Raw genomic sequence first — 107,287 nt, 5'->3', positions numbered from 1 at the left:
ACGCCTGGTGGAACGAAACGCCCCTCGCCCGCACACGTACGTCCCGCCTGGCAGCACTCGACCTTGCGGCATGAGACCAATTGGGCAACAGGGTCATCGACGGCTTCTACAACCCCCGCCGCATCCAGAAACGACTCGGCTACCTCAGCCCGATCGAGTACGAGGAGAAGCACTACGCCGACCAGGCAGCGACCGAACAAGTGAACCTGAAACCACGTCAACCCGCCCTGACCAGCTAGTCAGCCACTCCCGCACTGCGGGGGAACCACAAGGAGAAGCACTACGCCGACCAGGCAGCGGCCGACCCAGTGAACCTGAAATGGCGTCAACCCGCCCTGACCAGCCAGTCAACCATTCCCGCGCAGCGGGGGGACCTCAACCGTCTGGGCCAAGTATGTCCTGCTCGCGTCCCGGTGACGTGGGGGGCAGCTGATCTGGGCGTTCTGTCCGAACGGCCGCCGGGCGCAGCGCCTGTTCAGCCTTCCCGGCCTGTGGGACCTGCCTGACGCGTGCTGACGGCATGGTGTCCGCTGGCTGGGTCTGATTCACCACTGTCGATCGGCTTTCACCCCGGCCTCCTGTGCCCCGAACCAGTGCTCTGGCCCGGGGTGCAGCTGCGCCTCCCCCGCCGGGACATCCCGCTCCGGGAGCCTGTGCCTATGACCGAAATCTTTGAGCACGCCCCGCAGATCTGGAATGCCGCGCAGCTTCGGGAAGCTTTGAAGGACCTTCCCGACGACGCGCCCATCCATATCGGTGTCGCAGAGGACCCCGGCGACTTCGACGGATACCGCGAGGGTGTTCTCGTGGACGCTCACCGGGTCGAGAACTGGTGGCCGGCCACTGCCACCGAACCGGAGCGCACCGAGACCGAGGAAGCGCTGACGCTGTTCGTCGACTGGGAGCCGGGTGCGTACGACCGCCTCGAGTGAACGAGACGTATTCCTGATCAGGTATGCGTGTCTGCGTCGGGCGTTACCCCGTGTCCGGGTTTGTGCCAGGCAGATCTCCAGAACGGGGGATCTTCGCTCCGAGCGGTGGTGGAGGGCTGTGGCGGACGAGGCTTGTCCTGTTGAAGGACGGTCACGGCTTCTTCGATGCGGCCGAGGTCGATGAGGTACCCGGCCAGGTCGTGGCTGTTTGCGGGGGCGTGGGGGCGCAGGACGGCGACGGCCTCCTCGGTGCGTCCGGCGCCGGCGAGCAGCTCGGCGATGTGCGGTGCCGCGTACCAGGGGGTGCCCCCGGGATGGGCTTGGGCATGTTCCAACGCTTCATTGATCCGGTCGCAGGCGGCCATCAGCGGAAGTCGTATCCAGAAGAGGTCCCACGTCTCCTCGCCCCCGCGGGCGGTAGCGAGGGCGTCGAGGTGCGCCAGGCCGTCCTCGGGGCGGCCCTGGTTGGTGTAGAGAGTGCAGAGCACGTGGACGATCCAGTCCTCGGCGCCGCCAGGAGCGTCGGGCAGTGCGCGCATCACCTGCACCGCTTCCTCGCCCCGGTCGTGGCGTGCCAGGAATTGTGCAAGATCCACTGCCGCGTTTCCCGGGCGGAAGGACGCATCTCTGACCTGGCGGCACGCGGCAATCGCGCCCTCCACATCGTCGCGTTCCTCGAGCAGCTCTGCCAGGCGCCGCGCAGCGATGCCGAGAGGCTCAGTCGTCGCGTACGCATGCAGTTCTTCGATGCGGTTCTGCCGGGCCGGCAGGTCGGCCAACTGGTCCCGGTTGTTGAGTGAGGTCTTGTCCCGGGTGCGCAGCAGCGCGATGGCCTCGTCGACGCGACTCTGGCGTTCACGGATCGTGGCGAGGAGTCCGATCGCCATGTCGGGGTCGAGGCCACGGCAGCGCCACGGCCTGTCGCACCGGTGCTTGTCCGGGATCTGGGCCGCGAGCAGCTCCGCCGCCTCGTCGTCCCGGCCGGCGCCGTCCGCGACGTCGACCAGGGCCGCGGCGTTGATCCAGTCCTGAACGTGCGGCCGCAGCAGGCTGAATGCTTCGTCGCCCCGGCCGTGCCGGGCGAGCAGCCGCGCCGTCGGCGGTGGCGTTGACCGGGTCGAGCATCTCGACGAACGGCGCCGTGCGCGGGTCGTCGAGGGGGTGACGGAGCGTCGCGACGTTGAACTGGGCGAGACGGGCGGCGTGCTGAGATGCGGTCCTCCCTCATCGGCGTCCAGTCACTTCAAGTACGGTGGCACGCCTGAAGCCGACGTGCTCCTGGGCAAGGCCGCGTGGTCCCGCATCCTGGACGTGCTCGGCGGCAAAGACCGACTGGATCAGCATATCCAGGGCACTCGGCCGCTACCGTGACCTCTTGCTCCCCGCGACAGCTGACCTCCATCGGCTCGCGTACGACAACGGGAGGCGGCACCCGGTACGGCCCGGAACACCGCCCCGGGCCGCCCCCCGGACGGGCGCCCGCTGCAGAGCACCGTGTGCCGGACCCGGGTGGCTTGCCGAACATGGCCCCGCAGGCAGCAGACACGGCCCCGCATCTGCCCTCGGAGCCCTTCCCTGACGGGCCGGCATGCGTGTTCTGTGGGTCCGATCCACAGCTGTATCGCTGACGCCGAAGGGCACCCCGTTGCCATACCACGGTCCACAGCCCGCAAAGCAGATACGCCGGCACCCCAGCCGGACGACCGCGCCAGGACAGACCGCGATGACGCCCGTGGGACTGATGGCGCTCCAGGCCAGTTCCGGCAACGCCGCAGTCGTCCAGATGCTCCGCCAGGCCGGCCATCCGTGGGCTCAGCCCGAGGAGCACCAGCACACCGCCGAACGCTGCCACCAACGAATCGGACAAAACACGCCCGCCGTGCAGCGCTCCGCCGTCCACGACGTCCTGCGCACCCCTGGCCGCCCCCTCGACGACACCACCCGCACCGACATGGAAGCCCGCCTCGGCGCCGACTTCTCCGATGTCCGCATCCACACCGACAGCATGGCGAAGGCCTCCGCCGCCGGAGTCGGTGCCCGCGCGTACACGAGCGGCAACCACATCGTCATCGGCGACAACGGCACAGACAAACACACCCTCGCCCACGAACTCACCCACGTCGTCCAGCAGCGCCAGGGACCGGTGGCCGGGACTGCCCGGGGTGACGGGCTACGCGTCAGCGACCCTTCCGACCGGTTCGAGCAGGAGGCGGAGGCGACGGCCAACCGCGCCATGTCCGTGTCCGCTCCTCACGCCGGGCCGGCCTCGGAACCGGCCCCGGAGCAGCAGCCGGCGGCCGGGGACGGGGTGGTCCAACGCGCTCTGGACAGGGGGAACATCGACAGGTGGAGGGAGAAGCTGGGACTGGCGAGCGCACCCATGGTGGTCGAGGTGCCCGCGCACATGTCCGCGGAAACTCCGTTCTCCCAGTATCCGGCGGACTGCCGCGTGAACCTCACCCCCGAGGTCGCGGCCTTGAACGTGAATACGGTCACCGGCATGGCCGGCGCCGATGCCGGACAGATCGTTTCCGCGGCCGGCGGTGGAGCCTACCTTGAGCAGTATCGGATTTTGCTGGTCAACCATGAGGTGACGGGTGACTACACGAAGAATCAGACGATCATGCACGAGCTCGGCCACCAGAAGCAGCAGGAGGGGGGTATCGACATCAACCAGACGAGAAATAGCAAGGCACTGGTCGAGTACCACAACATCATCTGCAATGAAAACATGCTGACCCACGCTGAGGACAACCAGGCGAAGCCCCGCTTCTTCTATTCGGGGAGAGGCGACCATTCACTCTCCACGGACACGAGGGCCAAGATGACGGCGGCCGGCTGGGCGCCCGTCCCCAACATGTGGAACCTCATGCAGCGGCATGTGAGTGAGCTGGCGAATGACAACGAGAAGAGGCTGCTGCAGGAGATCACGACAGCACTGGACAGCGAAGAAAATGCTGCCCGCTACGGTGAGAAATCAGGGAACAAGTTGTCCAAGAGCTACAAGGATTCGATCAAGGCCAACGTTGCGGGGCTCTACTTCACCGGGAAGTACGCAGGGCCTTCGGAGACGTATTGATCCAAAACGACTTGGGTTCGGACGCGTTGATGGTGTGTGACACCGCTGCGGCCCAGCGCTTCTTCCGCAGGCTGCTGAAGAAGACCCGCACGGAGCCACGGGTGATCGTCACCGACAAGCTGCGCTCCTACGGCGCGGCCCACCGAGAAGTCGTCAAGAACGTCCTGGACAAGATCAACACGCGGCTGCAACTGCGCAACCGGGCCCACGCGGTGGGCTACGCATGACGCAACGGGCTGATCTGACACCTGCGCTGACGTCGTACGGGAAACAGGCACTGCCCGAAAGCACACCGGGCGCCTCCCCCGGGTAGGGCCCCGCAGCCCTGCCGTGCCGCGCACGGCTGGTGCAGGGTGGCGGGGGCGATCCGGATGGGTGCATCGGGATGCCGCACCAGACTACGAAGGGGACCGTGATGGGAACGGCTGACCTCGGCGGCCGGCACCGGCTGGGGAGACTCGGAACGTCGTTTCTGCTGTTGCTCCCGCTGCTCGGGGTGACGGCGGCCTCCGGACAGGGCGGCGCCGAATCCGCCCCGCGGGCGGCCGATGCCACGGACACGCGGGTCGCCTACGCGGGCACCAGGCACCGCAGCCTCGGCATGGTCGCTTCCACCACCTCCAGCACACCACTGTTCGGTGACGGCCCCACCCACAACGACGTCCAGCCGGCCGCCCTCGGGGACCAGATGGTCTTCGCGAGCCGCCGCGACGAGAAGAACCCACAGGTGTACCTGCGCTCCGCGGACGGTTCGGTACGCCGTCTGACCAGCGGCCGGGACGTGGCGCACCCCCGGCTGACGCCGGACGGCCAGGCCGTGGTGTTCGACTCGGCCGAACCCGGCGGCACGGACGGGGGGACGCAGCGCGACCTGTGGCTGGTACGCACCGACGGCACCGGCCTGACGCGGCTCACCGACACACCCTCCGACGAGAAGTACCCGACGGTCTCCCCCGACGGGCAGCGGCTGGCGTACTCCAGCGACAGCAGTCCGCTGATCGGAGCGCAGATCTACGTACGGCCCCTGAATGGCGGCACCGCCACCCGGATCACCTCCCCGGCCAATGGCAGGGCGTCCGAGCCGGTGTGGAACCCGGTGAACGACGACGAGAACCGGGACTGGATCGCGTACACCGCCACGACCACCGAGAACGGGCGGAGCATGCCCCGGCTGCGGGTGACGCACGCGGCAGGGACCTCTGACGAGCCACTGCTCGGGGGCGCGTACGCACAGTGGCGTGGCCACGGGGCATCGTGGTTGCCCGACGGGGACCAGTTGGTGTTCCTGAGCCCCGAGACCACCTGCACGTGCCGGGGCGACTATGACCACGTGTTCAAGTCGGTGGCGCACTCAAACCATGAGCCCGGACTGGTACTCAACGAGGACCGGGAAGTTCTGTCGCCCACCTGGCGGGGACCGCTCGACGGCGGCGGCGTGGTGGTGGAGCGCACCACGGCGGATGACCCCAACGACGACCCCAACGACGACCTCTCCGGCGCGCACGTGGTGACGCTGCAGGATGCCCGCATGGACGGGTCCGACCCCCGCGATCTGGGTCTGACGATCCTCAACGAGGATCCGGCGGCCGACACCAACACCGATACCGCCAAGGACCCGCTGTTCCAGCCCGCGGCCAAGCACGACCCGTGGACCGAGCGGCAGACCTACACGCCCGACGGCCGCCGGATCGCCGTCACCCGCTTCGAGGACAGTCCCAACGGCCGGATCGAGCGGATCTGGATGGTGGACGCCGACGGCTCCAACGAGGCGCCCATGCCGCTCGCGGGGCGCGACGCGAACGACTGGGACACCGACCCGACGTTCTCCCCGGACGGCAAGTTCCTCGCCTTCACCCGGACCTCGCCGGGCGGCGTCGGGGAGGCCGCGGGCCCTAGCCGTATCCTCATCGCAAACGCGGCCACGGGTGCGATCACCGGCCGGATCACTCCGCCGGCCGGGCAGCTCCAGGGCGAGGACGCCCAGCCCACCTGGTCCTCCGACGGCGCCACCCTGGCCTTCACCCGCAACGCGGTGATCGACGGGAACAGGGGTATCAAGCACATCTGGGCCGTGCCCGTGAACGATCTGAGCCGGCAGCGCGATCTGAGCGCCACGATCTGCCCGGGCGACTGCGCGATTATCGACGACAGCCCGGCGTTCTCCCCGGACGGGCTCAGCCTCGCCTTCAACCGCAAGAGCGAGGGCGGCGCCGTCGACAAACGCAACGGCATCCTCCTGACGTCCCTCTCGGGGGACGACTGCAAGGTGCTTGTGCCCACAGCCGCGCGCGACATCCCCGACGGCTGCCGCACGGAGCTCCCGGACACCTCAGTCACCGGACCGTTCCAGCCACGGGACGCCGCCTGGACAGCCGACGGCAAAGGCCTGGTGGTCAGCTCCCGCACCGAATTCGCCGCCAACAGCCCAGAGAAGCTACGCCTGTTGGACGTCGAGTCCGGCGACCTCACCCCGGTCACCGCGGAACTCCCGGGCCGGCAGAAGGAACCCAGCGTCCAGCAGTCCGTGGACCTCGCGCTCCAGGCGCCCGGCGCCGTCCCGGAGGTCACCGTCGGCAAGACCACCACCATCCGCGTCGACGTGGTGAACAACGGCCCCGCCGCCTCACCGGTCACCAAACTGACCGCCGCGCCGCCGTCCGGCGTGCAGATCACCAAGCTGACGTATCCCGGAGGCCCCTGCGACGCCGCCTCCCTCCAGTGCGACGTCGGCGTGGTCCAACCCGACACGACCGTGCCGGTGACCGTCACCGTCACAGGTGTCATCCCCGGCGACGCGCCGATCGAGTGGTCGGTCACCAGCAGCGTCCTCGATCCGCGGCCCAGCGACAACGCCGGCCGCACCGTGGTGCCGGTCGTCGAGGCCCCGCCCCCGACGACCCCCACGCCCACGCCCCCCACGCCCACGCCCACGCCTTCGACACCCACGCCACCGCCCACGGTGCCCCCGCCTCCGGGTGAGCCGGACGCCGGTCCGGGGCTTCGCCTCACGGCCCAGCCGAACCCCGGCTACGTCGGCGGGCGCGTCGTGGTGACGTACACCGTGCGCAACGGCCGCAACGCGCTGGCGACCGGGCTGCGGCTGCACATCAGCCTGCCCAAGGGCATCCCGAACAACGGGCCGCCGGAGGGCTGCGACAAGTCCTGGGTGTGCGCGCTGCCGGACCTGGACCAGGGTGCGAGCACTGTCGTGCGGGTTGTCCTCAGCCCCGACAAGGCGCTGACCGCCCAGGTCACCGGCAAGCTCACCACCAGCGGGACGGACGCCGACAAGAGCGACAACACCGCCCGGAAGCGGCTGCGCATCCTCCAGCCGCGCATCGTCGCGGTGCCGGAGGTCGGCAAGCCCGGCTTCGTCACCTCGGTGCGCGGCAAGGACTTCCCGCCGGGCGTGCCGGTGCGGTTCACCTGGAAGCCGGGGATCACCGCGGCGGCGGCGCCGACGGTTCCGCTGCCGGACGGCGCCTTCATCGGCCAGCTGCTCATCCTCGCCAAGGATGAGACCGGGCCCCGGATCATCACTGCCAAGGGCCCTGGGTTCTCCCCGGTGACGACCGACTTCCTGGTGGTCAGCGGCAGCGTGCAGCCGCCGGACGAGGTGACCCGCCGGTGATCCACGAGGTCGACGAGGGGCTGCGCCGCCTGCTCGACGAGTCCGGCCTGGAGGTGCCGGGCGTCGAGGTCGTCTTCGACGCCCCCACCCCGGACGGGGCGCAGCGCCCCGGCGGTCTGCGCCGCCGGCGGCCGCCGCCCTCGATGCGGCGGGAGAGGATGTTCCGCCGCGCCTGGTGGGATCCGGCGGACAGCGCACACTCGGCATCCGGCTTGGCGTGGCACACCGGGCAGGAGATCTTCATCAGCCGGTAGTAGGGCACCATGCTCGCGGTCCCCCGCTCGGTGCGCCGGTCTTCCGTGCTGCGGGCCTTCGTGGCCGCCTCGCGTTCCTCGACGATCGGTTCGATCCGCTCGTCGTGGCCGTGCTCGCGCCGGGCCGCCTTGCCGCCCGCCTCACCTCAGGTCACCAGCGGCCTGCGTGTCCCGCGCCCGCACCTCACCCGGGGCCGGACCACGGCGTACCGCAGGACACAGCCCGCCCGGTGCCGGGAAACCCGGCCGCGTTCGGCCGACACGCACCGAAGTTGCGGTCAGGCGGCGGAATACATGTCCGGAACCCGCGCCGATGAAAATCGGACGTCGACGCGAAATCACGCCCCGCATCGGAGCCGCCGACCGAAAGCCGAACAACGGAGTCGACCGCCCCATCTGCGTCCATCTCCGCTCGAAGCCTCCGCGGCCGACCGCTGCAGACAGGGGATCACCATCACCGATGACCACACCTTCTGCGAACAGTGCACATGGACTCCACACCGGAATCACATCATGCTGCACGGATTCGGCCACGAACCATTCGACCGCCATCGTGCGACGGAAAATCCGAAAACGTGGTGCACCAGCTCCTGCCGGCCGTGATCCGTTCCCGGCGCGGCAGCTGCCCGGCCCGTACCGACTGCTCGACGGGGTGGGACGCCGGGACGCCCCCGGGCCTCCCCTCCCCCGGCCGACCGGCCGGTGCCGCGCGAACGGAGCGACCCGCTCGACGGACCGGCCGAACCTCGGGCCGCGGACACCGGACCTGCCGCACGACACCCGGCCCTCTTCTCGACGGCCCACGTGTTTCCGCTGCCGGGCCGCACGGGGTGTACGCCCCTCGACGCGATACAGACGGCGTCTCCTCACGCGCAGACAGGCCACTCTTGTATCGTCCAATTCTTCACAGACCGGGCTCTGGTCACACGCGGCACTCGTACTCACACTCCACGTAGTATTGGCCGCACTCCAACCATGTCTATCGGACTCGGGGGATGTCCATGGAAGAACAGCTGACAACCTTGGCGGCGACGGCTGCGACGACGGTGGTGAACTTGCTGGCCACCGATACCTGGGAGCAGGTGCGGGTGCTGGTTGGACGTCTGTGGCAGCGACACCGTCCGGAGCAAGCAGCGGCCGTAGAAGACGAGTTGGGAATTGCCCGCGAACTGCTCCTCAGCCCGGCTCACGAGGAGGACGGGCGCGACCTCACCGCCACCTGGCGAGTGCGGTTTCGCCAGCTACTCGCCACCGACCAGGCAGCGGCGCGGGCGCTCACCGAACTCGTCGCCGAGCTCACTGCCGGACCACGCGAGGAAGAGGGAGGAAGGGAGCAGGCTCCGCCTCGTACGGAGATGCGGGCGCAGGCCGACGGTGACGCAGAGATCTACCAGGCCGGTCACAACATGACGAACATCAGGTTGTCATGACGCCCCGGCGGGAATCCGGGCAGAGCGCACACGCCGTCGAGCAGATCGCCTGGGCCTCAGGACGCGCCAGCGTGTACCAGTCGGCGGAAAACATGATCGTCGTCAACGGCGGTGTGATCCACCGGCACGAGCACTACCACTCCGGCGGCGAGGAGTACGGCCGGACATCCACCCCCTCGACGGTCGAGGAATGCCCATATCCCGGGCTGCGCCCGTTCCGCATGGACGAGGCCGAGTGGTTCTTCGGCCGGGAGGCTCTCGTCAGCAAAGTCATGGACCGGCTCGAAGATTGCCTGACCGACCGTATCCCGCTGGCCGTCGTCGCGCCCTCCGGTGCGGGCAAGTCGTCGCTGCTGCGCGCTGGGGTGTTGCCAGCACTGGCCAAGGGTCACCTGCCCGGCAGTCGGAGCTGGCCGCAGCTGCTGCTGACCCCCACTGCCGATCCGCCCGCAGCACTCGCCGCGGGTCTCGCCGAGCTCACCGGAGCCGAGGAAACGCTGATCGCAGCGGCGATGGGGGCCGGTCCTGGCACCCTGAGCACGCTACTGCGTGAGCGGCTCGACCTTCCAGCGGGCGGCCGGGTCATGCTCGTCGTCGACCAGTTGGAGGAACTGTTCACGCTGTGTCAGGAGGAGTCCGTACGGCGCTGCTTCGTGGATCTGCTCGCCGGTCTGACCGATGCCACCGGTACCGAGGAGCCGGTGGCCCTGGCCGTCTACGGTCTGCGCGCAGATTTTTACGGATTCTGCGCCGCCTTCCCGCATCTGCGCGATGTTCTGGCGGGCCGTCAGGTCTTTGTCGGTCCGATGACCGACGACGAGGTACGCAGCGCCGTGATCCGACCAGCCCAGCGGGTTGGTCTTTCGCTGGCCAAGGGGCTCGTGGAGGTCATACTTGGTGACCTGCGCAGCATGGGCGGGCAGGACGAGGGCGCGTACGAGGCCAGTCGGCTGCCGCTGCTCGCACACGCGTTGCGGGCCACTTGGCGGGAGCGCAGGGACGACACCCTGACTGTGGACAGCTACCGCGACACCAGAGGCATCGACGGTGCGGTGGCGGCAACCGCCGAGGAGGAGTTCGGGAAGCTGAGCCCGTCCGCGCAAGAGGCGGCACGGCTGCTATTCCTCAGCCTCGTAAGGTTCGGCGAAAGCAGCGAGATGACGCGGCGCCGACGGACCCGCCGTGATCTGTTGCTTGCCGCTGCCGACCCGGAGGCCGTCCCGGACATCGTCGAGCGGTTCACCCGAGCCCGCCTACTCACCCAGGGTGTGGAGCGGGAGCAAAGCACCGTAGAGGTCACCCACGAGGCGCTGCTGTGGGCCTGGCCGCGGCTGCGCCACACCTGGATTGGGGCGGGCAAGGGCGGCTTTGCGGTTCGCCAGGAACTGGAGGAGGCAGCTGTCGCCTGGGAGCGCGACGGACGGAAAGATGTGACGGCCCTGCACCGGGGGGCCAAGCTGGTGGTGGCCCGCACCTGGGCGGCGGGCGCGAGCCCCGAGGATGTCACCCCGCTGGTCACAGACTTCCTGGATGCCTCTGGGCGGCAACAGCGCCGCGCCCAACTACTCAAGCGCGGTGCGGTGGTCGCCGTCACCATGCTGGCGCTGCTCGCCTCGGGGCTGGCGGCGCTCGCGCTCGACCAGACTCGCAACGCCCTGGCGCAACGTGACAACGCGATCTTCGAGCGGGTTACCGCCGAGGCAGACCGGCAACGCGAGACCGACCCCGCGCTCGCCGCGCAGCTCGACCTTGTCGCGTACCGGATGCGGGCGACGTCCGCGCTGCGCACGCGGCTGATGACGGAGGCGGGTTCCGTGCTGTCCACGGCACTTCCGACGCGATTCCCCATCGTGTACTCGGTCGCCTTCGGTCCGCACGACGAACTGGCCACCGGCGCAGCGACGCTGCGGTTCTGGGATGCCTCGGACCCGGCCCAACCGGCTCCGCTGACCTCCCCGCTCAGTGCCGGGAAGGGGGTCAGCGTGCAGCCGGTCGCCTACAGCTCGCGGGGCGATCTACTGGCCCGAGGCGGCTCAGACGGCACCATACAGATGCTGGACGTCTCCGACGCCCGGCATCCGGTGACGCTGTCGGCTCCGGTGCCAGCGTCACCAGGCGCTGTGGTGAGCATGAAGTTCAGCCCCGACAACCGGACGCTGGCGCTCGGCACTGTCGCGGCCGGCAGCTCCACGACCAGCACCGTGCAGCTGTGGAACGTCGCCAATCCGAGAAATCCGCGTCGGCTGAGTACCGTGCTGTCCATTCGGCAACAGGGCGTCTCCTCAGTCGCTTTCAGCCCGGACGGTGCAACGCTGGCCGTCAGCGGTGGCACCGTGGGGGCGACCGGCAACACCTCGCTGTTGCGGCAGTGGAATGTCTCGAACCCGGCCCGCCCGGCCACGCTGGGCGGCGCGGTGAGCGGCCACACGAGCGTCGTCAACCAGGTGACGTTCAGTCCCGTCGGGCACGTGATGGCCAGCGCCGGAAGTGACAACAAGGTACTGGTCTGGGACGTCTCGGACCCGCGTCGACCGAAGGTGATGAAGCAGCTGTCTTTCAACGATTCGGCCAACTCGGTCGCCTTCAGTCCGGACGGCCGCGTACTCGCCACTGGGGACCAGACCGGGAACATCAACCTCTGGAACGTCGGCGCCCCAAGCTTGACCAGAGCCCTCGGTCCCCCACTGCGCGGACACACCAGCAGCGTCAACAGCCTGGCCTTCGACGCCACCGGACACACACTTGCCAGTGGCGGCGGGGACGGGAGGGTACTGCTGTGGCAGCTGCCCCCGACGCTGGCCGTCACGGACGGCGGCCTGCGGGCCAACGTGCTGACGCTTAGCGGCGACGGGCGGCTGCTCGCGGTCTCCTCCGGCCGTCAGGTCACCCTCTGGAATGTCTCCGACCCTGCCCGCCTGATCCGCCTCGGCGCGCTCCCGCCGTTCCCTACGGTCGTGAACGGGCTGGCCTTCAGACCCGGGACGGCCGGTAGAACCGTACTGGCCACCGGCGACTTCGGCGGCAAGGTACGGCTGTGGGACGTGTCTGCGCCAGCCCGCCCGGTGGAGGTCGGCAAGGCGCTGCCAGGGCAGACGAAACCGGTCGGAGCCCTGGCCTTCGACGCCACCGGGCACACGCTGGTCGCGACCTCGTTCAACGTCCAGGGCGGCTATGTCGGCGGGATACGCGCCTGGACCGTCTCGGACTTGGACCGCCCCGCCTCGCTCGGCGACGGCGAGCTACCCGGGCAGCAGCAGCCCACCATAGGTATGGCCGCCGCACCCCGCGGCGGTTATGTCTACACCGGTGACTACTTCATCGGCACAATCGGCGTCTGGCGCACGGGAGAGGGAGCCGTTCCCTCCCTAGCAGGTCAGGTGACCAGCAGCCAGCAGATCTTCGCCCTGGCCGCCAGCCCGCGTTCGCGGCTGATCGCGACGGGAAGCGGGGACAGCAAAGTCCGGCTGTGGGATGTGTCCCGGCCGCAGTCCCCGACCGCCATCGGGGGTCCGCTGCTCACTGGCGGCCTCGTGATGAGCGTCGGGTTCGCCCCGGACAGCGGACTGCTCGCGAGCGGCAACGCTCTCGGACAGATCCGTCTGTGGGACACCTCCGATCCGGCTCACACCTCCGCATACGGGCTGCCGGTCACCGGCCACGGCGGCTCGGTCGACGCCCTGCTGTTCGGCCCTCGCAACGGCCTGCTGATGACCAGTGGCCAGGACGGCACCGTACGGCTCTGGCAGACCGATCCCGCTCGCGCCCGCACGATCCTGTGCGCGTCGACGCAGCGGGCCATGACCCCTGCTCTGTGGAAGAAGTACGTATCACCGGCTCTGCCCTACAACCCGCCCTGTGGCAAATGACACCAGCTACGCGTCCTCGGCGAGTTCCAGCCAGCGGCTCTCCGCCGGACGCGGGAGGTCACCCCCCGGGCGCTCTGCCGGGGGCGCGTGGCAGGCGATCCGCCCGGAGCAGCCGAAGTTCACCGACCGCCGCACCGGCGAGCTGGTGGACCTGCTGTTCACCGCCCGGGCCCGGAAGGTCTCCTCCGCCTGCATCAACAGCACCGTCATCCCGATGCTCTACCGCAAGGCCGGCGTCCCCGCAGCAGACGTCCGCGGGAACATCACCAGCCACCGGGCCCGGTCCACGATCGCCGGCCAGCTCTACAACGCGAAGGAGCCGATGACGCTGTTCGAACTGCAAGCCTGGCTCGGACACCGCACACCAGTCCCCTCAGTTCTACGCGAAGATCAGCGCGACGACGCTGACCCGGACCTACGACGACGCGGGGTACTTCTCCCGCAACGTCCGCACGATCGAGGTCCTGGTCGACCGCGACGCGGTCACCTCCGGCGCCGCCGCGGCCGGCGAACCTTGGCACTACGACCTCGGGCACGGCTACTGCACCTACACCTTCTTCTGGCAGTGCCCGCACCGCATGGCCTGCGCACGCTGCGACTCCTACACCTCGAAGGACTCCAGCAAGGCCCAACTACTCGAAGCCAAAGGCAACTTGCAGAAGATGCGAGCTGTGATCCCCCTGTCCGAGTCCGAGCCGGCCGCCGTCGGCGACGGCCGGGCAGCCCTCGACCGTCTCCTGGGACGCCTCGCCGGCATCCCCACCCCGGCCGGGCCGACACCCCGCCAGCTCGACGTCCCGTCGAACGCGACCCTGTTGCCGATCGTCGACGTCGGGCAGGGCAAAGGGACTCCCCCGGTGGTCAATGCCCTGGAGAGTCGCCGAGGCCATCCTGGATACCGGCCCCGCGCCATCCGGACTGCCGGAGCAGGTCGCCCCTGCCTGGTTTCAGGCCGGACGGGGGCGCCTTCGTCGTACGCGGAGGTCACGGAACTCACAGAGCTACGGAGATCACGGAGCGAGGAGGTGGCCTGCGGCAACCGCCGAGGCCACCGTTCCTCCGGCCACCACTGCCGAGGCTGCGAGCAGTGGAACCCTCGGTGTCCACGTCCGCAGTGTCCGGGAGCGGGAGACACGGTCCAGCAGCGCGTCCCGGCCGCGCAGCACGATCAGGCCGACCCCGGTGAGCGTCAGCGCCATGCCGAGGCCGAAGGCCGCGACCATCGCGAGGGCGATGCCGACCCTGTTGGTCAGCAGGCCGGTGAGCAGGACGAGAAAGGCGGATGGCGAAGGCAGCAGGCCGCCCGACGCGCCGAGAAGCACGAGGCCTCGCCAGGTGAGGAGGGACGGGGCATCCGGGATGTGATGGCTGTGCCCGTGCCCGTGGTCATGCCCGTGGTCATGCCCGTGGTCATGCCCGTGGTCATGCCCGTGCCCGTGATCAGGCCCGTGATGGGAATGGTGGAGCCTACGGTGGCGCAGATGCCGCCGCAGCAGGCTCACCCCCACCCCGGCCACCACCAGCGCCGCGACCAACTGGAGCCACCCCGTCAGCGCCGCGATGTCCGGCGTGCTGTTCGCCGCCAGCCACCAGCCGACCGCCAGGGCGGCGACCGAGAACGTGTGCATCACGGCGACGATCCCGCCCAGCCACACCGCATCGCGCGGCCTGCCCCTGCCGCCCACCAGATATCCGGCGGCCAGTGACTTCCCGTGCCCCGGCGCGCAGGCATGGAGCGCGCCCACGGCCGCGGCCACGAGCAGAGCCAGCGGGAGGGCCGCGCTGCGGTCCAGCAGTGAGGTCAGGTCGGTTGTCCAGGCTCCCCGGCCCGAATCGGCCGGGGAGGCCGCGGCGATCCCTGCGGCCGCCGGTTTCAGGGTCAGCATCCGCGTCGGCTCCTGTGCCGTGTGCAGCCCGCCGGAGCCCGAGCCCGTCACCGACAGAGTCCGGTACGCCGGATCGACGTCCGTCAGCGCCGTGACCGTCAGTTCGATGCGGTCCACCGGCCGCGGGCAGACGAAGTGGAGCTTCATGCCGTCCGCCCGGTCCACACGACAGGGGCGGTCGTCCTGGCGTACGACGATGTGCGAGCGCAGATAGCCCGCCTCGTCACCGCCGGACTCGTTCTTCAGGACGGCGATGTCGTCGCGCTGCGCGGACCAGGTCGCGTCGACGACGGTGCCCGTCGCCTCGATCTTCACGACGGGAGGGGTTCCGAAGGGGTGCGCCTGCGCCGTCCCCGCGCTGCCCAGGAGCAGCGCGAGGACGGCGGCCAGCAGGAGCAGCACCCCGTTGCGAGGTGATCGCACGGTGGTGCTTCCCCTCTACTTCCGGCGTGCGGCGAGAGCGTGGACTGTGCCGTCGTCCGTGAGGGCGAAGACCCAGTCACCGCTCACGGAGAGGGCCGAGGCCACTCCCGCGCCGAGGTTGTACGAGGCGACCTGCGTCCCGCTTGCCCGGTCCAGGACAAGCAGGCGACCGTCCCACGTCCCGACGTACACATGGGACTTCGTCACCAGCGGGTGCATCGTCGGCGAACCGGCACCGGCCGAACACCCCATGGCGACCCGCCACTTGTCGTCCAGCGGGCTCTCCCCCGCCAGATAGCCGGACTTGGCCTCCCACACCGGCTTCGACGGATCGGTAGCGCTCGTGTCGTAGGCGCGTACGACACCGTCCCGGCCCGCGACATAGGCGATGTCGCCCCACACGGCCGGGCTGGTGAGCGGGGCGCGTCCCGGCTCGCAGGTGCTGCCGCCGCCCAGCTTGGACTCCCAGGTCACCGCACCGGTCTTCGGGTCGTGCCCGCGAACGCCGTACGCCGTGAACGTCACCAGCTTCGCCTCGCCCGTGGCCGGGTCGGTGAGGACGGGCGAGGAGTGGCTGTCGATGTCGCCCGCAGTGTCCTTCACCCACAGTTGGGTGCAGGACGCAAGGTCCATGGCGATGACGCTGTTGCTCGACATGGAGTGCAGGTAGGCGGTGTTGGAGCCGGGCTCGCGGATCACCGTGCTGTGGGCCTGTCCCCAGGAGAACGCGGCGTCGAAACCACCGGGCAGCATTCCGCCGGTCTTGGCGTCACGGCAGCGGACCCTGTAGGCGTCCTGGTAGACGGCGACCGAGCGGTGCTCCGTGCCCGCCAGCGCGAAGACGCTGACCGGTCCGCCGGCGCGGCCGTAGCGGCGCACGGTGTCCCCGTGGGTCTCCTCTCGGTCGATCGACTGCCAGACGATGCGGCCGCTCGCCGCGTCGAGCGCGTAGATCCGGCCGACGCCGGTGGTCAGATAGACCACGCCGCCGTGGAGCGTCGGCGCCGACTCGGCATCGCCGTCCAGGTACGTACGCCACAGCTCACGCCCGGAGGCGATGTCGTATGCGAGCATCATGCTGTACGGCGAGTCGAAGGCGCGGGACGAGACGATGAGCTTGCCGTCCGCGACCACCGAGCCGTTGAGGTTGAACTGCTCGCCGGTGTGGCGGGCCCACCTGAGGTCGAGCTTCGCGCCCGGCTCGTCGCCGCTCGCGGACCGCCCGGCCTGGTCACCGCCCTGCCGCAGCCAGTCCTGCCCGGTCCCGGGCTTCGCAAGCTCGGAGTCGCGCACGATCTCGAAGGTGTTCTTCACAACGGGGAACCGCTTGCCCCGGGTGTCGTACGCGACCGACTCGGCGGTGTACGTGCCGGGCTGCAGCCCGTGCAGTGTGCCGCTCGCGCGCGTCCAGGCGCCGCGTGCATCGGGGCAGGGCTCAGGCGTGCCGCCGGGCGGGGTGTAGCAGTTCTCGATGCCGGGGCGGGACGCCCCCTTGCCGAAGCGCACGTTCTCACGCTTCACCAGGTGCCCTCGGTTGTTGCGGACGGTCAGCACCGCCTTGGCGGGCGTGCGGCCGTCGTCCTCCGCATACACCTCGACGGGCACTGCGCCCTTGGCCCCGTACACGCTGCCCTGCGCCGGGCTGACCAGAGCGACGTCGTCATCGATGTCGAACTGCCGGTGGATGCCGGTCACATGGCCGGTGTCCTCGTTGCGGGGCGTGCGCGGATCGTCCGTGATCGCGCTGAAGTCGAGCACCTTGTAGTCGGGGCGGGCGCCGTCGATGCCGTACGTGCCCTGGTTGTTGATCTCGACGGACCGTTTGAAGGCGCCACGCCGGAACTCGGCCTGCTGGTTGTGACCGGCGGCGACCATCCGTACGTCGTACTTGGCGAGCTCATCGATCGTCGGCTGCATGCCGGCGCCCGGGCCCCACTGGGTGAACAGGGAGCGGTGGGCGAAGACGAACACCTGCTTGCCGACCGCGTGCCGGGCGAGGTCCCGGCGCAGCCACTCCAGCTGCGGCTTCAGCCCGCTCGCGTCGTAGTTGTCCTCAAGGACGACGATGTGGCGGCCGTTGCGGTCGAAGCTGTACCACTCGGGGGCGACGTTGCGGCGGTAGTACTCCATGCTGCCGGCGTATCCCTGCGAGGTCGCCGTGCCACCGAAGTCGTGGTTGCCCATCACCGGGTAGAAGGGGTGACCGAGCTCCCCCTCCTGGAGGCCCTTGCTGAACATGTCATACCCGCCCTGGCGGCGCGGCTCGTCGGCGTAGTCCGTAACGGTGAGGTCACCGGTCGCGATCTGCATCGTCGCGCCGTCGACCTCGGACATCGCCTGGACCTGGCCGGTCCACTGGGGCAGAGCGCCCCGGGCTTGGGCGTCGGAGGTGTTGCTGACCTCGGGGTCGGAGTTCATGACCCACTTCTCGGTGGGGTTCGAGGCGTTGCGGTCGGGGAGAAGCGCGAAGTCGATGTTCTTGCCGCCGGTCTCGGGGACCTTGTGGAAGAACTGCGGGATGTAGTCCTTGCGCAGCGCGGGCGTGTAGCCGTTCGGCGAGACGATGCTGACGAGGTCGGTCTCGCGCCGCTTCGGGTCGATCTGCAGGCTGTACGAGCCGTCCGCGCCGGTCGTGCTCCACACGGCACCGTCGGTGACGTCGACGCCGGGCATGGGCTGCTCGCCCTTGTCCCGTTCCCCGTTGCCGTTGCGGTCTTTGAAGACGGTGCCCTCGACGGTGACGGTGTCGACCGGATCCGCGCTGCCGTCGGCGAAGGCCGCCTGGGGCGCGAGGAAGGACAGCGCGACGGCTCCGGCGGTCGCCAGTTGCCAGCGCCGTCGGCCGGGGCGAGGTCCGCGGACGAGGAACGGCAGTCGCCAGGCGGCGAGCAGCAGGACGACACCGGCGGCCGTGACGAGCGCGACGGTGAGCCAGGGGAACGACGGCAGCGCGTGCGCGCCGTGGACGTCGACGAGCGGGGTGGCGGCAGAGGCGTCGACCGCCGTGCCGTCGAACTCGACGACGACCTGGGTCAGTCCACCCTTGTCGATGAGCGGGCTCAGGTCGAGCGCGTCGACGCGGCAGCTCCAGGCGAGCTCGATGACGACGCCGCCGGGTACGCCGCCGTTGTCGCCGGGCACGCCGGAACCGGTGACCGGGCAGGGGACCGAGAGCAGCCCGGCCGCCCATCCACCGGCCTGCTCGGGAGCCACTACGGCGTTGTGCACGATGAGGCGGCCGCTGGTCACGTTGTCACCGGGCGCGACCACGAATTCCGCATGCTCGCGCGTGACATGCGCGGATGCGACCTGGGCGCCGAGGCCCAGAACGAGAAACAGCAGCGCGAGGGCGAGCCCGGCTGCTCTGCATATGCGTTTCATAAAGCGGACGTTAATGATCCGCTGTTCGGTTACCGGTCGGTCCTGAGCAACTTCACGGAGCCGACCGGAAGTGTTCAGCGTCTCGTTCATGACTGTTGGGTCAAGCGGGGCGCGCTGGGGGTCAGGTCTCTCGGTGCGCACCGCGCCACTGCACCGATCGTTGCGACGGGCCGGGTCAGCCGGCGACTGTCCTGACCACGCCACTGGGCACCGGCCGATGAGCACCATGGCGCCGGTGGCGGTCGGGTCGCCAAGTGGTGACGAGGGCTGCGGCGAGGAGGAGTTCGGCGATGTCACCGCCGTAGTACATGATCTCCGCGCCGCCTTGAACCTGGTCGATGGGTGCGTGAACGTTGATGAGGAAGCCGCCGTAGATCAGCTGGGAGATCGTGGCATGCGCCGCGACGGCGACCCCGAGGACGACGAGCCGGGTGGGGACGCCGGGCCGGGTCGGGGCGGGGTCGGGGCCGGCGATGACCCAGGCGAACAGGCAGCCGGACAAGAGAAAGTGGGCGTGCATCAGCCAGTGCAGTACGGGCTGGTTCATGGTCGCGTTGTACAGCGGGGTGAAGTACAGGAGCGCGAGGGTGCCGGTGCTCAGGACCAGGGCGGTGACCGGGTGGGCGAGCACTCTGGCCGGGCGGCTGTGCAGAACGCCCATCAGCGCGCGGGCGCGGGCGGCGGGCAGGGTGCGCAGCAGCAGGGTGACCGGCTTGCCGAGCACCATGGCCAGGGGAGCGTACATGCCGATGAGCATGTGCTGGGCCATGTGCCCGCGGAAGTCGCCGTGGGCGAAGGGGGCCAGCGGTGGCAGCAGTGCTCCGGTGAGCAGGGTGCATCCGGTCAGGAAACTCGCCGTCCGCCAGCGTCCCCAGCCCTGGACGGGATTGCGGTGCCGGGCCCGGTCTGCGAGGAGAAGGTAGGCGGCGGCGAGCAGGATGACTGCGGCTGGGGGCAGCAGCGTCTCCCACAGACCGCTACCTGCGCCGTGGTCGTGCATGGGGCGATGCATGTCGACGTCCATCAGGTGTGCCGGGCGGACCACTCGGAGGTGTCGGGGTCGAAGGGCCGTCCGCTGCGCTGGAGCAGGTAGCCGCCGATGAGCAGGAGGAGGCCCAGGAGCAGGAAGCCCATGTCCCACCAGATCTGGTGGGGGCCGACGTGGACGTGGTGGATGCCGAGGATCTGATGGTCCAGGAGGCCCTCGACGATGTTGAACAGGCCCCACCCGACCAGGATCCATCCCCACAACACCCGGGAGGTCCACACCCGGCGACGCTGGTGAGTGACCCGGGAGTACAGGATGCCCAGGCCCAGGATGACTGCGACCCAGCAGATGGCGTGGAAGATGCCGTCCCACACGGTGTTCATCTCCAGACCGGAGACCGTGTTCGCGGGGTAGTACTTCACGCCGATGCGGTCGTCGTTGGTGCTGGTGAGCATGTGGTGCCACTGGAGGAGCTGATGGAGCAGGATGCCATCGACGAATCCGCCGAGCCCCACTCCCAGCACGATTCCTGGCAACTGGATGCTCTTGGGCAGCGTGCCCTCTCGTGTCTGACCAGTGATGGTGGCCATCGCCTGTCCCGTCCGATCTGTCCTTCGGGTACATGAGTCTGAGCCACTACGTCTTCCCACTCTGATCCGCCCATCACGATCGGGCGTCCTTTCGGGCGAATCACACCGCCATTCGAGGAACGGCGTGCTCGGGTCGTGCTTGTGGGCGAGGCAGGCAGCGCCGAGCATCCGGTCCCGGCCGCGGCCCGTGAGCTTCGCCGTGCGCTCGGGATGGGCGGCGCCGACGTACGGCGTGGTCCGCGGCTGTGACGTACTGCGTCGACGACAGCTCGAACACCCGTACTTGACGACCACAACTGGGAGCGACGGTTTCACGCACCGGATGCATCCCCAGTCTCGTCATGATTCGTTCGGATGCGCTGTTGCCCAGCTGGCGATGCTGACAACCCGGTCCACCCCGCAGTCCTCGAACCCGAACCGCACTGCAGCCGCGGCCGCCTCCGTGGCCAGGCCCTGCCCCCAGTGGGCACGACCCAGCCGCCAGCCGACCTCAACCGCAGGCAGGAGCTCCGGCATGAAGTCGGGGACCGAAAGACCGGTGAACCCGGCCAGTTCACCAGTGGACGGGACTGCCTGAGGCCACCCGGCCGGCCCGGGCGGCCCGGTGGACTCAGCGGCAGGTCACGACCAGGACGCGGCCACCAGCGAGCGTTCCGCGGCCGCCAGGTACACGGCCGAGGCGAGCCAGGCCCTCGCGTAGGCATCGGCCGAGGGGTCGGTCAGGCGGCCGAAGGCGTCGCGGGGGCGGCGGCCCGCCTCCGTGGTCAAGGCCTGTGCGAGGTGGGCCGCTCCGCCGAGTTCCGCCCGGGTCAGGCGGGCGAAGAGCGAGGCCGCATCCGTCCCGCGGCCGGCCTCAGCCACGGCACGGCGACCGCCCGCGACGCCCGTCTCCAGCAGGCGCCGGACACGCCACAGCGGTGCCTCCGCCAGCGGGTCGGGGGCCGCGGCGACCGGCCCGCAGGCCGCGGGTCCCGCCGCCTCGCGGGGGAAGTGCTCGCCCTGGAGCCGGTCGTAGCCCAGGTCGGCACGGCCCTTCCACGCGTCCGGCAGCCGCAGCGTGGCGGACGCCCCCGGCACCGGCCCGACCGCCAGCGACCGGAGCGTCGCCGCCCGGTCCAGGTCGGGACGGCCGAGCACACGCAGGGCGAGCCCCGGGTGTTCGGCGATCCGGCGCAGGTTGGCGGCGTGCGGCAGCTCCGGGTGGGGGTGTGCGGGACGGAGCCGCAGCAGCGGTCCCTCACCGGCGACGCGGACGACGACGGAGTCGCCGGCCGCACCGATCACCTCGACGTCGCAGCCCAGCAGACCCGGCGCCGTACTGCCGGGTCCGCCCGCCTCGGGCGCGCCGTCGGCGAGCACGGCGGCCATCGCCTCCCGCACCGGTCGGGTGAAGAGGGCGGCGGCGGGTTCCTCGGACCAGTCCACCCCGCGCAGTGGCGTAGCGCCGACCCCCCGCCCCGCCCCGAGCCGCCCGTCCGCGGAGACGGTGGCGCCGACGATCCGCAGCCCCCCGCGCGCCAGCCCGGCGTGGTCGAGGACGGCACCGCCGAGCGCCACGGACGCGGACCCCGCGCCCTTCACGCGGGCGAGGCCACCGGGGCGCACGTCGGACACGGTGTAACCGGCGCCGTCCGAACCGACCAGGTGCGTGGTCACTCCGCCGTACCCCGTCGCGGACAGCACCGGCTCCCGGCACAGGCCGTACACCCGCAGGCTGCCGCCCTGTTCGTAGAGCCGGCGCGCGGAACCCGCCACCTCCGTGTCGGCCGAACCGGAGGCGAGCAGGGCGGCGCCGGCCAGCAGCTCACGGAAGGCTCCGGTGAGGTCGGCGAGACCTTGTCCCTCGCTCCGCTCCCGCGCGGCCCGCAGGCTCCGTACGACTCGCAGCGCGGCCGCCTCGGCCCGCGGCAGCCCGGCCAGCCGCACGGTGTGGGCGGCTCGGAGCAGCTCGGCCTGCACCACGGCGCCACCCGCCGTGACGCCGGCGGACAGGATCTCGGCGGCGGCTTCCCACAGCGCCGTGGCGGCACGGACCTGCGCCGCGGTGAGGGCGGCCGGCGCGACCGCCGTGGCCGCCACGTCGGCGGCGGGGGCGGTGGGTGCGGCCTCCTCGGGCCCCGCGCCCGTGCCGGAGGCTGTGCCCGAACCTGCGGCCTTGTCCGTACCCGAGTCGTGCCCCCCGCCCACGTCGCCCGCCCCATCGGCGATGGGTGCCGCGCCCAGGACCGCGGCCCGGTGCAGGCAGCGCGGGGCCAACAGGCAGGTGCACACGGCCTGTTCCGCGTTCGTGACCGTGCCGGACGGGCCCGGGCGCAGCATGACCGTGGTGTCCTCGCCGAAGTGGACCTCGACCGCCCCGTCGGCCGTGGCGGAGGCCTGGTCGGCGCAGCCCGAGATCGCCGCGTCGAGTTTCTTGCGCAGCCGTGCGCTGAGCTGCTCCACGGCGTCGGCGAGGACGTCAGGGGCGACGGGAGGCAGGGGTGCGGTGCTCAACGGTGTTCTCCACGGAGGCGGTCGCCCACCCAGCGGGCGAGTTCGAGCGGGCTGAGGGCGGCCACCGGCATACCGGCCGCGACGAGTTGGCGCGCCACGGACACCGAGTAGCGCGGCGTGCCGGTGTCGTCGAGCGCCGCGCAGCCCAGCAGGTGGGCGCCGGAGGACGCCAGGGCACGCACCTCACCCAGCAGCCCGCCGAGCGGTGCGCCCTCCTCGAAGTCGCTGACCACGACGACGAGCGTGCGGCTCGGCACGGTGATCAGCGAACGCGCGTGCGCGAGACCGGCCGCTATGTGTGTACCGCCGCCGACCCGGACCTCCAGCAGCAGTGACAGCGGGTCCTCGACCCGGCCGGTCAGGTCGATCACCTGCGTGGAGAAGGCCAGAAAGTGCGTGGACAGGGTGGGAACCCCGCCGAGGACCGCGGCCGTCAGCGCCGACCAGATCACCGACGCCTCCATCGAGCCGGAGACATCGACGACGAGGACCAGGCGCCAGTCCGCCTCCTTGCTCGTCCGCGTACTGAACAGCGGGCGCTCCGGTACGACGACGAGCCGGCCGTCCTGTGTCCGCCGGGTGTGGGCGAGATTGGCCCGCAGGGTACGGGCGAGGTCGAGGCGCCCGCCGGGCCGCCGGGTCGGGCGCGGGGTGGCCAGACCCGTGAGCGCCGGGCGCAGGCGGGTGGCCAGCTCCCGGGACAGCTCGTCTACGAGCCGCTTCACCAGCGGACGCAGCCGGGCGAGTTGAGCCTCGGGCATGCCTCCGGCCAGGGACAGCACCGAACCGAGCAGCTCCACGGACGGGCGTACCGACGCCGGATCGAGCTGCGCGAGCACATCGGTGCGACCCGCGTCGGCGGCCTCCGCGAGAACCTCCTCGCGTACGTCGGTGCCGAAGAGGGCCTCCAGCTCCTGCGCCCACTCCCGTGCGGTGGGGAAGGACGGGTCCTGACCGCCGCCTTGACCTGGTGCGCCGCCGTCCAGATCCTGGGCGCCTTCGCCGCGCCCGCGGCCGTAGAACTCGTCCAGGGCGTGGGCGTAGCGGCGCGCGTCGCCGGTGAGCCGTTCCTTGTGGCGACCGAGCAGCAGCCGCCAGCGGTCGGCACGGCCGAGCCGTCGGTCCGCGTCGTCCGTGGCGGCGCTGTTCGCTGCGGGTGGGGGTGCGGGGCGGGGTTCGTCGGCCTTGTCCGGGCCCGGTTCCGTTCCCGCGTAGGCGTCCGCGCCCGGCAGCCCCATGGCCTTCAGCGCTGCCGATCCTGCCGCGTCGGCGGCCGCCCACAGGGCGAGCAGCTCGGGCGGGGCGTCGAGTGACAGGTCCAGCCGGTCGCCGAGCCGCTCCGTCACGGTGGTGAGCAGCCTGTCGCGCGCGGCCGGGGCCAGCGTGTCGAAGCCGCCGCGCAGGGCCGGGAGCCGGTCGAGGAAGTCCTGGTCGGCCAGCGCGTCAACCCGGTCCATGAGCGCGGCGAGCGCGTCCGGCGACGCTTGGAGCAGGGGCCCGGCGGCCGTGAGCAGCCCGGCAAGACGCTTCGCCAGCGCCCGGCGCGTGTCCGGAGCCGTGGCCCCGTCGATCCAGCCGGCCGTACGCTCGCCCAGCCCGGCCGCGTCGTCCAGGTCGAGCAGCACGCGTACGGCCAGGGCCGCGCCTTGGATGAGCGGGGAGCCCTCGGCGGCCAGCTCGGCGAGCGCCCGGTCCAGTCGCAGACCCAGATGGCGGGCGGCCGTCCGGTCCGCCAGCGCCACCAAGGCCCCGGCGTCGGCGCCGCTGTCGCTCCCGGCGAGGCCGGGCAGGGACCGGACCGCGGCCTCGAGGAGTTCTTCCGTGAGCGGGCCGGCCGCTGTGCGGGCGTCCTGCGTCGTGCCGGGGTAGTGGCCACGCCGCAATCCCTCCAACAGGTCCAGGGCCTGGAGGAGTTCGGGCAGGTCGGCGCTGTCGGGCAGCACGGCGGAGGCCTCGCACAGGCGCGCGTCGACCAGTTCGGGCAGGCAGCAGCGCGCGGCGGCGGTCAGCCCGGTGAGGATCTGGGCCGGGGTGGGGCCGCCCTCGGCGGCCTCATGGCGCGCGGTCGCGGCGAGCGTGCCGGCGGCGGCCTGGGCCGCGGTCACCCCGCGCACGCCCGCGAGGTCGAGGCGCGCGGGCACGGACGGCGTCCACGTCGTACGCCACCTGGTGCCGAGCGCGGTGCCGTCGCCCGTGCTCGCCACGTCCAGGGGTTCGCCGTACGAGGCGCCGATCACCAACAGCCGCTGGAGCAGCACTTCGCGGCGGCCGTCCAGCGGCGAACGGAGCGGGTCGAGGCGCAGGTCGCGGCGGTCGGGGTCGTCCGGTCGGGGCAGCCGCAGTTCCGCGAGCTCGGCCTCGACCGAGGGGCCGAGACCGGACCGGGGCGCGCGCGGGCTGATCCGGCCGCGTGCGGTGCCGACGAACACGGCCTCCAGCGCGCGGGCCAGGGCCCGGCCCCGGCCGAGGGGTTCGCCCTGACCGAGGACAGTGGTGACGGCCTCCAGGAGTTCGCCGCGCCCGGGCGCGGGCAGTCCGCGCAGGGCGGCCAGGTCGCAGGCCAGGCGCAGCGTCTCGGCGGCCTCGCCGGTCCCCGCGGTATGACCGCCGCGGCGCATCTCGCGACACACGCCGGTCACCGCGTCGGCGGCCGCCTCCCGGATCCGTTCCGGATCGCCGGCCGCGGTGAGCACCGCCTGCTGCCACAACGGGTCGCGGATTCCGGCCGGGTAGCCGGACCGGGAGTCGAGCAGGTCGAAGGAGTACGGCACAAGGGAGGTCACCGCCGGACCCTCGGTCGCTGCGGCGCCGTCTTCCCCAGCCCTGCCGGCCGCCCAACCCCCTGCCGCTTCCGTACCGGACACCCACGTGCGGGGCCCCGCACCGCGCGGCCCGGCCTCGGCCGGGACGACCGCCCGCCCCGTTGCACCGGAGACGCCCGCCGTCCCGGCCCCGGCCACCGCTCCGGCATCCGCCTCCGTGGAGGTGAGAAGCGCGGGTGCGTGGAAGGCGCCGATCACGGCTGCCACCCGGCGCCCGTCCGCCGAGGCAGAGGCAATCACCTGCCGCATCCGTTCCTCCCGCGCCAGGTCGGCGGCGGGTACGACGGCGTCGGCGCGCAGGGCCCAGCCCACGCCCAGGGCAGCTCGGCGCACCGCGTCCGGGGCGCACCCCGGAGCCAGCACCTCCACCGCGCGGTCCCACAGATCGTCGCCGTCCCGGCCGGTCCCGGCGGCGGCGAGCGCCTCGGTGTACGGGCGCCGCACCCGCGCCGTCCCGCCGCCGGGAGCAGGGGCAGGACCGGCATCGGGACCGGCGTCTGGACCGGCGTCTGGACCGGCGTCGAACGCCCCCGCGGCGCCCAGGGGCGCATCGGCCTCCGGACGTACGGCCTCGCTGCCGTCCGGCTCGCGCACCGGCCCGAGCGCCCCCGCCGACCAGCGCGGGTCGCCGAGGGGAAGGTCGCAGCACACGACCTGCGCCCCGCGGCTTCTGGCCCAGCGGACCGCGGCGAGCTCCGGTGAGAAGTCCGCGAACGGGTAGAACGAGAGCCGTCCCCCCTCGCCCGCCCCGGCCAGGGCGACCGGGGCGACGGTTTCGGGGTCCGCCAGATGTTCCAGCCAGGGCTGGAAGTCGGTCGGCAGCTCGACGCAGACCACCTCGGCCCGCGCCTCTTCCAGCAGGGCGGGTACCACCGCGGCCAGCGCCGGACTGTGGTGGCGCACTCCCAGCAGGTACGGCGCACGCGATGCGGCCAGTGCGTCCACGGCCGTTCGTGGATCGACAGTCGTCAACGCAGGCTCCCGCGCAGGTCCCAGAGCCGGCGCCACATCGCCGAGCCGTTCTCGGCGCGGCGGCGCACCGGACCGTCCCAGTAGCCCAGCAGCCGTGCGTGGTCGGCGGGGTCGTCCTTGCGGACCACGCCGAGCAGATGTCCCGGCAGCAGGTCGAGCACGTCCCCGCCGGGCAGGTAGGCGGCCGCGAGCCCCAGCGACGCCGCCACCTGGACGGCCTCGGCGGTGGACATGACCGTGCCCGGCCGCTCCACGTCCCAGCCCTCGGTGGAACGGCCGGAGCGCAGATCGCGGAAGACGGTGACGAGGGCGTCGAGGACGGCGTCATCGACGGCGAAGGCCGCGCCCGCCCGCTGCACGGCGGCGACAGCCTGGCTGCGTATCAGGACCGCCTCGGCGTCGGCGTCGGCGATCGGGTCGACGGTCTCGAAGTTGAAACGGCGCTTGAGCGCGGCCGACATCTCGGAGACGCCCCGGTCACGCAGGTTGGCGGTGGCGATGACGGTGAAGCCGGGGGCGGCGCGGACGACCGCGTCCTCGGTGGCGGTCAGCTCGGGTACGCTGATCCGCCGGTCCGACAGGATGGAGACGAGGGCGTCCTGAACCTCGGGCAGACAGCGGGTGATCTCCTCGACCCGAACCACCCGTCCGGCCCGCATGGCGGCGAGGACCGGGGAGTCCACCAGGGCCTGCGGGGTCGGACCCTGGGCGAGCAGCAGGGCGTAGTTCCAGCCGTAGCGGAACGCGTCCTCGGTGGTGCCCGCCGTGCCCTGCACCGTCAGGGCGCTGGTCCCGCTGACAGCGGCCGCGAGCAGCTCCGACAGCATCGACTTGGCCGTACCGGGCTCACCGGTGAGCAGCAGCCCGCGCTCTCCGGCGAGGGTGACCACACAGCGTTCGACCAGCGCGCGCTCGCCGACGAACTTCGGGGCGATCACCAGCTTCGACGGCAGACCGGCGCGACGCCGGGGCAGGGCCAGCTCCACTCCGTCGCTGCCGCAGACGAACGTGACCGCCGCGCGAGGGGTGAGCGCCCAGCCGGGCGGCCGCGGGCCGGGGTCCTGGGCGGCGAGGAAGGCGAGTTCGGCGGCGTGGCGTTCCTCGGCCGGCTGGCCCTGCCGGGCGGGTGCGGTCTGTTCGGTGACGGTCATGCGGGTTTCCTTCGTCATGGTTCGACAGGTGTGCGCAGGGTCGGGGGGCCGGCGCGGCGCACCCGGGGGCGGGCGCGCCGCGCCGTGCTGACGACGGGCGGCCGGTCAGCGGCGGCTCAGATGCCGTTCGGCGGCGTCACAGTGGCGGTGCCTCAGCGGCGACGCCTCGTACGCCGCACCTTCAGCTCCTCGAAGCGCGGGAGGTCGCCGTCGAGGATCCGCTGCCAGGCCCGGGCGAACAGCTCCGCGGCCGGTTCGGTCGGCACCAGGGCACCCAGCACCGGCCGGCCGCCCGTGGCCACCCCGTACATCGGCAGCTTCCACTGCTCGACGGGCAGGACGGGCGCCGACTGCTCCGCCCAGGCGCCCGGCAAGAACAGCGAGCGTCCCGCCCGGGTCCGTACGGCCGACACCACCAGGTCGGTCTCGGCCAGTTCGGCGCGCGCCGCCTTGAGACGGGCCGGCTTCCATCCCGTCCATCGCGCGGTGTTGCGGTCCGTCGGGTCGGGCATGGCCAGCAGCATCAGGTACAGCGTCGCCGCGTCGGCGGTCAGACCGCGCGCCTCGGCGACCTCGGCCACCCGCTCGGGCACCGAACGGGACGGATCCTGCGGCCACCACAGGCCCTCGTCGTCCGCCGCGCCGGCCGCGGGCGCGCCCGGGTCGGCCAGCAGCCGTGCGAACGTCGCGTCGTATGCCCACCGCAGGGCCGTCTCGACCCCGGTCGGCTGCTGATCGGCGCCGCGCAGTGCCGCCAGGTACGGGTCGGAGCCGGTGGAGTCCAGCAGGGCGGGCCGTACGGCCGGCTGGGGCTGGCCGTCCTGCGTGGCCATGAGCACCGCGCCGTACCGCTCGTGATCCGGTGCCGTCTCCGTCGGGGCGCCGGCCACCTTCCGGAAGTCCGCGAGGCTTGTGTAGTGCCCGGCCGAGAGCAGTAGTTCGGGTGCCGCAAGCCGCTGCCGCACCGCGGTCAGCGCACTCGGCAGCGCCGCCCGTACCGGATCGCCGGCGGGCAGCCGGTGAGCCAGCCAGGCCGTCAGACTCATCGAGCCGGCCAGCACCGCCGAGGTGAACGGCGCATCGGCGGGGGACGCCGTCGCCGGGTGATCGCCCTCGATGCGCCATGGCACGTCGACGCCGAGCTCCGGCGACGACGCCGGTTCCAGCAGCGCCCGGAGCGCCCGGTGCACGGGCCAGCCGCTGCTCACGGCGCGCGCAGCCTCCACCGCCAGCCAGTCGGGCACCTGCCGGCGCCGTCCCACCTTTTCGTTCCACACGGCGGCTGCCGACGCCACGTCCGGGCCCTCGCTCCACAGCCGTGCCGGGTCGTCGGGCAGGAGCGCCGCGAGCAGCGCCCGGCGTACCTCGACCGGGAGCGCGCGCAGTTCGTCGCGGGCGTGTCCCGCCTCGGCCACCTTCAGCCCGAGCGCCTTGCGCAGCTCGGCCGGCAGGAAGTTGTTCTCCCAGCTGTCCACGTCGGGCATGCCCGCGAGAACGATCCGGGCCAGCGCCCGGGACACACCGGTGAGGCGGCTGAACTCGTCGGCGGCCTCCGGCAGGAAGGGCACCGCCTCATGGGACCGCGCCTCCCCGAGGAAGCCGGACAGCCAGTCGGCGCCGCGCACCCGGTCGCCCACCGGCGCTTCACCGCTCAGGGTGTAGGGGCCGGGCACCTCGAAACGGCCGCTCGGGTCGTAAAGCAGCGCGCCGAACTCCCACCCGTCGCCGACGCCGGAGTTGTGCTCGGTGATGCCGAGCACAGCACCGCCGCCCAGGGGCAGCACACTGCGGTGCGCGACGTTGCGCCGCTGGCCGTCCGGCGTGTCCAGGTGGGACGTCGTCAGGCGGACCAGGACCCGGCGCCAGTGACCGGCCGAGGCCGCCGTCGAGGCCAGCCCCAGTACGTCCACCCGGCCGAGGACTTCGAGCAGGGCTGCCCGGTGTGCCGGGTCGCTGCCGGGCGCGACGGCGCGGTAGGCGATCGCGGCCGGCTCGTCCAGGAGCGAGACGAACGGCAGTCCCGAGTAGGGCAGCGACGGCAGATCGAAGTGCAGCCGGCCCGGCAGCGCCGTGGCGGCGGTGTCCGCGCGCGCGGAGGCCAGAGACTCCAGGTAACGGTGGGTCACGTCGGTGTCCGCGCCGTAGCGGTAGTAGTCGCTATTGACGATGCCGTGCAGCGCCTTGTCAAGCATGTGGTCGCTCGGTCCCTGGCCCCGGACCTCCGTCTCGGCGGCGGGGTCGAGCCGTGCGGCCACGGCGTCCAGCGCCTTCTGCTGCCGCACCGCGAAGCGCAGCACCTTCACCACGCCGGCGATCAGCTCGGGTGCCGAGACCTGCGGCAGCGCGGCGCTCACCAGCCCGGGCAGGTCCGCCACCCGCTCCGCGAGCACGGCCGCCTTCAGCAGGACGCCGGCCGACTCCGAGTCGGCACCCCGCAGCGCCGCCGACCCCTGCGGATCACGCGCGCGCAGCATGTACAGGTACGGCAACGGCGGCAGGGCCTGAGCCGCGGTCCCGTACAGCTCGTTGCGGTGGTCGCACTGGGCCGTCGTCGTGACCATGCCCTCCGGGTCGCTGAGCGACAGCTCGCGCCACTGCTGGGTCAGTGCCCGCGGCCGGTCGTCGCCGGGAAACGTCAGCGCGGCGACCGGCCTGCCGGCACCCTTCGGAAGGGTGACGACCCGTCCGGTGGTGTCCTCTCCGTGGTGGCCGCCGTCGGGCAGCCGCACGACACGCCAGCCGAAGAGCCCGTCCGCGGATGTCCCCTGGGCCGAACCCGCCACCGCCGGGGCGGGCCTCAGCCAGCACGAGCCGGCCGCCAACTCGGCCCCGGGGGCGTGCCGCAGCAGCGCGTCGGCGAGGAAACCGGGCTGCGAGCGCCGGCCGTACCCGCCGCCCACGGGGTCGTACTCGAGCCAGCCGCCCTTGTCCTCCCCGTCCCTGTCCTGCCACACCCAGTACGACGTACCGTCGGACAGCAGCGCGCGCTCCGCGGGCAGCTTCGTGTCGCCGCTGTGGAGGACCCCGCCGCCGGTGGTGCGGCCGCCGCCGGGCAGCTGCAGGCTGAGGTGATCCGAACGCATGGCCCAGGAGTCGGCGCCGGCGAGAGCGAACACCGTGTCGGGCGTGGTGTGCCAGTAACCCTGCGGCTCGCCGCGACCGTACGTGCTCCAGAACACCAGCAGCGCACCGTCCACGTAGTGGAAGCCCGTCCGCCACACGGACGTGGTGGGCACCCGCAGATCGTGCACGAGAACGGTGGAGTCGGCGTCGATGACGCGCACCTGCGTCGCGTTGGCCACGATCAGATACGGCCAGGCCTCGACGACCGTCAGGCCCTCGGTGGTGTGGCGCCCCGGCGCCAGCTCCGTCAGCGCCTCCTCCCACGTCGGCCAGCGCAGTTCCTCCCACAGACCGCCCCGAAGCGTGCGCGCCACGGCCTCGCCGAGATCGGCACCGGCCGCGGCCGCGACCTCCTGCGGCGCGAGCACGAGAGCTTCGGAGGGCAGCCACGAAAGCCGCTCGATCGCCTTCGGCAGTCCGGGCAGTCCGGCCGCCACCGACGAGGCGGCCACCTCGCGCATCCACTCGGTGAGCATCGGGCGGCCGCCGGGCGAGGCGGCCAGCCGCCGCATCACGTCCGCACCGGAGGACTCGCTGTTGTAGTTGTTCGCCCCGCGCCCGAAGGCGGGCCGGAAGCGCGGGTCGGCTGCCAGTCCGACCAGGTCCCGCGGCTCCTCGCCGCGCGCCCAGTCCGACAGGTTCAGGGCGTTGCCGCGCTGGTGGTGGGCGGACTTCTCCTCGGGGTCGGCGACCGCGATCTCCAGCGAGAGCAGGAGGTCCAGCAGGTTCACGTCCTCGACACCGATCCTCAGCAACCGCTCGCCCTCGGGCCGCGCCGCCAGATCGGCACGCAGCCGGCCGGCCGCCCGCTCGACCAGCTCCAGCAGGGCGGGCGGCGTCGGGCGCGGCCCCCAACCGCGATGCCGGGCACTGTGGAAGCGCTCCAGCCAGCCCGCCGCACCGTCGGAGCACTGCTCATCCTGCGGCAGGTCGGCGTCCGCGAGACCGGCATCGGCTCCCGACTGCGCCAGGATTCCCAGCCACAGCTCGGTCATCTCCCCGCTGTCCCCGGGCGGGGTCATCGACAGCAGCGTGCCCCGCACGGACGGAACGCGCCAGGCCAGCGCAACCAGCGCACCGCGGTGCGACTTCCACCAACCAGCGGCGGCTCGCAAGGTGGCCGGCAGCGGAAGGAGCTCGGCGAGGTAGTCCTGCTCCGCCTCGTTGCCGGACATGGCCGCGGCGCGGGCGAGCCGCCTCAGCTCCACCGCGGCCTGGGCGGACGGCGCGAGGCCGCCGGCGGTCCGGCGCACACACAGCCGCCGGAACCGCTCGTACGCCTCGACGGGCGCGAGCCGGGCCGACAGGTCCTTGCCGTAACCGGTCAGGACCTTCACCGGAAGCGCGCCGGCCAGGGCGAACTCCAGGAACACGGCGTCGAGCCGGTCCTCGTCGACCGTCAGCCCGTGCTGCGCCTCGCTCGTGCGGGCACGGCCGAACAGCTGACCGGCATACGTGCTGTTCTCGACGCCGAGGAAGACCCGCGCGGCCTGCTCGTAGAAGACGGGCAGGAAGTGCGGGACGGCCGAGGCGAGCCGCCCGGCCAGCTCGTGGCAGGCGTCCAGGGCGGCCTTGGGCTTGGTCCTGGCCTGCCGGGCCAGCCGGTCCAGCTCCGGCACGACCGCCAGGGCGTGGTGCCCGTCCTGGGGGTGGTGCACCAGCACCCACTCGGGAAAGCCGAGTTCCTGGCGCCGACCGAGACCGACCACGGCCGGCTCGCCCTGCGGCTCGAGGCCGAGGAAGCCGGCTGCGAGGTCCTCGGCGGGGCCCAGTTCGGCCGCGGCCAGCCGCACGACGACCCGATCCTCGCCGAGCACCGCGTGGCGATAGGCCCGCGCGGTCAGCTCAATCGCTGAAGGGCCCGCACCCCGCGCGTCGGCCGGGAGGACCGCGCCTGCCGCGAGCAGCTCCTTGTTGTCGTTCCCAACCGTCCTGGTCACGCGTCCCCACCCTCTTCGATCGTGCGGCCGGCGTACAGCGCAGCGGCCATGCGCATCCCCTCGGACCAGGCCACCGGCCCGACCGCGGTCAGCCGCACCGCGCGGCCGTCCTCGTCGTGCCAGCTCAGCCCGCCGGTCTCCGACTCCCCGTCCCAGTACGGCTCGCCGATCCACACCGCCGCCTCCGTGCTGCGGCCCCCATCACGCACCTTGCACGTGGCGTAGCCACCGGACACCCGGTAGCCGAGGCCCGTGGCGCGCGCCGCGAGACCGAACCGCGAGGCGAACTTCCCGCCCGCGTAGTCCCGTATCTCCGTCGCCGTCTCCGGACGCCCGGCATCCGGCCCGTCCGGCCTGGCCCAGGTCGCCCGGTGGATCTGCTCCACCTTCTGGGTGATGCCGAGGTCGGCCGCGAAGTCCCGTACATCGTCCAGGTCCGGCAGGAGCACGGGGTGGGGAAGCGTCACCGTGCGCGGCGACAGCCGCACGGTCTCACCGTCGAGGTCGACCACCTTGAGCTCCCCGTCGCCGGAGACGTCCCGCAGGAACCCGACCTCGTCCGGATCATCACCCACGACGGCCATGTCACGCAGCGCCGTCTGCCACGCCTCGTCCGGCCACACCCGCGCGATCAGCTCGGTCGGAACCGGAAGCGACGACACCATCCAGGCATCCACCTGAGCCACGCACGAAGCCGCGTGCCGGTCCAGCCACTCGGCCAACTGCCTCAGCCGGTCGACCTCGGGACTGTCGCGCAACATCTTCGGCAGCGCCTTCAGCTGCCGCCCCCCGGCGCGCCGTGCGACCACACGCCCGTCCTCGAGGGTGATCTCGTACCCCTCGCCCGCTGTCAGCCACGCCATCAGCCGTGCCCCTCCGCCTGTTCATCAGATGTCAGCGCAGCCCGAACCAAGGGCCACAAAGCCCCTGAACTGCGATACAAAGGGAGACTAACGAGGGCCACTGACAACGCGGGGTGGTCCGTGGGTGGTCCGCGGTGCCCTCGCGACAACCTGGCAGGGAACTTCGTGCTGCCAGGGACGGCAGGCGTCGCGCCCGACGGCTGGAGGCGGTGCGTGGTGTCGGCGACGCAGAAGCGGTCCGGGCGCTTGTCCGGTCGTCCGGCATGGCGGCGATCAGGTCTTCGACGTCTGCGCTCCCGCAGGCGTCATCACCATAGATCTCGATGGTGGAGCGTTCAGCTCGAGCTTCTCGACCAAGTAACGGATGCCGGACAAGGACCAGTACTGGGTGGACTCCCCCGGTTCACGCACTCCGATGCGTCCAAGGCCACCGTGGCCTGCACAGCTCCCAAGCCGTGACAGGCTACGGACGCTGGTGGGGCACATCACCAAGTCCTCACTGTGCCCCACCAGCCCCACGTTGTGTCCGGAAGGAGACATCGGCAGAGATCCGAGGTGCCAGGGGCCGCAGCACGGTTCACATCTACTGCAAGAACCGACGGGACACTACTGAGCCGGAACAGCCGCCTTCCGGCGGTGTGCCGGCTGCGCACGACGCGGTGGCCCGACTGGCCGTGGACGAGCGCTGCTTGCACCCTCAGGTGTCAACTCAGCGTGCCGCTGCCGCTGCCGCTTTCGGCTTCGCGAGCGTGCAGCCTGTGGCCGACAGGTTGAGCTTGTTGCCCGTCGTGAAGCAGGCGGGGATGCCGTAGGTCTCCTGGGCGTATCCGGTTCCCTGGCGGATGGTGACGGCTCCCTGCTCATCTACCTCGCAGGGATTGTCAAGGGTGCAGCTTTCGCCGTTCTCGTTGGTGGTGTTGTTGATCGCCGTTACCTGCCCGGTCGTGGTGTCGATGACCGGGGAACCCGAGGTGCCCCCGATGACCTGGCATTCCGGGGTGTAGCGGACGGCGTCCTTCCATGTCCACTGGCCCTCCTTCAGACGGTACGCGAATCCGTCGACGGAGCAGGAGTAGACCCGCTTCCAGTAGCCGGAGACCACGTCGATCGCGTGCCCCTGCACCGGGTGGGTCCCGGACAGCGTCAGCGGCGCGATTCCCGTGGACTGCTGTATCTGGGCGTAGGTCTTGGTCAGTTGGTACAGCGTGACGTCGGTGTCGGTCATCGTCGCGTAGACGACCTTGTTCGCCTTGAGCGTTCCTGCGGTGCCGGCCGAGGCGTTGAGCAGCGTGAAGCTGCGAGTGGAGGGCTGATTGGTGATGACCTGGCCCGCGCTCGGGAAGCCGGTTTCGAGGCAGTGACCGTTCGTCATGACCAGCCCCGGGTCCGTCGCCTGCGAGTTCGGCATGCGGATCAGGGAGCCTGAGCAGTTACTGAGCGCCACGGTGCCGGCGAAGGAGGAGGCCGTCACCGGGGCGGGCGCACTATCAGGGTGCACGGCGGCCGTCGCAGCAGTGGGGGTCGCGCCGCTCACGCGGTTGGGTGCTGCGGCTGCGGTGCCCGTTGCGCCTGTCAAGGCGGCGACACCGAGGGCAACGGCGGTGAGGGTGGCGAGGAGAGGCTTGCGCATGATGATGGTCGGTCCTCTCTGTTCGATCCGGGAGCCCGGTGGCCCCCGGACGGCGAAGGGTGACCGCATTGTCGGCGTACAGCCAAGTCCTCCGCTACCTGACAGCTCCTTCCTGGCTCTTTTCGCTCCCTTGACGGCCACCGCACCGGGACTTTCTTCCTTGGTCATGGGCACACAAAGGCGCCACGATCTCACCCGGGACGACGAGGTCGCCAAACAGGTCATCACCGACCTGCCGCGCAGGCCGACGGTCGCGCAGGACACGATGCGGGACGACACCGCCCGTTTCCTGGCCGGCCGGGCCCAGTTCGACAACTCCGCCCGGGCCCGCGCCAAGATCCGCTAACGTGCCCCGGCCGTCCGCAAGGTCGAGCACACCATCGACTACCGCGACCTGGTCGGCTCCTGCCTCCAGTTCGCGGCCCCCCTGGGCCGGCTGGTGCCACGTATACGGGGCCAGGAGTTCACCGACGACGAGCGCGAGACCGTCCGCCGCGGGATCTCCAAGGTGCGGGCCGCGGCCGACTGGCTCGAAGCGACGACCGACAACGGCGAGTTCACCCGGGACGAGCAGCTGACCAAGCCCCTCAAGGGCGATTAGGCCATGCCGCAGCGCCCGGAGGCCCGGCCTCTTGCGGAGCACTACGGCGACCTGGTCCGCTTCGCCCTGATGGAAGCCCGCCCCGCCGGCCTTCAGACAAGACAGCTCATCACCGCCGCCCGCCTGACGAAATCCCAGGTCGAACGAGGAATCCGGCACCTGCAGGACGTCGTTTCGCGGAGGGCGCGCGGGGCGCAGTGCCGTGGCGGGCGCGTCGTACTCCGCGTCACACGCCTGAGCCGTGGGCACCGTGGCTGACTCGCCCTCCACCGCCTCCGCGTGCGCACCGGCGGCGAGCACCAGCGCGACGAGCACCAGAAGCAGCCGCAGCCAGGCATACCGACGGGCGGTGCGTGGGTGCTGCGGGTTGGGCTCGCAATGGGGCATCTGCCGGCGACACACGCACCGTTCAGCGTGTCGACCCCGAAAACCGCCCTCTCGGCTACCTGTACGGCACGAAGTTGACGCACTGCACAGGGTTCATGCCGTACGCGGGATCCGCTGCGCACGCCCGTGGAGCCGGAGCGCCGTTACGATCTCGACGATACCGACCACGACCAGCCACCAGCCGGCGACCAGGGTGAGCACGGCGATCGAGTTGAACGGCGAGATGATCAGCACGATCCCCGCGATAAAGGTGACGACGCCGAGGATGGCCTGCCAGCCACGCGCGGGCATGGTGGGGTCGTGAACGGCGGCCAGAGTATGGGTGATTCCGCGGATCAGCCAGCCGATGCCGATCCATAGCGCGAGCAGCAGGATCGACTCCAAGCGACCCCGGAAGCAGAACAGGCCCAGCAGGATCGACAGGGCGCCGCTGATGAAGGCCAGGACACGCAGCGAAGTCGCCTGGTGGGTGCCGAAGGCGGCCGCCAGTTGGAGCGCACCGCTGAGAATGAGGTAGATGCCGAAGAGGATCCCGGCGACCAGCAGGGACGGGCCCGGCCAGGCCAGGATCACGATCCCAAGGATCAGGGAGGCGATGCCGGTGATCAGGACGACCTGCCAGGCGGTGCGGGAGAGGTGATGCAGGAACCCCTCGAAGGGTGGCTCCATGTAGCCCGAGGGCGGTTTCGGCGCATGCACGTCACCCGCGGCATGGGCATGGCGGTCGTCGTATTCAGGCCCCCGGGGGGAGCCGCTCGGTGCGTCGGTCATGATCCATGCTTGTACCGGGCACGGGCGCCCCGCCACCTTCGCCGGTCCACTCGGCTGACGGCGGAGGCACGGGGCCCGGTGAACGGGGCCGGTGAACGGGCCGTGTCCAACAGGTTCCTGTCAGCCGGGAACCCACGGGCACGCAGCGATAGAGCATCGCCCGTCTGGACCGGGCGCGGGCAACGGGACCCGCTTGGTCCAGCACGCCAGGTGGTAAGACACCGTGGCGGGACTGAGGAAGTGACCTGCCGCGAGCCGTGCGGTGGAAGCCGGTCGCGCCGGCGCCGCGGGCAGCCCGGCGCCGGTGGGACCGAGCAGACTGGCCGGCTCAGCGGAGGGGGCGGTCGGCGCCGCGGTCCTGTCACGCGCAGGGTAGGTCGGCAAGGGCGGCCTTCGCCCGCCCCGCACCGGTCCGCGGCCACGGCACCACCAGCGACGGCACCGCGACCACGAGGGGCACGGCCAGCGTCACCGTGCACCCGCTCTCCACGCGCAGCGTGCCGTCGGCCCACCGGATGCCGGGGTGCAGCAAGTCGAAGAGTTCGGCCGCGCCGCGCCAGTACGCCGCGTCCGGGTCCGTCAGGTCGGCGTCCACGTAGTCGGTGGCGCCCTCACGCGTGCTGGTGAGCAGGGCGCGGGCGTGCGCGAGGACGATTGGGTCGTGGTCGACGTAGACGATTCCGACGTCGGGTGTGACGCGCTGCGCACCCTCGCGGGTGTTGTCGGCGGTCGTACGGTAACTGACCGGCGCAGGGTTCCGGGAAGGCGCGGGTTGCGATGGCCAGATCGATGTCACCGGGGTACTCGCGCTCGGTCTGCTCGCCGAGTTCCTCATCCGCGGCAAAGGTGTCCTTGCCGCCCAGCAGGTGGGCCCAAAACCGTGCGGGGTGCGCTTTCTTGGGCCGGGGGTCCAGGTCCTGCGTACTGTCGCTCATGTGAGGGAGTCCTTTCCGGTCCGAATGCGTTTCGTCGGGGGCGGCGCGAGAGCCGCTGTTGCATCCATCGCGGCAAGGTAGGCGAGGACCGCTCCCTCGTTCTCCGTGACCGTCGCGGCCTCCGGGTGAAGGCCACGCACAATCAGCCGGTCGGCGAGCTGCCGATGGGTGTAGCGCAGGATGTCCGCGGATCCGCTCAGCAGCAGCGGGTGCTGTCCGACCGCTGCGGGGATCACCTGCAGGGTGACCGCCCTCCGGTGTGCGGCGAAGTGATCCAGGTGGGCGAGTTGCTCGGCCATCACGTCCCGGTCCCCGATCACCCGCTCCAGTACCACGCCCTCGATCAGGGCCCACAATCGTACGGGCCGGTCTGTGCGGCAGACGGTGTGCCGCTGCCGTTCTTCCAGGAACTGCAGCCGTCGACCGATCTCCTCCGCGCCGGCGTGGGGGTGCCGCAGCTTCAGGAGTGCACGGGCGTAGCCGGGGGTCTGGAGGAGTTCTGGGATCACGCCGGGGGCGTAGGTGCGGATCAGGGAGGCTGCTGATTCCAGGTCGATCACCCCGGCCAGGTGGTGGGGGAGGATGTCGCGGTATGGGTGCCACCAGCCCGGCCGCTGTGCTTCCTCCAGTGATGCCAGGACTGTCTCCGTCTCGGCGTCAGGTGTCCCGTACAGGCGCAGCAGGTGGCTCACCGTCGCGCGGCGTGGGGCGGTCCTGGCGAGCTCGAGACGGCTGAGCGTCATGTCGTGTACGCCGAGCGCTGCCGCGGCGGCTTCCAGGGTGAATCCCGCGGCTTCACGCCGGGCGCGCAGCTCGGCGGCGACCAGTCGCAGGGCCACGGTGGGGCCGGAGCGGGGCCGTGACACAGGCAGGAGTCCCTTCTCGGTCGGCGGGTGCTGCGCTCTACGATCCGGCAGCTGACGCCTGCTCGCACTCTGCAGGGTTGCAGAGTGTCGGGCCATCTTCGATAGTGGATTAGACCAAACGGCCGAAAATCCTCTTCCGGCCGTCTCCGCAGGAGTGGAGGCATACATGTACGTCTGCATACCGGCAGACCGCGACTCGATCCGCCATACCCAGCGCGTCGTGGCCGCCGAGCTCCAGCTGCGGCACTGCCCCGCCGAGCAGATTGCCGACACCCAGCGCGTCGTGGCCGGCCTCCTCGATACGCTCTGCCGGACGGCGGGTGTCAGCCAGTACGGCCTTACCATCCAGCAGTCCCCCGCCGCCCCCGGAGCAATCCGTGTGAGCGTGAACACGGACGGCATGAGCACGCAGCGCGAGGTCCCTATCCCCCGCCCCCGGACTCCCGCCGACGACAGCCCAGAACTCTGATTGAGCCCGGCCGGGCACCCTTCACGCACGGGGCGGGCCACCGTCGGCGCGTTCACCGGGCCTGAGGCCGGCCTTCGCTCGGTCCTGTGCTCCGTCACAGAGGTACGGAATCAGCTGAAGGCCGTTGTCAACCGCGGCCGGATCGACGTCGAGCGACTGCGTACTTTGCTCGCCGGGCTGCCGTTGCCCCGGATTGAAGGCGGGCGCTTGGTGCTGGCTGTCGATGTGTCGCCATGGTTGCGGTCGAACGCACCGTGCTCGGCGGACAGGCTGTTCTGCCATGTCTACGGGAGGGCGAAGTCCGCCTCGCAGTCCATCCCGGGCCGGCCGTACTCCCTCGTCGCCGTCCTGGAGCCCGGGGCCACGGCATGGACCGGGATCCTGGACGTGGTCCGCCCCTTCCCCGAGGACGACGCCACCGCAGTCACCGCCGCCCAGCTGAGGTCCGTGACCGAGCGGCTCGTCGCGGCCGGCCAGTGGCAGCCGGGGGACCCGGACATCACGATCGTCATGGACGCCGGCTACGACGTCACCCGCCTGGCCTGGGTGCTACGGGACCTGCCCGTCGAACTGGTCGGGCGGGTCCGTGGCGGTGTGGTTGTGGTCCTCGAAGACCAGCGCCGCCCCGGCGGACGTGAACCTGTGATGGCAGATGTTCCTCAGCGGATTCGATCTCGAGCACACCTTCCGCTGCGGAAAGCAGATGCTCGGCTGGACCACCGCGAAGATCCGTACTCCCGAGGCGGCAGACCGCTGGACCTGGCTCCTGGTCGTCGCCCACACCAGCTCCGCCTCGCCTGACCGCTGGCCGCCACTCTCCGTCGGCCCTGGGAGAGGCCGGCCAAGCCCGATCACCTCACCCCAGCCCGGGTCCGCCGAGGGTTCAGGAACATCCGCACCCGCCTGCTCTGCCTCGCCCGTGTTCCCCGACCAACCGGAACCGGACCCGGACGCCCCCTCGGCTCGGAGAACCGGCACCCCGTCACCCGCTACGACGTCGGTATGCGACATCCCTCCGCCTTGCGACGCATCGCATCTGACGCCGGGCGCTGATCCACCAGGGATTACGGGAGAGCCCCTGGCTTGTTCCATACGTTTCGACCGTTGTAGGGCGATCAGGGTCTTCTCACGGCTGACAGTTTTGCCTGGTCTCCGTCTAGGGTGTCGAGGATGCCGCTTGTCGAAGTGACCTATGCGCCCACGGTGCCCGAGCCCCAGCTACGCGAACTCGGCTCGGTGCTGCCACACCTGGTGTCCCTGGCTGTGGAGTGCCCCGAGGAGCCGTACGACGGCGAGCTGCAACCCGGGGATGTCGAGATCCGCTTCCGGCCGCTGAGCCCGCTGGACCGCAGCGGCCTGACGGTGGTGATCGAGATCAAGTCAAAGTGGTCCGCCAGCAGGGAAGCCAACCGCCAAGAGCGCGTGGATGCGCTCCACGCGGAGCTCCGCGCCGCAACCGGGCTCGTCGACTTCGGCGTCTACCTGTCACTGCCGAGCGCCGCTTGGTCCCAGGGAGACTGATCACTCACACCCGACAGCGTCGTCTCCCAGACCCCGGTGAAGGCGAAACGGCGCGTCGACCTGTCCTGGCTGATCACCGCGGCCTACATGCAGTTCAGGCTCGCCCGGCCCCGGACGACCACCCGGTACACGCAACGAGCGCCGGACACCCCGCTACGACATGGGCGAAACCGTCCGACGCGAGAAGACTCTGATCGCCCTGCAACGGTCGAAAGGTTAAAGAACAGGGGTGGTGATGTCACCGAAGGCGTCCCGGGCGGCCTGGCAGAGCCACCCGGGGGCCGCAGCGGTCGACCAGGAGGAGGCCGGCCTCGTCGGACGGCTCAGTGACCGGGAGAGCAAGGTGCTCGTGCTGGTCGCGCAGGGGTTTTCCAACGCCGAGATCGGCGGCCGGATCCACCTCAGCGCGGGCACGGTGAAGGAGCACGTCAGCGCGATCCTCACCAAGTTGCGGGTGACCGGCCGGGTCCAGGCGGCGCTGCTCGCCCAACGGGCTGGCCTGCTCGACGACACGCGGCGCCGCCCGGAGCCGGGCCGATGACCGCGCCGAAGGCCTGGTGGGCACGCATCCCCGCCCCAGTCGTCGACGTCGTCGTCGTTGGCGTCGCGGCGGCCGACGTGCTGCTGAGCCTGGAGGCGGCGTCCGCTGCCGCTCAGTCCGTGGCCGCGCTCGCCTGCGGCGCACTCGCAGCCCGCCGCCGCTTCCCACTCACGGTCTTCCTGCTCACGCTGCCCGCCAGCCTGATGCTGGACATTGTGTTCGCCCCCTTCGCGGCCCTGTTCACACTGGCTGAGCGCTCCCGCAACCGCCGCCTGCTCACCGTCTGTGCGGTACTGTTCGCGCTCGCCTCCGCTGCCCCCTGGCCTCTGGAAAACGTCTCCGCACACGAACGCACCTGGCCCGTCGTCTACTTCTTCTACCCCCTCGCCACCGCCGCAGCGCCCGTCCTGCTGGGCCAACTCGTCCAGGCCCGAAGAGACTTGGCGCTCCGACTCGTCGAGATCGAGGGGGCCCGCGAGCACGAACGCCTCCTGCACTCCCAAGCCGTTCTCGCCCGCGAACGCGCCCAGCTCGCCCGCGAGATGCACGACGTCGTTTCCCACCAGGTCAGCCTGATCGCCGTCCAGGCGGGCGCACTCCAAGTCGCCACCCGGGACCCGCACGCCAAGGAGGGCGCCCGCACCATCCGCTCCCTCAGCGTCGACACCCTCGACGAACTGCGCCACATGGTCACCCTGTTGCGCTCCTCGGGCGGCCACGCCACCGAGTTGCCCCCCAGCCAACCTTGACCGATCTACACAAGCTGATCACCACGAGCAGCATCGACACCGAACTGACCGGTGAGCTTCCTGTCACATTGGCACGCCCGTGCAGCGCGCGATCTACCGCACGGTCCAGGAAGCCCTCACCAACGTCCGCAAGCACGCCCCCGGCACCACCGCGACCGTATGCCTCCGCCACGAGCCCGGCGCCTTCGTCGTCACCGTCACGAACACGCCGAACACGCCCCACCCGTCCTGCTCTTCCCCTCCCCAGCTCCCACCAGGGCCTGATCGGTCTCGGAGAACGAGCCGAACTCCTGGGCGGCACTCTCGAAGCGGGCACGACCGCGAACGACGGGTACAGGGTGGCCCTGCGCGTCCCGGCGAACGGAGATGCCTGATGGGCTGGGCCCACTCGTCACGCGGCAACTGCTCCCATCTCGCGCCCGCCCGCGCACGGGACCTCCTCTGACACTCTTGCCGCCCCTAGGGAAGGGAAGCCGTACGGCTGGCGAAGTCCGCGAACCAGGCAAGCATTTCGGGATGGGTGATGGCACCCTCGGCGCTCACTTCGGCGATCTGAGCCCCCTGGAGGATGCGTTTGACGGGAACCTCCAGCTTCTTCCCGGTCAGCGTCCGCGGCACGGCTCCTATCGGAACGATGACGTCCGGGACGTGGCGAGGTGAGAGGTTCTGCCTGATCGACGTGGCGATGCTGTTCCGGAGCTCGTCGTCGTCGGCGGTGCCTTCGGCGAGGACCACGAACAGTGGCATGAAGTACCGGCCGTCCCGCAGTTCGACACCGACGACGAGACTGTCGGAGATCTGGGGAAGCCGCTCGACAACGGCGTAGATGTCGGCGGAACCCATCCGGACACCCATGCGGTTGAGTGTCGAGTCCGAGCGGCCTGCCACCACGACCGACAAATCGGGGTCGACCGTGACCCAGTCGCCGTGCCGCCACACCCCTGGATATACGTCGAAGTAACTCTGCAGATAGCGCCGGCTGTCGGGGTCGTCGACGAAGTACAAGGGCATCGAGGGCATCGGCGCCGTCACCACCAGCTCTCCCTGGTCTCCGATGAGCGGCTGCCCCGAAGGATCCCAGGCGGCGAGGGCGACTCCCAGGGCGGGGCACTGGATCCGCTTCGCACGCACGGGCAGCAGTGCGGAGCCGCCGGCGAGTACCGAGCAGATGTCGGTCCCCCCACAGATCGACTGCAGCCATGCATCAGGGGCGAGACGGTCGTAGACCCAGCGCCAGGTGCTCCCGGGCAGTGACGATCCTGTCTGCAGGATGGATCGCACGGCGCTCAGGTCCACCTCGGCCGCCGGGTGCGCGTCCGCCTTCTCCAGGGCGACGAGGTAGGCCGCCCCCACGCCGACCACTGTTGCACCGGTCTGCTGGGCAACTCTCCAGACGCCGTTGACGTCCGGACAGGTGGGGCTGCCGTCGTACAGGACGAGCGTGGACCCGTGCAGCAGGCCCCCGACCATGAAGTTCCACACCATCCAACTGGTGGATGTGTGGAAGAAGTAGCGGTCGTCACCGCGCAGGTCGACGCCGAGCCCGAGGGCCTTGAGCAGCTCGACGACGATGCCGCCGTGGCCCTGCACGATGCCTTTTGGTACGCCCGTGGTGCCGGATGACCACAGGATCCACAGGGGGTGGTCGAAGGGAACGTCGGCGAATTCGAGTTCCGCCTGTATGCCCACCAGTTCGGACCACGCGTGCTGCTCCACGGTGGGCCGCTGCGACCACGACGATCCGGCCGAGGACGTGTAGAGGTGGTCGACCGCGAGCAGGTGCCGGACCGTGGGCAGCCCTTCCACCAGCTCGGCTACCGCCGGACGTCGGTCGAACTCCTTCCCCCCGTGGTGGTAGCCATCGGCCGCGATCAGAACCGTCGGCCGTGCCTGCCGCAGCCGCGCGAGCACGCTGGATGTGCCGAAGTCCTGCGAGCACACCGTCCACACCGCGCCGACGGCGGCGCCGGCCAGCAGCGCGACCACGGCGTGCGAGGTGTTCGGAAGGTAGCCGGCGATGCGGTCACCCGGCCGCACGCCCATGTCCCGAAGGGACGCGGCGACGGCCGCGACCTCGCGTCCGAGCTGCTCCCACGACGTCTCCACCGGTTCGCCGCCCTCGGACACGCTGATCAGGGCGGGCCGCGCGGGGGTGGCACGGGCGAAGCATCGCTCGGCGAAGTTCAGCCGTGCCCCCGGGAACCAGGATGCCCCGGGCATCGACGGGTCGGCGAGCACCTCCTCATAGCCGCTGACGGCGTCGAGGCCGTAGAACTCCCATACCGCCGACCAGAAGGCCGGCACGTCCGCGGTGCTCCACCGCCACAGCTCCGGGTAGTCGGAGAAGGACAGTCCACGCGCCCCGCTCAGCCAGCGCATGAAGCCGGCGATGTTGGAGCTTTCGGCCGCCGAGCGGCTCGGGGACCACAACAGATCGGTGTCGGTGTACAAGGACGCCTCCAGAGGCGAGATCGTGCAGGAAGCGCGGCAGGGTGTCGGACTGCACTCAGCCGAGCTCGCGGATGAACTCTTCCGCCCGGGGCCATGCGCCGTAGCCGGACGCGGGGTTGAGGTGTCCGACCGGGCCGAGATCCACGAGACGGCTCCCCCATGCCCTGGCGAGATCGGCGGTGCGACGGAAGTCGGCCAGGGGGTCGTTCGTGCCCGCCGCGACGACGCTGGGAAAGGGCAAGGGCGTCCGCGGGACGGGCAGCCAGCCGTTCTCCCGCAGGGCCTGAGGCGTGGGGTACCCCTCGGGCAGCGGCGTGCCGAAGTCCGGTGGCGCCGCCAGCAACGCGCCCTTGATCGGACGCCGGTGCCGTTGTGCCCAGTGCGCGGTGGTCATGACTCCGGCGCTGTGGGCAACCAGTACGACGGGACCGGAGATCTCCGACAGTACGTCGTCCAGGGCGGTGACCTGGGCGATGCAGCTCAGCCTGTCGCTCGTCAGCGGAGCAACGGTACGGGCATCGGCGATCCTGTCGCTGAGGAGGGTCTGCCAGTGGTCCGGTACGTGATCGCGCAGTCCGGGGACGATGACGAGCGTCGGCGATGCGGCGGAACTCATATCGACACCTTCAGGTTCGTGGGAGTCGGGGCGGGAAGCAGGCCCAGGCGGCGTAGATCGTGCTCGTAGCGGAGCCTGCCGATGACGAAGGCCACGCCGCTGAGGGCCGCGACACAGGGGACCAGGCGCAGTGCGCCGAGCAGGCCCAGGTGGTCCGCGAGCATGCCCGTCACCGCGGGCCCCGGGGCGAGCCCGAGCAGGCTGTTGGCCAGGGTGAGCGTGGCCATGGCCGTCGCCGCGACGGCGGCAGGGGTCAGATTCGCCACCATGGCGGCCGCCGGGCCGGCCGTGGCGTTGGACAGCAGGGTCCCGACGCCGATCAGCAGGAGCTGCGGCGGACCGACGGGCAGTTGGAATCCGACCGTCAGCAGCACGAGAGAGCCGAGACTGCAGACGATCGCGACGGTCCACTTCCGGGCGCCGTTCCTCCGGCTGAGGCGGTCGGTGACGAACCCGGAGAGGATCATGCCTGTCCCTGTGATCAATGCGAAGGCCCCGGCAACCACACCGGCCTTCGCGGTAGGCATGGCGTAGTAACGGTTGAGGAAGCTGGGCATCCAGGCGAGCAGGGCCATCGCTATGAACATCTGCAGCCCGCTGCCGATGTAGGCGCAGAGCACGGAGACCGAGGAGAACAGCCGCGGCAGCAGGGTCCGGATCGGAGCCCGTTCGCCGGATCTGCCGCTGCCTGCGCCGGCACCTGCTCCCAGTCTCTTCTCCTTGACCACCATGCCGTAGACAGCGGCCATGACGAGTCCGGCGATCCCCATGACACCGAACGCCCAACGCCAGCCAAGTTGTTGGGCGACGACGCCGCCGATCGATACGCCCAGCACGGATCCGAAGGCGCCTCCCGCGATGAACGCGCCGGAGAGCGTGGCCCGCAGGGTGACGGGAAAGACGCTGAGGACCACCGCGATACCGACGCTCCCGTAGGCCGCCTCGCCGACACCGACCATGAACCGGCCCAGGAACATCTGGTCGTAGCTCGCCGCGACGGCGCAGCCCAGGGTCGCCAGACTCCACACCGTCGCGGCGATGACCAGGCTCTTGACCCGGCCCCAACGGTCCGCCAGAAGGGACAGGGGGAAAGTGAGCACACCCACCATCAGGGCGACGATGCCGCTGAGCGAACCCAACTGGGCGTCGGCCAGCAGCCATTCCGCCTTCAGCAGAGGAAAGACCGCGTTGAGGACCTGCCGCGACATGTAGTCGATCAGCAGGAGCCCGAAGCTCAGCGCGAACACCAGCCGGGCATACCCACGGGACACAGTGGGCATGACGTGAGACGTGCCCGGCACGAGCGTGCCGGCCGTGTGAACTCCCATTGGCGCCACCTTCTCGTCTCTGGTCAGGGTTCAGAAGGGCCTGTCGCCGACGATTCCGGCGCGCTCCATCTTGCGGACGGCGGGCCAGTAGTCCTGGACGGCGTAGTGCTGGGTGGAGCGGTTGTCCCAGATGGCGAAGCTGTTCCTCTGCCAGCGCCAGCGCACCTGGTACTCGGGGACGGCCGCCTGGCTGATCAGGTAGTTCAGGAGGTTGCTCGCCCCGGGCGCGTGATCCTGGCCGAAGCGCACGTTCTCGGGCGTATGGAAGTTGACGAAGTGCGTGGTGAAGGCATTGACGAAGAGGATCTGCTCGCCGGTCTCCGGGTGGGTGCGCACCACCGGGTGCTCCGGGTCCGGGTACCGGGCCTTCAGCTGGTGGCGCTGTTCCATGGGCATGACCGCGCCGAAGGTCGCCTCGATGCTGTGCCGGGCGTGCAGATCCGCGATCTGCGTCTTGATGTGCTCCGGCAGCCTGCGGTATGCCTCGGCCATGTCGACCCAGACTGTGTCTCCGCCCACCTCGGGCGTTTCCACGCAGCGCAGTACGGCCCCCATGGGCGGGCACTCGCGCCAGGTCGCGTCGCAGTGGAGCGCGTTCTCGTAGTGCTCGGGCCTGCTGTCCAGGTCCTTGTAGATGCGGACCAGTCCCGGGTGGTCCGGATCGCTGCCGACCATCGGGTGGTCCTCCAGCGGGCCGAAGCGCGAGGCGATGGCGACGTGCTCGGCGCGGGTGATGTCCTGGTCCCGCAGGAAAAGGACCTTGTACTTCAGCAGCAGTTCCTTGACCTCGGCGAACAGGTCGTCGTCGCGCGAGGCGTCGCCGAGGTTCACTCCGGAGAGCTCTGCACCGATGGTGCAGGTCAACGGCTCGGCCTTGATCGATGTACGGAGGACGCCCGGGCGTACCAGGGCGGGCGCGGCTTCTTTCGGGTGGACGCTCTGGGACATGTGTTCACTCCTGGGGTGATGTGCGAGGCACGGTGCGTTCGAAGGTGCCGGGCACGGCGTGTTCGAAGGTGCGTGGCACGGAGTGTTCAGAGGACGAAGACCGAAGATCCCGTGGTCCGTCCCGCTTCCAGGTCGCGGTGTGCCTGTACCGCGTCCTGAAGGGCGTAGCGCTGATTGATCTGGATCTTGATACGTCCGGACTCGACGTGCTCGAACAGCTCGCCCGCCAGGGCGTCCCGCTCGCCGGCTTCCGCGATGTAGTCGGCCAGCGCGGGCCGGGTCACGAACAGCGAGCCGTGGATGGCGAGTTGCATGGCGTCGAGCGGCGGCACTCCGGAGGCCGTGCCGAAGCAAACCAGCAACCCGCGGCGTCGCAACGAGGCCATGGACCCGGCGACGGTGTCCTTGCCGACGCTGTCGAAGACAACGGGAACGCCGGCGCCCCCGGTCAGCTCCCGCACCCGCGCGGCCACGTCTTCGCGCCGGTAGTAGATGATGTGTTCGCAGCCGTGTGCGCGGGCGATCTCGGCCTTCTCCTCGCTGGAGACCGTGCCGATCACCGTGATTCCGAGAAGCTTCGCCCACTGGCAGACGATCAGGCCGACGCCCCCCGCCGCCGCGTGGAGCAGCACGGTGTCGCCGGACTTCAGCGGATGGATCCGGCGCATCAGATAGGCGGAGGTGAGGCCGCGCATGGTCATCGCGGCGGCGGTCTCGCAGCTGATCCCGTCCGGCAGCCTGATCAGCGACCCGGCGGGCATGACCCGCTCGGTGCTGTAGGCCCCCAGCGGACTGCCGGTGTAGGTGACGCGGTCGCCCTCGGCGACATGCGTCACCCCCTCGCCCACCGCCTCGACGACGCCGGAGGCCTCGACGCCGAGCCCGGCAGGCAGCGGTGCCGGGTACAGACCGGAGCGGAAGTAGGTGTCGGCGAAGTTGAGTCCGACGGCGACGTGCCTGATCCGTACTTCCCCCGGTCCCGGATCGCCGACGGTGACCTCCTCCCACCGCATGACTTCGGGGCCGCCGGTCTCATGGAAGCGAATGGCGTGTGCCACAGGTTGCTCCGTTTCCTCGTGTGTGGGCACGGCGGTCGCGGACCGCCCCGGATCGGCCGGGGCGGATGCGCGATCGGCCCCGGGACCGCCGCTGGTGGGGAAGGGTCAGCTCTTGACGTCGCGCAGCATGAAGCCGCGCAGGCCGGGGCGGCGGTTGGGCACCATGCCGAGTTGAGCCAGGGTCTCGTCGGCGTCCGCGTATCGTTCGCCGAGCTTGTAGATCTTCTTCGCTTCCGCCCCGGTGGCGATCTCGCGGCCGAGCGCGTCGGCGATCTGAACCATCTGCTCGACCTGCTTCACGGAGGACATCCGCTCGCCCTTGCGCCGCCACAGGTTGTCCTCGTTGCCCACCCGTACATGCGTGCCCAGGGCGATGCCGATCGCGTTCATCGGCGCCACCGCGCGCATGGAGGCCTCGATGGTGAGCACGGCACCGTCCGGGACGCGGCGGATGAACTCGATCAGGTCGGCCGGGTGCCGGCCGGCGAACCCGCCGCCGATGGCAACGTAGTTGAGCACCAGCGGCCCGGTGTGGATGCCCTTGCGGATGAGCCGCTCCACGGTCTCCAGCTGTGCCATGTTGGCCAGTTGGAAGTGCGGCTGGATGCCGTTGGCCTGGAGCCGTTCGAGGTGCTCCAGGTAGAAGTCCGGTCCTGCCTCGACCACCATGTCCCGGTATGCCTTGTAGTACGCCGGTTTGGCCATCGAGGTGCCCTCGATGTCCTCGTCGTCGAAAAGCTCGACGATGTTCATCTGGTTGGTGTTGATCGCGATCGTCACCTGGTCCGGACTGGGGGTGATCTCTGCCAGCAGGTGGCGGGTGTCGTAGCTCAGCCACTTGGCATCGGCGCCCTCGTCCTCGGGGGCGAAGGAGATCGACCCACCGATCTGGAGGACCATGTCCGGTACGGCCTCGCGCAGGCGGGCCATCAGCTCGTTGAACATGGACATGCGCTTGGAGCCATGGCCGTCCAGCTCACGCACGTGAATGTGCAGCACGGTGGCACCGGCGTTGTAGCAGTCGACCGCCGCCTGTACGTGCTCGTCCATGGTGAGGGGGAGGTCGTCGGCGTCGCCGGGCAGCCACTCCGGCCCGTAGGGGGCCGCCTGGATCACCAGCTTCTCCTGGTTCTCCGGATACAGGGAGTCGTCGAGGAAGTGCACGGTCCATCTCCTTTGTCGGACGGGTCTTCGCTCGCCGCGCGCATCGCTGCCCGCGATACGGGGCCCGAAGGGCTGGGCGAGGGATGGAGTGAGCTCGGGGGCCGGATTCCCGGACCGCTCGGCGGCTGGGATACGGTCAGCGAGCCGAGAGGGATCACACGGCTGAGGCAGGGTTTCCGCTGGTCCTTGTGGGGCAGTCGGTGTCCCCTGCGGTAAGGCAACGTTAAGGGCGGGTTACGCGCCGCGCTTTCCCCTGGGTGACAACTGACTTATCACTTGGGGACAGGCCATGCCCCTGCCGGCATCGCTCCGGACCGGGCACGACCCAGGCGGGGGTCGCGCCGGCCTCCGCCTCCTGATCGCCGGTGATCACTCCTCGCCGGAGTGGTGCCGGCTGACCCTTCCGCTGCGCCACTCCCTGGGACTGCTGCCGAACTGCTCACGGAACCAGCGTGAGAAGCCGCTCGGCCCGGAGAATCCCAGCAGCCCGGAGATCTCCGTCAACGAGCGGCGCGGGTTCGCCACGAGCTGCTCCGCGAGCTCGGTACGCGTCGCGTTGAGGAGGGAGGAGAACGTCTCGCCCGAAGCCGCCAGGTACCGGTGGACGGTTCTCCGGTCGACGCCGAGGCTGGACGCGACCTGCTCGATCGAACAGCGCCCGCTCGGCAGCAGGACTTCGATCAACTCGCGCACCCGGTCCGGTACGGTCGTGTCCCTCGAAACCGCGATGGAGTCGAAATACTGGCGCGCGTAGTTCCGGAGCAGGGGATCCGACATTGCATTGGGAGTGTTGAGGTCACTTGCACAGAAGACGATCCCAGTGAATTCCCGATCAAATTCCGCTACCGGACCGAAGATGTTCCGGTGGGTACCGAGGTCTTCGGGAGCGCTGTGCGTGAAACACACGGAGACCGGCTGCCACCGCGCGCCGAGGAAGGTGCGGAGAACTCCGTGGAAGGCGCCCACGGCCAGCTCCGTGGCCTGCCGGGCCGCCATGGCCTCACCCAGCTCCAGGCCCACCTTGAGGGTGGTCAGGCCGTTCGCCTCGACGAGTCGGCTACGGAGCATTTCGTTGCACATGTAGTCATGTCGTATAAGTAGCCCGAGCGCACTGCGGACATCGGGCTCCTCGCGGATGACCAGACTGATGGGGCCGAGGTTGGCGAAGCGGCGGCGCTCGGCGAGGAGCAGGCCGAAGTCCTCACGGTGCGAGGCCACCGCCGAGAGTTCGAGCAGCTGCGTCACGGCCACGCCGGAGATCCATCTGTCCTGGACCGCCAGGCCCACGGGGTCCAGACCCACGCTCTTCATCAGCGCCTTCGGGTCGATACCGAGGGACTGGCTGAGCTCGACGTAGCCGTTCAGCGCTGCGTTGCGGACCAGTGGCTTCAAGGGCGCACTCCAAGGTTCTGTCCCCAAATGGTAAGTACGGTGTCACGTCAAGTAAAGCGATGCGCCAGGCCCTGACCTAGCGTTGCACCACCGCGATGGAGCTCATCTCCCGGATTCGACGTCCCGGCCGGTCGGAAATCCTGCGGTGAACACCATGACAAATGCTCCAACCATTGACCAGACCTCTGGAAAAGTTGCACGAAATCCTGTGTAGATCCATAAATTGCGGCGGAATGATCCGATTCAGTTCCACAGGATTCTTCCGTGCGGAAAGGAGAAGAGTCGTGCACGCGATCCCCGGTCCCGCAGCCGGCAAAAAGGCGCACGCGATTCCGACCGGACGGACGCACGCCCCGAGTGGGGCCGCCATGACGAGCGTGATCAATGTGCTGCGCCGGCCCTGCACGGGGCCGGCCGTGTGGAGGGGGCCGGATCTGGCGGACTCCGCCCAGTGGGTCCTGCGACTCTCGCCGGCACAGACCGACGAACTCGGGGCAGCCCTGCGGTCGGTGCGCGAGCGGGGTGTTCCGCTCCTGAAGGTGACCGCCGACGACTTTCCGCTGCCGACCCTGTCCGGCGAACTGGCAAGGCTCGCCGACGTACTGGAGAACGGACGGGGCTTCGTACTCGTCAAACGCATCCCGGTCGAGCAGTACGGCGAGGCGGCGGCGAGCACCATTTTCTGGGGACTGGGCCAGCACCTGGGCGTCCCGGTGTCGCAGAATGCCGCGGGCCATATGCTCGGTCACGCCCGGGACACCGGCGGCACCATGGCCGACCCCTCGACGCGCGGCTATCAGACCCGGGCGAGGCTGCCGTTCCACACCGACGGTTCCGATGTCCTGGGGCTGCTGTGTCTGCGAGCGGCGCGCACGGGCGCGCGCACCGCTCTCGTCAGCTCTGCGGCGGTCTACAACGCCGTGCTGAAGCGGCGGCCGAAGCTGGTCGAGCGCCTGTACCGGACACATCTTCTCGACCGTCGGGAGGAGCAGCTTCCCGGTGAACCCCCGTACTCCGCAGTGCGGTTCGCGTCCTGGGACGGGGGGAAGCTCAGCATGCGATACAACCGCTGCTACCTGGAGTCCGCACAGCGCTTCCCCGATGTTCCCCGCTTGCAGCCGGCGGACGTGGAACTGTTCGACCTCATCGACGAACTGGCCGAGTCCCGGGAATTCCGGCTCGATATCGATTTCGAGGCCGGTGACCTGCTGCTGCTCAACAACCACGCGGTTCTCCATTCCCGCGCGGAGTACGAGGACTTCGCCGAGCCCGAGCTGAAGCGCCACGTGCTGCGGCTGTGGCTGGCCCTGCGGCAGGGGCGCGACCTGCCGCCGGACTTCTGGGGGGATCCGCACAGCGCGGTGGACCGTCCCGGCCGCGGTGGGATCAGCCCTCGCGACGTGATCGCGACGCAGAACTCGGCGGTCCGCTGCGGCTCTCGCAGCCACGGGTGACCGCCACCAGCTCCGACCGAAGGGGAAGCCGCATGAACAACCTCGCCTCACTCCTGGCGGAATCCGCCTGGGCCAATGGTGGCCACATCGCCATTCGCCAGGACGAGATCGCCCTCAGCTATGCCCAACTGAACGATGCCTGCGCCCGGTTCGCCACCCTGTTGCGGGACAGGGGCATCCGGCCGGGTGATCGGGTGGCGTTGGTCATGCCCAACGTCACCCACTTCCCCATCGCCTACTACGGAATCCTCCGCGCGGGCGCCGTGGTGGTGCCGTTGAATCCACTGCTGAAAGCCCGTGAAACAGCGCACGCCCTCCGGGATTCCGGAGCCCGCGTCGTGGTGACGTTCCCGCTGTTCGCGGACGAAGTCGCGAGGGCCGCCGCCGAGGTCGGGGCCGTATGCCTGGTCACGGATCCGGCGGCATTCGACGCCCTGCTGCGGGCCACCGAACCGATGCCCGAGGTCACCGACCGGGCAGCGGACGACACCGCCGTGATCCTCTACACCTCGGGAACGACGGGGACCCCGAAGGGCGCCGAACTGACCCACGGCAACCTGATGACCAACGCGGTCGCCACGGTCGAGACGCTGCTCCACGTCGGGCCGGACGACGTACTATTCGGCGGCCTGCCCCTGTTCCACGCGTTCGGGCAGACCTGTGCCCTCAACACGGCTGTCGCCGCGGGCGCCACCCTGAGTCTGCTGCCACGGTTCGAGCCGACGAAGGCGCTGGAGATCCTTCACCGGGACGGGGCCACCGTCTTCCTGGGCGTTCCCACGATGTTCACAGCACTGCTCCAGGCCGGGATCCCCGACGGCCATGACCTCTCACTGCTGCACCTGGCCGTTTCCGGCGGCGCTTCCCTGCCGGTCGAGGTACTCCACGGCTTCGAGCGGGAATTCGACGTCACCGTGCTGGAGGGCTACGGACTCTCGGAGACCTCTCCGGTCGCCTCGTTCAATCCTCCGGACCGGCCACGCAAGTCCGGCTCGATCGGGGTGCCCATCCGCGGGGTCGAGCTGAGGCTCGTCGCGGACGACGGCACCACGGCCGGACCGGGCGAAGTCGGTGAGATCGCGATCCGCGGCGAGAACGTCATGAAGGGCTACTGGAACCATCCCGGGGCGACCGCGGAAGCCTTCCGCGACGGATGGTTCCACAGCGGGGATCTCGCCCGGGTCGACGAGGACGGCTACTACTTCATCGTCGGCCGGAAGAAGGACCTCATCATCCGCGGTGGATACAACGTCTACCCGCGCGAGATCGAGGAGGTGCTCTACGAACACCCTGCCGTCGCCGAGGCGGCAGTGGTCGGTGTGCCGCACCGGGTGCACGGGGAGGAGGTGGCCGCCGTGGTGACACTCCGGGACGACGCACGGACCACTGCCGATCAGCTGCGCGACTACGTCAAACAGCGGGTGGCCGCCTACAAGTACCCACGGATCGTCACCTTCGCCGACGGGCTCCCCAAGGGAGCCACGGGCAAGATCCTCAAGCGTGAAATCGTCGTCCAGCACCAGGAGTTCGAGGACTGAACCGGTCTGCTTCGGGAGACCGCAGCCCGAACCGAGGTCACTGCGGCGGGAGGCGATGTGCTCCGGCATCTCCTGGATGCGGACGCCGGTGTGCCGAAGCACCTCCACGGTCGCTCACGGCCAGAACGCGGCCTCCTCTTCATGGGTGAGGTTCCGCCGCCTGCCGGTGTCCACCTCGTCGACAGACGGGCCAGGGGGCTGATGCCGGGACGTCGCTGCTTGCCGAGGGTGTCTGGGACACGGGAACACTCGTGGCCGGCGCGCTCGCAGGCGGCACACCGTTCCGTCTCCACGACCGGAAGGCGCCGGCGAACCCGCTGGTCAAGGGCGAGTTGCTCCTGCTGCCGGGCCGGGGGCCGGGCGGGCTCACCCGCGCGGTGGTGCGCAAGCCGTTGATCGCCGCGGTCGAGGGCTGGGCGCTCGGCGGCGGATTCGACAGAGCAGGGGCAGACCCTGCGGGCAGGAATCGATCTGCCCGCCGGGGCGAGAGCGGCCGAACGCTGCAACACCGCAACGCTGTTCGAGGGGCTGCCGGAGCCGATCGACCTGGAGCTCGACCTCACGGAGCGCATGCTGTATTGGACGGATCGCGGGGACCCGCCGCGCGGCAACAGCGTGCACTGCTCACCGCTTGACCCGCCGGAAGGACGGCGGACGGCCGAGATTCTGCTGACCCGCCTGATGGAAGGCATGGGCCTCGCCCTCGATCCGGATGACGGCCGCATGCACGTGACCGACCTGACCGGGAACGTCTACGCGGCTGATCTCAACGGAGAGAACCGGCGGGAGATCCTCGTCCTGCAGGGCAACCTCACCGGCATCGCCCGGGCCGTGCTGCCGCCGACCCGAACCAGGCGTCAAGACAACTGAGTCCGATGTCTTCAGTGGTCGTGGGCGGGTACGGCGAACTGGCGCGCTGGTTCGATCTCGTCGTCCCGGCCGTGCCGTACCGGTCGACCGCCGCCAAGTGAAGTCACAGTTGGGGAGGTGCGTCGCCGCCGAGGAGGGCGATCAACTGGGCGAGGAGGGCGTCGAGTTCGCGGCCGACGTCGGCGATCCGCGGGTTGCCGTAGTCGGCGAACAGGAGGCTGGGCTGTTCGACGGCGAGTTTCGTATCGCCGTCGGCGTCCGCATAGAGCAGGGTCCGCAGTGGTGCGTACAGCATGACCGAAGGGTCGTGGCGGAACATGCGTTCGGCGATGGTGTGGTTGCCCATCAGGTACTGCGTGGCCTTCCAGAAGGACGGTGACCCCGCCATGACGGCGGTGATGTCGCTGCGGAAGTAGCGCATGAACCCGTGCGGGGCGTTGATCTCGGCGAGCTCGAGCGTTGCCTGCCAGGAGGCCATCTGGAAGAAGCGGTCGAGATCGACCTCGGGGACGAGGGTTTCGTAGCGTACGCGGGCTGCGTCGTAGGAGCACGGGAGCGCCACGACGAGCCGCCGGGCGGGGTGGTCGATGGCAGCGGTGTCCTTGGTCATGGTTGCGCCTGTTCGTCGCCGGAGTGAACGAGTTCGACGTCGTGGATGTCGAGCGTGATGGAAGGGAGGTTGAGGTTGACGCTGTTGTCGGGATTGCGGCGGAAGACTCGTCGGCGCGTGGCCACGAGCAGGCCGTCGAAGCTCCTATGGCGGCTGGTGTAGTGGCCGACGAGTGTGCTGCCGTTGACTTCGGCGATGTAGTCCATGCGGCGTTGCATTCCGAGGGCGTCGAAGTAGAACACTTGGTCGGGGTTGTGAGTGGCGATCTCGGGTGGGAAGCGCACCTGCAGGCGTCGCCAGGTCTGCCCGGCCTCGCGCCACGGTTCGATCTCGTGGACCCGCACGTCCGGGTGGGTGAAGAGGAACGGGGTGGTGAAGTAGTTCCAGCACGCGTAGCCCAGGAAGTATCCGAGATGTGGAGCGTCCCAGGCGCTGTTGCGGAGCATTCCCTTGAAGCCGGCGCGTGCGGGGGCGAGGGTCTCGACCGATTCGCCGTCGAGGGTCTGCATGGTGACGCTGTCGGCGGCGGCGTCGAAGACCATCCGCCGGTCGGGGCGGGTGAACGGGGTGAACACGATGTGCTCTCTTGCCGTGTCGAGCGTCAGGATCTGGTCGAACGTCCTGTCTGGCGGCCAGCCCTTCATTGCCCAGATCGGGCCGCCGATGGAGATGTCGACGTGCAGGCCACGCAGGGCGTCCCAGGATTCCTGGCCGCCGGCGGCGGCGATTGCCAGATCGAGGAGTTCGTCACTCATGAGCCGGGTTCTTTCCGTCGCGATGCGCATGGCGGTCACCGAATCCGGGGACCACCAGGTCTTCCGGCAGCCATCAGGGGCGGACGAGAACGAGGCCGACCTTGCCGGGCCGTACCGCATGCTCCACGGCGTTGGCCAGCTCGCCAAGGTCGTACGTGGCGGCCACCTCGAACTGGCCCTTGAGCCCCAGCGCGATCTGCTTCGCGGTGGCGACGTCGGACGCCCGCCTCTCGGCGGAGGCCTCGGCCAGCCACCGGCCGATGTTCTTGCCCCGCAGCGTCAACGACTTGTTGAGCAGTGTCGATGCGTGCACCGGGATCGCCTCTTCGGCAATTTGCCCGTAACTGACCAGTTTCCCGCCCGGCGTCAACAGGTCCAGAAGGCTCTCTGCCAGCTTCCCGCCGATCGGGTCGAAGGCCACACCCACCGGGCGGCCGCCGGCTGCCTTGCGGACCTCGTCGGCCCAGCCCGCATGCTCCGTCGACACGACCGGCACGTCGGGGAATCGCTTGCGCAGCTCGGCAGCCCCGCGGTCGCTGCGGACGACGTTGACCAGTGCCAGGTTGTGAAACCGGCACACGCCGGTCACCAACCGCCCCACCGACGAGCCCGCGGCGGTCTGCACCACAAGACCGTCGTACCCGAAGGCCAGGTGCTCCTGCGCCTCACGGCGCAGCATCACCGTGGTGAGCGGGTTCGCGAGCATCTGCGCGGCGACCTCGTCCGACAACTCGTCCGGTACGGCGACGACCGTCCCGGCATCCGCCACGATCCACTGGGACCACGCCCCCGGCTGGGGGAAGACCGCTACGCGGCAACCGACCTCGACCCCCGGGGCCAAGCGCGCTCCGCTGCCGATCGCCTCCACCACACCGGTGGCCTCCAGGCCGACCGGAACCGGCTGTGCAGCCTTCCCCGGGTAGGCCTCGATGGCCTGGAGATCACCGGGGTGCACCGAGAAGGCCGTGGTGCGGATGAGTACCTGGCCGCGCCCGGGCGCTGCCGGCTCCGGCTCCTCGATCACGGTCAGGACGTCGGCAGGCGCCCCTCCACGGGTGTGGACAACACGACGGTTCATGATTCTTCTCCAGCGCGCTGGTACGTGTGGGTCTGGGCCCGGGCATCGACCGACGTCCTGCGGCCCCCGTTGTACTCCGCCGACTGCACTGCGGAACAAGGGTTTCGCAGTGCACGCGGCCCGCGTCGTACGGGCGGTCCTTGCCGTCGGTTCGTGGTGATTGCCAGGTCGAACAATTCATCACTCACGGGCCGGGTCCTTTCCGGGACGGTGTCGGCTTGAGAACTCGATCCGGCGTCCGTACGGCGTCCGGCCCCGTGCACAACGGCCGATCGGCACCTCCAACGGTCTGCCCGCAGCACCCTCGACAACGAACGACGAGGAGATGGCTTCAGAGGCTGAACAGGCCGGGGTTCTCACGGACGTAATCGCCCACTCCCGAAGGAGGCCGCCCGATGACCTGCTCGACCCCGTCCGCCTTGCGGTCGTACCGGTTCTCCGCGTGAAGGCGAGCCATGGTGGAGATGTGCTGGAAGACGTGGTCGGGCAGTCCCAACGGCCCGAGATCGGCGTCGATCCATTCCTGCAGGGGGACATCGGTGTAACCGACCTGTCGGCCCATGGCTGCGGAGACCTCCGCCGCCATGGCGGCGACGTCCTCCGACCGCGGGCCGGTCAGCTCATAAATCCGTCCGACGTGCGGGGCAGGATCGGCCAGGATCTCCTCCACGACCGCGGCAACGTCCCGGGCCGCCACAGGGGAGGTTTTCGCCCGGCCGAAGGGCAGCCTGATGCTTCCGTACTTCGCGATCGAGGAAAAGCCCACACGGAACAGCGGGTTCTCCATGAACACGGTGGGTCTGACCTGGACGACGGGCAGGCCCGACCAGCCGAGGACCTGCTCCACCAGCCACTGCTGCCGCTGCTGTACGGACTCGGAGCTGCTGGTGAGGTGCATCGCGGAGACGGTCAGCTGCGACATGTTCACGAACACTTCCAGGGACCCGTACGCACGCGCGACGGCCGCCACCGTCACCGCAGCCTCCAGATACTGCGCCGATACGCCCATGCCGAAGTACATGCGTCCGCAACCGGCCAGGGCGTCGGCGACATCGCCCGCGCGCGTCAGGTCTCCGACGACGGTCTCGGCGCCCGTCGCACGCAGCGCCTCCGCCCGATCGTCCTCGCGACGCACCATGGCCCGGACGGGCAGGCCCCGACGCCGAAGACCTTCGACAACGGAGCGCCCGACGGCGCCGACACTGCCCGCCGCGCCTGTCACCAGAATGGGAAGCACACTGGTTTCCGGGGTGCGGTCCATAGGGGCAGCCTGTGGTGCGCAAGGCCAGGGCGCAACTGGAGCCGGCCGAACCGTCGGCGCGGCGACAACAGTCGGCTCATGTGCGACAGGGGCGGTACGAGGCTCGGACGACGGTCCTGCGGCGTGCGCCGCAGCGCCTGTCGGCGCGGATCTCGAAGCATCCGTACCGGGCGAGCTTGCCCGGCACGGTGCCAGCCGTCCGGTTGCAGCTGAAGCGAGCAGCTGAGGGGAGGTTGAATGAGGAGTGATGCGCCACTGCAGACGGCCTGCTCCGGCATGCCCTCACCGCCATGCCGCCCACTCCTTCACCGCGAACCCCTCGCCGACGCGCTGCACTTGTGCTGCGCCCGGCCCGGGGAAGTGCGCGGGGAACAGCAGGGCTCCCCGGTCCGCGGCCTCTCCCAGCACCCGGCGCCGGCTGTCCCGTGCGCGGGGTTCGTCCTCGTCGAAGCTGGGGCAGTCGTCCGGCTCCGCAATCTGCAGTGGGCTGTGCAGCAGGTCCCCGGCGAACACGGCCCGGTCCGAGCCCGACCGCAGCCATACGACGGAGGAGCCGGGCGTGTGGCCGGGGGCGGGCACGACACGGAGCTGGGCGTCGATGTCGTAGTGGTCGCCCTCCCACAGCACGGTCTGCCCGGCCTGGTGCACGGGGGCGACGCTGTCCTCGAAGACGTTGGCCATCTGGGGGCCGGAGCGGGTCCGGTGTCCGTTGGCCGGGTTCCAGTAGTCGAAGTCGGCGCGCGGGATGACGTACTGGGCGTGGGGGAAGGTCGGTCGCCACTCTCCGTCGTCCGCCCGGCGGGTGTTCCAGCCGACGTGGTCACCGTGGACATGGGTGCAGATCACCGTGTCGACGTCCCTGGGACGGACACCTGCCGCGGCCAGCTCATCGAGGTAGTGGGTGTTCAGATGGTGGAAGGACGGCATGGCCGGGCGCTCCCGGTCGTTGCCGATGCCGGTGTCGATCAGGATCGTCCGGCCCTCGCTGCGGATCAGCCAGGTCTGGATCACAACGCGGACCTCGTCGGCGGCCGGGTCGAAAAAGGTGGGGGCGAGCCAGTTCTCGTGTGCCTGCCACTGCTTTACGGGCACGTCGGGGAAGACGTAGTCGCGGGCGTGGCCTCTGGCGGGCAGCTCCACCACACGGGTGATCTCCGCATTTCCAAGCACGATGGTGTCCATGCCCCCAGCCTGCGTGCCGGATGGCGCAGCCGCTATCGGTCGCACCTCGAAGGGAGCGGGATGCGGCGCGATGCGACCGGTCGGCGACGTACCGTACCGGGTTGGAGTCGGACGGCAACCATGGCGGGGCGGGAGAGCGTGGGGCTCGTTCTCGAACCGAATCAGGTTCCTCCGGCGCTGCCCGGATCCCGGTACTCGCGCAGGTCCCGCAACACCGCCCGTGCAGACAACCCGCGCTTTCTCGCCTTCGACCGGTCCACGGATCGGTCGCACGTGGTGCGAACGCGCGAGAGTCGGGCCCTTGAGAGGCTCGGGCGAACAGCGCAACCTGCGGTGAACCCGACGAAAGCGCACCGGCGACTACGCCCGTCCGACGCATACAGGATCGAGTGGCCTCCCCGAGGTGCTGCATCGCGAACCCGCGCGCCGAAGACGTTCCAGAAGCCTTCATGCGGGCTTGTGCGATGGCCCTCCAGCCGTCGGCGGGGCCGGTCCACCTGTCGATTGCGTTCAATGGCTGGAAACAACCCCTGGCCGGCCCCGCCCGCCTGCGTACCGTAAGCGACCGGGTGGTCCGCCGACGAACAGCGACTGCGGCTCTTCGCCGACCGCATCTCGGCCGGCAGCCGGCCCGCCCTGGTCTTCGGACCGGAGGTGGGCTGCAGCGACGGATGGGACGCGGCGGTCGCCTTGGTGGAGAGGCTGTGCGCAGCCGTGTACGGGCCCCCTTGCTGGACCGCGCCTCCTCCCCCGAGGGCCATCTACTCTTCCGCGGCCCGCTCGGAATCTCCATCGAGGCCATCAGTGACCGGCTGGCCGGGCACGACCTGGTCGCCGTGATCGGCGGGGAGGTGTTCCGGTGCCTGGCATGCGAGTTCACACAGTCCCAAACCGCCGACACCACAACAGTCATCGTGGTCCCCACCCAGCCCCAGAAGGCGGCACTCCAGTCGGATGAACGCCAGGCCGAGCGCCACCCCAGGCGTGCCCACCCCGGCTACGACGCGGAAAGTGTGGTGCCTGTGACTGCGTTGAACAGCTGGCGGGCGATATCGAAGCCGAGCCCCTTCCTGGCTCCGGTGGTGAGTGTGTTCGTCATACGTCCAGCGTTCCGCGGCGCCGTGAGGCGACGCACGTCGGCACGCGGAGGGCAGTGCGGGACAGGGACGTCTCGGGCCCGCTGTGAGATGAGCTGCCCGCCCTCGGACAGGGTGAGGCCGAAGGGACGGCACCGTGGACGGGGAGGTCCGCGTACCCGGCGCCGCGGCTCAACCAGCCTCGCCGGTCACTCAGTTGCCCCGGATGCATCCCGATGCTCGGGCTGTCGAGCCGGGCGTTGCGTTGGAGACCGGCCACGCGATGGAGAGCCGTCTTGAATGCGGCGTACGCCTGCCTGCCCAGCACCTTCGCGTGACGCTTCTCGATCTTGCGCGTGATGGAGGCGGCGACCTCCATGTGGAGCGGGCCGAGGCACGGCTTCAAAGTCACTAAACTTGACCGACAGAGCTGTGGCTCAACCCTCTGAAGGAGCGGAACATGAGCGAACACAGCAGTTTTATGGAGCCGATCACCCGCGAGAACGTCGCCGTGGTGCTGGTAGACCACCAGGTGGGCCTGCTGTCCGGCGTCCGGGACATCCCGCTCGGCGAGCTGAAGCACAACGTGGTGGCGCTGGCACGGGGGGCGACCGTGTTGGGCATTCCGCTGGTCGTCACCACCACCGCGGCCGACAGCATGTGGGGGCCGACCGCCGCCGAGTTGGTCCAGGCACTGCCGGCCGGGCAGGAGATCATCGACCGCAGCACGGTCAATGCCTGGCATGACGACCGGGTCCGCGAAGCCATCGAGGCCACCGATCGACAGAAGCTGGTCTTCGCCGGGGTGTCACTCGAAGTATGCGCGGCACTGCCCGCGATCTCCGCGACGGCCGCCGGCTACGGCGCCTACGTCGCCGTGGACGCCTCCGGCACCTTCAGCCAGGCCAAACACGAGGCCGGACTGCTGCGCATGCAGCAGGCGGGCGTCATCATCAGCGACTACGCCACCCTCATGGTCGAGGCCCTGGCCGACAACGCCGCCCCCGACGCCGGCGCCCTCTATGCTGCCCTCGACATGCCGTTCGCCGTCCTGGTCGGCCAGATCTCCGCGGCCTACCTTGCCTAAGGGCTGTCCCGGAGCGGCAACCGTGCCCCTCGGCGCCCGCGCTCCGAGACGGACCCCACCCGTCCGCTCAGGTGCGGTCGCGGTGGTAGGCAGCGAGAAGGAAGAGCCAGATCTCGCTGACCGTCGGGAAGCAGGCGATGGCGTGCCTGAGCCGCTTGAGCGGGAGCTCGCCGGCGACCGCGACGGTCGGCGACGTTCTGGCCGACCGCGCCCGCCCCAGCACGACCACGTCGTAAGGGCTGTCTTCCTGGTTCGCGCGTGCTTCTCGTTGCTCCCTCACGTCCGATCGGGGCTGGCAACACCACACTCCCGGCTCGTGTAACCGCGCCGTACGCGCATGACGTCATGTCTTGGCCGTAGGAGTCACCGACAGCGGCCATCCGTGCGCCCGTTGTGGCCGCACGCACCTCGTGCTCGGCCCCAGACGGCGCCTCCCGCGAAGACCACGACCGTCCAGTACGGGTCAACGCCGTACGCTCCGGCCCTGCACGCACGCAGGGAACGGCCGGTATGGGCGAGGAGGGTCTCGCCGCCCTGGCCGCCCGGGCGGCTGCAGGCCGACCGGCCGAGCCGGAGGAGATTGCCGAGGCGATCGCTTACCCGCGGCGGGGGTTGGCCGCGCAAGCCCCGGTGTGATGGCTAGGACCAAGCGATCTCGCCGTGCCGGGAGACGAAGCGTCCGGAGCCGGCGCCGGGCTTCTCGGTGGCGAGGCGGACGATCGCATCCGTGCCCTCGGTGACGGTCTGCGGGCCGCTGTGGCCAGTGAAGTCCGTGGCGGTGTAGCCGGGGTCGGCGGCATTGATCCGGATGTCCGGCAGAGCCTTGGCGTATTGGGTGGTCAGCATCGTCAGCGCCGCCTTCGAGGCGGTGTACAGCGGCGCGATGACCTCGGATTCGGGCCGCGATGGGTCGTGGGTGAGGGCGAGCGAGCCCATACCGCTGCTGACGTTGACGATGACCGGATCTGGTGACCGGCGAAGCAGCGGCAGGAACGCGGTGGTCACACGTACCGCACCAATAACATTGACGTCGAAGACGCCGAGGGCCTCAGTGCCGGTGAGGTTGCTGGGGTCGCCGACGGGGCCGGGGATGCCGGCGTTGTTGATCAGCACGTCGATCGCGCCCTCGTGCTCGGCGACACCCGCGGCTGCGGCGGCCACCGACGCGTCGTCGCTCACATCGGTCGCGACGAACCGCGCTGCGAGCGCGGCGGCAGCCTCTGCGCCCCGCTCGACGTCGCGGGCGCCGACGATCACGGTGTGGCCGAGATCGCTGAGGCGGCGGGCGGTCTCACGGCCGAGCCCCTTGTTGGCTCCGGTGATGAAGGTAATGGTCATGCATCCATGGTTCAGCCAGCTGCGGGTGCCGGCCAGCTGCCGGGGATGTCGGCGATGAAGTTCTCCGTCAGCATCCCCTGGGCGGCATCGAGGTCGCCGGCTTCCGCACGTCCGCCTCGGCTACGCCCGCTCCTCGACCGCGCGGCAGTCCCTCGACGCCCAGCTCAGAGTTTGCAGCTCCACCCCGGCCTTGATCAGTTCCGATACCACGCCCCAGGAGCCCCTGCTGTGCTTGAGTGCTGTGTGCGTGGCTGCACGACGTGCTGCGCCGCCACGGCGAGAACGTGCGGCGGCGGGTCGCGGTCCGCTGTCGGGGCAAGGACGCCGCGGATCAGCGTGAGTGCGGATGGTCGCCATCGTGACGGTGGTCATGGCCCTCGGGACGTTGCGCCAGGGCCTTCGTGCGTGCGGTGACCTCGTCCGCCGACACGGCGCGCAGGTCGACGAGCACGTCCTCCGCCGAGCACCGGCCACGGATAGCACGAGCACAGCGTGCAGACCACCACGTTGTGGGTGCTCGCGGTGTTCTCCACGACAACGATGTACTCACCCTGCTGCCCCGAGAAGCCCAGCTCCTTGATGGCGGCAGTGCCGTCTTCGAGCAGCCGCCGCCGGTACTCCGGGTCGGTCCGCGCCTTGGCAACGACCTTGGCCCCGTTGAGCGGTCCCACGCCGGTCTCGTAGGTGGTGATGATCCCGTTCATCAACTTCGGGTCGATCAGGCCGCGCTCGGTGAGCAGTTGCTCGAGCGCCTCGGTACGCAGGGCCGCGGGAAGCCTCTCGCCCGGTACTGCAACGGGCAGGGGCGAGCCGCGTAAGCCGGGCCGTTCGACACCCGGCTCAGCCACTCCAGGTCAGGGCGCCGCCCTGGACCGGCTTCCTCGTCAAGGGACAAGTCACCTGTCGACAGCTTCGGGAGTCACTGCGTACGAGTGGGTGCAGGGAACGCTCCACGGGCCCCGGGCGGGGTCGTTCTCCCCGCCCGGGCGCCCGGGGCGTACGAGCCGTCAGGGCCTGGGCCGCGGTGCCGCAAATGCTGCCGCCTTCGTAGGCGTACAACTCTCTACGGTTTGAGATCGGGCGAGGAATCCCCCGTCGACGGCGAGATGCGCACCGGTGATGCAGGAGGCGTCACCGGAGGGGCAGGAACGCGACCGCGATGGTTGGCTGAGGCGAACCGCCAGGGGGTGTGAACGGGCATTCCGGTTCTATTGATCTTTGACTTCGTCCCGTTCGGCACGTAATTTTCCGATATGCGGCTGGTCGCCTAGAACTCGAAGAACCTCAAACTCATTTCGGAGAAGGTAGTCAATGGGCTCTCAAGGCCAGAAGGTCGCGGTCATCACCGGCGCATCGCAGGGCATCGGCGCCGGTCTGGTCGATGCCTACCGACAGCTCGGATACGCCGTCGTCGCCACCTCGCGCTCGATCGCCCCCGCCGACGACGCCGGTATCGTGACCGTTCAGGGCGACATCTCCGACTCCGCCACCGCCGATCGCGTGATCGCAGCAGGCATCGAACGGTTCGGCCGTATCGACACCCTGGTCAACAACGCGGGACTCTTCGTCGCCAAGCCGTTCACCGACTACACGCAGGAGGACTTCGCCTCCGCGACCGGCGTGAACCTGACCGGGTTCTTCCGTGTCACCCAGCTGGCCATCTCGCACATGCTCGCCCAGGGCGGCGGCCACATCGTCAACATCACCACCAGCCTGGTCGACAACGCCGACTCCAACGTCCCCTCGGTGCTGGCTTCGCTGACCAAGGGCGGCCTGCAATCCGCCACCAAGTCCCTCGCCATCGAGTACGCCACCCGTGGCATCCGCACCAACGCCGTCTCCCCGGGGACCATCAAGACCCCCATGCACCCTGCGGAGACCCACCAGGCTCTCGCCGCGCTGCACCCGGTCGGCCGGATGGGCGAGGTGCGCGACATCGTCGACGCGGTGATCTACCTGGAGAACGCCCCCTTCGTCACCGGCGAGATCCTCCACGTCGACGGCGGTATGAGCGCCGGCCACTGACGCCGCAGGCAGCAGACGGGGACCACCACTGACGGTCGCTTCGCCGAGGTCGTCTGCGCGTGGCCCGACAGGCTCGTACGCGCCCCCAGCCGGCCTGACCGTTGGTGCCGCGCTGCTGTCGGATCGCCGCTGCGCGGCCGGCGATGGTGGGAGTGCCAATGCCGTTGATGCGTTCGGCGAGAACATCGGGGTGCATCGATTGTTTGGTCCGGCGGTTGGGGAACAGCCACCGGGAGGCCTGGTTGGCCGCGGTGTTCATATTGTCCCGGCCTTCGTTTCAGCGGTACAGCAGTTCCGCGAGCGGTTCGGGCACTGGGGACGGCGGTTTCGCAGAGGCGGGGATATGTCAGGTCGTCGCTGCCGCGCAGGTCGCCGAGGGTGAGGGGAACGACTCGGGTGAGGGGTTGGGCATCGAGTGGAACGACGCGCCCGCGGCCCGGGCGCGAGCGGCGGGCCGGGTGCCGGCAGTGCATGTCGACCCCAGCCGGCATCAAGCACACGTCCGGCCCTGACCGAAGAGCCGGCGACGGAGGCCTCCGGAACGGCCGCCACCACGATCGTGTACGGCGTACCGCTGTCGGGAGCCCGAGCGCCGCACGCCATGAACCGGGCGGCAGTGGCGGCATGGGGACAGGACGTGGCCCCCACGGACGCGACCGCAATCTTCCCGCCGGGAACCGTGCCGGGGTCCAGCGACAGTGGCAGCCTGTCCAAGGACGCGTACCAGCAGGCTGGCATTTCGTACATCGACGCCAACGGCCAGGAGACCAATACCGCCGAGCCCGGAGGCGGCATCACCACCACCGAGTACGACGAGTAAGGGCACCCCGTCGCCGAACTCTCGGCGGGCAACCGGGCTCTCCCTGCACCACCATCGACAACGGATCGTGTGCGGGAAGTCCTGAATGGGCGGGGCTCCTGTGCCGGACGGAACCCGCGGCTGCCATCACCGACGGCAGCGCCAACCCGAACGCACTCGCCACCACTGTGTACACCTACAACCGTTGGGGAGGACAGGCAACCCGGACCGAGTCGGTCAACTCGGTCACCCGCAAGACCACGATCGAATACGACAAGGCGGGCGCTTCGCAACCGGCCGGACGTGGGGCGCGGCCGGGAACACGGGTTCACCGGGAGGCTCGTGAAACCGGCCCACCCGGGCCGGTGCTGGCCCCGGAGCCGCCGCAGATCGAGCCGTGAGCAGCCCACGCGGGGGTGTACGGCCGGGAGTCACCGGCCGCACACCCCCGCTTCGGTGAGGTGAAAGGCTTCGACGGCGACCGCCGGCCCTCCCCCGAGCTGCCGCCGAAGCGCTGAATCCACAGGCCCGGGCGTGCCGGCCCGGGCTGATGAGTGTTGTCCAAGCCCTGCGCAGGGAGATGCCGGCAAGGCCGCGCACCACTGCACGGTGGTCGACACTGATGGGGCGGAGGTGCTGTCGCACCGGGTGCCCAACAACGAGCCCGAGCTGCTGAAACTGACAGGCGATGTGCTGGCATTGACCGCTGCCAGCTCGGTGACCTGGGCGGTCGACGTGCTGCCGTCGCCGCTCGGTGGCCCCTGTTCCTGGGCCTCGAAGAGGCTGACGGCGAAGGCTGCGGGAGCGCCGCGATGAGGCGGCGCAGCCGAGCGTCGTCGGCGGTTGCCGCGGGCGGAGAGTTCCGCGGGTCGGCCGATGTCGGCGGCAGCACCGTCAATGTGACAAGGCTGCTCCGCCGGGAGGATGGCAGGACGGTCCATTGGGGGACCTCCGAGCAGATCGAGCGGGTCAGACGCCTGGGCGGGACCAGTGCTCCTGCCAGGGAGAATCGTTACGCTGCTCCGGCAGACTGGTGACGGGCACATTCCCGGACGGTATGACCTGCGCCAAGCTGTGCTGAATCCGCTCAGCCTCGCCGCGTACCTGCGCGGGGACATCGCCGCGTTCTGCGAGAAGGCGGCAGTAGATCGGGGTCTCCTGGAACACTGGCGATGCCTGCTTTCTGGTGCGGGGTGTGGGCGGCGCGCCGCCGCCTTCTGGTGGTGACTGACGCGGACGTCGTCAGAGGTAACGGTCTACAGCTGGAGGGTCGAGGACGAAATGAATCATCAGCCCGGTGAAGACGACCTGGTGCACCGGGGGGAGATCGCCGGCGGGCCCGTAGTGGCCGCCGAAGTTCGAGGCCCTGCGGCGGGACGGCAGCTGCTTCGTACTGACCGCGCACCCCTTCCTGTCTGGCAGACCGTCACGTCCTGCCGGTCTGGAAGAACTGATCGACCGCATGATGGCGGCCGAGGGCGCCTGGCTTTCCTCCCTGGAGAAGATCGCCCGTCGCTGTAGCGGAAGGCCTTCGGCACCGTCGCCGCCTCGGCGGTGGGCATCGGTACCCTGACGGTCCTGGCCGTGCTCGGCGGGCTGGGCATCGTTGCCGCCATGATCTTCTTCATCGCGGCCGCCATCCTAACCTCGGGCGCGCCGTCCCCCTTCCCCACCAGCACGCCCTGGCCCGGCTGCGAGAGTGCTACCACCGTGACCGGAACGCGGTATCCGCCTGCGGCTCATCCGCTGCGCAACCCCCGGTTCCCTGGTATCCGGCACGGGGCGGCCGCCGGGGTATGGAGGACTGCAACCCGGCGGCCTGCTTCGTCATGGCATCTCTGTGGCGTACACGCCGTGGCAGTTGAACCACACCGTGCCCGCGTCGAGGCGGTGAGCCAGCCTGTTCCCGGCCGCCGGGTCGCGGCTCCACACGGAGGCCGCCAGTCCGAAGGGGACATCGTTGGCCAGTTGGATCGCCTCGTTCTCCTCGATGCAGGGCTGGACGGTGAGAACCGGGCCGAAGACCTCGTGCTGCACGATCAGGTCGTGCTGCCGCACTCCGGCCACGACGGTCGGTTCGAAGTAGCAGCCGGGGCCGGGGGCGGGGGCACCTCCGGTGACCACAGTGGCGTGTCCCGGCAGTTCGGTGAGGTAGGAGTTGACCCGGGACAGGTGGGCCCGGTTGTTCAGCGGACCGACCTCGACGCTCGCGGCGCGTTCCGCGAGCAGCGTCACGAACCTGTCGTATGCCTCGGCGGCGACCAGTACCCGACAGGCGGCGGTGCAATCCTGCCCCGCGTTGTATAGGGCCGCTGCGACGATGCCATCGGCCGCCTCGGCCAGGTCGGCGTCGGCCAGAACGATGGCCGGGGCGTCACCGCCGAGTTCCAGATGCAGCCGCTTGATCCCGGCGAACCCGGCCGCGTCGGTGACCTCCGCGCCGGCACGGGTGCTGCCGGTGAGGGAGACCAGGGAGACGGGCGGGTTGGCTACCAGTGCGCGGCCGGTGTCCCGATCTCCGCATACAACGTTGACGACACCTCGCGGCAGCACCCTGTCGCAGATCTCGCTCAGCAGGAGGGCGCTCATCGGGGTGGTCTCGGCGGGTTTGAGAACCACGGTGTTCCCCGCGGCCGGCGCCGGGGCAAGCTTGTCGACTGCCGAGGCCAGCGGATGGTTCCAGGGCACGATCAGGGCACAGACCCCCACCGGCTCGCGGATCACCATTGAGGTGTGACCCGTCACGTACTCCCCTGCCCTCGGCCCATGTGCGGCCCGCGCGGCACCGGCCAAGAAGCGGATCTCGTCGACAGCGGCAGCGGCGATCCACTCGCCGATGACAGTGGTGGGCAACGCGGGCGTACTGCGGGGTATGTCGGGAAAGACACTCGTCTCCGCCGTCACCACGGGCCGACCCGCCTGGCCCCAGGTCGCGGGGGCACCCTTCTGGCAGAACCTGGCCACCGATCCCGGGCTCGCGGCCTCCTTCGACACGGCCATGTCGGGGCACGCCGACGACTGGGGCGGCGACGACTGCGTCCGGCTGCTGCGCCGGTACGCCGAGGCCGTCGCCGACCGCGGTGCCGTCCTCGTGGTCGATCGAATGGTGGACGACTCCGCCAAGGCCAACTTTCGGTTAGTCAAAGGGACTTGGCAATGCTCCTCCTGCTGGGAAGCAAGGAGCGCACCGCGGAGGAGTTCCGGATGCTCGGCAAAGCGGCAAGGCTCGGGCTGCGCCGTCCCCCTGTGGCCGCGTCCCATGAGGGGTTGTACCTCCTGGAGTTCGGCAGGGACGAAGAGGCCGACGGTGATCACGGCCCCGCGCGGTCACCACTCCCCGCCCATGCCCGCCACCTCACCGCTCTTTGCCGCTCACCGCCGGTGCCCCCGCTCCGTCCGCGCACCGCGTTCGCCCGCGGCGGCGCCCGCCTCCGCCTCCCCGGGCCCGGCACACGCGTACGGGACGTTCAACCCCGGCGGGGCCGACCGCACGGCCCACCACACGCCCCCGAGTGCGATTCCCACCAAGACGGCGGCCACCGCCGGGAGGAGGCCGGCATCGACGACCACCAGGGCGCCCCCCAGACCTCCGCCGACCGCCGCTCCGACGTACGCGGAGCTGCTGTGCAGGGCCATTGCCTGGGTGGCGCCCTCGGGGCCCACCCTGTCGACCATCAGGGCCCGGATGGCCGGGGGTACGGCCCAGGCCGCCACCGACCACCACACCAGCAGGGCGGCGACGAGCACGAACGGGACCGGACGGGACACCCACAGCCCACAGAACGCGGCCATCCCCACGCAGAAGAGCCCGCCCGCCGCGACGAGGGCACGCAGCGATCCGAACTGATCGACGAAGCGTCCCGCCAGGCGCGTCCCGACGAGGCCACCCGCACCGGAGAGCACCAGCAGGAGCGCCAACTGCCTGCGGGTCACGGAGGCGAGGTCGGCCAGGAAGGGCGCAAGGTACGTCTGGAAGGCGAGGTTGCCCGCAACGGTCACCACCGTGACACAGAGGACGACAAGGACGGCGCGGTTCAGGACGGGGCGCAGCAACTCCCGTACGCCTGCAATTGGTTCGGCCGCAGCGGGGATACGGGGCACGGTCACGATGGCCAGCAGCAGCGTTGCCGCTCCCAGCGCCCCGGCGAACACGAAGGTCGCCTGCCAACCGACGGCGTCACCGATGTACGTACCGGCGGGGACGCCGATCAGCACCGCGCCGGCCAGTCCGGTCATGACCGTGGCGAGATAACGACCACGCCGGTCGGGCGGAGCCCCAGCGGTGGCTGCGGCGAGGGCGGCGGGCATGACGACGGCCGCGGCGAGCGCCGCGGAGACGCGCAGGCCCATCAGTGCCGGGAAGGAGGTGACGAGCGGAACCACGAGGTTGGTGGCGGCGAACACGACGAGCGCGCCGCACAACGCCCGCTTGCGGTCGATCCGCGCGAGCAGCAGTGCCCAAGCAGGGGCGGCCAGGGCGTAGACGAGGGAGTACACGGTCACCAGCTGCCCGGCAGCTCCCTCGCCGACATGCAGGTCACGGGCGAGGTCGGGGAGGACTCCGATGATGACGAAGTCGTCGGTCTGCACCGCGAAGGCGGCGAGCATCAACGTACGGAGCCAGAAGGGCGTTTGACGTAATGGCACACTCACCAAGTAAAGGTAACAGACGTTTCCCTTACGAGGTGTGAAGCCGGATATGAAACAGTGGCCGCACGCCGAGGGGGCCTGGGGACGCCCCGGAGTCCGCCGAGAGAGGAGGGCCGACGCCGTGCCCAGACCGGTCGACCCGGACCGCCGCCGCGAGGTACTCGACGCCGTGATCGGGTATCTCGCCCACACCGGCATCAACCAGTTCACCCTGCGCGGCATCGCCGCGGCACTGGGCCGGAGCACCCGCGTCCTCACACACCACTTCGCGGACAAACGAGAGCTTCTCCTCGCCGTCATGCGGCGCCTGGACGAACAGCAGCACGACGCGCTACAAACGACCGAGGGATGGGAGGACCCCGACGTACCGGTCAGCGCCGTCGTACGATCCGCCTGGGAGCGCAACCTGGGCGAGACCGAACTGCCCATGACACGGCTGATCCGCGAGATCGAAGGACTCGCTGCTGCAGGCCGGCTGCCCGCGGCGGTACCGGACTTCGTACGGGGAAGGGCCGAGTTCGTGACCTCGTGCCTGACGCTGCGCGGCGTACCCGAGCGGTCGGCGCTGATCACGGCGACGATGCTGAACGCCACGTTCGCCGGTCTCCAGGCGGACTACCTCACCACGGGCGACGCCGAGCGAGCACAGGGCGCACTGGACGAACTGTGCCACTGGCTGGACGCGGCGGTGGAGGCGAGTGCGCAGGCGCGACAAGGGGACATCGCGACACGCGCACGACGCCGCCCCTGAACGGGCAGCGGCACGCCCGTCGGGGCCTCTGCCCCCCATCCGAGGCTGAGCCGGCTTTGCCTGGTCGTTGACCAACTCCGCGGTGAGTCGGCGGTTGAGCTGACCCGTCGGAGACGTTCGGTGTGGGCTGTGCCGCGTACTGGCTGGCGCCGCTACCGAGGGGCTCTACTGGGCCACCGCCAGGGCGGCCGGGAGATCCAGGACGGTGATGCTGGGCAGCGCGGCAAGATGCTCCGCTGTGCCGGGCGCAGTCGACTGCGACCAGCGCGCACGCCGTCGCGGCTCACGCCGTCCCTCCTTGCCTCACGCTGCCAGGTGGAGGGCAGGGCCCGGCAAAAGCTACAGCGACAGGGAGCGGCACATGGCGCACGAGGTACGGACTGGCCACCAGGGCCCTGCTGCACCGCCCTGCCGTACGTCTCCCCCACCCCTCCGAAGCAGAGCATCCCTCATAGCAACCGCTTCCCCCCTTCTCCCGGCGGCCGCGCCTGACCGGCGCCACCGCCGCGGGAGCCGAACGGATCGACGCCGACGGTCCGACGGGCACCCCACTCACACCCGGTTGCGACTCGTAGAGGGGAACTCGACATGGAGGCCCACTCTGCAGGCTCGCCCCTCACCGGAGAGCCGGGCTGCACACCGGGCCTGTCGACCGAGATCCGGACCATTCCCGGACCAACAATCCGCCACCTGGCCCAAGTAGAGCCATTTCCGCTGGTCAGCCACACGTAGGACGTGTACCACCAGCAGACGAAGAACCTGTTGGTGTCGTACTCACCGAAGCGACTGGGCTTCTTCCAGAGCCTCAAGTCGGTTGCCTGGAGGCACCTTGCGCTCCAGGCAACCCGAACCGGCCGTTACCCTCCGTCATGCACAAGCTGTCTCACGCCAACTCTCGCCGGCGTCGTCCTGGTCACCCAGTCCTCCGCGTCGGTGGAGCCGGGCTCTTCTCAGGCCGGCTCCCCGTAAAGGATCACCTCCGCGATCCCCGCGACGCTCTGCGCGCCCCCGCCGCTGACCTGGGTGACGGTGATGCGTATCTGGCGCACGTTCGGTGCCGTGAAGAGCTCCGGGAGGGTGTACTGGCCGCTTCGGGTCAGGCCGGAGAGTGCCGTGTCCCAGGTGCTGCCGTCCGTCGAGGTCTGCAGGTCGAAGGTGTACCAGCTGCTGTCCTTGCCCCAGTGGATGCGCACTCCGGCGAGGTCGTGGGCGGCGGTCAGTTCCGCGGTGAGTGTCTGAGGGAGCGCCAGGGAGGCGGCGCTCCAGCCGGTGCCGAAGGTGATGTCGCCGTCGAAGGCCTTGTCGGGTTCGAAGCCGGTGGCGGCGCTGGACGCGGTGACTGTCCCGATCTGGTCGCGGGCGATCTTCGGCCCCGGGTCGGTCGGGGGGACGCCGCCGCTGCCGCCGGGCGGGACCGCGCGGAACTCTCCGATGGACGGCCACCAGTCACCGGCGCCGAGGATGTCGACGCGTACATACCGTGTCGTCACCTGCACCTGGTGGACGGCTGTGGTGACCGCCGTGGTGTTGTCGTTGGCGTCGACGGTCGTCGTCCAGGTCGCGCTGTCGTCGGACGTCAGGATCCGGTACTGGTACGCGGTCTCGTCGGTCTCCCACCGGATCTGGAACTGCTCGACCTCGGCCGACGCCCCGAGGTCGACCTGCCACCAGGCCGGGTCGGGCCCGTCCCCCACCCACTTGGACTCCGCCGCGTCGTCCACCGCGTCGGCCGGTGCGTGTCCTGACTGGGCGGTGGAGGCGGTCGCCTCCTTGAACAGGGCCAGGTTTTGGGCGCCTTGGCTCTCCAGTGTGGAGATGTTCTTCCAGGTGGGGTGGGTGCCGTCGGCGACATGGGTGCCGGTGTACGGCTCGGTTCGCACGGTGTACTGGCCGCTGTCGAGGCCGGTCGAGGTCGCGGTGAGGGTGAGGGAGCCGGCTGCGGTGCCGGTGGCGATCAGGGCGTAGCCGATGCCGCCCCGGGCCTTCTGCGTCTGGGCCGCGATCCGGGGAATGCTCTCGCCGATCAGCGTGCCGGTTCCGGTCACCTCGATGGCGAGGGTGGCGGAGGAGTCGGTGACGAGGGTGCCGTCGGCATCGACGACCTTGATGTACACGGGGATCAGGTCGGAGCCGTCGGCGACGGGCCGGATCCGGTCGAGCAGTCCGGCGGCCATGCGCAGGCCCGCGGCCTCCTTCGCCGACAGGGTGCGGCCGCGCTGCGCACCGGCCAGATCGACGAGCTTCTCCGCCTGTCCAGGTTCGACCCGGTCCAGCAGCTTGCGTGCCGCCTTCTTCCCGTCCTGCGAGCTGTCGCCCAGGGCGAAGGCCAGCAGGTCGATAAGCGTGGCCCGGCCACCCGCGTCGTCGGCGACGACCTCCAAGCGGTGTGCTGCGCCAGGGGTGTTGACGTGGTGGGTAGCGGCGAGTGCGTCGCCCAGGTATCCCTCGGCGCTGAGCTCTCCGGCGGCAAACTGCGGCAGGGTGAACGTGTAGTATGGACTGCCGCCCTTGGCCGCCACGTTCGGCGCGGTCGCGGCATTGTCGGCGCGGGTCTGTTCGCCGACGAGCCGACCGTTCTGATACAGCCGGACCCGGTCGGTATTACTGAAGACCCGCACCTTCTTCTCGGAGTCGGCGGTGTGCGCACTGGCGACGAAGACCATCGGTCCACCGTGGTTCGGGTTCGTGGCCGGCTGCATGGACTTGAGCCAGTGATAACAGTACTTGGGGTACCGGTCGATATCGACGGCGCCGGACTTCTGGTAGGTGTCGTTGGTGCCGTAGTCCTCGAAAACCCACAGAAAATAGCCGCCGATCCGGCTGCTGGCGTCGAGGCCGCCCCAGTCCCAATAGCCGTTGCCGTTCAAGTAGCGCTGCCGGGTGACGACTTGGTCCACCATCGCGCTCTCGCCGGACGCCCGGTCGGTGCGGCTGGGATCCTCCCAGTCGCCCCATTCGCGGGTGAGGAAGGGCACGTTGGGCGCGGGATCCGAGCCGTCGGTGTTGACGACCTTGTAGTCGACGTCGTACTCGCAGCCCCAGATCCCGTAGTCGGCGGAGGTGAACATCTGATCGCCCGGCATCTCGGCGTGCGCGACAAAGTCGGCCTCCTTGGCCCACCACCGCGGGTAGGCGGTCTCGTTGAGAGAGGTCTCCCAAAGGATCAACGAAGGACGGTTGCGGTCGCGCCGGATCATCGTGGCGATGTCGCGGTAGGTGCGGGAGACGAAGGTCTGGTCACCGTTCCAGTACTGCCAGCCCGGCTCGCAGGCCACGACGAGGAGGCCGAGTTCGTCGCAGGCGTCGAGGAAGGCGGGGTCGTGCGGGTAGTGCGCTGTCCGTACGGCGTTGAACCCGCCGAGCTTCAGGCGCAGCGCCTCGCGGTACTTCAGCGAGGCCGGGGCGGCGTCGCCGATGTAGGCGTAGTTCTGGTGGCAGTTGGCACCGCGCAGGTACAGCCGCTCATCGTTGAGATAAAACCCGTCCGCCTTGAAGTCGATCCGTCGTACGCCGGTCCGTGTGGTGACCGTGTCGACGAGGCGATCTCCGACGAAGACCTGGCTGACCAGCCGGTACAGGTACGGGGAGTCGGGATGCCACAGGTGTGGCCGGGCCACGCTCAGCACCTGGGTGAACGCGCGGCCGTCCTTCCCTGAGACCGTGCCGGTGTCCGTGGCCTGTGCGACGGCCGTGCCCTGGGCGTCGTACAGAACCATGGAGAGTCTGATCCGGGCGGCGTCGGCCGTCTCGTTCACCACATGCGTCTTGACCTGGGCCGTCGCCCGGAGCTTGGTCGCTTTCGGGTACGTGACGAAGACGCCGCCCCCGGCGACCAGGTCCTCCTGCAGCGGGTCGGAGATGTGCACCGAGTCCGTCACCCGGAGCGTGACGCCTCGGTAGATCCCGCCGAAGGTGAGGAAGCCGAGCTGATTGCGGGGTTTGCCGGGTGGGGTGAGCGGGTCGTCGAGGTTCGACACGCGGATGGCGAGGACGTTGTCGCCGTCGAAGCGGACCTTGCCGGTGATGTCCACGGCGAAGCCCATGTAGCCGCCCTGGTGCTCAGCGACCTTCTCGCCGTTCAGGTAGACGACGCAGTCGGTCTGGACGCCGTCGAAGACCACGGTCAGCCGCCGGCCTTCGTCCTGCGGATCGACGCGGAAGTACCGCCGGTACCAGCCGATTCCCGCGAACACGTCGTACACCGAGGGGTGTTTGCGCTCCAGCCGCATCGTGTGCGGCAGCGACACCGCGGCCCACTGCGCGTCGTCGAATCCGGGCTGCTGGGCGCCGAAGGCATCGTCCCGCCAGAAGGCCCAGCCGGTGTTGAAGTTCAGCACCCGACGCCCGCCCTGCCCAGCCGCCGTCCCGGCGTCCGGCGCGGCGGCGGCCCACCCGACGGGCATCAGCGCGGCGCCCACACCGGCCAGGCCGGCGGCGAGCACGCCCCGGCGTCTCACGCCGTTCATGGTGTCGTTCACGGTCTCCTCCTCCGATTCGTGGTTCGGCGACGAGTGAGGCGTGGTGGGACGACGGCGGGACCGTGCATGCCGTCGTCGCACCACGTCGACCGGGTCAGGCGCAGGTACGGGTTCGCGCGCGCCCGGCCCAGCTACGGCAGCGTCCAGCGCTGATACGCCTTGGTGCCGTCGCAGTCCTGGATCACCAGCTGCTGCGTCACGTCGGATCCGGGCACTGCGAGGCACCGCCCGGACTGCTGGCCCTGGAGCGTGCCGTCGGCCTGGGGCACCCACTGCTGGTTGCCGCCGCCGTTGCACTCCCACAGTTCGACCGGGGATCCGTTGTCGGTGCCCGCACCGGTGACGTCCAGGCATTTGCCGGTCGAACTGCCCAGGCGTAGCTGTCCGTTGCCCCACCACCACTGCTGCCCGGCGCTGCCGTCGCAGTCGCCCGCCAGGGCCCGGGTGCCGTCGGCGTAGGCGCCGTTCTCCGCTTCGAGGCAGGTGCCGGTCAGACCCGAGGTGACGGGGCCGACGTGCTGCGGCGAGAGTGCGCCCGGGGTGAGGGCGAAGTTGTCGAACTGCTGGGTCTGATAGCCCGTCACTCCGAGCCCGGCCTGGCCGCTGCTCAGGGAGTAGTCGGTGACGCTGCCGAGCTCCTTGCCGTCGACGGAGGCGGTCAACTTCGTGTCTTGCAAGGTGAAGGCGAGGGTGTGCCACTTGTTCGGGCCGAGGGTGTTCGTCCGCCCCCCGGCGAGCCGGGTGAACTTCCACGTGGTGTCGCTCTTGTCGATCGACCAGGCGCCGTTGTTGCTCACGCGGAAGTGGTACGCGTTCAGGCCGTTGTTGTTGCGGCCCTGCTGACCGACCCGGCCGAGGATTTCCACCGTGCCCTTCTCGCTGAGCAGGGCGTCCGCGGTGATGGTGTAGTTGGTCCAGGATCCGTCGCCCATGATCGAGTACGGCGCGTTGTAGGGCTCGTCCGTCCACCGGATCGGGCTGGTGGGCGCCATCTGACGCAGACAGGCCCCGGAACGGCCGCCGCCGCACGCCGTGGTCTCGAAGGCACCGTTCATGTCGGTGAAATACCGGGGGCTCTTGGAGGCGGCCGGCTTGTCGAAGTCGTCGGAGTATGGCAGCTGCAGCGCGGCCTTGGCCGGGGAGGTCGCGGTGCCCTTGCCCTGGCCGATGGTGGTCGTGAGGGTGTAGACGTGGCCGGGCTTGAGGGTCAGCGAGTACGAGCCATCCGAGGGCGTGATGTCCGCGCCCTGCACGAAGTCGTCGTCCGTACCGGCCGAGGCGACATCCGTGGACCAGACATGAACCGTTCCGGTCGAAAGACCGCCCCGGACGGTGAGGTTCACCGTCTGGTCCGCGGCGGCGTCCATCGTTTCGATGACCGTGGAGTAGTCGGAGCCACTGGGCGACTTCAGCGTCACGTAGCTGCCGTTGGAACGGTCACCGCCCAGATAGCCGCTCGCCGAGTCGATATAGCTCCAGCCGGGACGGGTGAACTGCGCGGTCTGCGCGGTCACCCAGGTCGTCGCGCCGATGTGGTACGCGCCGGACCAGGGCTGGTTGGCGATCGACATGCCGTCCGTGGAGAAGGAGAGGTTCGGGTAGAGCGCGGCGATCACCGGCCAGTTGACGAACGCGGTCATCCTTCCGTCGATGTAGTCGCGGTTGATGCCCCGGGCCACGGCTTTGGCTCCGCCGTCGGTGTCGAGGGACCCGTTCTCGCTGGCCCACAGCGGCTTGTCCATGGACTGGGCCACATCGCTGGAGGGGCAGGAGGTGAAGGCGCTCTGGTAGCCGCAGGGGTAGTGCGACCCGATGACGTCGACGGCGTCCTTGAAGTCGTTGTCCTTGGCCATCGCGTCGGCGACGTCCCAGCCGAAGCTCTCGGCCGCGACGACCTTGGTGCGGTAACCCTTCGCCACGAGTGTCGACTTGAGCTTCTTGAACCAGTCGGCGTCCCAGCCCCGCTCGTTCCAGCCACCCACGTAGTCGATGGTCAGCCTGTGCTGCTTGGCGCAGCCGAACCAGGACATCAGGTAGTCGATCATGTCCTGCGACCAGAAGTTCCCGTTGCCGATCCATCCCGGCGCTCCCCAGGACAGCGCCTGCAGCTTGATGTGGGGGTTGCGGGCCTTCGCCTGCTCGGCGAGCCACCACTCGTAGCCACTATTGCAGTCCACCTTGTCGCGGGTGTGCATATGGCTGGGCTCGGCGCCGTCGGTGGAGTTGGTGTCGCCGCCCACTTCCAGCTTCAGGAACTGCAGGGACGCGCCGTAGCCGGGCTTGAAGAGGTAGTCGAGGATCCGGCTGCGCTGGGGCTCGGGATAGTCGATCAGCAGCCGCGAGTTCCCGCCGCCACCGCTGATCGCGCCGATGCCGTCGAAAGTGCGGCCGGGCTGCGTGCCGTCGACGGTGACGGCCGTGCTGGTGGCCGCATGGGCGCGCGGTGCGCCCCAGCCCGTCACAGCACCGAGGAGCAGTGCCAGGAGCGCGGCGAGCAACGCTGGTCTCCACTTGCTTGTCCAGGTCATGTCGACTCCGAGATGGATGGGGAGTGCGCGATCGTTCCGAAAGACACCGACTGCGATGTTCGGTTGTGGTGGATTACTGGAGGCACGGAGACACCATCCGCACCCGGGTCGGGCTACGAATCATCGGAGCTCGACCCCGTTGAGTTCTATCCCTGCCACTCAGGTGACGCCATGGAGGAATGTCGAGCGACCTTGGACTTCTGCCCGCCGCGTCGCCAACTCGCTGGAGATCACGGTCATTTGGTGAAAGTGCGCGTGGACCCAGCGCTGCGCGCGGCGTCCGCGATCGACGGCGCCAACGAGTGGCAGACCTTCCGCCACGTCGTCTTCCCGACACTGAAGCCGACGAACATCATCGTCCTCGTCGTCACCATCATCGAGTCGCTGCGCGCCTTCGACCTGGTCTTCGTCTTCAACGGCGGGACGGACGGCACCGAGCTCCTCTCCATCCTGGTCACCGACAACATCATCGGCGATTCGAGCCGGATCGGGTACGGCCCCGCCATCGCGGTCGTCCTGCTGGCCATCTCGCTCGCCGTCATCGTCCCGTACCTGGCGAGCACCTTCCGAAAGGAGCGCAGGTCATGACCGCCACCAGTCCCTCCCTCCGTTCCTCGCGGCCACGGCGCCGGCTTGGCTCGCACCGCTGCTGTGGGCGCTCTACTCGGCGCTGCGGCCCTATGCGGAGACGAGCACCAAGGGGTACGTGTCCTGGCCGGACAAGCTCAGCCTCGACAACTTCACCGACGCGTTCACCCAGTCCGGCATGGCGCACTACTTCGGCAACACGCTGCTGATCGCCGTACCCGCAGTGCTGCTCACCCTGTTCGCGTCGTCGTGCGTCGCGTTCTACGTCAGCCGCTTCGACTTCCGCCTCAACCTCACACTGTTGCTCGTCTTCACCGCCGGCAACCTGCTCCCCCAGCAAGTCGTCATCACCCCGCTGTACCGGCTCTACCTGCTGATCGACCTGCCCGGCATCACGGCATCGGGCAAGCTGTACGACTCCGCGCTCGGCCTCGTCCTCATCCACGTCGCCTTCCAGTCGGGCTTCTGCATCTTCGTCCTCAGCAACTACATGTTGATGCTGCCGCACGAACTGACCGAGGCCGCGCTCGTGGACGGCGCCTCGGTGTGGCGCCTGCACTGGCAGACCGTCCTGCCGCTGTGCCGCCCGGCCATGGCGGCACTGGCCACGCTGCTCTCCGTCTGGATCTACAACGACTTCTTCTGGGCGATCGTCCTGGTGGCCACCGGCGAGAACATGCCGATCACCTCGGCGCTGCAGAACATCTCAGGCCAGTACTTCACCGACCCCAACCTGATTGCCGCTGGTGCGCTGCTCACCGCGGTCCCGACGCTGCTGGTCCACTTCGCCCTTCAGCGCCAGTTCGTCAGCGGTCTGACGCTGGGGGCCAACAAGGGACGAGGGACCACCGCGTCCACATGCTCAACGGTGATTCGGGAGACCAGATGGTTCAGCATCGGCACGACCGAGATCCGGGCCAGGAGCGGACCAACCCCGCTTTGTGTCTGGCGATTTCACACATTGCTGCAGGCCAGGGGCAGGAAAGGCCGTGTACCACCAGCAGACGAAGAACCTCCTCGTGTCGTACTCGCCGAAATAGCCGGGCTGCTTCCAGACGGAGATAAGGGCACCTGGCCAGGGCAGATGCCTGCCAGGCGCCCTCCTCCGCCCCGTCTACCACCGCATGTCGAAATCAGGCCTGCTCCCGGCCCTGCGCGCACTCGGCCCGGTCGACCCCGGAGACCGGACTTCATGTCCAGAGCTGTTCGCCGAGAGCCCCGGCGGGTGTGGCACCGGGCAGGACGTAGGCCACGGCCGAGGCCCGGTGTCGGAGGAAGGCGGTGAGGGCGTCGCGGGCGGCCAGGCGGTTCTGGACGCGGGTGAACTGGGCGGGGTCGCGCATGAAGGCGCAGAAGAGAAGGCCGCGGTCGGTCGGGCCGTCGTCGTAGCTGTAGCTGCGACGGAGCATACGGGCGCCGCCGTCGAAGCGGGGGCTGGCGAGACGTACGTGGGCGGTGGCGGGGATGACGTAGGAACCGTCGGGATTCTTGGCGTAGATGTCCGGCTCGTCACGCTCGGCGGTGCCGCTGAGGGGGACGCCGTCGCGCGCACGGCGGCCGATCACCTGGTCGCGCCGGCCCTCGGGGAGGGCCGCGAAGCCGGTGACGTCCATGTGGATCCGGCGGTAGACCAGAACGGTGCCGTTCCGGTGGGCCCCGGGCGGGCCCCAGACCCACTGCTCGGCCGCCGTGCGACCGGGGTTGGCGGTGCCGTCCTTGGAGCCGAACAAGTTGCGAGGGGTGGCGCCCGGGGCCGTGTGGGGCAGGAATCCCGACTGGGTCCAGCGCGGTACGGCTCCGGCGGCGTGCGCGGCCCCGCCGACGAGTTCGGCAACGACGGTGAGGGTCCAGCGGTCGGCTGCGCACAGTTGGACCAGGACATCGCCGTCGCTGCGATGCGGGTCGAGGCGGTCGCCGGGAAAGGACGGCAACTCGCAGAGAGAAGCCGGGACATTGAGGCCGAGGCGGGCGGCGAGGGCGGGGCCGATGCCGACCAGGGAGGTGAGCCGGGTCGCGCCGCCGCTCTGGAGCCGCGGGTCCGGCGGCGCGTCGGAGGCTGCGGTGGCGAGCGTGCGGGTCAGGGCGCCGAGGACGTTGCGCAGGGTCTTCCGGTCGGTGGCGGCAGAGGTCTGCGGGAGGTCGATGGAGAGCAGGTGCGTCGCCGGTTGCTGAGGCGCCGCAACACCCGACTGCCGGGCGCCGTGGAAGGGGATCGCGGCCTCGGCCGACGGGGCGCCGGCCGTGGCACGGCCAACTGTCCGGTCACCTCTCGCCAGTTCGTCGGCCGCCGCGCCGATCCCGGCGGCGAGCACCGCTCCGCCGGCGAGCAGTGCCCGACGCCGCCCGAAACCGGTTGCCGCGGGTCGGGACGGATCCTGCGCATTTCCCTGTTCGGTGGGCATACGCCTATTGGAGACGATAAAACAACTGCCATGCAAATCCTGTCTACAGAAGACCTGTTGACGCGTTCGGCAGTCCCTGCGGCGGTGCTCCGGGCGGCGCTGCGTCTGTCGGTTCTCGTCGTCCTGGCCGCGATGGCGGCTGCCGGGTGCTCCGCAACGGAGTCGAAGCCCGCCGATGCGCGGCACCCGGCCGGGAGCGTGCTGCGTGTTCCTCAGGACTTCCCCTCGGTGCAGCAGGCGGTGGACGCCGCTCGTGAGGGCGAGACGGTGCTGATCGGCCCGGGCGTGTACCGGGAGAGCGTACGCGTCACCAGGCCCCGCGTGGTGCTGCGCGGAACGGACCGCAACAAGGTGGTCTTCGACGGCGGTGTGCGTCTGGCCAACGGCATTACCGTGACCGGTGCCGGCTCGGTGGTCGAGAACCTCACCGTGCACGGCTACCTCGCCAACGGCGTGCTGTTCACCGGCGTCACCGACGAGCGGTTGCAACAGCGCGGCGCCGGAGGCTCCGCCTACGACCCGCTGGACACCGCCCGCTTCCCTCCCGTCCGGGGCTTCCGCGCGACCCGGGTCACGGCGTACAACAACGGTCTGTACGGCATCTACGCCTTTGATGCCCGCAGCGGCGTGATCGAGGACTCCTACGCTTCCGGGCACGCCGACTCGGGCATCTACGTCGGCCAGTGCAAGCCCTGCGAAACCGTCGTCCGCGGCAACACCGTGGAGCGCAACGCGGTCGGCATCGAGCTGACCAATGCCTCGGACAGCCTGTCGGTGCTGGGCAACCGCGTCGCCCACAACCGGGTCGGCGTCACGGTCAATTCCAATGATCTGGAGGCCCTCGCCCCGCAGCACGGCGCGGTGATCGCGGGCAACGTGGTCGCCGACAACAACGCCGCCGACACGCCCCAGCAGGCGGACGGGGGCTTCGGCATCGGCATCGGCATCGGCGGCGGCACCGGAAACCGCGTCCAGCGCAACCTGGTCCAGGGCAACCGGGCGGCCGGCGTGGTTGTCACCGACCCGCTGGGGCATCCGGCGAGCGGCAATCGCGTCGAGGGGAATCGCGCCACCGGCAACGGCACCGACCTCGTGCTGGCCTCGGCCGACCCCGGCAACTGTTTCGCGGGCAATCGCCCCGCCACCCAGAGCCCGGACGACCTGGAGGGTCGCGCGGGCTGCGGCACCCGGGGCCGGGGCGCGCTGCCCACCGGCCGGACGGCGCCGGTGCAGGCACCGCCCGGCGTCCCGTTCAGCCAGGTGCCGGCCCCGCCCGCCCAGCCATCCATGCCGGACCCGGCGGCCCCGGGCCGCCCGGCAACCGGCCTGCCGGGGGCCGTCGACGCGGCCGCCTACCCGCTCCCGAAGGACGCGGGGGCCATGCCGCACTCGCGCTGAGCACGGTGCTCCGGTGGACTCGGCCCCGTTCACCGTGCCGCCCCGAAGGGTGAGTTGAGGATGTTCGTCGGCAGCCGCGGGAGTGGGAGCGCATGGGCACGGAGATGTCAGCCGGTGGCCCACGGCACCTCGGGGAGCTTCGCGCGGCCGTCGCGCCCCGAAAACTCCATGGTGGTCGGGGTCCCCAGGCCCGGCATCCGCATCGTCACCCGCCGCAGGCCGCCGTCACCGTCGACCCAGTACGTCAGCGGCGACCGTCCACCGTCGGACCCCGCACCGGGCGTGGCGCCCTGGGCGCGCGGCCCGGCGAACCGGTCGTAACTGCGGCCGTCGATGCGATCACGCTCCAGCCAGCGGGCTCCGGACTGTGCGAGCAGCAGCGGGTTGTCGGGGCGGTCCGCGCCGAGCTCGATCAGCAACTTGAGCCCGGCGTCAAGGGGATCAGTCGTGTAGGAGCGCGCTGACCAGCCCGAGCGCGGGATGCGCTCGGCCTGCTGCCAGGGTGGGCTGTTGTCGCCCTCCGGCGCGGGAGCCAGGCCGAGGCCGCCGGTGTCCCAGACGATCAGACCGTGGTCGAGCTGCCCGGCGGCCGGCCCGGAGGCTCCGGCGGATTTGGAGGATCCGGAGGCCCCGGTGACCTGGTAGCTCCCCACGGCCCGGTGGGTTCGGTAGTCCACGACTCCCCTGACCCGCACCACCACTCCGCCGCCCTCGGTGGCGGTGAGAGCCACCGCCACCGGACTGGCCTGGTACAGATTCAGCCGTGACAGCGCCAGCCTGGACGCCTCCTCCATCGTCACCGGCCGCTCGGTGGCGGTGTCGTCGGAGAGGGTCCGGTAGGCGGCCAGGCCGCCCGCTGCTGCGCCGCACGCCGCGATCGCGATCAGTGTTCTGAACCAGAGGGTCCGACGCGGCGTACGGCCGTCGGTCTTCCTCTTCCGAGCCATGCAGTCGCCTTCTCTCGTGGTCGGTCACGCAGGAGGGCGGGTTCGCGAACCTGGTCCGCGAACCCGCCCAATCCGGCCCGGAGGGTTACCGGTACCGGCCGCCCCACTCAGGGGCTAACGGTGCTGCGCCCTTCGCCTGCGCACCAGCACGACCAGCGCCGCCCCGAGGGCGGTGAGCGCCGCGCAGGCCAGGGCCAGCGGAACCATCTGGCTCATGCCAGTGGACGCCAGGCCCGAGTTGGGTTCATGGCCCGGTGCACCCGGTGCACCGGGTGCGCCTGGAGCCCCCGGCGAACCCGGTTTGCCCGGTACCGGCGTTGTCGGTGTCGGTGTCGGAGTCGGCGTGGTGGCGGGCAGCCGTCGGTTGACCGCTGTCACCGAGACCCCGGCGTCGAGGTTGTCGGAGGTCAGCACCAGCGGTCCGAACACCGGCTCGTCGGGTGCGGCGTACCCGTCGGGCGGGCTGACCTCCTGCCAGTAGTACGTGCCCGGTACGCCGGTGCCGCGGCAGATGCCGTCGGTCCCGGTCGTGCAGGGCTTGCCGACCTTCGTGTCCGGCTCCGCCCCGGCGGTCTGCAAGTCGTCGGTGCCGTTCGTCTCCTTCCATAGCTGGAACTTCGCCCGGGCGAGCGCTTTGCCGTCCTGGTCGTGCTTGACCAGGCGCAGCACGCCCTCCTGTTGTCGGAAGCCGAAGTCGTATGTGTGATCGTTCTCTCCCGGCCCGCCGGTGGTCAGCGCCCGCTCCGGGAACTTCGCGCCGCGCGGGACGATGCCCTTGGAGTCGATGAAGTGGTTGTCACCGACATCCGCGTCCGTGGGCACCCACTGGTGGAGCGGTCCGCCCTTGGCGTAGTCGGCCGGTTTGTCGAGACGGATGGTGTACTTGGTCTTCGGCTGGAGGCCTCCGGTGACATTGGAGTCGTCGAAGTAGTACTCGCCACGCGCCGTTGTCTCGGTCGTCCCCACGAGCTTGCCCGACTCGTCGTACAGGTTGACGGTCGCACCCACGACCGGGCGCTGGCCCGGGTTCTGGATGCCCTTTCGCTCGGGGTCGTACCAGACCCGGTTGCCGATCTGGAGCGGGGCCTGGTCGCAGAGCACCTCCAGGTCGCCCATCGAAGCGCCCTTGCCGAACGGGGCCACGGCGCCCGGCGGGTTGAGGCGCAGGCCGAACTTCGGGTCCTGTGTGCCATCGCGCTGGAGGAACGACGTGCCGTACCCGAGGGCGGTGTGGTTGGGGTCGAAAGCGGAGGTCGCGATGGTGTTCTCGGCCCTGGAGAGCGCCATGCCGGCGAACGCCGTGTTGCGGTGACCACCCCAGCTGGTGTCGAAGAACCGGGTGCCCCGAGAGGACAGCCCGCAGCCGTTGTTGGTGTCCATCACATACATGCCGTCTGCCGGGCAGGCCTTGTTCAGGTCACCGCCCGACATGACGATGGCGGCGGAGTTCGGCGTGGGACCGGCCGGCGCGCGGTCGCCGAAGCGGTCGCGGAAGGCCAGCAGCATCGAGCCGTCGGCCTCGAAGGCGATCTCGCCCAACTCCGGTTCGGGGTTGGCCATGGTGGAGTTGCCACACGGCCGGCCGTTCTGCGAGACCGGGTAGGTGCTCGTCCACGGGAACCAGCCCGCGCCGTCGCACGGACCACCGCCGACCGTGGACTGACGCGGGTAGTCCAGCGGCTGGTTCAGCACGGCCTTCTGGAAGGTGCCGGTACCCAGGTCGAAGGGCAGAACCACCGCGCGCAGGTCCGAGACCTTCCCGGTGGACTCGCCCGAGCAGACCCCGCCGAGGTAGCCGGTGCCGTCCTGCATCCCCAGGCCGAAGGGGCGCCAGTCCCCGGCCGCCGGGCAGCCCGGGTCCGGGATCGCGTAGACGGCCCTGGGCGCCGCTGCGGTCGCCGCCGTGGCGTCGTAGCGGTAGAGCTTGCGGTTGTTGAGGTTGACGACGAACAGGTCCTTGCCGTCATCGGTGATCTTGATGCCGCCCAGGCTCTCCTTGCCGGGCGCGGCGAGGAAGGCGTCGTCAGTACCCTGGCCATGTACCGTCGCCCCCGCGTCCGGGACCACGGTGAACAGGGTGGTCTTCTTCTGCGCGCGGTCGGTCACATAGATCCCCCCGGCGCCGCCCGGACCGTAGTCCGTGGTGCGTTTGGCCAGCGCCGAGGAGAACACCCGCTTGTCAGCCTTGTTCCACGCGATGCCGAAGAGCGTGCCGGTCTCGGCGTTGGTGGCGACGTTCGTGACGTTGACGTCGACGCCGTCCTGACCGCGTGCGTCGTACGGGAAGGAGACCAGCGTGCGCTGGGCCCCGCCCTCGCGTGTGGTGGGCTGACAGGTCGTCACCAGCGGTGCGTTCTTCTGGCAGTAGTCACCCGGACTCCACAGCCCGGTGGTGTACGCCACGCTCTTGTCGCCGGAGAGGTCGACGAACTCCTCATTGCTGCTCAACTGGTTGGGAGCACCGTCCAGTCCCTGACGCGAGGCGAAGGCCGGGAACAGCACACCCGGCTTCGGATTCACCACCTGCACCCGGTACTTGCCGCTGGTGGCGCTGCCCGCCGCCGGAGTCAGTGTCACGGTGCCGTCGGCCCCCGTGACCCCCTCGATGCCCACCCCGGCGTCGTCGGTGAGAGTCACCTTGACACCCGCGATGCCCGGTTCCAGCGCGGGCTTCCACACGCCGCTGGCATCCACGGCCCGGACCACCCGGACCGTCACCGATCCTTCCCCCGCCTGCGAGTGCGCCGCAGGCGCCACGGCTAACGAGCCACTACCGATTCCCAAGGCGAGCGCGGCCAGGCAACCGACGGTGCGGCGACCGAGCACGCCCGGCCTCCGCCGACGCGGCTCGGGCGCGGCTCCCTTCGCTTGTTCATTTGTAGATGTCATCCCCTGCTCTCAGCGTTCAGAAGGGCCTAATGCCCTGCTCGTGAGGGACTACATAGAGATGCGGAGAACCGCCTTGCCAGGGATCTTAGAAGGGCTTTAGGCAAGATCGTGGCGGAATGGCGAACTCGTCCTCCACCAAACTTTCGCGCAACGGCCTCCAACCGCATCGCGGGGCGGGCTACGAGGTGGCGAGCGAGGCTCGCGCGCTTGTCGCACCGGTCGCTGCGAGCAGGCGACGACGTCTGCTGCCGGCCGGGGCATCGGGGCACGGTGAACCGGCCGTCGTACATGTCCCGTGGGCGGAGAAACGAGGGGCGCGGGCCCGGTCGGACGCAACATCCACCTCACCAGCGCCGTTGAGGACCCGCCGGCCGTCCAGCCGCGTAGACCCCACGACGGAGCGGGCAACAGCGTGCGGACGAACTACCGCTCCGTATCCGACAGTTCATGGCGACGCATCACCCAGCGTGATCCACGGGCCGCAGGCCCCGCCGCAGATCACCGAGCCCATCAGCAAGCTCAAGGCCCTCGCCCGGAAGCACGGCATCGGCATCAAGGCCGCCGCCCTCCAGTTCTCCCTCGCCCACCCGGTGGCCGCCGCCGTGCCCGGCGCCACCCGGCCCAGCCGCATCGCCGAAGACACCGCAGCCCCCCAATGGCGCCACCGGCAACGAAGTCGTCGACCTGTTCACCGGGATCTACCACGACGGCCCCGACGCCCTCCACAACACACTGTCGGCCTGAGGCCACGGATCGCCGCGCCGGAGCGAACCTCCGGCGTGGCGATCAGGAGACGGCAGCCGCCGTGCGCCCGGCGCACCCCTACGGGCGGGTGACGACAGGACCTCAGCCGGAAGACGTCAGTCCCGGTGCGCCAGCAGGGCGTCCACTTCGGCCGCGAAGAGCTGGCCGGGGTCGAAGCCCATCCCGGTGAAGTGGCCCGCGAGTTCGAGGGAGAGGACTCCGTGCAGGCGGGTCCAGAAGGCCAGGGTCCGGTGAAGGGCCGCGGGGTGGGCGGGGTGGTTGCCGGCCCAGTCCCGGTGGTCCTGCAGGTGCGCGTCGAACGGCGTCGCGAGGCTGTCCCCGGGGAGCGCCATGAAGGCATCGAGCAAGGTCGCCATCATCTCGGACGTGATGCCAGTGGTCTCCTCGGGTGCGTGGTAGCCCGGGACGGGGGTGCCGTAGATGAGGAAGTACCGCTGGGGGTCCTGAAGGGCCCAGTCGCGCAGCGCGCGTGCCAGTCCGGCCACGTCGGCGCCGCCGGCGGCGGCTGCGCGAAGGGCGTCGGCGAGGCTTCGGTAGGCGTCCTTGATGAGTTCGGTGATCAGTTCGTCGCGGCTGGCGTAGTAGCGGTAGAGCGCGGGCCCGCTCATGCCGATCTGTTTGGCGATGGCGTTGAGGGAGAGCGCGGACGCCCCCGCGCCGGCAATCTGCCCCCAGGCGCGTTCCTTGATCTCTGCGCGCACCTCGGCGCGGTAACGCTCCCGCGGGGTCTTCCGGTCCGACACCGTCATGACCTGCCGCCTTCCCCATCCGCGCGAATACGGCTTGAAAGTTTTGTTAGAGGCTATCACGCAACGCATTGACCCACCGGCCAGTGAGTTATAGCTTCTAACACACGCAAGAGCTTATAAGTTTTGCGGCTGCCGCACCCACGTATTCCCTCGGACCAGGGGACTTGAATGACCACCACGCTCGTGTCACATCACACCCGCACAGACCGGCGCGTTCCGCGGTCGGTCACCGCCGCCTCCTGGGCGGTCACCGTCATGGTGGTCGGTCAGTTCGCTCTGATCGCGGTCGTGCCAGTCGTGATCGCGTTGGTCGGCGCTCTGCGTCAGGTCAGCGACCGGGCGGTGCGCGGAGCGGCCACCCTGCTCGCCGTCACATACGCGATACCACTGGCCATATGTGCAACGCGGCCCGACGGGGCACAGAGCCTGTCCAAGGACATGCACCCCGCGTTCACCGGGCTGATCACCGCCGCGTCCGTCGCACTCGTCGTCGCCACTCACCGAGCCCGCCGCCGGACACCTCCCGCACGGTGACACGGTGCCCGCCCGTCAACCAACGCGAGCTCAAAAAGCAACAGCCCGCCTGACAACTCTACGGAGAACGCCATGACCGGCATCCGCAGCACCAGCGTCCCCGCTGCCCTGTTCACCATCCCGTTCGTCACCGCCGGCCTTCTCGGCACCGTCGCGGTACCCGCCGAGGCCGCCCCCTCTCTCCCCGCCAAGTCCCTCACGTGCCACGGCAAAGGCGTCGATCCGGACGCGCGTGTCCGCCACAGGACCGAGACCGTGATCCACGCACCCCTCAAGACCATTTGGAAGCTGCAGACCGACGTGGAGCGTTGGCCGTCCTGGCAGGCCCCCGTCGAAACCGTCGAACGTCTCGACCAGGGGCCCCTCCGGCAGGGCTCGGCGTTCCGGTGGACGACTCCGGTACCCCCCAATCCCGCGACACCCGCCACCAACCTGGACATCACTTCGACCATCCAGCAGCTCAAGCACAACTCCTGCATCCGCTGGACCGGTCCCGCTGTCGGTGAAGGACTGCGCATCGACGGCGTCCACGTGTGGACCTTCACCGAGATCAGGGGCGGTGTCCGTGTACGCACCGAAGAGACCCACACGGGCGACCAGGTCGAAGCGAACGTACCCGCCGCGACCGAGATCCTCTCCAAAGGCCTCGAAGCATGGCTGCGCGACCTGAAGACCACTGCCGAGGCCCGCACACACGACCAACCGCGCTGAACCGCAAACCGGCCCCGGACCCGCGTTGCCGTCCTGCGAAATCCCACGCGATAAGGGTCCGGCCGTGCCCGGTGATCAGAATCCCCAAGGTCGGGACGCCCGTGTCACCGCGAGGTGACCGGGTGACCGGACCGGGCCGAGTACGCGGCCGGGGCAGGAGACGCCGACGTCCGGGGCGACATGGGACGCGGTTGGTGCGGCAGGTGCCGTTGCGGCAAGTCGCCTCACCGCACCAGTCCTTGGTGCGCGGGCCGCAGTCGGTGACCGTGATGCACACCGTCGCGCCCGGGCACTGGTGCCTGACGTTCATCACCGCACCGCAGCCGCGTCCGGGTATGTTCTCGCCGCAGAGGTCCGGCCGGGTGGTGTTCCAGGATGCGCGTGGGCAAGCCCGTTGTACAGACGGCTGCGTTCCGCGATCCATCCCCCTGCGAACCGGCTCATCCCTTGACTACTCCCAGCGGCACCAGGCGGGCAACCAGCCGGGCGAGTCCGGCGCCCTCGGTGGTGGCGGCGACCGCGTCGACGTCCTTGTACGCCTGCGGCGCCTCCTCGGCGAGACCACGCCACGAGGAGGGCCGTACGGCAATGCCCCGGGCTTCCAGCTCGCCTCGGAGCCGCTCCCCACGGACCATGCGCAGCGCGTGGTGCCGGCTCCAGACCCGGCCGGCGCCGTGGCAGGCGGAGTGGAAGGCGTCGTTGCCGGGCAGGCCGACCATCACATACGAAGCGGTGCCCATGGTCCCGGGAACCAGTACCGGCTGGCCCGCCTGGACGAGGTCCTCCGGCAGGCTCGGGTCGCCGGGCGGCAGCGCCCGCGTCGCGCCCTTGCGGTGGACGCACAGTGGACGTGCCACACCGTCCACTTCGTGGGTCTCGAGTTTGGCGGTGTTGTGCGAGATGTCGTAGACCAGCTCCAGACCGACTCCCGCAGCGGTCGCGAAGGCGTGGCGGGTGGCTTCGGACAGCAGTTGGCGGTTGGCCCGGCCGTAGTTGGCGGCCGCCGCCATCGCCCCGAGGTAGGCACGGCCCCGCGGCGAGTCCACCGGTGTACAGGCCAGCTGCCGGTCCGGGACCTGGATGCGGTGCCGGTGCAGTTCCTGGTCCATCACGCGGACGTGGTCGGTGCACACCTGGTGCCCCAGCCCGCGCGAGCCGCAGTGGATCATGACGCACACCTGGCCCGCCCGCAGCCCGAAGGCCGCCGCAGTGGCCGGGTCGTAGACCCGGTCCACCGCCTGGAGCTCCAGGAAATGGTTGCCCGAGCCAAGGCTTCCCACCTGGTGGAGGCCGCGCTCGACGGCGCGCGCGCTCACCTGCCCCGGTGCCGCACCGTCCAGGACGCCGTAGTCCTCGCAGCGCGCGAGGTCGCGCGGCACACCGTGGCCGTGCTCGACCGCGTACCGAGCCCCGCCGACCAACAGCTCGTCCATCTCCCCGGCTCCCGACAGCTTCCACAGTCCGCCGCGCCCCATACCGCGCGGGATGGTCCTGTCGAGGATGTCCATCAGCCGCCGCATCCGGTCGTGGTCGAGCGCCTCGCGGTCGATGCCTGCGGCCAGCAACCGTACGCCGCAGGAGATGTCGAAGCCGACGCCGCCGGGCGAGATGACCCCGCCGTGGGAGATGTCGGTGGCGGCCACCCCGCCGATGGGGAAGCCATAGCCCCAGTGGACATCGGGCATGGCGAAGGAGGCACGGACGATTCCGGGCAGCGTCGCCACGTTCGCCACCTGCTCCAGCGCCTTGTCCCCCGCCGCCTGCGGCAGCAGCGCCCGCGAGGCGAACACGACCCCGGGGACACGCATCGGCTCCCGCTGCTCGATCCGGAAGCGGTACGGACCGCTCTCCAGCAGTGCGATCTCCACGTCTCTCACCTCCAGCCACGTCTCTCACCTCCAGTCGACCGTCAGCCCCCCGGCCCGATCGGCAACGGAGGTGCCGAACTCGGCGCAGGCGGTGGTGAGCCGGTCGCGGATCCACTCCCGCTCCTCGCCGCGCGCCAGACGGGTGTGGCAGTAGTCCAGGGTCAGCGGCACCGCCTTCACCCGGGCAGGAACCAGGTGCGCGGCATCCGGGCCGTCCAGGGTCACCAGGAAGAGGAGCCCGAGGTCGTTGCGCAGAACAGGGTCGACGGCATAGTCGTCGACGAAGTCACCCAGGTCGTAGAGGATCCGGTCGGCGATCCCGTGGAAGACGTGGGCGGAGTGCCCGGCGACCAGCGTCGCTCCCGCGGCCAGCAGCTCCGGGGCCGCGGCCGAGATGTGGCGCGGCGGCCGGGAGGTCATGTTGGGGCCCCAGTGCGGGGTGACCACCACGACATCCGCAGCCGCGGCGGCGCGGCCCACCGACTCGGTCAGCCAGCCGGGCACCCCCGAGTGGAGATCCGCCCAGGCCACGCCGGGACTGTCCGGCCCGGCGGCGTACTCCTCCGGGTGGTCCGTGACCCCCACCACCGCCAGCCGGACACCGCCGGTCTCCAGCACCGCGAACTCCCGGGCCGCGCGCGTGTTCGCCCCGGCGCCGACCGTATGGACACCCGCCCCGGCCAGCAGGGTGAGGGTGTCGGCCAGGGCGTCGAATCCGTAGTCCAGAGCGTGGTTGTTGGCGAGCGTCACACAGTCCGCGCCCAGCTCGGCCAGCACCTTCGCTGCGGCGGAGGGCGCACGGAAGAAGAAAGCCTTCCACGGGTCGGGCCGGCGGCGACCGCGGTCGGAGACACAGCACTCCAGATTGAGCACGAACAGATCCGCCTCCGCGAGCACCTCTCTGACCCCCGCGGAGACCAGTGTCCCCGGCACCGGCGAGCGGCGCAGTTCCTCGGCAACGCTGCGCCCGAGCATGGTGTCGCCCGCCAGTGCCACCGTGAGCGCCATGATCCTTCCCTTCGCTGCCCCTTCAGACGTCGAGGGTCACCCGGCAGGTCCAGCCGCCGGGGCCGCACCGCAGCTGCAGGCCATGCAACGAAACGGCCTTCGGCACCGCACCTACCGCGACGGCGGTGCCGGCGTCGGCCATGCGGAAGCGGACCGACAGACCCCGGCTGTCCTCCGCCGACCGGATCGCCCCCACCTCCACGTCGAGCGGGATCTCGCCGTCGGCATCCATCCGGTAGACGACCTCCTCCAGGACGGACACCAGCAGATCCTCATCGGATTCCGCCGTAATGGCGTATGCGCGGTCCCCGACAACCGCGGCCCCGGACGTGTCGGCGAAACCCTCCACCACCGCGCGCACTGCCTCGCCGATGCAGCCCGCGACCGTCGGCGACCACGCCTCCACCTGCATGTCCGCGGTGTGCGGCACAGCCCGGTGGCCACTCGCTCCAGGCTGCTGCCCCGTAGGTTTCCGACCGTCCACGGCCGGCGCCTCTCCGTCGTCTTCCGTATGCACAGTCCGAGGCCGAAGTTCCCCGAACAGCAGGCTGCGCCTCCTCCAGGGTCACCCCGTACACCGCTCCGGGGCAACCTCCACGAGACGCGGCGTCGCCCGAGCGAGGTGCGTCCGGGTGCTTGGGACGGGCCCGCCGGCGCCCGCAGCACCGGCGACGGCCATCGCTTCGGCTCGCCACCGTCTCCGGCAGGCAGGCACCTACCGGTCAAGCGGGCAGTCGGGGCACGCTCTCGACGAGGCGACGCGTGTACGAGTGGGCGGGAGAACCCAGCACCCGTGCGGTCTCGCCCTGTTCGACAATGTGGCCGCTCTCGAGGACGGCGGTACGTTCGCACAGCGAGGCAACCACCGACAGGTCGTGGGAGACCATGACGAGAGTCAGACCCCGCTCCCGCTTCAACTCATCGAGCAGCTCCACGACTTTGACACGAGTCGTGACATCGAGAGCGCTGACGGGCTCGTCGGCGAGCAGCACCCGCGGATTGCAGACGGTTGCGCGGGCAATCGCGATGCGCTGGCGCTGCCCGCCGGAGAACTCGTGTGGATAGCGTTTTGCGGCGTCGGCCGGGAGTCCGACCCGTCGCAGGGCGTCGGCCACCTTGGGCACGGCGGTGGCCCGGGTGTCGATTCCGAGGGACCGCAGGGGTTCGGACACGATGCTGCCGACGCGCTGACGCGGGTCCAGCGACGAGTACGGGTCCTGGAAGACGCACTGCACGCTCCGCCGGAAGCGCCGTGTCTGCTCCCTGTCGCGCGGTTTCAGCTCCTCGCTGTCGAACCGGACGGTGCCGGAGGATGCCCGGGCGAGCCCCAGCAGCAGCCGCAGCAGAGTGGTCTTGCCCGCACCGGATTCACCGACGAGGGCGAGGCTCTGCCCGGTCTCGACGGCGAGGGAGATGTCCTCGACGACGGGCGCGGCGTTTCCTCGGTAGGCGAAGGAGGCCCTGTCCAGCTCCAGTACGGGCGTCATCGGGTGCTCCCCAGGTCCAGAGCCGATTCCAGCTGCCGCGCGCTTGCCACCAGCGCCTTGGTGTACTCCTCACGGGGTGTCCGCACGATCGCGCGGACGTCGCCCTCCTCGACGGCGCGGCCGTCCTTCATGACCAGGACACGATCGGCGACCTTCGAGACGACCGCGAGGTCATGGCTGACGAAGAGGACGGCCATGTCCCGTTCCCGTACGAGAGTGTCGAGCAGGTCGAGCATGTCGGACTGCACGGTGACGTCGAGGGCGGTGGTCGGTTCGTCCGCGATGAGCAGCCTCGGGTCGCAGGCCAGTGCCATGGCGAGCGCTACGCGTTGGCGCTGTCCGCCGGAGATCTCATGCGGGAAGGCACGGGCGATGCGGTCGGGTTCGGGCAGCCGCACTTGCTCCAGCGCTTCTGAGACGGAACGCTTCAGTTCGGCGCCTTTCAGCCCTCGCCTTCTGCTCAGCGGTTCGGCGATCTGCCGGCCGACGCGCATCAGGGGGTCGAGTGCGGTGAGCGGCTCCTGGAAGACGATGGCGGCATCCCGGCCGCGTACACGCGTGAGCTGTTTCTCGTCGGCGCCCACGATCTGGGTGCCGGCGAGTTCGGCGCTGCCGGTGACCGTCATGCCGTCGGGCAGCAGGCCGAGCACGGCGAGGGTGGTCAGCGATTTCCCGGAGCCCGACTCTCCGATGAGGCCGAGGCGTTCGCCGGGGGCCATGGTCAGCGACAGACCGTCGACGAGGGTCTGCCCGTCGGCCGTACGGATCGTGAGGTCGCGTACGTCGAGGATGTTCACGCGCGCCTCCGCCGGGCCGCAGGGTCGAGAGTGTCGCGCAGTCCATCGGCGATGAGGTTGACGCCGATGACGAGCAGGACGAGCAGAATGCCGGGGGCCAGCGCGCCCGCCGGGGCCGTGGTGAAGGTGGCCTGCGCCTCCTGGAGCATGCGGCCCCACGAGGCGTTGGGCGGCGGCGCTCCCAGACCCAGGTAGGACAGGCCGGCCTCGGCCAGCACCGCGAGCCCGAACTGGAGGGCCAGGTTCACCAGGAGCGTGGGCCAGATGTTGGGCAGCACGTGCCCGGCCACGATCCGCGGCCACGACGTGCCTGATGTGCGCGCGGCCGTGATGTAGTCCTGCGCCAGAACCCGCTTGACCAGGATCCGCACCAGCCGTGCCACGACCGCGCTCTGCGCGAGGCCGATCGCCAGCACGGCGGACCCCAGCGTGGCCGAGCGGGCGGCGACGATGAGCATCGCCAGCAGCAGCGTCGGGAAGGCGATCAGGATGTCGAGGAACGCCGAGAGCGTGTCGTCGATCCAGCCCTGCGCGAACGCGGCCAGCACTCCCAGCGTGCCGCCGAGGGCGGCCGCGACGAGAACCGATCCCAGGCCCGCTTCGAAAGCGATCCGGGAACCGGTCATCAGCTGGGTGAGCAGATCGCGGCCGAGCTTGTCGGTGCCGAGCAGATGGCCCGAACCGGGGCCGGTGAGCCGTCCGCCGGATGTGTCGTCGGCGGCGTACGGGAGCCAGAAGAACGAAACCAGCGCAAGCACTGCGATCAGGCCGGCCAGGACGCATCCGACGGTCAACGTGTACGAGCGCTTCGTCGACTGTTTCATCGGGCACCTCCCGAGAGCCTGCCGCGCAGCCGCGGATCGATGATCCGCTGGGCGAAGTCGGCCGCGAAGCCGATGATCAGCACCGCGAGCGTGGAAACGAACAGCACACCCTGGATCACCGGATAGTCGTGCTGCGCGATGCCGGTCGCGAGCAGGGAACCGAGGCCCGGGAGCGCATACACGGACTCCACGACCACCGCGCCCAGCAGCGTGGACGCCAGCTCGATACCGAGGATCGAGATCACCGGTACGGAGGCGTTGCGCAGCCCGTGCCGCCACATGGCCCGCCCGAACGACGAGCCCATGGCTCGGGCGGTACGCAGGTAGTCGCTGCCCAGCACATCGAGTGTGGCCGACCTGACGTAGCGGATCAGCGAGGCGCTCATCACGAGCGCGATGGTGAGGACGGGCAGGGCCAGTGAGCGGACCGCCTCGGTCGGCTGCGACCAGCCGTCCTGCGGGAAGCCGCCCGCGGGAAGCCAGCCGGCGTTCAGGGCGAAGACGGCTATGAGGATCATGCCGAGCCAGAACACAGGAACGGCGATGCCCAGTTGGGACACGCCATTGAGCAGGGCGCCGTACCAGGTCCGGCGTCGGTGTGCGGCCACGAAGCCGACCGGAACGGCGATGAGTACCGCCAGGACGAAGGCAGCCAGCGTGAGCGGGACGGTGACATTCAGCCGGGAGCCGATCTCGGGGCCGACCGGCAGCGAGCTGACGAACGACGTACCGAGGTCGCCGCTCGCCAACTGCCCGATCCAGTGGATGAACTGCTCGGGCAGTGGCTTGTCGGAACCGATGGAGTGCCGCGCCGCCGCAATCTGCTCGGGGCTCGCACCCACGGAGCTGAGGGCGTTGGCGGGGTCACCGGGAAGCATGCGCAGCAGCACGAACAGGACCACGCTCGCGAGCGCCAGTGAAACCAGCAGGAAGGCGAGACGGCGCAGAAGATACCGGGCCATCAGCCCTTCTTGATGTCGTAGGCGAAGAACTGGGAGTTGAGACCGTTGACCGGGTACCCGGACAGCTTGTTGCCGGCCACGACGATCTGCGGGTACAGGTACAGCCAGTCGCTGGCCGCGTCCTCGGCGGTCTTGCGGTTGACCTTCTTCAGGAGTTCGGTCTGCTCAGCGGTGCTGGACGCCTGCTCTGCCTCCTCCACCCACTGGGTGACCTGCTTGTTGTCGTAGCCCCAGTAGAAGTCGGGGTTGCCGTACCAGACCAGGTCGCGGTCGTTGACGTGTTCCTGGAGCGTGGCCGTGAAGTCGTGGTTCTTGTAGACCTTCGTGTACCACTCGTCCGGCGTGATCGTGTTGATCTCGACGGTGATGCCGACCTTGGCGAGCTGCGACTTGATGAAGGTCGCGGCGGTCGGGTGCGGGTCGTAGTTCGGGGTGTCGAGGGTGAAGCGGAAGCCGTTCTCGTATCCGGCCTCGGCGAGCAGCTTCTTGGCGCGCGCGGTGTCGTAGGCGTTGACCTTGGTGAGGTCCTCGTACCACGGGTCGGTGGGCGGCACCATGGAGCCGATGGGCTTGCCGTAGCCGCCCCAGACCGACTCCAGCAGCTTCTTGTCGTCGATGGCGGCGGAGACGGCCTGGCGGACCTTGACGTCCGTGAAGGGCTTGGCCTTGTTGTTGAAGGCGAGCAGCAGCTTGGTCGTCGAGTTGCCGTCGTTGACCTTGTAGTTCTGGTTGCTCTTGAACTGGCCGAGGGCGTCGGGCGACTGCTCGCTCGTGACGACGTCGACCGCGTTGGTCAGCAGCGCGTTGTTCAGCGCGGTGGCGTCCTTGTAGTAGTGGAAGACGACCTGCTTGTTGGCGGCCGCGTCGCCCCAGTAGCCGGCGAACCGGTCGAGGCGGAGGGCGGAGCTGCGGGTCCACTTGTTCAGCTGGTACGGGCCGGTGCCGTCCTCGGTCGTCTTCAGGTCCTTCGCCTGGGAGTTGATGATCCAGACGTAGGAGAGGTTGTAGACGAAGGAGATCGACTTCTTCGACAGCCGGACTTCCACCGTGCGCGCATCGGGCGTCCCGACGGACTTGATGACCTCGAGATTGCTCTTGCGCGCGGACTGCGAGTCCTTCGCGATCACCTTCTCGAGGCTGTACTTGACGTCCTGGCTGGTGAGCTTCTTGCCGCTGTGGAACTTCACGCCGTCGCGCAGGGTGAAGGTGTACGTGAGTCCGTCGCCGCTGACCTTGTAGTCCTGGGCGAGCAGCTTCTCGACCTTGCCCTCGTCGGTGAGTTTGAACAGTCCCTCGTACACATTGCCGTTCAGCGCCTCGGTGACGCCCTGGCCGCCGCCCGCGGTGTTGTCGAGGTTCTGCGGCTCGTAGAGCGATCCGATGTTGACTGTGGCGTTCTTGTCGTGCGCCCCTCCGGCGGCACTGCCCGCGTGGGAACCCCCGCCGCAGGCGGTGAGGCTCAGGGCGAGGGCGGCGGTGGCTCCGCCGTACAGGGAAGTCTTCTTGATGCTCATGAGGAGTACGCGCTTTCGTGCTGCGGGGCGGCGGAGTGCGGGGTTGATCAGTGCTGCGCGGCGAAGCCGTCGCGGAAGACGGGCCGTTTCTCTCCGGCCTCCACGGGCAGGTGGAAACGGTTCTGCCGCGGCGGCATCGGACAGTTGTACTGGTCGGAGAATCCGCAGGGCGGCACGAAGGCACGGTTGAAGTCGAGCAGGACGCGGCCCTCGCCGGTGTGGGTGACGAAGAGGAAGCGCCCGGCGCCGTAGGTGCTGTCGCCGTTGGTGGGGTCGCCGAAGACGAGCAGCAGGGTGCCGTCGTCATCGAAGGCACTCAGTGTGTAGTCCCGGCCGTCCAGGGTGAGCTCGATGTCTCCCGGCACCACGAGGTCCCGAGTGCCGCCGTTGTCCCGGATGTGCTCGAACCCGACCCGCCTGGCGCCCGGAACCGGGGTGTACGAGGCCTCCAGCACCCAGTCCGCGTCGTACGGGAAGACTTCGGTGCGATCGAAGTTCTGGATCGCTGGGGACCGGGCGTCCCAGAACCGGAGACCGTGCTCGGGCTCACCGGTGACGAAGTCGGTGCGCTCGACTGTGGTGACGCTCACAGAATCCGGCTGTCCGGTTCGGCTCGCATCGAGGTCGGGGTGCTCACCCGCGGGAGCCCAGCGGGTTTCGACGAGGGCGAGATTCCCGGTGGCCGAAGTAACGGAGCGCCGCCGCTCGGCGCGCCATGCCTCCCAGTCCCTGGCGGGGTCGGAAGGCTGGTCGGGTACTACGGCGGCGTGGGACACGGCATGACTCATTCACGTAGACGTGCGTGGGCCGTCACGCCTCGAACGTTACGTTGCGTGAGCTTTAACCCAAAGGACCTTCTTTATCTTCCATAAGGCGAGCTAATGTCAAATGAGGCTGAATAGCGCAACCGAACCGGAACCGGGCTACTGCCTGCGGGAGCTTGGAGGGAGTGTGCTCCCACACGTGCCGGCCTGCCCGCCTCGCCGGCGGCGTTCGAGCCTGCGGACTACCACTCCGAGGATGTCGCGCGCCGCGACGTAGCCGGTGTGCCGGGAGTCGTGGCTGTGAGCGGCGTTGTCGCCCATGACCACGAACCGGTCCCGCGGCACGGGCTTACCGGCCTCAGCGATGAGGGCGGGTCCCAGGTCTTCGGGAACCGGGTCACCAGGGCCTGCCACGACGCGCTTGATCATCCAGCCTCGGGCACCGAGTGGCTCGCCGGTCGGCCGGCGAGGCCCGCCGCGCGTCTCCGCGGGCTCCCCCGGCGGGTCACCGGAGGGCGGTCGCCAGGTTGCGACGACGACCCCTCCCCTCCCGATGCCGCTGCGCCCGCGCCGGCCGAGCCGTCGGACCAGCACCCGGTCGCCGCTTCGATAGGCCGGTTCCATGCTGGCACCGGCGACAGTGATCACCGCGAAGCGGCGCCGTGCCAGCAGTACGCCCAGCAGGGGCGTCCCGACCGCGACGACGGCGAACGGGAACAGCCGCAGGCCGGATGGCCGCATGGGAGCACCTCCTCAGGTGTCGAGGGCGGTCACCGGTGTTCCGGACCGGTAGCCGCAGGCCTGCATCGCGAACAGCCGGGCGTAGGCCCGGTCGGCCCGCATCAGCTGATCGTGAGTGCCCTGTTCGATGATCCGGCCGCTTTCCAGCACCACGAGGAGGTCGGCGTCCCGGAGGGCGCCGAGCCGGTGCGAGATCAGCAGACTGGTACGGCCTGCCCGATGGTCGCGCAGCCGCAGATGGATCTCGTGCTCGGCCTCGGCGTCGAGCCCGGAACTGGGCTCGTCGAGGATCAGGAGGTCGGCGTCGTCGCGGAGGAACGACCGGGCCAGGGCGAGGCGCTGCCACTGCCCGCCGGACAGGACGACACCGGTGCCCGGGTCGTCCTTGTCCTCCTCGGAGAAGAAGGTCCGGCTCAGCATGGTGCGGTAGCCGTCGGGCAGGCCGGTGATGGCGTCGTGCATCCCCGACAGGCGCGCGGCGCGTTCGATGCCGTCTTGCTCCGTCATCCGGTCCAGGTCGCCGAGCCCGATGTTCTCGCCGGCGGTCAGGTCGTACTCCATGTAGTCCTGGAAGGTGGCCCCGATGCGCCTGCGCACCTCGGCGGGGTGGAACGCCCGCAGGTCGGTCCCGTCCCACAGGACCTGACCGCGGTCCGGGTCGTACAGCCGGCACAGGAGCTTGACCAGCGTTGTCTTTCCCGCTCCGTTGAGTCCCACCAGGCCGACGGAGCTGCCCGCAGGGATCGTGAGATTCACCCCGCGCAGCACCCAGGGGTGTTCCGGGGTGTAACGGAACCAGACGTCACGCAGTTCGATGCCTTTGCGGAGGCGGGGCACCGGCTGGGGGCGGGTGCTGACCGGCAAGTCGTCCTTCGCTTCCCGGATCGCGACGTAGTGATCGAAAAGCAGGAGCGCCTGATGCCCGTTGGCGATCTCGTTGGCCAGTGCGGCGAGTGCCGCCTGCACGGCGGGCAGCGCGGTCACCAGCAGGGAGACGCCTCCGAGGCTGATGTGGCCCTGCTCCGCGGCCCGGACCGCCCACAACAGCCCCAGCCCGGCGACCACCGCCGCGAGCACCCCGAGGCCGAACTGGATCACGAGCTCCTGGCGGTCCACCGCCTGCTTGGCCGCGTTTGCCCTACGGCGTTCGGCGAGCATCCGCCCGCGCAGGAAACCGCCGATGCCCAACAGCCGGATCTCCTTCGCGGCCTGTGTGCTGGTCAGCAGCTGGAGGTAGAACAGCTCCCGGCGTTCCGCGGGGCCGATGTCCCAGAACATCGCCGCCCGCCTACGGCTCATCACCAGTTCGCCGAGCAGTACCGGCACACCGGCAAGAAGCACAACGGTGGCCAGCAGTGGGCTCAGCACGATCAGCGAGCCGAGGAACCCGCCGATGGTGAGCGTCCCTCGCAGGACCCCCAGCGCGCTGTTGACTGCCTGCGTCGGCATGATGCCCCCGGCCTGCCGGGCCAGTCCCAGCCGGTCCAGGAACCGCGGGTCCTCGAATTTACTCAGGCCGGTCAGGGCGTCCACCGCCCGGTACAGGGAGTCCTGGGCGCACAGCCCGGCCGCACGCTGCATCTGGGCCTGGACGTACTGGACGATGTGCAACACCGCGGTGGCTGCGACTCCCGTCGCGGCAAGCAGCCCGGCCGGCATGAGGAGCGCGTCGAGCCCGCTGCCGGCGGCCAACCGGTCCAGCACCGCCCGTACCGTCCACGCGGAGGCGATGGGCAGCACCGCTCCGAGGGCGGTGAGGAGCGTGAGCGCCACGAGATGCCAGGGCGCCGCCCTGAAGGCAAGCCCCGTCGCCGCGCGGAAGACGTCAGCCAGCCGCCGCAGCCCCGACGGCGCCTGTGCCGTCCTCACAGGGCCGAGGGGGCGGGGGCCGGCAGGAGGTGCTCTCCCACCGCCTCCACCACGAGTTCGCCGCCGACGGCGCGGACCCGGCACATGACGGGGAAGGCGCGGGCCGCGAACGCCTCGGTCACGGGTCCCGCGATGGATTCATGCACGACCCTGGTGACCGGCCCCAGCTCCTTGAGCATCTGTTCGGTATCCGCGTCCCCGTCCGTCCCGCCCGCGACGACGGCGACGGCCGCGTTCGCAGGAGCCGCCCCCAGCGCAGACACCACCCGTGGCAACTGCGCGTGGCACGGAGGACAACCGGGAGACAGAAACACCACGATGGTCCCGGTGCCGAGATCGCGGTTTCGCAGAGGGCGGCCGTCGACGGTCCGGGTCTCGAAGGGCCCGACGATCGAACCCGGGGGAAGAATCCCGTCGTCGGTGAACCCGTCTGCGAACGCGCGCGGGGCCTGCTGCGCGCGCAGCCTTCTGATCAGCACCGCAGTCAGTAGGAGGTCGAGCAGGCACAGCACGCCGACGAGTACGACGGCCGCGATGAGATACGACATGATCACCTCTGTTTTTTCCGTACGGCGACAGGAAAGGCGCCGCGCAGCGACTCGGAGATGTCGTCGAGGACGGTCACCACGACACCCAGGACGAGGCCGGTGCCGACGGCCACCGCCAGGCCGCCCGGTGCTTCCGGCAGGCCGTGGAACGTCCCGACGGCACCGGTCACCGCCACGGCGATCAGGAAGCCGTTGCGGATGAGTTGCAGGGGGCCGGCGCCGCTCGTGGAAGCCCCGAAACACCGGCACGGCACTCGCACACCGCGACGGAGCGACGCCCCGATAGCGAGGGTGAACGCCCCGAGCATGCACCCCATCAGCGCGAACCCCGCGATCGCCACCGGCCCCGGCAGCAACAGCAGGACGATCGCCGCCGTCTCCGCCCCGGTCACCAGGCGGGCAACGGCGCGTCCCCGACGCGGGGACAGCACGGCGAACCCCTGGACGGAGCGCACGAACGCCCCGAAGGAATCCGTACCGCGGAGTTTGCTCACCACGGCGACCGTAAAGACGACCATGAGCAGGACCCGGCAGGTCATTGCGGCAAGCTCCATGTCGAGGGTCACCCTCCCGTCGTGCTGGTGGAGTACGAAGATTCACGAAGATCAGGGGCGCCGGTGGACCCGTGCCGGGGAGACCACCGGCGCCCCTCTCACTGCTCCGGCGAAAACCGAATACTCAGCAGCCGCAGTGGCCGAATTCGTAGTAGTAGCTACCGTCGGAGCAGTTCACCCGGTACTGGGTGTACTTGCTCTGGCCGGCGCAGCTGCCGTTGATGCACTTCGAGCCGACCCGCTTGCACGTGACCGCGTGAGCCGTCGCCCCGGGCACCAGCCGCTCCACCAGGCGATCGGCGATCGCCTGCACGACCTTGGTCATCTGTGACTCCTTCCGTTGTTCCCTGCTTGACGGATGCCGTGCCGTTCGTGGTCCAGTCCTCGACTGTCCCTGCACGGCACTTGTTGATTTCTGCACGAAGCCGGCGAGCGCATCGCCGCCCCGCACCCAGCCCCCGGCGTTCACCCAACGGCTCACCGGGCTCGGCCCGTTGCGGAGCTGTTGGGATTCGTGCGGGTGTTGTGTTCTCACTGTGCCGGAGCGGTCTTCGGGAAACCTTCGGGAAGTCTGGAATCGGGCTGTACCCGGTGGTCAGCGGGGGGTGAGCGGAGTGAGGTGGCCATGAGGGGGTGGGGATGGCGGCGCGGTTCGGGGTCCTGGGCGCCGTCGCGGTGTGGGGGGACGGGTGCCGGCCCCTGACATGCCATGGGCTGGAGCAATGACCGGCCCGAGGCCTTGCGGCGCAGCAGGATGGACGTTTTGACCACGTCTTGTGTCAGGAGTTCCGCGTGTACAGGCTGTGTCAGGGGACCCGCCAGGAGCGCCGCCCGCGCGCGGGCCACGCGGTGGCTCAGCGCTCCGTCGGGGCAGTGTCCGCGCTCGCTCCCCGCCGGGGGGAGCAGTGAGGTGGCCGGGCCGCCCCGGGGCGGCGGGCCACTGGACGGAGCAGCCCGGCAGCGGGGGCCCGCAGGTGCCCGCCGCGCCCGCATGGATGCGCTGGCTGCCCGTCTTCTACATCGCGGGCATCCTGGTGCTCGAACCCCTCACGCCCGTGCAGTGGCCCGTGAGCTTCCTGCTCATCGCCCTCCCGGTGATCACAGCCTTCGCCTACGGCCCCGTTGCCGTCGGTGCCATCACCGCGTTCACGATCGTCTTCGAAGGGATCCTGGCCGGCACCCCGTGCTGCGCGGGCCGCCCGGTGAGCTACGTGTGGGAGCGTCACTACGTCACCGCCTACGTGTGCACCGCCCTGGTCGGCATTCTCGGAACGATTCTGGCCGCCCACCGCGTGCGCCGGGAACGCACCCTCGCCACCGTGCGCTTCGTGGCCGAGATCGCGCAGCGTGTCCTGCTCGGCCCGGTCCCTCATCGCGTCGGCCCCATTCAGGTGGAAGCCCTCTACCTGTCCGCCGCCGCGGAAGCACGCATCGGCGGCGACCTGTACGAGGCCGTCCCCACCACGTACGGACTCCGCCTCGTCATCGGCGATGTCCGCGGAAAGGGTCTCCTTGCCGTGGAGACGGCCGCCACCCTTCTCGGTGCCTTTCGCGAGGCCGCCCACGACGAACCCGACCTCGCCGCCGTTGCCCGCCGGGTGGAGACCAGCATGAACCGCAGGTCCGCCCGCCTTGCCGGAAGCGACATGGGCGAACGCTTCGTCACTGCCGTCTTCGCGGAGATCCCCCACCGTCACCTGGTCCGCATCGTCAACTGCGGCCATCCCCCGCCCCTGCTCATCCGCCCCGACGGAGTCACCGAGCTGGAGACGGCCGACCCCGCACCGCCGCTCAACCTCGGCATGCTCCTCACGCAGGCCTACCAGATCGACGAGTACCCCTTCCGCCCGGGCGACCAGTTGCTGCTCTACACCGACGGCGTCACCGAGGCACGCGACTCCGCTGGGGCCTTCTATCCCCTCCCCCAGCGTGTCCTCTCCTGGGGACCCCTCCCGCCCCGGGAACTCCTCGACCGCCTCCACCACGATCTCCTCGTCTACAGCAACAACCGCCTCCACGACGACACGGCAGCTCTCGCCGTCTACCACATGCCCGACTGAGGGCTGTCCCTGGTGTGGGCCGTCATGCCTGCTGGGCAGAGCGGCCACAGGCCGGCCGCCGACGAGTTCACCGGTGGCGGGGCAGCCGAGCGGCGATGGCGTTGCACCCATGTCCACGTGCTTGACGAGGAGGCCGCCGCCGACTTCCTGCCCGCAGAACGGCTGTCCGGATGCCGGTGCGACCTGGATGCCGTGGAGACAGAGAGCTCAAAAGCTGTGAAACTACCGCTGATCAGGCTGTCGGTGGTGAGGTGGGCGGCCTCGTGAACCGATGAGGGCGGTGCGGGCCGAATGCGAACGGTTGCGGGCGGAGAGCGGCGACGCCGGCCTGCGCCTTCGGTCGTGCCTGGCGGCCTTCGCCGAAGGGGCGGACGCTCGGGGCGCGGCGGGCCGAAGTCCTCCCGTTTCGGCAAGAGTTGCCGGGCTTCGGCCCGCGCGGCGCCGCCCTGCTCCCGCCGCCTCGTCAGGGGATGGCAAGCTGCTCCACCCACGGCACCGTGAAGGCCCGCACGCGCCACCCGGCAGGCTCTCCGCCCACAGCCTGATGCAGCGTGACTCAGACGAATTCGGGTTGCGGTTCCGGTTGCTGTACTGGTGCGGCCTTCAGATCCCACATTCTGGTGGTCCGCACGTAGCCGTACACCACAGAACTCGTCGCCAGAATGAGAAGTGGCCCGAACACCCACGGATACTCGGCCATCTCCATCGACAGAAAGCGATAGGACACCAGGAGCGCAGCGAAGACCGTGACACCGTAGGCGACCAGCTGGATTCCCGATCGGTCCCAGCCACGGTCGAGCGAGCGCAGCGCTGCCTCGATCGTGACCGCGAACACCACGCCGGCGATGATGTCCGCGCCGTAGTGGTAACCGAATCCCAGCGTTGCGCCGAGCGTGGCGATCAGCCAGAAGGCGCCTGCGAAACGCAGAATCCGTGGGCCCTTGCGGGAGTGGATGAAGATCACGGTAGCCCATGCCGTGTGCAGGCTGGGCATGCAGTTGCGTGGGGTGATCTTGTTGAATGGCATGTGGTGCGGGGTACCGATGGGCGGCGGCGTGTCCGGCCACAGGTCGGCCACCGCCCAGTGCCCGCCGTCGGCACCGTAGGCGAAGATCGGCCCGACCACCGGGAAGATCATGTAGATGCCCGGCCCGAGCAGGCCGATGACCAGAAAGGTGCGCACCAGGTGGTGGCCCGGGAAGCGACGCTCGACCGCCACGTTGCGCAGCTGGTAGAACGCGACGACGACCGCGGCCACCGCAAGCTGAACGTAGACGTAGTCGAGAACATGGTCGCCGATCGAGCCGGTGGCCTCGACGATCCGGCCTACCAGCCACGACGGGTTGCCCAGCGCCTGATCGGCGGTTGCCACGTACTGGTCGAGCACCGTCGGACGGGTCTTCGACGTGATGAGCAGCCAGGTATCGCCGGTCTTGCGGCCGGCCACCAGCAGCAGGCCCAGCCCGACGCCCTTCAGCAGCAGGAGGCGTTCCCGGCCGGTGCGGCGCGTGACAGCGATGACCGCACAACCCAAAATCACCCACAACGCGCCGTTGCCGAAGAAGTGGCCCTCGGTCGTCTTGACGTCCAGCGCCCACCGCACGAGCACGAAGACGACGTCGATGCCGATCGCGACACCAGCCGCGATGAACCGTTGCCGCCAGGTGAGCACCACCATCGTCAACGCCATACTGGCGTACAAGAGCGGCCCTGATTTGGGGGTGAATATCACCTCTCGCGCCTGGTTGGTGATCGGCCCCGGCACGCCGTAGTGGCGCGCGGCGATCTCCAGCGCGACGAGGAATCCGAGGGTCACCACACCCGCCGTGGCCCACAGCATCACCCTCGGCTGACGCCACGCGGCGAACGGAATTCTGCAGTTTATTCGCGAAAACGCCCGCGATGCTCTAGGTATCAATTGTCTGGCCGATTTGTTAGAGGTCAGGTGGATGGTTCACTCTTCGTGCCAGATGGCATGGTTTCCCGGCGAAGGACGGGCAATCAGGGCACTCGTCGTGAGTTCGATCATATTATCGGAGCGACGTGCCTGGGCTTCGCTGGTCCCGGATGGCGCGGAGGTCGACCGGCCCGGCGCTCGATGGTCCGGTGTCACGGGAATGATGACGAAACTCTCGACGCCCGGCGGGCAGTGAGGGCACCACAAGTTGACCAGTGACTCCGCAACGTATGCGCAGGACCGTGAACTGACTGCCACGGGTGTGGTGTTGAAGCGTCGTCAGCACCACTCATACAGCAGCCAGATCCCCCTTGGCGGCGAACTCCGTGACGACGGCCACGTCGACCGGGCCGTCGTCATGTTCGCCCTCGGTGACAAGCCGTCGGGCAGTTCGCCGTCGATGCAGACGAGAGCCCCGCGGTGGCGAGCCGCGGGCAGTGCGCACGCTGCCGGGATGGCGCGGCCTCTCGGACAGACCCTCGACATCCGGCCGGAGCGGCCTGGCAAACGGCAGGAGGAATCGATGGCACGGCGCACAGGGCAAGGCCCTCGCCCCGGAGGGAGGCGTCTCCCGCCCACCGGGACGCGCACTGTCGCCCCCGGCCCATGGCCTGCCGGAG

79 protein-coding genes and 9 pseudogenes are annotated in these 107,287 nt (G+C 69.9%); 31 read left to right on the top strand and 57 right to left on the bottom strand.

All coding sequences use genetic code 11. From position 1 onward, the window contains the following. The first annotated feature begins 80 nt into the window (after window positions 1-80). Together ACF08M_RS08465 and ACF08M_RS08460 are read left to right on the top strand one after the other, a co-directional pair. The gene (locus tag ACF08M_RS08465) at window positions 81-239 is read left to right on the top strand and encodes a hypothetical protein (protein ID WP_392184463.1); all 159 of its coding nucleotides are present in this window, start codon (window positions 81-83) and stop codon (window positions 237-239) included. 420 nt (window positions 240-659) lie between these two features. Continuing rightward, on the top strand, window positions 660-932 hold the full coding sequence (locus ACF08M_RS08460) for a DUF6225 family protein (protein ID WP_392184462.1): 273 nt from the start codon (window positions 660-662) through the stop codon (window positions 930-932). A gap of 17 nt (window positions 933-949) precedes the next feature. Here the strand turns inward: ACF08M_RS08460 and ACF08M_RS08455 are convergent, their stop codons facing one another. Both ACF08M_RS08455 and ACF08M_RS08450 read right to left on the bottom strand, forming a co-directional pair. Next, the gene (locus ACF08M_RS08455; RefSeq protein ID WP_392184461.1) at window positions 950-1,819 is read right to left on the bottom strand and encodes a tetratricopeptide repeat protein; all 870 of its coding nucleotides are present in this window, start codon (window positions 1,817-1,819) and stop codon (window positions 950-952) included. After that, a pseudogene (locus tag ACF08M_RS08450) lies at window positions 1,788-2,078 on the bottom strand (hypothetical protein); the annotation flags it as partial. The pseudogene ACF08M_RS08450 and the gene ACF08M_RS08455, both read right to left, overlap by 32 nt. 577 nt (window positions 2,079-2,655) lie before the next feature. On the opposite strand from ACF08M_RS08450, the gene ACF08M_RS08445 reads away from it, so the two are divergent. The 6 genes and pseudogenes from ACF08M_RS08445 to ACF08M_RS08420 all read left to right on the top strand — a co-directional run bounded on the left by ACF08M_RS08445 (window position 2,656) and on the right by ACF08M_RS08420 (window position 13,192). Next, entirely contained in the window at window positions 2,656-4,011 is a 1,356-nt protein-coding gene (locus ACF08M_RS08445; RefSeq protein WP_392184460.1) for a DUF4157 domain-containing protein, read from the top strand. A gap of 38 nt (window positions 4,012-4,049) precedes the next feature. Then, window positions 4,050-4,238: pseudogene (locus ACF08M_RS08440) on the top strand (DDE-type integrase/transposase/recombinase); the annotation flags it as partial. A 188-nt stretch (window positions 4,239-4,426) separates the two neighbouring features. After that, complete coding sequence (locus ACF08M_RS08435) at window positions 4,427-7,642, top strand: hypothetical protein (protein WP_392184459.1); 3,216 nt, start codon at window positions 4,427-4,429, stop codon at window positions 7,640-7,642. Beyond that, the gene (locus ACF08M_RS08430; RefSeq protein WP_392184458.1) at window positions 7,639-7,896 is read left to right on the top strand and encodes a hypothetical protein; all 258 of its coding nucleotides are present in this window, start codon (window positions 7,639-7,641) and stop codon (window positions 7,894-7,896) included. Before ACF08M_RS08435 ends, ACF08M_RS08430 begins: the two co-directional genes overlap by 4 nt. Before the next feature lie 1,001 nt (window positions 7,897-8,897). Then, window positions 8,898-9,326: a hypothetical protein gene (locus tag ACF08M_RS08425; RefSeq protein WP_392184457.1), complete on the top strand. Its 429-nt coding sequence runs from the start codon at window positions 8,898-8,900 to the stop codon at window positions 9,324-9,326. Continuing rightward, window positions 9,323-13,192 carry a hypothetical protein gene (locus ACF08M_RS08420; RefSeq protein WP_392184456.1) on the top strand — a complete coding sequence of 1,290 codons (3,870 nt, stop codon included), beginning with the start codon at window positions 9,323-9,325 and terminating at the stop codon, window positions 13,190-13,192. Before ACF08M_RS08425 ends, ACF08M_RS08420 begins: the two co-directional genes overlap by 4 nt. A gap of 6 nt (window positions 13,193-13,198) precedes the next feature. On the opposite strand, the gene ACF08M_RS08415 is transcribed toward ACF08M_RS08420, so the two are convergent. The 12 genes from ACF08M_RS08415 to ACF08M_RS08360 all read right to left on the bottom strand — a co-directional run bounded on the left by ACF08M_RS08415 (window position 13,199) and on the right by ACF08M_RS08360 (window position 35,454). Then, window positions 13,199-13,402 carry a hypothetical protein gene (locus tag ACF08M_RS08415; RefSeq protein WP_392184455.1) on the bottom strand — a complete coding sequence of 68 codons (204 nt, stop codon included), beginning with the start codon at window positions 13,400-13,402 and terminating at the stop codon, window positions 13,199-13,201. Between the two features lie 800 nt (window positions 13,403-14,202). Beyond that, window positions 14,203-15,501, bottom strand: a complete 1,299-nt coding sequence (locus ACF08M_RS08410) for a hypothetical protein (RefSeq protein ID WP_392184454.1) — start codon at window positions 15,499-15,501, stop codon at window positions 14,203-14,205. 15 nt (window positions 15,502-15,516) lie between these two features. Beyond that, a complete protein-coding gene (locus ACF08M_RS08405) occupies window positions 15,517-18,882 on the bottom strand; it encodes a PQQ-binding-like beta-propeller repeat protein (RefSeq protein WP_392184453.1) in 3,366 nt (1,121 codons plus the stop codon). Window positions 18,883-19,057: 175 nt separating this feature from the next. Beyond that, complete coding sequence (locus ACF08M_RS08400; protein ID WP_392184452.1) at window positions 19,058-19,894, bottom strand: cytochrome c oxidase assembly protein; 837 nt, start codon at window positions 19,892-19,894, stop codon at window positions 19,058-19,060. Between the two features lie 11 nt (window positions 19,895-19,905). Then, window positions 19,906-20,460 carry a DUF2243 domain-containing protein gene (locus ACF08M_RS08395; protein WP_392184451.1) on the bottom strand — a complete coding sequence of 185 codons (555 nt, stop codon included), beginning with the start codon at window positions 20,458-20,460 and terminating at the stop codon, window positions 19,906-19,908. Between the two features lie 339 nt (window positions 20,461-20,799). Next, window positions 20,800-21,012, bottom strand: a complete 213-nt coding sequence (locus ACF08M_RS08390; RefSeq protein WP_392184491.1) for a GNAT family N-acetyltransferase — start codon at window positions 21,010-21,012, stop codon at window positions 20,800-20,802. A gap of 69 nt (window positions 21,013-21,081) precedes the next feature. Continuing rightward, window positions 21,082-22,953: a hypothetical protein gene (locus ACF08M_RS08385; RefSeq protein ID WP_392184450.1), complete on the bottom strand. Its 1,872-nt coding sequence runs from the start codon at window positions 22,951-22,953 to the stop codon at window positions 21,082-21,084. Further along, window positions 22,950-26,747 carry a DUF5682 family protein gene (locus tag ACF08M_RS08380; protein ID WP_392184449.1) on the bottom strand — a complete coding sequence of 1,266 codons (3,798 nt, stop codon included), beginning with the start codon at window positions 26,745-26,747 and terminating at the stop codon, window positions 22,950-22,952. Before ACF08M_RS08380 ends, ACF08M_RS08385 begins: the two co-directional genes overlap by 4 nt. Next, complete coding sequence (locus ACF08M_RS08375) at window positions 26,744-27,898, bottom strand: AAA family ATPase (protein ID WP_392184448.1); 1,155 nt, start codon at window positions 27,896-27,898, stop codon at window positions 26,744-26,746. Before ACF08M_RS08375 ends, ACF08M_RS08380 begins: the two co-directional genes overlap by 4 nt. Before the next feature lie 152 nt (window positions 27,899-28,050). Next, window positions 28,051-32,961 (bottom strand): DNA-binding protein, encoded by a 4,911-nt coding sequence (locus ACF08M_RS08370; RefSeq protein ID WP_392184447.1) that lies wholly within the window; start codon window positions 32,959-32,961, stop codon window positions 28,051-28,053. Further along, window positions 32,958-33,824 (bottom strand): DUF4132 domain-containing protein, encoded by an 867-nt coding sequence (locus tag ACF08M_RS08365; protein WP_392184446.1) that lies wholly within the window; start codon window positions 33,822-33,824, stop codon window positions 32,958-32,960. Before ACF08M_RS08365 ends, ACF08M_RS08370 begins: the two co-directional genes overlap by 4 nt. Window positions 33,825-34,533: 709 nt before the next feature. Further along, window positions 34,534-35,454: a serine protease gene (locus ACF08M_RS08360; protein WP_392184445.1), complete on the bottom strand. Its 921-nt coding sequence runs from the start codon at window positions 35,452-35,454 to the stop codon at window positions 34,534-34,536. Between ACF08M_RS08360 and ACF08M_RS08355 the strand changes: the two are divergent. After that, a pseudogene (locus ACF08M_RS08355) lies at window positions 35,453-36,055 on the top strand (DUF6192 family protein). The gene ACF08M_RS08360 and the pseudogene ACF08M_RS08355 sit on opposite strands and share 2 nt — an antisense overlap. 480 nt (window positions 36,056-36,535) lie before the next feature. Here ACF08M_RS08355 and ACF08M_RS08350 read toward each other — a convergent pair. The 4 genes and pseudogenes from ACF08M_RS08350 to ACF08M_RS08335 form a co-directional block, all read right to left on the bottom strand. Continuing rightward, window positions 36,536-37,213, bottom strand: a complete 678-nt coding sequence (locus ACF08M_RS08350; RefSeq protein ID WP_392184444.1) for an HdeD family acid-resistance protein — start codon at window positions 37,211-37,213, stop codon at window positions 36,536-36,538. 361 nt (window positions 37,214-37,574) lie between these two features. Then, window positions 37,575-38,009, bottom strand: coding sequence for an SAM-dependent methyltransferase (locus ACF08M_RS08345; protein ID WP_392184443.1), 435 nt, complete (start codon window positions 38,007-38,009; stop codon window positions 37,575-37,577). A 25-nt stretch (window positions 38,010-38,034) separates the two neighbouring features. Beyond that, window positions 38,035-38,148, bottom strand: a pseudogene (locus tag ACF08M_RS08340) (SAM-dependent methyltransferase); the annotation flags it as partial. After that, the gene (locus ACF08M_RS08335; protein WP_392184442.1) at window positions 38,145-39,014 is read right to left on the bottom strand and encodes a helix-turn-helix domain-containing protein; all 870 of its coding nucleotides are present in this window, start codon (window positions 39,012-39,014) and stop codon (window positions 38,145-38,147) included. The pseudogene ACF08M_RS08340 and the gene ACF08M_RS08335, both read right to left, overlap by 4 nt. A 166-nt stretch (window positions 39,015-39,180) precedes the next feature. On the opposite strand from ACF08M_RS08335, the gene ACF08M_RS08330 reads away from it, so the two are divergent. The 5 genes and pseudogenes from ACF08M_RS08330 to ACF08M_RS08310 all read left to right on the top strand — a co-directional run bounded on the left by ACF08M_RS08330 (window position 39,181) and on the right by ACF08M_RS08310 (window position 42,668). After that, complete coding sequence (locus ACF08M_RS08330; protein ID WP_392184441.1) at window positions 39,181-39,483, top strand: hypothetical protein; 303 nt, start codon at window positions 39,181-39,183, stop codon at window positions 39,481-39,483. Further along, window positions 39,484-40,284 carry a transposase gene (locus ACF08M_RS08325; protein ID WP_392184440.1) on the top strand — a complete coding sequence of 267 codons (801 nt, stop codon included), beginning with the start codon at window positions 39,484-39,486 and terminating at the stop codon, window positions 40,282-40,284. A 369-nt stretch (window positions 40,285-40,653) separates the two neighbouring features. Continuing rightward, entirely contained in the window at window positions 40,654-41,004 is a 351-nt protein-coding gene (locus ACF08M_RS08320) for a hypothetical protein (protein ID WP_392184439.1), read from the top strand. 226 nt (window positions 41,005-41,230) lie between these two features. Beyond that, window positions 41,231-41,545 (top strand): annotated as a pseudogene (locus ACF08M_RS08315) (response regulator transcription factor); the annotation flags it as partial. Beyond that, a pseudogene (locus ACF08M_RS08310) lies at window positions 41,542-42,668 on the top strand (sensor histidine kinase). The pseudogenes ACF08M_RS08315 and ACF08M_RS08310, both read left to right, overlap by 4 nt. 85 nt (window positions 42,669-42,753) lie before the next feature. Here the strand turns inward: ACF08M_RS08310 and ACF08M_RS08305 are convergent. The 7 genes from ACF08M_RS08305 to ACF08M_RS08275 form a co-directional block, all read right to left on the bottom strand. Beyond that, a complete protein-coding gene (locus tag ACF08M_RS08305) occupies window positions 42,754-44,745 on the bottom strand; it encodes an acetoacetate--CoA ligase (RefSeq protein WP_392184438.1) in 1,992 nt (663 codons plus the stop codon). Window positions 44,746-44,800: 55 nt separating this feature from the next. After that, entirely contained in the window at window positions 44,801-45,361 is a 561-nt protein-coding gene (locus ACF08M_RS08300) for an RBBP9/YdeN family alpha/beta hydrolase (protein WP_392184437.1), read from the bottom strand. After that, on the bottom strand, window positions 45,358-46,641 hold the full coding sequence (locus ACF08M_RS08295; protein WP_392184436.1) for an MFS transporter: 1,284 nt from the start codon (window positions 46,639-46,641) through the stop codon (window positions 45,358-45,360). The genes ACF08M_RS08300 and ACF08M_RS08295 overlap by 4 nt, the downstream gene beginning before the upstream one ends. Window positions 46,642-46,719: 78 nt before the next feature. Continuing rightward, a complete protein-coding gene (locus tag ACF08M_RS08290) occupies window positions 46,720-47,637 on the bottom strand; it encodes a TauD/TfdA dioxygenase family protein (protein ID WP_392184435.1) in 918 nt (305 codons plus the stop codon). Between the two features lie 86 nt (window positions 47,638-47,723). Then, the gene (locus ACF08M_RS08285) at window positions 47,724-48,695 is read right to left on the bottom strand and encodes a quinone oxidoreductase family protein (RefSeq protein WP_392184434.1); all 972 of its coding nucleotides are present in this window, start codon (window positions 48,693-48,695) and stop codon (window positions 47,724-47,726) included. 105 nt (window positions 48,696-48,800) lie between these two features. Further along, window positions 48,801-49,859, bottom strand: a complete 1,059-nt coding sequence (locus ACF08M_RS08280; RefSeq protein WP_392184433.1) for a 3-keto-5-aminohexanoate cleavage protein — start codon at window positions 49,857-49,859, stop codon at window positions 48,801-48,803. A gap of 369 nt (window positions 49,860-50,228) precedes the next feature. Further along, window positions 50,229-51,251, bottom strand: a complete 1,023-nt coding sequence (locus ACF08M_RS08275; RefSeq protein WP_392184432.1) for an AraC family transcriptional regulator ligand-binding domain-containing protein — start codon at window positions 51,249-51,251, stop codon at window positions 50,229-50,231. 368 nt (window positions 51,252-51,619) lie between these two features. Here ACF08M_RS08275 and ACF08M_RS08270 point away from each other — a divergent pair, with 368 nt between their 5' ends. The 3 genes from ACF08M_RS08270 to ACF08M_RS08260 all read left to right on the top strand — a co-directional run bounded on the left by ACF08M_RS08270 (window position 51,620) and on the right by ACF08M_RS08260 (window position 55,113). Further along, on the top strand, window positions 51,620-52,705 hold the full coding sequence (locus ACF08M_RS08270) for a TauD/TfdA family dioxygenase (RefSeq protein WP_392184431.1): 1,086 nt from the start codon (window positions 51,620-51,622) through the stop codon (window positions 52,703-52,705). 32 nt (window positions 52,706-52,737) lie between these two features. Beyond that, complete coding sequence (locus ACF08M_RS08265; RefSeq protein WP_392184430.1) at window positions 52,738-54,243, top strand: long-chain fatty acid--CoA ligase; 1,506 nt, start codon at window positions 52,738-52,740, stop codon at window positions 54,241-54,243. A 570-nt stretch (window positions 54,244-54,813) separates the two neighbouring features. Continuing rightward, on the top strand, window positions 54,814-55,113 hold the full coding sequence (locus ACF08M_RS08260) for a hypothetical protein (RefSeq protein WP_392184429.1): 300 nt from the start codon (window positions 54,814-54,816) through the stop codon (window positions 55,111-55,113). Between the two features lie 103 nt (window positions 55,114-55,216). Here the strand turns inward: ACF08M_RS08260 and ACF08M_RS08255 are convergent, their stop codons facing one another. The 5 genes from ACF08M_RS08255 to ACF08M_RS08235 all read right to left on the bottom strand — a co-directional run bounded on the left by ACF08M_RS08255 (window position 55,217) and on the right by ACF08M_RS08235 (window position 59,999). Continuing rightward, window positions 55,217-55,723 carry a DUF302 domain-containing protein gene (locus ACF08M_RS08255; RefSeq protein WP_392184428.1) on the bottom strand — a complete coding sequence of 169 codons (507 nt, stop codon included), beginning with the start codon at window positions 55,721-55,723 and terminating at the stop codon, window positions 55,217-55,219. Continuing rightward, a complete protein-coding gene (locus ACF08M_RS08250; RefSeq protein WP_392184427.1) occupies window positions 55,720-56,478 on the bottom strand; it encodes a hypothetical protein in 759 nt (252 codons plus the stop codon). Before ACF08M_RS08250 ends, ACF08M_RS08255 begins: the two co-directional genes overlap by 4 nt. Before the next feature lie 73 nt (window positions 56,479-56,551). Then, window positions 56,552-57,556, bottom strand: a complete 1,005-nt coding sequence (locus ACF08M_RS08245) for a zinc-binding dehydrogenase (RefSeq protein WP_392184426.1) — start codon at window positions 57,554-57,556, stop codon at window positions 56,552-56,554. A gap of 331 nt (window positions 57,557-57,887) precedes the next feature. Further along, window positions 57,888-58,817, bottom strand: a complete 930-nt coding sequence (locus ACF08M_RS08240; protein WP_392184425.1) for an NAD(P)H-binding protein — start codon at window positions 58,815-58,817, stop codon at window positions 57,888-57,890. A gap of 282 nt (window positions 58,818-59,099) precedes the next feature. Next, entirely contained in the window at window positions 59,100-59,999 is a 900-nt protein-coding gene (locus tag ACF08M_RS08235) for an MBL fold metallo-hydrolase (protein ID WP_392184424.1), read from the bottom strand. A 1,536-nt stretch (window positions 60,000-61,535) separates the two neighbouring features. Here ACF08M_RS08235 and ACF08M_RS08230 point away from each other — a divergent pair. Next, window positions 61,536-62,162 (top strand): isochorismatase family protein, encoded by a 627-nt coding sequence (locus ACF08M_RS08230; protein WP_392184423.1) that lies wholly within the window; start codon window positions 61,536-61,538, stop codon window positions 62,160-62,162. Window positions 62,163-62,229: 67 nt separating this feature from the next. Here ACF08M_RS08230 and ACF08M_RS08225 read toward each other — a convergent pair whose 3' ends face one another. Beyond that, a complete protein-coding gene (locus ACF08M_RS08225) occupies window positions 62,230-62,442 on the bottom strand; it encodes a hypothetical protein (protein WP_392184422.1) in 213 nt (70 codons plus the stop codon). 113 nt (window positions 62,443-62,555) lie between these two features. Here ACF08M_RS08225 and ACF08M_RS08220 point away from each other — a divergent pair, with 113 nt between their 5' ends. Further along, a complete protein-coding gene (locus ACF08M_RS08220) occupies window positions 62,556-62,798 on the top strand; it encodes an SDR family oxidoreductase (RefSeq protein WP_392184421.1) in 243 nt (80 codons plus the stop codon). 3 nt (window positions 62,799-62,801) lie between these two features. Here the strand turns inward: ACF08M_RS08220 and ACF08M_RS08215 are convergent, their stop codons facing one another. Both ACF08M_RS08215 and ACF08M_RS08210 read right to left on the bottom strand, forming a co-directional pair. Then, the gene (locus tag ACF08M_RS08215; protein WP_392184420.1) at window positions 62,802-63,500 is read right to left on the bottom strand and encodes an SDR family NAD(P)-dependent oxidoreductase; all 699 of its coding nucleotides are present in this window, start codon (window positions 63,498-63,500) and stop codon (window positions 62,802-62,804) included. A 368-nt stretch (window positions 63,501-63,868) separates the two neighbouring features. After that, window positions 63,869-64,348: a nitrile hydratase subunit alpha gene (locus ACF08M_RS08210; protein WP_392184419.1), complete on the bottom strand. Its 480-nt coding sequence runs from the start codon at window positions 64,346-64,348 to the stop codon at window positions 63,869-63,871. A gap of 463 nt (window positions 64,349-64,811) precedes the next feature. On the opposite strand from ACF08M_RS08210, the gene ACF08M_RS08205 reads away from it, so the two are divergent. The 3 genes from ACF08M_RS08205 to ACF08M_RS08195 all read left to right on the top strand — a co-directional run bounded on the left by ACF08M_RS08205 (window position 64,812) and on the right by ACF08M_RS08195 (window position 67,140). Then, the gene (locus tag ACF08M_RS08205; RefSeq protein ID WP_392184418.1) at window positions 64,812-65,525 is read left to right on the top strand and encodes an SDR family NAD(P)-dependent oxidoreductase; all 714 of its coding nucleotides are present in this window, start codon (window positions 64,812-64,814) and stop codon (window positions 65,523-65,525) included. Window positions 65,526-66,162: 637 nt separating this feature from the next. Next, complete coding sequence (locus ACF08M_RS08200) at window positions 66,163-66,345, top strand: hypothetical protein (protein ID WP_392184417.1); 183 nt, start codon at window positions 66,163-66,165, stop codon at window positions 66,343-66,345. Between the two features lie 513 nt (window positions 66,346-66,858). Continuing rightward, window positions 66,859-67,140 carry a transposase gene (locus ACF08M_RS08195; RefSeq protein WP_392184416.1) on the top strand — a complete coding sequence of 94 codons (282 nt, stop codon included), beginning with the start codon at window positions 66,859-66,861 and terminating at the stop codon, window positions 67,138-67,140. Between the two features lie 153 nt (window positions 67,141-67,293). Here the strand turns inward: ACF08M_RS08195 and ACF08M_RS08190 are convergent, their stop codons facing one another. The 3 genes from ACF08M_RS08190 to ACF08M_RS08180 form a co-directional block, all read right to left on the bottom strand. Beyond that, window positions 67,294-67,491 carry a hypothetical protein gene (locus tag ACF08M_RS08190; RefSeq protein ID WP_392184415.1) on the bottom strand — a complete coding sequence of 66 codons (198 nt, stop codon included), beginning with the start codon at window positions 67,489-67,491 and terminating at the stop codon, window positions 67,294-67,296. A gap of 660 nt (window positions 67,492-68,151) precedes the next feature. Further along, window positions 68,152-69,324 (bottom strand): aldehyde dehydrogenase family protein, encoded by a 1,173-nt coding sequence (locus ACF08M_RS08185; protein ID WP_392184414.1) that lies wholly within the window; start codon window positions 69,322-69,324, stop codon window positions 68,152-68,154. Window positions 69,325-69,696: 372 nt separating this feature from the next. Continuing rightward, a complete protein-coding gene (locus tag ACF08M_RS08180; RefSeq protein ID WP_392184413.1) occupies window positions 69,697-70,977 on the bottom strand; it encodes an MFS transporter in 1,281 nt (426 codons plus the stop codon). Window positions 70,978-71,095: 118 nt separating this feature from the next. On the opposite strand from ACF08M_RS08180, the gene ACF08M_RS08175 reads away from it, so the two are divergent. Next, window positions 71,096-71,725 (top strand): TetR/AcrR family transcriptional regulator, encoded by a 630-nt coding sequence (locus ACF08M_RS08175; protein WP_392184412.1) that lies wholly within the window; start codon window positions 71,096-71,098, stop codon window positions 71,723-71,725. A gap of 950 nt (window positions 71,726-72,675) precedes the next feature. On the opposite strand, the gene ACF08M_RS08170 is transcribed toward ACF08M_RS08175, so the two are convergent. Together ACF08M_RS08170 and ACF08M_RS08165 are read right to left on the bottom strand one after the other, a co-directional pair. Further along, entirely contained in the window at window positions 72,676-76,203 is a 3,528-nt protein-coding gene (locus tag ACF08M_RS08170; RefSeq protein ID WP_392184411.1) for a discoidin domain-containing protein, read from the bottom strand. A 131-nt stretch (window positions 76,204-76,334) separates the two neighbouring features. Then, window positions 76,335-78,731, bottom strand: a complete 2,397-nt coding sequence (locus ACF08M_RS08165; RefSeq protein ID WP_392184410.1) for a ricin-type beta-trefoil lectin domain protein — start codon at window positions 78,729-78,731, stop codon at window positions 76,335-76,337. A gap of 255 nt (window positions 78,732-78,986) precedes the next feature. On the opposite strand from ACF08M_RS08165, the pseudogene ACF08M_RS08160 reads away from it, so the two are divergent. Together ACF08M_RS08160 and ACF08M_RS08155 are read left to right on the top strand one after the other, a co-directional pair. Continuing rightward, window positions 78,987-79,319: pseudogene (locus ACF08M_RS08160) on the top strand (carbohydrate ABC transporter permease); the annotation flags it as partial. Continuing rightward, window positions 79,207-80,157: pseudogene (locus ACF08M_RS08155) on the top strand (carbohydrate ABC transporter permease); the annotation flags it as partial. The pseudogenes ACF08M_RS08160 and ACF08M_RS08155, both read left to right, overlap by 113 nt. Before the next feature lie 352 nt (window positions 80,158-80,509). On the opposite strand, the gene ACF08M_RS08150 reads toward ACF08M_RS08155, so the two are convergent. Then, a complete protein-coding gene (locus ACF08M_RS08150) occupies window positions 80,510-81,721 on the bottom strand; it encodes a Dyp-type peroxidase (RefSeq protein WP_392184409.1) in 1,212 nt (403 codons plus the stop codon). A 57-nt stretch (window positions 81,722-81,778) separates the two neighbouring features. Between ACF08M_RS08150 and ACF08M_RS08145 the strand changes: the two genes are divergently transcribed. Next, window positions 81,779-83,119 (top strand): right-handed parallel beta-helix repeat-containing protein, encoded by a 1,341-nt coding sequence (locus ACF08M_RS08145; protein WP_392184408.1) that lies wholly within the window; start codon window positions 81,779-81,781, stop codon window positions 83,117-83,119. Between the two features lie 107 nt (window positions 83,120-83,226). Here the strand turns inward: ACF08M_RS08145 and ACF08M_RS08140 are convergent, their stop codons facing one another. Both ACF08M_RS08140 and ACF08M_RS08135 read right to left on the bottom strand, forming a co-directional pair. After that, window positions 83,227-84,066 carry a hypothetical protein gene (locus ACF08M_RS08140; RefSeq protein WP_392184407.1) on the bottom strand — a complete coding sequence of 280 codons (840 nt, stop codon included), beginning with the start codon at window positions 84,064-84,066 and terminating at the stop codon, window positions 83,227-83,229. Window positions 84,067-84,180: 114 nt separating this feature from the next. After that, window positions 84,181-86,784 carry an SdrD B-like domain-containing protein gene (locus ACF08M_RS08135; RefSeq protein ID WP_392184406.1) on the bottom strand — a complete coding sequence of 868 codons (2,604 nt, stop codon included), beginning with the start codon at window positions 86,782-86,784 and terminating at the stop codon, window positions 84,181-84,183. A gap of 686 nt (window positions 86,785-87,470) precedes the next feature. Here ACF08M_RS08135 and ACF08M_RS08130 point away from each other — a divergent pair. Then, window positions 87,471-87,605, top strand: a pseudogene (locus ACF08M_RS08130) (aldo/keto reductase); the annotation flags it as partial. A 210-nt stretch (window positions 87,606-87,815) separates the two neighbouring features. Here ACF08M_RS08130 and ACF08M_RS08125 read toward each other — a convergent pair. Further along, window positions 87,816-88,469, bottom strand: a complete 654-nt coding sequence (locus tag ACF08M_RS08125) for a TetR/AcrR family transcriptional regulator (RefSeq protein ID WP_392184405.1) — start codon at window positions 88,467-88,469, stop codon at window positions 87,816-87,818. 168 nt (window positions 88,470-88,637) lie between these two features. Between ACF08M_RS08125 and ACF08M_RS08120 the strand changes: the two genes are divergently transcribed. Further along, entirely contained in the window at window positions 88,638-89,003 is a 366-nt protein-coding gene (locus ACF08M_RS08120; protein ID WP_392184404.1) for a hypothetical protein, read from the top strand. A gap of 72 nt (window positions 89,004-89,075) precedes the next feature. After that, window positions 89,076-89,714: an SRPBCC family protein gene (locus tag ACF08M_RS08115; RefSeq protein ID WP_392184403.1), complete on the top strand. Its 639-nt coding sequence runs from the start codon at window positions 89,076-89,078 to the stop codon at window positions 89,712-89,714. A gap of 440 nt (window positions 89,715-90,154) precedes the next feature. Here the strand turns inward: ACF08M_RS08115 and ACF08M_RS08110 are convergent, their stop codons facing one another. From ACF08M_RS08110 to ACF08M_RS08045, 14 genes are all read right to left on the bottom strand, one after another. Further along, on the bottom strand, window positions 90,155-91,582 hold the full coding sequence (locus ACF08M_RS08110; RefSeq protein WP_392184402.1) for an RtcB family protein: 1,428 nt from the start codon (window positions 91,580-91,582) through the stop codon (window positions 90,155-90,157). Between the two features lie 24 nt (window positions 91,583-91,606). Further along, entirely contained in the window at window positions 91,607-92,590 is a 984-nt protein-coding gene (locus ACF08M_RS08105; RefSeq protein ID WP_392184401.1) for a CapA family protein, read from the bottom strand. Between the two features lie 22 nt (window positions 92,591-92,612). Next, the gene (locus ACF08M_RS08100; protein ID WP_392184400.1) at window positions 92,613-93,020 is read right to left on the bottom strand and encodes an archease; all 408 of its coding nucleotides are present in this window, start codon (window positions 93,018-93,020) and stop codon (window positions 92,613-92,615) included. 292 nt (window positions 93,021-93,312) lie between these two features. After that, the gene (locus ACF08M_RS08095) at window positions 93,313-94,077 is read right to left on the bottom strand and encodes an ABC transporter ATP-binding protein (protein ID WP_392184399.1); all 765 of its coding nucleotides are present in this window, start codon (window positions 94,075-94,077) and stop codon (window positions 93,313-93,315) included. Further along, window positions 94,074-94,874, bottom strand: a complete 801-nt coding sequence (locus ACF08M_RS08090; protein ID WP_392184398.1) for an ATP-binding cassette domain-containing protein — start codon at window positions 94,872-94,874, stop codon at window positions 94,074-94,076. Before ACF08M_RS08090 ends, ACF08M_RS08095 begins: the two co-directional genes overlap by 4 nt. Next, window positions 94,871-95,698 (bottom strand): ABC transporter permease, encoded by an 828-nt coding sequence (locus ACF08M_RS08085; RefSeq protein WP_392184397.1) that lies wholly within the window; start codon window positions 95,696-95,698, stop codon window positions 94,871-94,873. The genes ACF08M_RS08090 and ACF08M_RS08085 overlap by 4 nt, the downstream gene beginning before the upstream one ends. Next, on the bottom strand, window positions 95,695-96,660 hold the full coding sequence (locus ACF08M_RS08080) for an ABC transporter permease (protein ID WP_392184396.1): 966 nt from the start codon (window positions 96,658-96,660) through the stop codon (window positions 95,695-95,697). The genes ACF08M_RS08085 and ACF08M_RS08080 overlap by 4 nt, the downstream gene beginning before the upstream one ends. Beyond that, window positions 96,660-98,174, bottom strand: coding sequence for an ABC transporter substrate-binding protein (locus ACF08M_RS08075; protein ID WP_392184395.1), 1,515 nt, complete (start codon window positions 98,172-98,174; stop codon window positions 96,660-96,662). The genes ACF08M_RS08080 and ACF08M_RS08075 overlap by 1 nt, the downstream gene beginning before the upstream one ends. Window positions 98,175-98,221: 47 nt before the next feature. Next, on the bottom strand, window positions 98,222-98,962 hold the full coding sequence (locus ACF08M_RS08070) for a DUF1684 domain-containing protein (RefSeq protein ID WP_392184394.1): 741 nt from the start codon (window positions 98,960-98,962) through the stop codon (window positions 98,222-98,224). Between the two features lie 135 nt (window positions 98,963-99,097). Then, entirely contained in the window at window positions 99,098-99,679 is a 582-nt protein-coding gene (locus ACF08M_RS08065) for a S26 family signal peptidase (protein WP_392184393.1), read from the bottom strand. Window positions 99,680-99,691: 12 nt separating this feature from the next. Next, window positions 99,692-101,548 carry an ABC transporter ATP-binding protein gene (locus ACF08M_RS08060; RefSeq protein ID WP_392184392.1) on the bottom strand — a complete coding sequence of 619 codons (1,857 nt, stop codon included), beginning with the start codon at window positions 101,546-101,548 and terminating at the stop codon, window positions 99,692-99,694. Further along, window positions 101,545-102,096: a hypothetical protein gene (locus tag ACF08M_RS08055; RefSeq protein WP_392184391.1), complete on the bottom strand. Its 552-nt coding sequence runs from the start codon at window positions 102,094-102,096 to the stop codon at window positions 101,545-101,547. The genes ACF08M_RS08060 and ACF08M_RS08055 overlap by 4 nt, the downstream gene beginning before the upstream one ends. A gap of 2 nt (window positions 102,097-102,098) precedes the next feature. Then, complete coding sequence (locus ACF08M_RS08050) at window positions 102,099-102,650, bottom strand: MauE/DoxX family redox-associated membrane protein (protein ID WP_392184390.1); 552 nt, start codon at window positions 102,648-102,650, stop codon at window positions 102,099-102,101. Window positions 102,651-102,774: 124 nt separating this feature from the next. After that, the gene (locus ACF08M_RS08045; protein WP_392184389.1) at window positions 102,775-102,975 is read right to left on the bottom strand and encodes a hypothetical protein; all 201 of its coding nucleotides are present in this window, start codon (window positions 102,973-102,975) and stop codon (window positions 102,775-102,777) included. A 580-nt stretch (window positions 102,976-103,555) separates the two neighbouring features. On the opposite strand from ACF08M_RS08045, the gene ACF08M_RS08040 reads away from it, so the two are divergent. After that, a complete protein-coding gene (locus tag ACF08M_RS08040; protein ID WP_392184388.1) occupies window positions 103,556-104,710 on the top strand; it encodes a PP2C family protein-serine/threonine phosphatase in 1,155 nt (384 codons plus the stop codon). Window positions 104,711-104,734: 24 nt separating this feature from the next. Next, window positions 104,735-104,977, top strand: coding sequence for a hypothetical protein (locus tag ACF08M_RS08035; RefSeq protein ID WP_392184387.1), 243 nt, complete (start codon window positions 104,735-104,737; stop codon window positions 104,975-104,977). Between the two features lie 289 nt (window positions 104,978-105,266). Here ACF08M_RS08035 and ACF08M_RS08030 read toward each other — a convergent pair whose 3' ends face one another. After that, on the bottom strand, window positions 105,267-106,550 hold the full coding sequence (locus ACF08M_RS08030; protein WP_392184386.1) for a phosphatase PAP2 family protein: 1,284 nt from the start codon (window positions 106,548-106,550) through the stop codon (window positions 105,267-105,269). Window positions 106,551-107,287 lie beyond the last annotated feature (737 nt).

Source organism: Streptomyces sp. NPDC015032 (assembly GCF_043080425.1).
Taxonomy (GTDB): domain Bacteria; phylum Actinomycetota; class Actinomycetes; order Streptomycetales; family Streptomycetaceae; genus Streptomyces.
The sequence above is the reverse complement of the archived record's forward strand: the minus strand, read 5'-3'. Positions and strand labels throughout refer to the sequence as shown.

Coding starts and splice junctions, on each gene's coding strand:
- ACF08M_RS08415 (WP_392184455.1), bottom strand. CDS start 13,402: ATGACGGTGCTGTTGATGCAGGCGGAGGAGACCTTCCGGGCCCGGGCG.
- ACF08M_RS08350 (WP_392184444.1), bottom strand. CDS start 37,213: ATGACCGACGCACCGAGCGGCTCCCCCCGGGGGCCTGAATACGACGAC.
- ACF08M_RS08035 (WP_392184387.1), top strand. CDS start 104,735: ATGCCTGCTGGGCAGAGCGGCCACAGGCCGGCCGCCGACGAGTTCACC.
- ACF08M_RS08365 (WP_392184446.1), bottom strand. CDS start 33,824: ATGGCGTGGCTGACAGCGGGCGAGGGGTACGAGATCACCCTCGAGGAC.
- ACF08M_RS08095 (WP_392184399.1), bottom strand. CDS start 94,077: ATGACGCCCGTACTGGAGCTGGACAGGGCCTCCTTCGCCTACCGAGGA.
- ACF08M_RS08140 (WP_392184407.1), bottom strand. CDS start 84,066: ATGGCTCGGAAGAGGAAGACCGACGGCCGTACGCCGCGTCGGACCCTC.
- ACF08M_RS08235 (WP_392184424.1), bottom strand. CDS start 59,999: ATGGACACCATCGTGCTTGGAAATGCGGAGATCACCCGTGTGGTGGAG.
- ACF08M_RS08320 (WP_392184439.1), top strand. CDS start 40,654: ATGCCGCTTGTCGAAGTGACCTATGCGCCCACGGTGCCCGAGCCCCAG.
- ACF08M_RS08240 (WP_392184425.1), bottom strand. CDS start 58,817: ATGGACCGCACCCCGGAAACCAGTGTGCTTCCCATTCTGGTGACAGGC.
- ACF08M_RS08030 (WP_392184386.1), bottom strand. CDS start 106,550: ATGCTGTGGGCCACGGCGGGTGTGGTGACCCTCGGATTCCTCGTCGCG.
- ACF08M_RS08105 (WP_392184401.1), bottom strand. CDS start 92,590: ATGGCGCTCACGGTGGCACTGGCGGGCGACACCATGCTCGGGCGCAGC.
- ACF08M_RS08150 (WP_392184409.1), bottom strand. CDS start 81,721: ATGCCCACCGAACAGGGAAATGCGCAGGATCCGTCCCGACCCGCGGCA.
- ACF08M_RS08290 (WP_392184435.1), bottom strand. CDS start 47,637: ATGTCCCAGAGCGTCCACCCGAAAGAAGCCGCGCCCGCCCTGGTACGC.
- ACF08M_RS08165 (WP_392184410.1), bottom strand. CDS start 78,731: ATGACCTGGACAAGCAAGTGGAGACCAGCGTTGCTCGCCGCGCTCCTG.
- ACF08M_RS08070 (WP_392184394.1), bottom strand. CDS start 98,962: ATGAGTCATGCCGTGTCCCACGCCGCCGTAGTACCCGACCAGCCTTCC.
- ACF08M_RS08455 (WP_392184461.1), bottom strand. CDS start 1,819: ATGGCGATCGGACTCCTCGCCACGATCCGTGAACGCCAGAGTCGCGTC.
- ACF08M_RS08080 (WP_392184396.1), bottom strand. CDS start 96,660: ATGGCCCGGTATCTTCTGCGCCGTCTCGCCTTCCTGCTGGTTTCACTG.
- ACF08M_RS08250 (WP_392184427.1), bottom strand. CDS start 56,478: ATGAGTGACGAACTCCTCGATCTGGCAATCGCCGCCGCCGGCGGCCAG.
- ACF08M_RS08445 (WP_392184460.1), top strand. CDS start 2,656: ATGACGCCCGTGGGACTGATGGCGCTCCAGGCCAGTTCCGGCAACGCC.
- ACF08M_RS08230 (WP_392184423.1), top strand. CDS start 61,536: ATGAGCGAACACAGCAGTTTTATGGAGCCGATCACCCGCGAGAACGTC.
- ACF08M_RS08205 (WP_392184418.1), top strand. CDS start 64,812: ATGGGCTCTCAAGGCCAGAAGGTCGCGGTCATCACCGGCGCATCGCAG.
- ACF08M_RS08300 (WP_392184437.1), bottom strand. CDS start 45,361: ATGAGTTCCGCCGCATCGCCGACGCTCGTCATCGTCCCCGGACTGCGC.
- ACF08M_RS08115 (WP_392184403.1), top strand. CDS start 89,076: ATGACCGGCATCCGCAGCACCAGCGTCCCCGCTGCCCTGTTCACCATC.
- ACF08M_RS08405 (WP_392184453.1), bottom strand. CDS start 18,882: ATGAAACGCATATGCAGAGCAGCCGGGCTCGCCCTCGCGCTGCTGTTT.
- ACF08M_RS08420 (WP_392184456.1), top strand. CDS start 9,323: ATGACGCCCCGGCGGGAATCCGGGCAGAGCGCACACGCCGTCGAGCAG.
- ACF08M_RS08255 (WP_392184428.1), bottom strand. CDS start 55,723: ATGACCAAGGACACCGCTGCCATCGACCACCCCGCCCGGCGGCTCGTC.
- ACF08M_RS08045 (WP_392184389.1), bottom strand. CDS start 102,975: ATGACCAAGGTCGTGCAGGCGATCGCCGATCGCCTGGTGGAGCGGCTG.
- ACF08M_RS08185 (WP_392184414.1), bottom strand. CDS start 69,324: ATGGCCGTGTCGAAGGAGGCCGCGAGCCCGGGATCGGTGGCCAGGTTC.
- ACF08M_RS08330 (WP_392184441.1), top strand. CDS start 39,181: ATGTACGTCTGCATACCGGCAGACCGCGACTCGATCCGCCATACCCAG.
- ACF08M_RS08360 (WP_392184445.1), bottom strand. CDS start 35,454: ATGCGCAAGCCTCTCCTCGCCACCCTCACCGCCGTTGCCCTCGGTGTC.
- ACF08M_RS08375 (WP_392184448.1), bottom strand. CDS start 27,898: ATGACCGTCACCGAACAGACCGCACCCGCCCGGCAGGGCCAGCCGGCC.
- ACF08M_RS08260 (WP_392184429.1), top strand. CDS start 54,814: ATGCTGTATTGGACGGATCGCGGGGACCCGCCGCGCGGCAACAGCGTG.
- ACF08M_RS08395 (WP_392184451.1), bottom strand. CDS start 20,460: ATGGCCACCATCACTGGTCAGACACGAGAGGGCACGCTGCCCAAGAGC.
- ACF08M_RS08400 (WP_392184452.1), bottom strand. CDS start 19,894: ATGCATCGCCCCATGCACGACCACGGCGCAGGTAGCGGTCTGTGGGAG.
- ACF08M_RS08460 (WP_392184462.1), top strand. CDS start 660: ATGACCGAAATCTTTGAGCACGCCCCGCAGATCTGGAATGCCGCGCAG.
- ACF08M_RS08245 (WP_392184426.1), bottom strand. CDS start 57,556: ATGAACCGTCGTGTTGTCCACACCCGTGGAGGGGCGCCTGCCGACGTC.
- ACF08M_RS08050 (WP_392184390.1), bottom strand. CDS start 102,650: ATGGAGCTTGCCGCAATGACCTGCCGGGTCCTGCTCATGGTCGTCTTT.
- ACF08M_RS08295 (WP_392184436.1), bottom strand. CDS start 46,641: ATGCCCACTGTGTCCCGTGGGTATGCCCGGCTGGTGTTCGCGCTGAGC.
- ACF08M_RS08265 (WP_392184430.1), top strand. CDS start 52,738: ATGAACAACCTCGCCTCACTCCTGGCGGAATCCGCCTGGGCCAATGGT.
- ACF08M_RS08065 (WP_392184393.1), bottom strand. CDS start 99,679: ATGCGGCCATCCGGCCTGCGGCTGTTCCCGTTCGCCGTCGTCGCGGTC.
- ACF08M_RS08435 (WP_392184459.1), top strand. CDS start 4,427: ATGGGAACGGCTGACCTCGGCGGCCGGCACCGGCTGGGGAGACTCGGA.
- ACF08M_RS08425 (WP_392184457.1), top strand. CDS start 8,898: ATGGAAGAACAGCTGACAACCTTGGCGGCGACGGCTGCGACGACGGTG.
- ACF08M_RS08075 (WP_392184395.1), bottom strand. CDS start 98,174: ATGAGCATCAAGAAGACTTCCCTGTACGGCGGAGCCACCGCCGCCCTC.
- ACF08M_RS08085 (WP_392184397.1), bottom strand. CDS start 95,698: ATGAAACAGTCGACGAAGCGCTCGTACACGTTGACCGTCGGATGCGTC.
- ACF08M_RS08270 (WP_392184431.1), top strand. CDS start 51,620: ATGACGAGCGTGATCAATGTGCTGCGCCGGCCCTGCACGGGGCCGGCC.
- ACF08M_RS08055 (WP_392184391.1), bottom strand. CDS start 102,096: ATGTCGTATCTCATCGCGGCCGTCGTACTCGTCGGCGTGCTGTGCCTG.
- ACF08M_RS08215 (WP_392184420.1), bottom strand. CDS start 63,500: ATGACCATTACCTTCATCACCGGAGCCAACAAGGGGCTCGGCCGTGAG.
- ACF08M_RS08120 (WP_392184404.1), top strand. CDS start 88,638: ATGACCACCACGCTCGTGTCACATCACACCCGCACAGACCGGCGCGTT.
- ACF08M_RS08125 (WP_392184405.1), bottom strand. CDS start 88,469: ATGACGGTGTCGGACCGGAAGACCCCGCGGGAGCGTTACCGCGCCGAG.